The organism is Aquimarina megaterium XH134, assembly GCF_000520975.1.
GTDB classification, from domain to species: Bacteria; Bacteroidota; Bacteroidia; order Flavobacteriales; family Flavobacteriaceae; genus Aquimarina; species Aquimarina megaterium.
Window position 1 is genome coordinate 1 of sequence record NZ_JACB01000032.1, and the last position, 115,343, is coordinate 115,343.

Genomic DNA, 115,343 nt, shown 5'->3' on the forward strand with positions numbered 1-115,343 from the left:
GGAATCGGAACCCCATCCTTAGACCATTCATAAGTGAAATCAGGATCAGTAACACTAGTGGTTAATATTTTTACATCACTGGGACAAAAGGATTGTGGTGAAGGTTCATTAATACGTACTGTTGTATCATTAAAATCAATAACACCTATACTTGCACGATTAAAAGCGAAATTTCTCGTACAGTCACCAAAATCAATTTCAACAAAATATCTACCTGATCGATTTACATTTTCTAAGGTAGCTCCAGACTCTCCAACGATTACATCTGCATCTTCAATACTAGTATTATTAATATCTGTGTTAAAATACCAAATGTACCTGGAAAAATCTGCAGGCATAATAGTTAACGTTGCTGAATCACCATCGCACAAAGCTACAGAGTTTGCACCAACAACAGGGCCATTTAGAGTAAAGCTATTAGACGAAGAATCAAAATAATAAATAGGGATGTTTTCTTGTACTGTACTTAAAATAGAACTTGCAGGTACATTAACTCGTAAGCCATAATTTTCGCCTTGTAAATCTGTGGGAATAGCAAAAGAAGGAAATTCGATGTCTCCCCCAGGAGGAATACCTATTGGCGTAGTAAATCGTGTTAAAACTCTTGTAGCATCATTAGAAAAAACACCATTCTCATCGGATAATTCTAAAACAAATTCTGTACCTGTAGCAAATAAAATGTTTGCCTTAGCTATAGCTTCCCGATTAGGTTCTTTCTGATCGACACAAAGCTTTTGTATTAGAAGAGGTGTTCCTTCTAAAGTAAAAATTGGAGGATCAATTTGAGCTTCTGCTCTTAACGATGAGAGCAGGATAATAGTAGCAATTAATGATAATAAATTGTATTTTTTTATCATAATATCACATTTATGATTAATATGATTAAATAATATTAGAATAATTACAGGTTTGTATACAGAAAATAATGAAGTGCATTTCCTGATTTTTAAAGCACTAGCAGATAGTATTGTAAAACATACAATAACAAAGACTATTCATGGTTTTAGATTTTAAGATTATTCCTACAAATTTATAAGGAAATTTTTCTTCCAAAAACTATGAAGTGTTAATTTTGTGTTATTTAACAATCTATAATTAACTGAATATCAATCAATTAGTCTAATGTATTGTTTTTTATAACAAACACATTATGAGTATCTTAGTCCTCAAATAGTAGGTTAAAAAAACATGTATTTGATCAATCAAAGTGATAATAATAAAAGCATTTTTGCAACTATGATATCATAAGAAATCTAACTATAAAAAATGATAGATTTACACTCACATATAATACTAAAATGAATATTTAGGCATTAAAAAACCCTCATTGAGTAGTCAATGAGGGTTTTTAATATTTTATAAAGAAAAACTATTCTTTTGTTTCAGTAGTGGTAGTATCTCCTCCATTTAATTCCGTAAGAATCTTATCTGTAAGGTTTAATTCTTCTTTACCATACAGGATATTACTGGTTTCTGTATCTCCGTAGATATAAGTATATCCATTTTTCTTACCATAATCCTCTATAAAACTCTTCACTTTGCCTATAATAGAGTCTATCTCTGCTTGACTTCCTTGCTGAATCTCTTGCATTTTAGCCTGCTGCTCTCTTTGTAAACCTTGTTGTTTAACCATTAGCTCTTGCTCTTTCTTTTCTCTATTGGCAGCAGACATAGATTTCATAATATTTTTATATCCTTCTACCTCAATCTGAAATTGTTTTGCCTTTTCTTCAAGCTCTGCACGCACTTCATTATTACGTTTAGTCCATTTTTCTTGCGCTGCTTTCATCTCTTTAAAATCAGAAACAACTTTGGTGTTATTTACATAACCCGTTTTTTCTATTTGTTGATTACAAGAAGCTAAAATTAATAATGCACTTGCAACCCATACTATTTTTCTCATTTTTCAAAAATTTAATTCTGAGCAAAAATATCAAAGTTCATGCGATGTTATTCATTATATAGTCGTAAAAAATCATATATAAAAAAAAACAATTGTTTTAATATTTTTAATATAAAAAAACTATTAAAAACAAACAAAAATAAAGCGCTCTAAGCACTTTTTAAAAAAAAGAGGTATAAATAGATATGGTTTACCTTAAAAAGAGGAAAAAAGCGTCTAAAAATAAAAATTAGTCGTTTTTAAGAACATAAATATGTGAAGAATACTCACGAGATCGTTTTGCTTTAAGATTAGAACGTAATCCAATCCAAAAAGCATTTAAAAAGTTCATTTTACCTCTTTTATATTTTTCTGATAAAAGTGATACATAAAATGAATCAAATTTCATTGGGAGTACTTTTTCTAGCTTTAAATTTTCTTCCTCAAAAAGTTTTTGGATAGAAGTTTTAGAAAAATGCCAAAGATGTCTGGGTACATCATATGCCGCCCAAAAAGAATTATACTGTTTTGCATCATAGGATTTAAAATTTGGAACAGCTATAATTACAAATCCATTTGGTTTTAAAAGGCGTTTTAATTCTCTAATTTGAAATTGTAAATCTGGTATATGTTCTAGAACATGCCACATTGTAATAACATCAAAACTTTTTGAATTCAAATTCACCGTTTCTGATTTTAAATCAACTCCTTTTTGTTTTGCTAATTCTTTTGCTTGATTATTTGGTTCTACTCCTTCGATTCTCCAACCTTTATTTTTTGCAGCACTCAAAAAATCACCTGTTCCTGCCCCAATATCTAAAAGTACACCTACTTGTTGATTTAATGTAGAAATAAGTTTAACCTTTTTGTTTAAAGAATATGTTTTGACCAAATGGTATAGTTTTTCAAAAAGAGATCGTTTTGAATCTGTATGAGAAATATAATCTTCGCTCTCATAATATTTACCCAATTGGTTTTCATCTGGTTTTGGAGAAGTAACCAACATATCATATTCTTTATCATAAAGCAACTGAAACTTTTCTCCAGAAACCGTATGATCTTTACATTCGATAAAAAAATCTAAGGTTTTTTGTTTATTCATTTATATAGATAGAAAAATTTAAAATAATGGTTCTTTGTTTATATTGTTTTTAATATCAACCAAAAATGACCTGGTTTTATTATAAAACAATGATTTTGTAGAAAGGCAATTATTACCATTAGCATCTACAATAATAATTTTTACAAAAGTTTCAGTTTTTCCTATGTGGTCTTCTGGGTTATCTCTATTAATTAAAAGAGGTGTATAATCTGTATATTTTTCTCTGTCCACATCAAAACTTATTTTGACATTAAATCTCGTGTCAAAATCATCAAATAGTTTTGTGTCAAAATCTGATAAATTTTGATCCTTTGTTAAACCAAACTGTTTTCGCAATGAACGCTTCGCTTCTTCTGGATACATGTTGGGTTTAAAAAGAAATGATTCTTCATTGAACATGTTCTCGGTTTCAATTCTAAAATTATCAATCTGTCTTACTTTGTGTGTTGTGATACACGAATAAAACGAGAATAAAGTAAAAAATAATATAAAAGTATTTTTCATCAACAAATTTCTTGTGTTTTGAAATTAGAAAAACTCATAAACATCTTCTAACAAAAAATGTTCCACGTGGAACTATTCTTTAGATCTGTCATAAATTTCTACTCCCAAAAGCTCACTTAACTCATTAGCCTTTTCGGAAGCTTTATCATACTTTTCTGTTTTATAAAGTGTAAAATTCTTATTTCCGGTAAAAAAACGTACTACAATTTTAGGAGATCTTTCTTTTGTTCCAATTGCACTAACAGCACCCCACTCGTTATCTAAACTAAAAGAAGTTGAAAAAACCGAAATGTAATCTGGATATTCTAAATTGAGCTTTATTTTAAAAACAGGAAAACCGAAAACCGAAAAAAGTTTTTGATTATCAAAGTCTCCACTAATTTTATAAGAAACAGAATATCCAAATATAATTAAAGACGAAAGTAAAAAGAGCAATCTAGATAAAATTGACTCTTCTGTATAAAAAAGAAATGACACAGAAACCATCAAAAATACAACAGAAAGAATTCTTACTTTTAAAGGTTTTTCTTGTTTACAAAACACACTATCCATTACCTACCCATATAAACTAAAAGCACAGAAATATCACTTGGCGATACTCCACTAATTCGCGATGCTTGAGAAACGGTTGCCGGTTTAATTTTAGACATTTTCTCTCTTGCTTCAAAAGATAATGATTTCAGTTTTGTGTAATCAAAATTCTTAGGAATTTTTACATCCTCAAGCCGGTTTAATTTATCTGCATTGTTTTTTTCTTTTTCGATATAGCCAGAATATTTAACCTGGATCTCTGTTTGCTCTAAAACTTCTTTATCCAAATTATTCTCCTCTATATAAGTAGAAACTTTTTTAAAGTGTCTTATATCATCCAAAGTAATCTGAGGTCGAGAAAATAATTTAAACATTTTTCCGCTCTGGTTGATCGGTGATGTTTTCTTTTCTTCTAAAACAGGATTTGCTTCTTCTGGAGAAACACTTGTGTCTTTAAAAAACTGAACAAAAGCACTTGCTTTTTTTTCCTTCTCTTCCATTCTTCTCATTCGATCATCTGAAGCTAATCCAATCTCATGAGATTTTGGTGTAAGTCTAAAATCTGCATTATCTTGCCTTAATAAGGTTCTATACTCTGCACGTGAAGTAAACATTCTGTAAGGCTCTTCTGTTCCTTTGGTTATAAGATCATCTATTAAAACGCCTATATATGCTTCGCTTCTTTTAAGAATAAAAGATTGTTTTTCTTTTACTTTTAGAGCTGCATTTATTCCTGCCATTAATCCTTGAGATGCTGCTTCTTCATATCCTGTTGTTCCATTAATTTGTCCAGCAAAAAACAATCCTGAAATCAATTTTGTTTCTAAAGTATGCGTTAATTGAGTTGGAGGAAAGTAATCATATTCTATAGCATATCCTGGTCTAAAAAATTTCACATTTTCAAAACCTGCCACAGACTTCAAGGCTTTAAATTGAACATCTTCTGGCAACGATGTAGAGAATCCATTTACATAAACCTCTACGGTATTCCATCCTTCAGGTTCAACAAACAATTGATGTCTTTCTTTATCAGCAAATCTATTAATCTTATCTTCTATAGACGGGCAATACCTAGGTCCAATACTTTTAATTCTACCATTAAACATTGGAGATCGATCAAAACCTTCTCGTAATAGATCATGTACCTCTAAAGAAGTATAAGTCATATGACATGATCTTTGTTTAGTAAGTGGTGTCGTTAAATTTGTATAGCTAAATTTTTCAGGATTATCATCTCCCGGTTGCTCAATCATTTTAGAATAATCCAAAGATCTTCCATCTACTCTTGGAGGAGTTCCTGTTTTCATTCTACCGGCATCAAAACCAAAATTAATCAACTGTTCTGTTATACCAGTTGCCGCTTTTTCACCAGCTCTACCACCACCAAATTGTTTTTCTCCAATATGAATTAATCCATTCAAAAATGTTCCATTTGTTAGCACAACAGTCTTCGCCTTTATTTCTAATCCTAAAGAAGTTTGAACTCCTTTTATTTTTCCATCCTCGACTAAAAGCCCGCTCACCATCTCCTGATAAAAATCCAAATTAGGGGTTTGTTCTAACAACAATCTCCACTCTTCAGCAAAACGCATTCTGTCACTTTGAACTCTTGGACTCCACATTGCAGGTCCTTTTGACTTATTCAACATTTTAAACTGTATCGCAGTACGATCACTCACGATTCCACTGTATCCACCAAGTGCATCTATCTCTCTTACGATTTGCCCTTTTGCAATTCCTCCCATAGCAGGATTACAACTCATTTGCGCAATGTTTTGCAAATTCATTGTAATAAGCAAAGTGCTACATCCTAAATTGGCAGCTGACGCTGCCGCCTCACTTCCGGCATGACCTGCACCCACCACTATAACATCATACTCCTTATCAAACATAATTTCTATTCAATTGTTCCACGTGGAACACCATTTTATTATTCAAAAAAACAGTTGTTCCACGTGGAACAACTGTTGCTTTATTACCACTTATTCTACACTAATGTTCCACGTGGAACATTAGTAGTTTTTCATTTTCCTTTTGTCTCATAAGCTTTTTCTCTTTTTCCAGCTTATCCTTATAACCGCAAAAATGCAATATACCATGTATCAAAACCCTTCTCATTTCTTCCTCAACAGAAACCATAAATTCCTTTGCATTCTCTGCTACTCTTTCTTCAGAAATAAATATATCACCATTCAATTGATTACCCATTGTGTTATCAAAACTTATAATATCAGTGAATGTATCATGATTCAAAAAATCTTGATTAATTTTAAGTAGATACTCATCATCACATAAGATAAAATTTATCTCTCCTTCTATCTTGTTCTCTGACGAAATAACAGCACTAATCCAAGAAGATAATGCAGTCTCATTTGGTAGCTCTATATTTGTCTCGTAAAAAAAATTAATCATTATCTTTCTTGAAATACTCTTGTACCTTTTGCTTATAATTTTGTCGCAAAGGTAATACTTGTCTGTTTAATATTTCAGTAGTATTAAAATATTGTTTTGCCTTCTCTAATTGCTGTGAGTTTTGATTGCCAAACTGTACTTGATTTGTTTTGCTTTCTCTTTTTTCTTCTTCACCTTGTTCTAAAGTAGCATCTTCTAGTTTCAATAACTCATGTTTTAAATTAAGCATTTTTGACAATGTCCTTTCATTAAATCCTTTTTCCAACAGTTCCTGCTCAACCTCTTCCATTTTACGCAACAAACTACTTCCTATCTTATTGCCTTTTCCTTCTTTTCTTATCTTATCCTGTAAAGCATTTCTAAGCTGTTGCTGTTGTTTATATATTTCATATAATTCACCATTCATATCTTCTTTCTGCATCTGCGATTCTCCTTCTCCATTTTTATCATTACCATCCTTTTTATTGCCTTCTTTCCCTCCCTTTTCATTTCCTTGTTTACCACTACCTTTATTTTCTTTACCTTGTTTTTCTCCTTTTTTGCCTCCTTTTTGTTCTCCTTCCTTATCGCCTTTCTTCTTTCCTTTTTCTGCCCCCTCTTCCATCTTCTTATTTAATTCTTCTTGTTTCTTTATAATGTCTGGTAATTGAAATTCGTTAGAGCCACTTTTACCTTTGCTTCCTGATGCTGACATGCTGTTTTGCATCTGATCCAAAGTTCTGCTTAGCAAATATGCTAAATCATTCGAGCCAGTAACGGTATACTGTTGATTAGCCGAACCCTGAACAACTTGGTTTTCTGCCAACCTCTCTAATGATTTATCTATATTAAATTCTATATCAGTTAATTTTTGTGTTACCACTTCAGTTATCTGCGGAGTACGTAACGCTAAAGCATAAAGACTATCATCTATGTGTATAAAATTCTCTCTTAATATACTTTGCTTTCTTAGCTTAGAAGAATAGCTTGGGTTATTAATATCTATACCCCTAAACTTCTTCATTAAACCTTCTTGTCCAATAGAAAAATCAACCAGATTGTCTAAAATCTGTCTTAACATCTCCATATCTTCTTGCTGCTGTTCTCCTCCCGCCATTTGCATTTGCATCATCATACCATTGCTCATCTGTTTCATTTTCTGAGCAGCACTTTTCTGGTTCTTCTTAGCATCTGATTTATTTTCTTTTTCCAGATTTTCACTTGCCTTTTGTTGTTCTTTTTTTATTTCATTTTCATCATCCTTTTTCTGATCTAGGCTCATTGGCTTTTTTAAATCCTCATTTTCCTTCCTAAGTTTTTCCATTTCCTTTTGGAAATTTTCAAACTCTTTATTCAATTCTTCCTGTTTTTCTTTTGTGTTTTCCTCTTCTTTTTTCTCAGACAATTCTTCTTGTCTTTTGGATAAATCTTCTAACTCTTTAACCAATTTTTCGTGTTTTTCTATTACATAATACCGTTTGGTTAATTCTAATAATTGTTCCAGGTTTTTCTTCAAGCTTTTATTTTCTTTACCTAGCTCTTCTAGTTTTTTTGTTAGTTCTTCCTTTTTAATTTTATCTGCTAAACGTTCAATTTCTTCCAGCAGTTTTTCGTTCTTTTTTAGTTTTTCCTCGTTTCTTTCTAGCCTTTCTTTTAATGCATCTTTAAAAGGTTCTTCTTTTTCTTTATTCTCTAACTGATCAAGATTATCTTTTAATTTTTTAGAAAAATCCTGCATCATTTTCTCCTGCTCTTTTTGTCTTTTCAAAAAATCCTCAAGTTTTTTCTTGTCATTAAAATCTAAATTCTTTTTCTCTTTTTGCGTTTTACTCAAACTTTTTAATTCCTGTTCCTGCTCCTTAAACTTGTCTAATGACTTATTCAATCCAGAAATTGTTTCATTCTGTTTTTTTAATAAATCATCTTCTCTCTCTTCTTTTGTGAGCTGTCTAAAATTGAACACCTGGCTTTTTGTACTCTTATAATTATGAATTACATCGTTATCAAAAACCTCAAAATAAAACTCATAATTATGCCCTTCTATTAAATCAATTCCAGCCGGAAAAGCATAAATAAATTCATCAAAAACAGCTTTATTAATTGCTATATTTTTAATCTTAATATCGGATGCATTATCCTGGTCGTAATATACCAATCGCAGTTTATTTAATCCATAGTCATCACTTATTCTACCGAAGAAATAAATGGTTTGATTATCTACAGAATCTTTTTCAGATTTTAAATTCAACTCTGGATATTGATCTTTAATCACATTAAGATTAAACGCCAAATTATCATAATCTTTTACATTCTGGTTAGACGTAGTGATTTGGTAATCCAAATTAGAATACACCTGTTTTTGATAAGAAAAATCTGTTCCATTTTTTGCCAAAGGAATAACAGAATCCTTAGTTTTTAATTCTACCTTATCTGTGTTTCTTGTGTAAACAACCCAATTAACTTTTGTTCCTTCTGGAATAGTTGCATTACCCGAACTTTTTAGAATTTCATCTACTTTCTTAGTATAACTCGGATAGTCCAATTTCATTTCAAAATTAAGTAAAGCTGGAATCGGAACCACTGATAAACGATATGGTATCGAATTTACTTCGTTCGCACTTATAACAAATTCTAAAGATTCTTTTGGTTGAATAAATCTATATTCAAACTCACCCAAGCCTACATTTTTTAAAAAATAAATTTCATCATTATATGTAATTGTAGCATTATCAGGAACTATATCACCAGCTGTTTTTACCTTAAGAACAAAATCCTTATTTTCAAAAGCGTTTAAATTTTTATTAACTATAAAAAATTGAAAAGGTGCAGGTGGCTCGTAAGCAACTTCATAATTTACCACTCTTTTATAACTATCAGAAATCCAACCTGTTTTATTAAAAAGAAATAATAGTAGGAATATAGCTACAGGAATTGCCGCATATTTAAGATATTTAGCATTCTTTTGTAAGTTAATAGCTAGCTTAAAAGGGATCGGCTTTAGTTCATTTGACTTCTGTTCTATACTTGCTAGCAACAAAGCAGATGAATTTTCGTTTTCACTTAATTGTAACAGGTTTAAAAGTCTATCACTTACTTCGGGGAAATGATTTCCAATTATACCAGATGCTTTTTCATAATCAATTCCTCTTGTAAGCTTAAATAGTTTAGCAATTGGTACTAGTATAAACTTAACAAACAGACCAAACTCTACTGCAATAAACAGCCAAAACAATATAGTTCTTCCTAGTGTACTAAGCCACAAAAAATTCTCAACAAGCAGTGTTATTAAAAAATATAGAACACCAATAGCGAAAAAAAGAATAATACCTTTTATAAGTTCATTGACATAATATTTTCTTGTAAACTGCTCTAACTTGCTTTTTATGAACTGAAAATTATCCATATTTTATACCTTCCTTTTTCATTAACCACTAAATCTACAATTTTATTTTTAATAGAATTGTTATATTTATGATAATTCAATCGTCTAGAATATAAGTTGTTATGAAAGATCTTAAATATATTTGTGCATACACAATACCTTTTATGGCAATTATTGGTATTTGGTTACAAGGAATTTATACCTATCTAACACCTATATACGCCTTTGGATTGATTCCTATACTAGAATTATTTACAAATTCATCAACTAAAAACTTAGACGATAAACACAAAATATTACAATCCAAAAAAAAGATATTCGACTGGATGCTTTATATCAACTTGCCTATCGTTTATGGTATTTTACTCCTCGGAGTTTTTACCAGTACTACATCTAATCTAGATACTTATGAAATTATAGGTATCATTATTTCATTAGGTATTGTTTTGGGATCTAATGGAATAAATGTCGGACACGAATTAGGTCATCGGTATACAAAAGAAAGATATATTGGCAAAGCTCTTCTTCTCCCATCCCTGTATATGCATTTTTATATAGAGCATAATTTTGGTCATCACTTAAACGTGGCTACTAAAGAAGATCCCGCCACAGCTAGATATAATCAACCCGTCTACTTTTTCTGGATAACTTCGACTATACGGCAATACATAAATGCCTGGAAAATACAATTCAAATTGCTAAAACAAAATAATCAAGCTTTCCTCTCTGTAAAAAATGATATGCTTTGCTATTTTGTTATTACTCTTTTATATCTAACAATACTTACATATTTCTTTGGTTTTTTAGGATTGCTAGTTGCATTTTTAAGTGGAGTTACAGGCTTCTTATTGCTTGAAACTATTAACTATATCGAGCATTATGGTTTAGTGAGAAGAAAAACCAGCTCTGGTCGCTATGAACGTGTAAGAGAAATTCATTCATGGAATTCGAACCATACTTTGGGAAGAATTATGTTGTATGAACTAACACGACATAGTGATCATCATCACAGAGCATCAAAAAAATATCAAATTTTAGACCATCATGACAAAAGCCCTCAATTACCTTTTGGTTATCCTACATCTATGGTATTATCATTACTCCCTCCCCTATGGTTTTTGATTATGAATAAACGCGTTCCACGTGAAATGAAAAGTATTTAAAAAGGTAATAAGAATTTCATCGCTTATCCCGAAAAATCATTTCCATAGCATATTTAAGATTGTATCTTTGCTATTTATTTATAAGACTTTTTAAAGTTTAAAAAACACAATCATGACAAAAGACATTAGGGTACGATTTGCACCAAGTCCTACCGGACCCTTACATATAGGGGGTGTGAGAACTGCATTATTTAATTATCTCTTCGCCAAGCAACATAATGGAACCTTTGTTCTTAGAATAGAAGACACCGATCAAAACAGATACGTTCCTGGAGCTGAAGATTATATTAAAGAAGCGCTCGATTGGTGTAGTATTCCATTCGATGAAGGACCCGGAAAAGATGGAGGATTTGGCCCATATAGACAAAGTGAACGTAAACATTTATACAAGCAATATGCGGATCAATTAATAAAAGATGGCCACGCATATTTTGCTTTTGATACTACAGAAGCTCTTGATGGTCATAGAAAAGATCACGAAGCTAATGGTAAGACATTTATTTATAATTGGCATAATAGAGAAAAACTTACTAATTCTTTATCCTTATCTGAAGATGAAGTATCTGCAAAAATTAACTCTGGAGAACCCTACGTTATTAGGTTTAAATCTCCTAAAGATGAGATTTTAAAATTTACAGATGAAATTCGTGGAGACATAAGTATAGACACTAATATTCTAGATGATAAAATCTTATTTAAAAGTGATGGGATGCCTACATATCATCTTGCCAATATTGTAGATGATCACTTAATGAAAATTACACATGTGATTCGAGGAGAAGAATGGTTACCATCCTTAGCTCTTCATGTTCTTTTGTATCGTTCATTTAATTGGGAAGCTCCAAGTTTTGCACATTTACCTCTCATTCTTAAACCTGTAGGTAAAGGGAAACTAAGCAAAAGAGATGGTGATAAAATGGGATTTCCGGTATTCCCGTTGCAATGGGTAGATCCAAAAAGTCAAAGTATCTCTTCTGGATATCGTGAAGATGGTTACTTACCCGAAGCTGTTGTTAATATGCTTGCCTTTTTAGGGTGGAATCCAGGTACAGAACAAGAATTATTTTCTTTACAGGAGTTAATTAAAGAATTTGACTTAAAACGCGTTAATAAAGCAGGTGCCAAATTCGATCCAGAAAAAACCAAATGGTTTCAACAACAACAGTTACAAAAAATCGATAGTACTATATTGTCTCAACAATTTGAAGACATTTTATCTAAAAAAAACATTTCTACAACCTTAGATCTTAATGTTATTATAGATACAATAAAAGAACGGGCTACATTCACCAAAGATTTTTGGGACCTTAGTCATTTTTATTTTTTATCACCCAGTGAATATGACGAAAAAGCCATTAAAAAAGCCTGGAAACAAGATACGCCAGGTTTAATGCACGAGTTAACAAGAATATTAAATGACATTTCGGATTTCTCGGAAGATAATGTTTCAACCATTGTAAAAGGGTGGATTACAGGAAAAGAAATTGGTTTTGGTAAAATCATGATGCCACTTCGTATAGCTTTAGTAGGCTCACTTCAAGGGCCCGATTTATTTCAAATTGCATCTATGATTGGTAAAAAAGAAACCATAAAAAGAATAGAAAACGCCATTGAGAAAAACTAGAAAAAATACAGGTCACTATTGATATGAAGTAGTGACCTGTATATATTACCAGTTACTTTTAATAATCGAACTTTTCTAATGTTCCATCCAAATTATAAACGAAAGTAAAATCAGTTCCTCCATTTTCTGGTTTTAATTGAATAAAATAATTCATCTTTGACTTGTCTCCATCATCAGGTGCCATGATAGAAGCAATACTTAAAACAGCTGCACTAATATCTTTCTCTTCTTTAAGTTTTTTTATAGAACTTTCTATAAGTTCTCCCAGTTTACTTAAGTCTACTTCTTCATTTAAATTAAACATAAAATCTTGAGCCTTACCGCCAGATAATTCGAGAGTAACATCTGCTGTTTGCGACCATGAGCTGTTACTAAAATTCCAACTCCCCATTTTTAATGATGACGGATCTTTAGTTACTGTTGTAGTAATTATTGTTCCTACTTGCTTAACATATGTAATTGATAATTCGGTATAAAAAGCATCATCTCCAAATTTATTTTTTAAGTTCTCCTCTACTCCTTTAAATCCTTTTGCATCGAACGAAAGCTTACTGTTACAAGAAGAAATAAGAGTTGTTATTAATACTACAAGTAATAATTTTTTTATTTTTTTCATTATTTTACCTTTTTAAATTAAAGGGTGCTAACATACCAGAATCATAAAACAAATTAGTATTCTAAAAAAAGATTGTGATGATTATGCCCAAAAAAGTGACGGTTTACTTATCTATAATTCTTTTCTCCGAAAATGTAACATATATCAAAATTACTATACTGATATAGTAACTGCACTAAAACTATTCAACTATGGGGAAACAATATAAAGTTATACGTATATCAGAAAATTGGTCTTCAGAAAAACTTAGAGAAAAGGTAGAAAACGCTATGAATAAGTTCTCTAAAGAAGGCTGGGAAGTTGTAGATATTTCTTTTTTAGCAAATACATATATCGCTATGATAACAATTTCAAAATAACAATCAATCATTTACAATTTATTAGTACATTGATTTTCAGAAAAACTTTTAACTCTTAATATATAAAACAATGGGGCTATATTTAATTCCAATAGTAATTCTCGGATTTATCATTCTGTTTTCAGGGATATTTACTGTAAAACAACAAACCTCTGCAGTGGTTGAGCGATTTGGTAAGTTTTTAAGTATAAGAAACTCAGGATTACATTTTAAAATTCCGATTTTTGATAGAATCGCTGGGCGAATCAATCTAAAAATCCAACAGCTTGATGTTCTTGTTGAAACCAAAACAAAAGATGATGTATTTGTACGTCTTAAAATCTCTGTTCAATTTCAGGTAATTAAAGAAAAAGTATATGATGCTTTTTATAAATTAGAAAATCCACATGATCAAATTACATCTTATGTTTTTGATGTGGTTCGTGCCGAAGTACCAAAAATGAAACTAGACGATGTTTTTGAACGTAAAGATGATATTGCTATAGCAGTAAAACAAGAACTTAATGAGGCAATGGTAAATTATGGATACGATATCATTAAAACGCTGGTAACCGATATTGATCCGGATATGCAAGTTAAAGAAGCGATGAACAGGATTAATGCTGCCGAACGTGAAAAAGTTGCCGCAGAATATGAAGCTGAAGCTGAAAGAATTAAAATTGTGGCAAAAGCGCGTGCCGAAGCTGAAAGTAAAAGATTACAAGGGCAAGGTATTGCAGATCAACGTAGAGAAATTGCCAGAGGTCTAGAAGAGAGTGTTGATGTTTTAAATAATGTAGGTATTAATTCTCAGGAAGCTTCTGCATTAATTGTAGTAACACAACATTATGATACTTTACAATCTATTGGAGAGGAAACCAATAGTAATTTAATTTTACTACCTAATTCTCCACAAGCGGGAAGTGATATGTTAAATAATATGATTGCATCATTTACTGCTTCAAATCAAATAGGAGAAGAAATGAAAAAACAAAATGCTAAAAAAGGCCTTGGCAAAAAACCAGACAACAAGTAATAAGAATATAATTTTAATTCCCAAACCCGATCATAAAATTTGATCGGGTTTGTTTTTTTCTACAATGATTTAAAATTATTGCTATTTTTCTAAAAAACTTAAAATAACGCGTTTTTATACAACCAACACATAAAAGTGATAATATTATATTACCTCTTTTTTTTCTCCTCTTATATCATTTTATATTAAGCTATTTTTAATAAGAAAAATTAATGATTTCTTAAAAACTATAAAAATTACTTATACCACAAAAAATTATTATCTTTATAAAAAATTTTCCCCCATGAAAAATTACTTATTTATTTTCCTTCTTATTTCCGGAAGTGTTTTTTGTCAAAACATGACTACACTAAAAGAATTTGCATTACGAGATGCAAAAGCAACTTCTAAAGCATCAATGGATAGAAATTTAAGTACCATACTCAAATATACTCATCCAGAAGTTTACAAAGCGTATGGGGAAAAACAACTAATGGATACTATGGATGAAATTTACAGAACCATGGATGCTCAAAAAATAAAAATCCTTAGTTCTGAAGTAGATGAAGTAACAGAGATAAAAAAAGAAAACAGAGAATATCATTGTTTAGTTAAAAACACAGTGAAAATGGACTTTAATGGTAGATTAATTACCTTAAAAAGTTCATTATTTGGTTTTTATAACAAGAAAAAATCTCAATGGTATTTTGTAGAATCTAATAAACTTCTTGATGATCCACAAACCAAAAAGCTCTTCCCAAATTTTAAAACAGATATCGAAATTCCTTTAGATGAGCACATTGCAGATAATTAAAAATTAAAAAACTTATAGACACAAAACATTTTCTGTATCTACAAGTTTTTCCTTTATATATCATAGTCAGAAGCCACTTTTTGGGCTTCTAATTGCAATAATTCATTCTTATCCTCAAGAGCTTTGGTAACAAAATCTTTTGCTAACTGATCAGGTTGAATTCCTTTATTTCTAAGGATTTCGCTCAAGGCAATCATGGTAGCAATACGAGTTCCTGCTTTTTTTACAGCTGTTTCATAAAGAGGTACAAGCTCTTCTATTTCTACAGTTTTGGCAGCTTCTATAATTTTGATTTTAAGCCCTTCTCTTTTAATATCTGGTACATTTGTATACTTCTTCCCTGCTCTTTTTATTTCTTCGATTGGAAGTATCGCTTTTTGCTGATTCTGAGGTTGTTTTTTAATATTTTGATTTGTAGGAACTGGTTTTACCTTTGCCCACGTATCTCGTAAACCAACTGTTTTGTTAAATACCAAAGCACCAGGGGCACTATCAATATCCACATTAAAATACCCCAATCTTTGAAACTGAAACTGGTCTAATGGTTTAACATCCTTTAGACTAGGTTCTATATAACCTGTTATTATTTTTAAAGAATCTGGGTTTAAAAACTCAACAAAATCTTTGTCTTTATGACTATCTGGAGCTTCATCATTAAATAATCGATCATAAATCCTAACTTCTGAAGGAATAGCATGACTTATTGATACCCAATGTAACGTACCTTTTACATTACGTTTTGATTCTTCGGTACCACTTCCCGACTTGCTCTTTGGATCATATGTACATTGGATTTCTGTAATATTTCCTTCGGCATCTTTTATCACCCGTTCTCCTTTGATGATATATGCATTTTTAAGGCGTACCTCTTTTCCTAAAGTCAACCTAAAAAACTTTCTACCTGCCTCTTCTTTAAAATCTTCTCTTTCAATATATAATTCGCCAGAAAATGGTATTTTTCTAGAACCCGCAGCTTCATCTTCTGGATTGTTTTCTGCTTCTAACCACTCTTCTTCTCCTTTTGGGTAATTGGTAATAACAAGCTTAACAGGGTCCAAAACTGCCATTACTCTTGGTGCTGTTTTATTAAGATCTTCTCGTACACAGAACTCTAATAATGATACATCAATTACATTTTCACGTTTTGCAACACCAACAGTTTCGACAAACTTTCGTATTGATGCCGGAGTATATCCACGTCTTCTTAATGCCGAGATTGTAGGCATCCTGGGGTCATCCCATCCAGATACTACTCCTTCTTCTACAAGCTTGAGTAATTTACGCTTACTCATGATCGTATAACTTAAATTAAGTCTTGCAAACTCTCTTTGTTTTGGACGTATATTGGTACTATATACTTGATCAAGGAACCAGTCATACAATTTTCTATGTGGCTTAAATTCTAAGGAACATAAAGAATGTGAGATGTTTTCTATATAATCACTTTCGCCATGTGTCCAGTCATACATTGGATAAATACACCAATCATCACCGGTTCTATGATGTGATTTTTTTAATATTCTATACATCAAAGGATCTCGCATTAGCATATTTGGGTCTGCCATATCGATCTTTGCTCTCACTACATGATCGCCTTCATCAAACTTACCTTCTTTCATTTTCTGAAAAAGCTCTAAATTTTCTTCAACAGAACGATCTCTGTATGGACTATTGGTTCCTGGTTCTGTGGTAGTTCCTTTTTGAGAAGCAATAGTTTCTGCAGATTGAGAATCTACATAGGCTTTACCATCTTTAATAAGTTCAACAGTCCAATTGTATAACTGCTGAAAATAGTCAGACGAATAACATTCTTTATCCCATTGATATCCTAACCATGTTATATCTTCTTTAATTGCATCTACATATTCCTGTTCTTCTTTGGCAGGATTAGTATCATCAAAACGTAGGTTTACCGGTGCATTATACTTAAGACCAAGACCAAAACTAATACCTATTGCTTTGGTATGTCCTATATGCAAATACCCATTGGGCTCTGGAGGGAAACGAAAACGTAAATTTTCTTTACTCATTCCGGTTGTAAGGTCCTCCTCTACAATATGCTCTATAAAATTAAGCGGTTTTTTTTCTTCTGACATCTGTAATCTAATAAAACACAAAACTACAAATTCTAATCCTGCCTTGCTATTGTATAAAAATCTTTAATGCAATTATTTTATTAATATCAAAATTCATTAGAAAAGGGGTATTCTCCCTACTCAAATCATAAAGATTCTTTTTACATTTGCTTAAAAACCCCGTGGGACTAATAAAGTTAAAAAATATCAAGGTTTATGCTTATCATGGATGCCTTGTCGAAGAGAAAAAAATAGGATCGGATTACAGAGTAGATCTAAAGATTAAGGCCGATTTATCAAAATCTGCAATATCTGATCGTTTAGCAGAAACTGTAGATTATGTTCATCTTAATCATATTGTAAAAGAAGAGATGGCTATTCGTTCTAAATTATTAGAACATGCCGCAGAGCGAATTTTAGTTCGTATATTAGATGAATTACCATTGGTTGATAAAGTTGTTGTAGATGTTTCTAAAATTAACCCACCTATTGGTGGAAATGTAGAAATGGTTACTATCACAAGAAGCAAAAACCGATAACTATAGTGTTAAAATTGTATGAAAAGCGTTTTATTGTAAAATCATTTAAGAAGTAATCATAAATTTTTTTACATTTGCCTTCCAACCAAAAATTGGGTGTCGTGGCCGAGTGGCTAGGCAGTGGTCTGCAACACCATCTACAGCGGTTCGAATCCGCTCGACACCTCAAAAATCCTGTACTTACGTGCAGGATTTTTTATTTAAATCTGGATTCTGGTGTTATTTTTTCAATTTCGTCCTGAATTCGTTTCTCCATTGTATCTGGTAAAACACCTTTTAAAATAAGAAATACACCAAATACAATCATAATAATACTAATGACCCTTTTGATAATATAGGTTCTTTTTGGAGTTAATTTTCTCTTCAATCTCTTTGCTAGCAACATTTTAAAGAAATCAATAAAAAGATATGTACCTAAAACTATTGTAAAAAAACGTAGAATTCTATTGGTATTCATATCTAACTGTGGTCCTATAACAATAATAACACTTAACCAAAATCCCAATACTCCAATATTTATAAAATTGAGCAAAAAACCTTTTATAAATAACATAAAGTAGTTATGCTTATTGATAATTTCTACCGTAGTATCTCTAAGTTTATTATAGTTTTTTCTTTCCTGAATAAAAGAAATTACACCATAAGTAGATAATAACATCCCTCCAAATATAAATAAGGCAGGATCATCTTTTATTTTTTCTAAAATCTGATTGGTACTAAAATAAGCGATAAGAATAAATACTATATCTGCAAAGATAACTCCTAAATCTACAGCTAAAGCTGCTCTAAACCCTTTAATAGCTGCTGTTTCCAGAAGTACAAAAAAAACGGGTCCAATTAGAAAGGCTAATAAAAAACCTAATGGTATAGCTGCTTGAGCATCTTGAAGCATAGGGTCTAAGCGTATTTATTACAAAGTTAAAAACTACTTAGTTAACTTCAACAATTTTTCCGCCTAAAAATTTTTTAGTATCCTTTTGTTTCGGATCTCCATAAATCCTTATACTCCCTCCTGCATTAGTATTTGCTTTGATATAATCTTTAGCATTTACTTCTGCTACTCCGCCAGCACTAATTTTTACTTGTGTTCTTTTTGTTTCAAGTTCACTACCAAAATACTTTCCTCCAGAATTAATAACGACTTCCTGTTCTTTAGCTATACCTTCTAAATGTACTTCTCCGCCTGTGACTGCTTTAATAAATAATGTTTCTGTTTCAGCTTTTGCTTGTATAACTGCTCCTTCCTGAGCTCTAAGATCCAGTTTATTTCTGTTAAGAACATCTTTTACTTCTACTGTTGATCCTTCATTAGCATCAATTTTTCTAAGCTCTTCATAATGAACTAAAACTTCGGTATTACTTTTATCCCACAGATTATCCAAAGACATTCTAATTTTTAAAATAAGACCTTCTTGAATAATTTCTACATCGTATCTTTTATAACCAGTGATTATAACTTTATGTTTATCACTTTTAACAAGAGTTACTTTTATTTTATCAAAAACTTTTACTTCTGTAAAATAATCTAGATTTTTAGTTTTAACGTCTTCTTGAGCTTGCCCTAATGCAACCCATAAAAACATAAAAAGAAATATCAATTTTTTCATCGCCCTGTTTTTAAGATTTATATTTCAACTCTGATCTTACAAAAAATAAACGACACTAATTTTTTGATTATTCTATTTCTTCCTTGTTTCCTAACAAGGTAAAATCTAAGTGTCGTTTTATCAGATCAGCATTTTTTACTTTTACATATACCTCATCTCCTAATTGGTATACTTTTTTGGTTTGTTCTCCTATAATGGCATATTCATCTTGATCAAAAACATAGTGATCATCACTCATGTCTCGTAGACGAATCATACCTTCGCATTTATTATTAATTATTTCTACATAAATCCCCCACTCGGTAACTCCAGAGATGACTCCCAAAAACTGTTCATCTTCGTGATCTTTCATAAATTTTATCTGCATAAACTTTATAGAATCACGTTCTGCACTGGCAGCTAGATTTTCCATACTGCTACTATGATTACATTTTTCTTCATATTCATCTTCTGCAACAGATTTTCCTTTATCTAAATAATGCTGTAACAAACGGTGTGCCATAACATCTGGATATCTTCGTATTGGCGAAGTAAAATGTGAATAATAATCAAATGCTAATCCATAATGACCAATATTATGAGTAGTATATTCTGCCTTACTCATACTACGTATAGCTAAAGTATCAACTAAATTTTGTTCTTTTTTACCTTGAACATCTTTTAATAATCCATTTAATGATTTGGTAGTTGTCTTTCGATCTCTAAGATCTAATTTATATCCAAATCTTCCAATAATATTTTGTAGTGCAGCTAATTTTTCGTCATTAGGTTCATCATGAACCCGATAAATAAATGTTTTTTTAGGATTTTGCTTTCCTATGAATTCTGCGACCTTTTTATTAGCTAATAACATAAATTCCTCAATAAGTTTATTAGCGTCTTTAGAAGTCTTAAAAAACACTCCTACGGGTTCGTTATTTTCGTTTAGACTAAATTTCACTTCTACTTTATCAAAAGAAATAGCTCCTTCACCCATTCGTTTACCTCGCATAACTTTGGCAAGCTCATCTAATTTAAGTATTGCATCGGCTATTTTTTGATCAGCCTTATACTCTTTTCTGGTAAGTGAGATCTCTACAGGAATTACATTATCACGAGTTTCTATAATATGCTGTGCTTCTTCATATGCAAATCTTGCATCAGAATAGGTTACTGTTCTTCCAAACCATTGGTTTTTAATTTCTGCTTTATTATTTAATTCAAACACTGCAGAAAATGTATATTTCTCTTCGTTTGGTCTTAATGAACAGGCATTATTAGATAAAACCTCGGGTAACATAGGTACTACTCTATCTACCAGATATACAGATGTTGCTCTTTCATAAGCTTCATCATCAAGTATTGTTCCTGGTTTTACATAATGTGATACATCTGCAATATGAATTCCGATTTCGTAATTACCATTTTCTAAAACCTGAAATGATAATGCATCATCAAAGTCCTTGGCATCTTTAGGATCAATAGTAAACGTAAGAATTTTTCTCATATCCCTACGACTCTTGATTTCTGATTCCTGAATAGATGTATCTAAAGTATTAGCATAATTCTCTACCTCCTCAGGAAACTCATAGGGCAAACCATACTGAGCCAAAATAGCATGTATCTCGGTATTGTGTTCTCCTGGTTTTCCTAATACTTTAATTATTTTTCCAAAAGGTGAATCTGCTTTTTCTGGCCAGTCTTCTAGTTTTACTAAGACCTTATCTCCGTTCTCTGCATCGGCTATTTTATTCTTAGGAATAAAAATATCGGTATACATTTTGCCATCTTGCATATTTACAAAGGCATAATTTTTTTGAATATCTATTACACCAACAAACTCACTCCTTTTACGAGAAATAATTCTAGAAATCTCCCCTTCACTCTTTCCTCTTCGTTTTCTACGATACACATAAACTTCTACCTCATCTCCATTCAGTGCTTTATTAAGATTATTATTTGGGACAAAAATATCATCTTCAAGATCTTTTACAATTACATATCCTGTACCTTTTGAAGTGATTTCTAAAATACCTGTATAGGTATTAATATTAGGTATGATTTTAAATTTCCCTCTATCTACCTCTTCTATCTGTTTTTTAGCAGCGAGCTGAGATAATTTTTTTATAATCTGGTTTCTACTACTTGCATCATCTACTCCTAGTTTTGATGCAATTTGCTTATAATTAAAACTTTTATTTGATTCAGCTTTTAATATTTTGAGTATTTCCTGGGTAATATTTTCTATTTTTGGTGACTTCTTTTTTCTTCTTCTACTCTTTCTTTTCATTAATGTCTATTCTATATATTTATGATAAAAGTACAGCTTATCTTTTAACATCTATAATTTTAACTTTAAACTTTTATTAATACTTAAATCATATTATCATCAAATAGCTCTAAAATCCATTATCTGTAAATCAAGATATTACATCAAAAAAAAGTAAATAATTACAGCTATTTTTCTTAAAATTTACTTAATTTTAGTACACTAGGATTCGATTTTATTCGTTTAGTATTTAATTCGATATGCACAAAATCAAAAAAATACATAAGATCATATTACTCTTCATACTCATATTTCTATTGGGCATATATGCGTTTACCCTATACATTAATAATACAATAGATCATAAACAAGATACTTTAGAAGGCTCAGAAATAAATAGTTCTGTAAAAACAGATCGTGAAGCCAGTCAAATCAATTAACCTTTTACTATAAAAAATTATTTATCAATCTAGGAGAAATTGATATTCATTTTAATTAGTATCAATTTGATTGTTACGCTTATTTTGTATCTTGTAGAAATAAGATTATCAAGGAATAATTTTAAGAAATGAAAGATTTTATTACTATTAAAACATATACATATCCTTTTGAGTATGCTATACTTAAACTACTTCTAGATCAAGAAGGTATTTCTTATTTCTTCGAAAATGAAACAATGGTCGGTGTTTTTCCTTTCTACTCAAACGCACTGGGAGGTATTAATTTAAAAGTTCATCAAAAAGACAAAAACAAAGTACTTCAGATCATAAGTGATCTCAACACTAATTCTCATCTTAGAATTGTATAATCTAGTATTCATATTTTCTTTATAGTTTTCAACATATATTAAATATATCTTTTTCTTTTTTTTAAATTTAAAATTAATAATGATGATTATAATATAGTGTGGATAGCGGTATAACTTTTTTAAGTTTTATTTGTTTTTTAAGTTAAACTGAATTTTGAAAAATATATGAACAGGATATCATTATTCTAATTGCTTGAAAATGTTCTAAAAATGAAATTTAATTAACAACTGTTAATAGTTAATCAACAGCTTAATTTTTTAATATTATTACGGCAAAACCGTAGTTTATAACATTAACTTAATACTTGAAAACTTAGCCAAAAAAAGAGAGTTTAAAATTTTGATTTCTTACTACTATACTTGTATTCTAATAAAAATCAAAACCACCAAAAAAACTTTATGAATTTTAAGAACTGTTTATTCACACTCAGTGTTAACAGAAGGTTATGAGTTATTAACATTACCGTAATATTGGGTTAAATTATTGGTTTTTTGGAGTTTACTTTTTTTAGATTAAATTATCTTTGCTTAACTAATGAAACGAACAAAAAAATGAAAATAGCTATTGGAAATGATCACGCAGGAACTGAATACAAATTTGCAATTGCAGAATATTTAGAATCTGAAGGTATTGAAATTACTAACTACGGCACTAATGAAAACAATAGTGTTGATTATCCTGATTTTGTACATCCTGTAGCAAAAGATGTAAATACTGAAAAAGTTAGTTTTGGGATTTTGGTTTGCGGAAGCGGAAATGGTGTTGCTATGACAGCTAATAAATACAGTAATGTTAGGGCTGGACTTTGCTGGACAAAAGAAATTACAGAATTAACCAGACTTCATAATGATGCTAATATCATATGTATTCCTGCAAGATTTACATCTCTACCTCAAGCTGTTGAAATGGTAAAAACATTCTTAGCAACAAAATTTGAAGGAGGCAGACATTTAAACAGAGTACATAAGATACCAATGTGTATTTAGCCTATGGTAAAAATTCACGCTCATAATCATTCATATTCTCATGATAAACTTACTGGGCGTAATTTGTTATTTTCTATTCTCTTAAATATTGGAATTACAGCTGCCCAGGTAGTTGGTGGTTTGATTTCTGGTAGTCTTTCTCTATTATCAGATGCATTACATAATTTTAGTGATGTACTTTCTTTGATAGTTAGCTTTTTTGCTAATCGATTAGCAAAAAGAGAAGCTTCTATTAAAAGAACTTTTGGTTTCAAAAGAGCAGAAATCATGGCAGCGTTTATAAATGCTATTTCATTAGTTATAATAGCATTTATTCTTGTGTTTGAAGCCATAGAGCGATTACTAAATCCACAGGAAATAAGTGCACGTGTTGTAATTATTCTTTCTGTAGTAGCAATTTTTGGAAATGGACTAAGCGTTTTGCTTTTAAGAAGAGATAGTAAGGTAAATATGAATATGAGGTCGGCATATTTGCACTTGGTAACAGACTTAATGGCATCTTTTGCAGTTTTGATAGGGGGATTGTTAATGAAATTTTATAAACTATTTTGGGTAGATAGCCTGTTAACTTTTGTAATTGCAATCTATCTGATTATTGTAGGTTATGATCTCTTAAAAAAATCATTCAAAGTATTAATGTTGTATACTCCCGATACTATTGAGTTAAAAAAAATAGTAAGAGTAATTAATGCTTTACCAAAAGTTAAAAGTATACATCACATACATGTGTGGCAACTTAACGAAGAAGAAACACATTTAGAAGCGCATGTAGATTTTGATAGTGATATTTTGGTTTCAGAATTTGGAGAAATACTCAACACTATTGAAAACATACTTCATAAAGAATTTAAAATCAACCATGTTACGCTACAGCCAGAATATGGAAATAAGGATAATAAAGATATTATTGTACAGGATTAAAAAATATGGATATCAAATTTAAAGTTAAACGTTTTGACGAGCTCTCTGCATTAGAAGTATATAAAATTTTGCGCTTACGCGCAGAGGTCTTTATAGTAGAACAGGAGTGTATCTATCAAGATATTGATGATAAAGATCAAAAAGCACTTCATGTAATAGGATACAAAAATGAAGAAATTGTTGCTTATACACGATTATTCGATGCAGGTGATTATTTTAAGGATACTAGCTTTGGAAGAGTGGTCATACCTAAAAAAGAAAGGCAATATGGATATGGTCACAAACTAATTAAAGAATGTGTAAATGCTATAGAAACATTTTTTAAAACTAAAGCAATTAAAATATCTGCCCAGACATATTTAAAAAAATTCTATGAAACACACGGTTTTACGCAAATAGGAGAGGAGTACCTCGAAGATGGTATTCCTCATATTGGTATGATTAAAGAATAAAAAAAGACTCATTAAATCTTAATGAGTCTTTCGTTTTATTTTAAAAGCTCTTCGTACTTATTTTTATTACCTAGTATTTCCTGACTTTTAGCTACTTCTGGGTTATGTGTTACATAATAATTATATAATCCTTCGCGATAGAAATAACGTTTAATAATCTCATCTGTTAGTAAATTAACAATTTCGGTCTTATAGGTATCTAAAGCTGCTTGTTTAGAAGTGTTTATCGAAGCAACAAGAGTATTATAAGTAGAGATTATATCTTTATCGAACTTTTCCTTTTTTGCTATTTCTAATGATTTTTTAAATGATTTTTCGGTTTCGGTCTCAAAATTAAACTCACTTTGTTTTACAAAATTTTTAAAATCTTCATAATCTTTATCTGTAAATTTAAAATCAGAGGATTTTTTTAATTGATGAGAATAATAATATTTTGTTCCATACTCAAAAATAGCATCAGATCGTAATAAAGCGGTAGTAATTTTACTGAATTTAGAGGTCTCTAATTCAATATCAGGCTGTATACCACCACCATCGTATACTGTTCTTCCGTTTTTGGTTTTAAAGGCTTTAAAATCTTGTTCATTGATGCGTACAGCATTATTATTTTTATCACGATTCCAATAATCTAATGCCTGAATACATCTTCCGCTTGGAGTATAATATCTAGAAATAGTAATTTTTAATTGAGTACCATAAGTTAGTTTTTTTGGTCGCTGTACTAATCCCTTGCCAAAACTTCTGGCACCAATAACTACTCCTCTATCTAGATCTTGAATACTACCTGCAACAATTTCACTTGCAGATGCACTTCTTCCGTTTACTAATACGACCAAGGGAATCTGGATATCTATAGGTTCTCTCTTTGTAAAATATTCTTTATTATATTTTTTTACCACCGATTTTGTAGTAGTGATTAACTCTCCTTTTGGCACAAAAATATTAGTAACGTTTATAGCTTCACTTAATAAACCACCAGGGTTACCTCTTAGATCTAAAATTACTTTATTAGCTCCTTTGGCTTTTAAATCTTTTAAAGCATCAATAGTTTCACTAGAGGCTTTGTTATTAAATTTTGATAATACAATATATCCGGTATTATCGTCTAGCAATGTATAAAAAGGAACAGCATCTACTTCTATTTCTTCTCGCGTTAACACTGTAGTTTTAGTTGCTCCCTGTCTTTTATAGGTAATGTCAACTTTAGTTCCGCTGGCTCCTTTAAGAAGTTCTCCCGCATCATCTTTAAAATCGGCTACTTTTACATCACCTATTTGTATAATTTCATCACCAGCTTTAAGACCAGCTTTATCTGCAGGATAACCTTTATAAGGTTCTATGATAATAATTTTATCTTTTATTGTTTTTACAGAAGATCCAATACCTGTGTATTCTCCTGCGTTACGTATTTTTGAAGCTTCAACATCCTGCTCGTTCCAATATTTAGTATAGGGATCCAAATCATCTAACATGGCTTTGATTGCCGTATCCATTAATTCTGCTGGATTTGTTTCATCTACATAATTCATATTTAATTCTTTGAACATAGTAGTGAAAATTTCAATCTGCTTAGCGATTTCAAAAAAATCTGACTTAAAACTTACTGTAGATAGTAAGATAATCACGGCAGCTACGGGGTAGATAATTCTCTTCTTCATTGATGTTTTCTTTAAATATTGCAAATCAAGTAAACATGTGATGTTGTTATTTTGATTTTATTTCTTGTTCGACAAATTTTTGTAATATTCCTTTTATTTTAGATTCTATTAATGAATATTCAGGTATTTCTTTACCTGAAAATAAAAACATAAAAGTGAATTGATGAGTAGTGTTGGGTACAATATACTTATTTTTTCTATAACTTTCACGCATTAAACGCTTTATACAATTACGGTCTACTGCTTTTTTGAAGTTACGTTTGCTAACCGATACGCCAGCTCTAATTATAATACGCTCTCCAAAATTTGATTTTCTATATACTAATCTAACGGGATATTTGGATATAGATTTTCCTTCAGAAAAAAGTAATTCTATTTCCTTTTTGCTTTTTAATCTTTCTTTTTTATTAAAAGTAGCATTCATTGGCATTAAATGTAGTGAATAGATTTTTTATAGAAGCAATAAAAAAACCGGTACTAAAACCGGTTTTTAATAAGACTTTAGTCTATGTGATTTATTCTTGTTAATAACAATTATTCTGAAAAACTATTATTTTTAGGGTTTATATCAGCCATAGTATTTGTAATATCAATTCCAATCGATTTTATTTCAGATTTTGGTTTAGAAAGATCTAAAGAATAAGTTGGGTTTGTCCAAGGCCAATCAGGTAATATAGTTCTTTTCATTGATGGGATTGGGTTTTCCTTTTCATTACGCATCACTCTTAAAGGAATATAAAATGACTCTATAGTACTATCTTTATATTCTACATAAAGATCAATAGGCATTGGCATTAATCCAATACGTTCTAAAGTGACTTTGGTAGTGTTATTATCTTCAACAACATCTTTAATTCCGTAATCTATTGTATTTGTTGTTTGCGTCCAATCTGTTAGATACCAATCTAATTGTATTCCAGACACTTTTTCTGCTACCCTTTTAAAATCATTAGGAGTAGGGTGCTTAAATTTCCATTCATCAAAATATCTTTTAATCGTTTTTGCAAGATTATCTTCTCCAATAATATATCCTAATTGTGAGAGAAAAACAGCTCCCTTCGTATACGCAGAAGCTCCATAAGCAGCATTATGCGAATAGTGATCTGCTTGAGTTGTCTGTGGTTGTTCTATACCAGAAGTAGCTAATTGGTAATATCCCTGGTACATACCTCTTAGCGAATTAGGATTATTCTGTTTCATTACATCATTCATCGCCAGAGTAGAAATATAGCTGGTAAACCCTTCATCCATCCACTCGTGTTTAGCTTCGTTAGTAGCGAGAATATGTTGAAACCATGAATGTGCCATTTCGTGTGCTGTAACGCCAACAAGGCTACCAAAATTTCTTTCTCCTGTGATTAGAGTCGACATGGCATATTCCATACCACCATCACCCCCTTGTAATACAGAGTATTGATCATATGGGTACTTTCCTATTTTTTCACTAAAATACTTCATCAACTCTACAGTTTTGGGCTGTAGATCTTTCCAGTTTTCTATAATTTCTTTCTTGTTTTTATACAAAAAATGAAGCGTTGGGCCATTAGGAACCTTTACAGTATCGTGCAAATATTCTGGATCTGCAACCCATGCAAAATCATGTACATTAGGAGCTTTAAAGTGCCATGAAAGCTTCTTGCCTTTTCTACTTACTTTTGTACCGGGCTCTTCATATCCATGCCCTATTTCTTGCGGGTTTTGCAAATATCCAGTACCACCCAAAATATAATCTTTATCAATAGTTATGGTTACATCAAAATCACCCCATACTCCGTGAAACTCTCTTGCGATATAAGGGTCTGCATGCCACCCTTCAAAGTCATATTCTGCAATTTTTGGATACCACTGTGTCATTGATAATGCAACACCCTCTTTGTTATTTCTTCCTGAACGGCGTATTTGTACAGGTACCTGACCGTTAAATTTCATAGAAAAAGTAACCTTTTCTCCTGGAGCAATAGGCTTATCTAGTGATACTTCTAAAACAGTCCCTGCAGTTTTATATGTTAATGGTTTTCCGTTCTGTGTTAGGGAAGAAACCTTTAAATACCCAATTTCTTCGGGAGTAAGTTTACTTATTCTGTTTCCAACTCTGGGGTCAGGATCAGGAAGATTACGAGAACGTATGTCCATTTCACTTCCTGGTTGAAATGCATTAAAATATAAGTGATAAAATACTTGATATAACGTATCAGGAGAATTGTTAGAATAGATGAGTTCTTGTGTCCCTTCATATTGAAAATTTTCAACATTCATATCCACATTCATCGTATAATCTACCTGTTGTTGCCAATACGAAGTATTGTTTTGTGCTGTAACGCAAAAAACACCAACTAAAAAGCCAAAACCAATTTTTTTAAACATAATAAATGAATTATTTAGACAATTTATCTGCCATAATAAGGGCATTATACAAATTAACCATTTTACCCGATTTAGATAACCCAGAAAAGCTTCCTACATTAGTTTGCTCCCCACCAATAACTACAGAGGATTTAGTACTTAATCCACTATCCATAAGTATCTTTTTTACCTGAGGAGCTTTTAAATTAGGGTAATACGATCTAATTAACGCAGCAACTCCTGCTACAGCCGGAGCTGCCATAGAGGTTCCTTGCAGATATTCGTATGAATTATTGGGTGTTGTTGACCATATTTTAACTCCAGGAGCAAATGCATCAACATTGTTTTTACCATAATTAGAGAAATCTGCTACCAAATTAGAGCCATAAGCATAATTTAAAGCACCAATGGTAATAAAATTATCAGCAATTTCAGAACCATTATTAGTTTGATCATTAGGGTATACTGCTTTTTTATCTAAATCTGTTCCTTCATTTCCTGCTGCATTTACAATCAATACATCTTTTGAGGCCGCATAGGTAATAGCTTCCCTAACCCATTCTGGATGTGTACTGTAGTACTTACCAAAACTAGTGTTAATTACTTTGGCTCCGTTATCTACAACATATCGTATTGCAAGTGCAATATCTTTGTCGTATTCGTCTCCATTAGGAACCGCTCTAACTGCCATTATTTTTACATTTTGTGCTATACCATTCATTCCTTTTCCATTATTTCTCTCTGCAGCGATTATACCAGCAACGTGGGTCCCGTGTTTTATACCTTCTTTTTTTGGATCTGGTCCCATTACATTATTATTCCCATATTTGACATCTGTGATATCATCTACGTTATCACCCACTACAGTTCTACCATCAAATTCGGGATTTAAATTATAATTTAACTGATCAGTGAAATGATCAACACCTTCTTTAAGGTTTTTGATAAAGTCTGGTATCGTATCACCTGGATCCATAAATCCAAACATTTGAGCAAGAAAAGCGACATGTTGTTGCATCTCTTGAGTCTTTGCTTCTACTTTTAAAAGTTCGTCTCGAGAATAGTCTTCTTTTCCCAGTGCATCTGTAATTGCTTTGTGCGAAACCTTAGATTGCTGAAGTATTTGTTCGTATTGTACTTTTTGAGCAGAGTTTTCCTGATATTCTTTTTCGAATTCTGCTTTGGCTGCAATATAATTTTGGTATTCACCTCGATCATTTTCTGGTATAGAAGCAAGAGTTTTACCAGCATATTTTGGTTTAAACTTTTTTATGATTCTCACATATTCAAGATTTTCGTCTTCAGAATCCCCTAAAAAATTCCAGCCGTGAATATCATCAATATAACCATTGTTATCATCATCTTTTCCATTCCCCTTAATCTCTTTTGGATTTGTCCAGATCACCCCATCCAGATCCTCATGCTCAATATCTACACCACTATCGATAACACCAACAATAACAGTCTTACCTTTTTTGTTTTTAATAAGAGTATTATAAGCTTTATTTACGCTCATCCCGGGAACCGTATCAGAAACCAAATCAAGCGAATTCCAACCTTTAAGTTGAGCATCGGTAAGATCTATATTTTTTAAAGGAATTGTATCGATATTCTCTATAGGTGTAGAAACAATGGTTGGAGCACCACAACTCACCAAAATCATAGATGAGGCAATAGTAGCAATAATTTTATTAGATGAGGGAATCATTTGATCTTTTATTTTAATTAAATATTTCATGACAAGTAAAGACTTCTTTTAATCGCACCCCTTTTTGGGTGTGTTGTACTGTTATTATTTCATTATGGGCATCATGTTGCAGGAATAAATACCATCCATTAGTAGCGGCATTATCAAGAAACAGTTTTTTTTCATCCAAGGTTAATAAGGGCCTGGTGTCATAACCCATTACATATGGTAAAGGAACATGACCGGCTGTAGGCAGAAGATCTGCCATAAACACAATCGTTTTACCTTTATATTCTATATGCGGAATCATTTGTTTTTCAGTATGTCCATTAACAAATAGTACGCCAAAACCTAATTCAGTGTTTTTTTGGAACGATGTACCTGACCTGGAAATAAAATTTAATTGACCACTTTCTTGTATCGGTATGATGTTTTCACTTAAAAAAGAAGCTTTTTCTCGAGCATTAGGCTGTGTAGCCCATTGCCAATGTTCTTCATTGCTCCATATTCGAGCATTTTTAAAAGCTAATTCATATCCTGTTTGGGCTTTATTCCATTGCACTACACCACCACAATGATCAAAGTGAAGATGAGTAATAAAAACATCGGTAACATCATCTCTGTGAAATCCTTTTGCTTTTAGAGAGGTATCTAAGCTATCATTTCCCCAAAGTGAATAATGACTGAAAAATTTTTCGGACTGCTTATCTCCCATTCCAGAGTCAATAAGAATTAACCTATCACCCTCTTCAATTAGTAAGCATCTTGCTGCAATATCAATTAGGTTTTTTTCATCTGCAGGGTTGGTTTTGTTCCATAAAACTTTTGGAACCACTCCAAACATAGCGCCTCCATCAAGTTTAAAATTTCCTGCTTTTATGGGATGTAGATTCATTTGTTTATTTTTAATTCTGTCTTTAATTAATATGATTGTCGCCAAAAGTTATTTAGATCTACACGTCTAAAGCACAAATTATTTTCTGGGGTCAAAAATGTTTTTAAGACATTTTCTATATATCTGATCCAATGGCTTATTTCGGTACTAATTAAAAATCTTTGCAAAATAGAAAAAATGGCAGGGATCAAGATTTAATTTTTGGACTTTTTAACAATAATTCATCATATTGTATACTTGTTATCACTTTTTCTAAGCGAGTTCCGTAATCTAATAAAGCTTTGATCTCTTTAATACTAGCCAAACGTTCTTTTCTCATCACCAACAAAGAGTTACCATTACATTCAATATGATAATATGGATTACTCTCTAAAAACAGTACTAATTCATCAGTAAAGAACAACTTAATTTTTTTTGGTTTTTCTCCTAAAAGGAAGAACCGTTTAGAAAAATCGGGATGGCCAGAAATTAAAATATCTTTAAACCCCGAGAACTTATATATAAACTCAAGTAACCCCTCTTTGTCTAAAGTAAATTTAGGAACTTCAGTTTTTAATTTTATAGTCATGATCGTGGTTCTCACCAAAGTACGGGCAATAAACTCACCTTCAGAAAATTCGGTATCAGAAATTCTAAAAATAGACTTTGAGTCATAAATAGAATTATTTAGATAATTGATTTTTTTAGTTTTAAAGAACACAAAATCATGCAAACCAGAGACATCATGACCTTTTTTAGGGGCATATTGCCAGGAAAAGTCATTTGCAATATTTTGTAAATCTTTTTGTCTTTTGGTAAGATTCGATTTTGCTCCTATTTTAATTTTTTTAGAAAAAGGAATCAAACTTCTTATGGCTAAAGGGTGTTCTGAAGAAGTACCATGAATATCTAGTCCTGTAATCTCAAAAGATCCTCCTTTTCTCTTAAAAGTTTCCTGATATCCTAATAAACTCTCCTGTACAGTATAATCTACAAAATCACAAAGAGAAAAATCTATTATAGTATCCTGATTCTCAGGAATTGTATCTAATTTTCTTTTTAATCGAGAATAATTAAGAAAGCTCGAAAAACTCTTTACACTAACAAAATAAGTATCGTTGAAACCTTCTTTAAACATAAGCACATTAGGTTTAAAAAGATTTCTGATAAAAAAGAGTACACTTTTATTAAGGATAAAATGTATAATAATCGTTGTTAGGATTCCGATAAGGATTCCTGTGATTAAGTTTGTTGTTATCGTTGCTATAATTGTGGCAAAGAAAATAATAAGTTGTTCTTTACCAATTTTGGCAACAATTTTTAAGTTTCTTGGAGCTGCCAGCTTATATCCTGTATACACCAAAATAGCAGCCAGTGCTGTAAGTGGAATTCTTTTAAGTTGATCTTGAAATAAAACTACAAATAATATTAAGAAGACAGAGTGAAAGAAATTAGAAGATCGGTTGGTACCTCCATTATTAACATTTACAGAACTACGGGCGATTACAGTAACTACATTAAGTCCTCCTATAAAACCACTAACAATCGATGCAATACCTAATGCAGTAAGATCTTTGTTAATATTTGACCTTCTTTTTAACGGGTCTAGCTTATCTACGGCCTTAATACTTAATAGAGATTCAATACTCGAAATTAAAGTTATTGCAATAACTACTCCTATAAATTTAAAGTCAAGAATTAATGAAAAATCTGGAGTAGGGAAGTTTGAAAAAACATCATTGGGTATTTGTACCAATAAGGAGTCATCTATAGGGTAAGGAGCACTTGAAAAGAATTCGTAATAATAGCTTAAACCAACAGCAATAAGAACGATCCACATGGGAGCTGGTACCAATTGAAAATATTTATTTCTGATTTTACCATAAAAAAACATAATCAATAAGCTCAAAACTCCAACTAATGCAGCAATAGCAATGGCACTATATTCAGGTTTAAATAGTAACGAAATACTATGAGGAATATCTGTTAACAAGGAAATAGTATCTCCTTTAATACTTGTATTAGCAAGCATAACATGAAACTGTTTTGCAAAAATACTTATTCCTATAGCGGCAAGCATTCCCTGAATTGCCGAAGAAGGGAAAAAGTCACTCAGAATCCCCAATCGCAATTGGCCAATAATGATCATTAATGCTCCCGAGCATATGATGGCAGCTAATGTAAAGATATAACCTTGATAAAGATCTCCATTAGCAAGTGTTGTTATTGCTCCTAATAAAACAACAACCAATCCATTACCGGGACCTGTAATTGTAACTTTAGATCCTCCAAAAATGCTTACAATGATCCCTCCAACAACAGAAGCAATTACTCCAGAGATAGGTGGAGCTTCTGAAGCTAAAGCCAATCCTAAACCCAATGGTAATGCAATTAGTGAAACCACAAAACCCGAAAAAATATTCTTAGGCAGTTGAGATAAAAATTCAGATGTAGCGTTATTCGTTTTCTTCATTTATCTCATAATTAAAACATCTGTTGGTAATTCTGATAAAATATGCTCAAGATCATGAAGAAAAATACGATCTAAGAACGTAGTTCTTTTAGGAGCATTCATAATAAGAAGGTCTGCGGCGACCACTTTTGCGTAATGACCAATAGAATATCCTCTTTTTCCAAATATAGATTGTGTTTTTATTAAAATACCAGTTTTAAGATCTTCAGGAACATCGCTTAAGATATGCTGTACTCTAAGATCTTCTTTTTGAGCTAATTGTTCTTTTATTAATGTGTCTTTAAGCAAAGATTGATCGTCTTCTACAATAACCTTAACTTCTTGACGAGAAATCTCTTCTACAATAGTGAGTTTTTGTGCACCAAGATTCTGGGCTACTTCAAACGAATCAAGAATTGTTTGCCTGGTTTTTTCATCTTTAAGACCATTTACTACAATATGATTACAAGGGCGTAAATCTTCTGATGGTTTTATTAACAGCAAAACAGAACAATGTGCATTTCTGGTGATTTTTCGTGCAATTGACCCAATATAAAATTTAAGAAAATCTTCTCTGGGGATAGCACCAAGCATAATAAGATCAGCATTATTTTCTCTGGCTGTTTCAATAATTACTGTAACGGGATCCCCTTGTTTCCAAATAACATTTACTTTTTCATCATCGTCAGAAAATCCTGAAATTAGCTTTTTTATATTATCTTCTTTCTCATTCGTTTTTTCGCCTACATGAACAATGATCATTTTAGAATCGAAAAAATCGACCATTCGCATAGCCTCAAAAATATTATTTTTAAGGTTTGGAGAAAAAGCTACACCAATAAGGATAGTATTAAATTTATGATTAGGTAATTCGTTCAAAGATTTATTTTGTAATAATTTTAAATCGCGAAATATAAACTTAATTTTTTAAAATCAGAAAACAGCACTTATTTCTGTTATTTTTAAAAAAATCCCGATCTTTCTCACATTAATCTGATTTAAGAACAAAACATGTTAGAACTTGCAGGAATAATTATATTAGGGATTTTGGCCCAATGGGTGGCATGGAAATTTAAAATACCCGCAATTTTACCGTTAATTCTTATAGGACTTTTGGTTGGTCCTTTCGCTACATTATTTACTAGTGACGGCACTAAATTGATACAACCTATCTGGAATGGGACAGAAGGTCTTTTTCCTGGTGAGAGTTTATTTTATTTTGTTTCTTTAGCGATAAGTATTATTCTTTTTGAAGGTGGCCTTACCTTAAGAAGAAGTGAAATTCTTAATGTAGGCCCAGTGATTATAAAATTAATTACGATTGCTGTTATTGTTACTTTTTTTGGTGCAGGATTGGCAGCACACTATATTTTTGATCTAAGCTGGCCCATCTCGTTCTTATTTTCTTCATTGATTATTGTAACTGGCCCTACAGTAATAACTCCAATTCTTAGAAATATTCCTCTTAAAAAAGATGTATCTGCTGTATTAAAATGGGAGGGTATTTTGATTGATCCTATTGGTGCTTTGGTAGCCGTTTTGGTATTTGAGTTTATAAGAGTAGGTGGTGGCGAAGAATTTACACTAACAGCTTTAATCGAATTTGGAAAAATTATACTTGTTGGTTTTACATTTGGTTTTACATTTGCTCATGCGTTGGCATTTTCTCTAAAGAAAAAAATTATCCCGCATTACTTACTTAATGTAGTAACCCTTGCATTGGTATTAGGTGTTTTTGTATTATCAGATACTTTTGCTCATGAATCTGGATTACTTTCTGTAGTAATTATGGGTATGGTATTAGGAAACATAAATCTTCCTCATATTGATGAGATTCTATATTTTAAAGAATCTCTAAGTGTACTTTTGATCTCGATATTATTTATCCTTCTGGCAGCAAATATCAATATCGAGGATTTACAACTAATCTATAATTGGCAAGCTGTTTTACTTTTTGTTATTGTTGTTTTTATAGTAAGACCGGTAGGTGTGTTCTTGAGTTCTCTTAATTCTGGACTTAAAACCAACGAAAAATTATTTATTAGCTGGGTAGGACCAAGAGGGATCGTAGCAGCAGGTATTGCATCATTATTTGGATTAAAGCTATATAAAGAAGGAATTCCGGGGGCAGAGTATATTACACCTCTTGTGTTTATGATTGTATTGGGTACTGTTTTACTTAATGCTACAACAGCACGTCTTTTTGCCAAATTGGTAGGTGTATTTCTTAAAAAATCTGAAGGAATCTTGATTATTGGCGCTTCCAAAATTTCGAGATTGATTGCAGCGTATATAAAAAATAACAATCGTCATGTCGTTTTGGTAGATAGTAATAGAGATAACATCAATAAAGCCAAAGATCTTGGCCTAGAAGCGATCGAAGGCAATATTTATGGTGATCAGCTTAAAGACAATATCGAATTAAATGATATAGGGTATTTAATGGCGCTTACCGGTAACAATGATATAAATAAATACGTAATTGATAAGTTTAAAGATCAATTTGGGGAACATGGAGCTTTTAGACTAATTACTTCTGAAGAAATGTTAGACCCCAAAAAAACTCCTCATGAAGGATTATTTTCTCATACCGATGATTACTATAAACTTATTGAACTTGCCGAAAAATATCCGGGAATACAGGAAATAAAAATTAAGGATAAAAAGCAGTATAGAGCATTAATCGAGTTAACCAAAGAGGATAAAGATATTATTCCACTGTTTATAAAAGACACACATAAAAATATTAGAATCATATCCTCGTTTAGTGAGGAAATAGAACAAGTAGAAGAAGGAAGTTTTCTGGCCTATATTGGTAAGCCTATAGATATCGAAGAGGTAAAATAATTACTTGCTATTGCATATTTATAAGGTAGTAACACGACTTGATTATATAGTGATATTACAGAGTCCAGTTTAATTTTCTTATTTTTGAACTCACTTAACCTAAAAATCAAGAATCGAAATGAAAAAACTGGTGTATGTCGTTGCCTATATCCTTGCCCTGGGATTTGCAGCATGTGGAAGCGATGATGATGTAGATTGTGTTAAAGCTAATGTCGATTTATCAGAAGCTGCAGCTACATATAGTCAAAACATTGGTTCTACAGAAGCTTGTACTGCATATAAAACAGCAATAGAAGTAGTTTTAAATAATGGTTGCGCTGCCGATGATGAAACCATTAAAGTGTATGAAGAGCAATTAAAAATATTAGGAGATTGTAAGTTTGGAGGACAAACTTGCCTGAATTGTACTAATAATGATATTACTCTGCGGGTATGTAGAGGAGAAAACGGAAATGCATTTATACAAGAATTTCGTCAAGGAGTATTAACTCCTAGAGATACTGGTGTTCCTTTTGACAAATATGTAGAACTTTCAGATTGTAAATAATTTGATAGTATCTTTATAAAAGAACAGATAAAAAGGTGATCATTTTTGATCATCTTTTTTGTTTAATAAGATATATGTATACCGGAAAATGATCACTATACCCTCCTGTATATGTATTATTGGTATAACTACGAAAAGGATATCCCTTATACTTGCCAGTTGGTGTAATCAAATATTCTGGATTAAATACTCCTGCTTTATAATACCGATAAGAAGAATAATCGGTGTCTAAAAAACTTTTAGAAATAATAATTTGATCAAACAGACTCCATTGGTCTCTCCATGCAAGAGACCCCAACCCTTTTTTTGCCAATTTTGCCATAGGATTGTAAAGTCCTTTAATTTCAATATTTTTTCTATGTTGTTTTGCTTTCAGTATTTTTTTTACACTCGAGTCATTAGGGTTATCATTAAGATCACCCATTGTGATAATTTTTGCATACGGATCTGTAGCGAATATAGAATCCATTATCTTTTTATTTAATGCTGCTGCTTTTTCTCTCTTATATCTACTTCTAGCTTCTCCTCCTCTTCTTGATGGCCAATGGTTTACAATAATATGAATTAGATCCCCATCCAGATAACCACTTACCAATAACTGATCTCTTGTAAACACTCGTTTAGCAGTATCTTTGTCGTAAATTATCAATTCATGCTTATTGTAGTTTTTCACTTTAAACAATGCATTTTGATAGAGTAAAGCCACATCTATACCTCTTCTATCCGGTGAGTCAAAATGTACAATACTATAATCTTTAGATCTAAGATTTGGATCATTAACAAGATCTTCGAGCACTTTTCTATTTTCTATTTCTGCAACACCTAAAATGGCAGGAGAGTTGATAGCTAAACCTTTGCCTATTTCAGAGATTGTTCTGGCCATATTTTTCACTTTATGAGTATATAATTTATAGGTCCAATGATCTTTTCCCTTAGGAGTTCTGTCATCATCAAAAGTTATAGGGTCATCTTCGGGATCAAAGAGATTTTCGAGATTATAAAATGCTATAGTATGGATCACATACTCCTTTTTTTCTTGTGCACAAAGAAATGAGGTGAATAATAATATGAAAGCGAGTGTTACGAAGATGTCTTTTGAAAACATAAGATTGCTTTTTGTGAGACTTCATAGATTTTAGAACCTGTGAGGTCTAGGATTAATGCCCTCGGCATACACTCGATTTGAATCTCGAGATTATCCTGGAGCTAATATTATTTATAAATCAATTACAAATATTGGTTTTTCCAGTTTCGAAAAATGAAACTGGGATATTATATACTTGCCTTTATTAACCTATAAATCAGTATGGTTTCGAGTTGTTTAACCTCACACATCTAATAAAATGACATATTATTCTTTTGATCCAAAATATATACTATTGATTTTCTTTTGTAGTATCTCTAGTGTTAATGCACAACAAACTGAGTTAAAAGGAAAAATTATTGACGCCATTTCTGGTGCAAATCTTGAAAAAGTTACAGTATCCATTAAAAAAACAAAAGTTAGTGTGCTTACTACTACTTTTGGTGAATTTGATTTTAGAGACACCAAACTTCCTTTGGGGGAGCAAGTATTAATAATATCTAAGGACGGATATGTAACTAAGCGTTTTCCTATTACAATTAATGAAGGAAATGTCCTGGACCTTAAGAAAATAGACTTACAATTTGATTTTAATACCGAACAACAACAAATAGGTACGATTAGCCTTTCGGATCATGAATTGGATGAAGATAATGATATATCTTTTAGTGTTTCGGGATTACTTCAATCTACCCGAGATGTATTTCTTACTGCAGCAGCATTTGATTTTAGCTCAACTTTTTTTCGTCCCAGAGGTTTAGGAAATGAGAACGGAAAAATCCTGATCAATGGGATTGAAATGAACAAATTTTCTAATGGAAGACCACAATGGAGCAATTGGGGAGGATTAAATGATGTACAACGTAATCAGGAATTTTCATTAGGAATTTCAGAAAACGACTATACATTTGGAGATCTTTTAGGAACTTCTAACATCATTATGAGAGCTTCTAAGTACCGCAAAGGAGGCAAAATATCTTATGCCTTTTCTAACCGTAGTTATCAGGGGAGAGTAATAGGAACGTATAATTCTGGAGTTACCGAAAAAGGATGGGCTTTCTCTGTGTCTTTATCCAGAAGATATGGAAAAGAAGGTTTTGTTGAAGGAACCTTATACGACTCAAATTCATTTTTTGTTTCGATTGAAAAAAAATTAGGGAAGAAACACAGCTTAAATCTAACGGGTTTTTATACTCCAAATCGTAGAGGAAGATCTACAGCAATTACCGATGAAGTATTTAATCTTAAAGGAAACAATTATAATCCTAACTGGGGATACCTGAACGGAGAAATAAGGAACTCTAAAGAGCGAAAAATAGAAGAACCAGTCTTTATGTTAAACCACTATTGGAGCATATCAAAGAAAACTCATTTACAAACTAATATTGCTTTTCAAACTGGTAAAATTGCTAATAGTAGAATAGATAATGGAGGAAGTGATTTAATAATTGGTCCAAATGCGCAACAAACTTATATTGGAGGAGGAAGAAGCGCAAACACCAACCCTGTGCATCCGGATAATATGCCAAGTTCTTTTTTAGAAGGTCCTAATCCAACTCCTCTAGATTATCAAAATGCTTTTTTGGCACAACAAAATCTCATCAATAATGGGCAATTAAACTGGCGTGATATATTACAAACCAATCAACAAAATGCGCAAAAAGGTAATAACTCAACATATATCTTATATGAGGATAGAACAGATGACGCCTTGTTGAGTGGCAATATGATATTAAATAGTCAATTCAATACATACATTACATTAAATGCGGCGATTGGGTACAAGAATTTAAAGAGTCAAAATTTTGCTGAGGTAACAGATCTTTTGGGTGGTACAGGTTTTCTGGATGTTGATGTATTTGCGTTATCTTCAACAGAGTTAACTTCTTCCGAATTAACTAGTAGAGCGCAGAGTGATTTACGCAACCCGAATCGTATTGTGGGAGTAGGAGATCGCTATGATTATAATTATGAGATTGAGGCCTCTGCGATTAATGGATTTCTTCAAGGACAATTTAAGTTGAAAAGAGTTAATTTCTTTTTAGGTGGAACAATTTCGCAAACAATATATCAAAGAAATGGTTTGTTTGAAAATGGATATTTTCCTGGAAACGATTCCTTTGGAAAAAGTGAAGCTTTAAATTTTATGAATTATGGAGTAAAAGGAGGGGCTACCATTGCGATCAACGGGCATCATTTTATTAAACTACAAAGTGTCTATTTCAATAAACCACCTACAATTCGTAACGCTTTTGCAAATGCAAGATATAATAATAGCACCATAGCAAAATTAATAGGAGAAGATCAGGAAAGTGAAAAAATCCAATCTGTAGATGGTAGTTATATATTTCGTTCTCCCAAGATCAAAGCCAGATTAACAGGATATTATTCTAAGATTTTGGATGCTACGAATATTTCTTTCTTTTTTACCGAAGCTATTTCAGGATCAGATGTGGGGTTTGTTCAGGAAATACTTACCGACATAGATAAACGGTATATCGGAGGAGAATTTGGGGTCGAATACCAGATCACCCCCACTATTAAAATTAAAGGAGCAGCGGCAGTTGGTAGTTTTGTGTTTGATAATGATCTAGACCTGGTCTTAACCAGTACTAGTGAAGCATTTTCAGATATTGAAGGGATACAAAGTTTCGGAAAATCAGCATTAAAAGGATATCATATTGCAGGAGGACCTCAACGGGCAGGACAATTAGGTTTTGAGTACCGTGACCCAGATTTTTGGTGGTTTGGAGCTACCACCAATTATTTTTCTAACGCCTATATCAACATAAGTCCTTTTGCAAGAACCGCGAATTTTTATCGAGATACAGATGGACTACCTTTTAATGATTATGATGAGGATGTTGCAAAACAACTTTTACGACAAGAGCAGTTTAAAGACTACTTCCTTGTAAATGCTATTGGTGGTAAATCCTGGAGAATCAAGAAATATTACATTGGTTTTTTTGCCTCTATAAATAATATTCTTGATCAAGGATATAAAACAGGAGGATTCGAACAAGCCAGAAATGCAAATTACCGATTAGCTTTAGAAGAATCACAACGTGATACTCCTGTTTATGGATCAAAGTACTTTTATGGGTATGGCACTTCCTACTATCTAAATGTATATATAAGATTTTAGTACTAGACCTCACAGGTCTTAGAGACCTGTGAGGTCTACTTTCATAATAAGAACAATAAACACAACAAAAAATATAATATAAAATGAACACAAAGAATTTTTTTTGGATTTTAATTGTATCATGTACAATTATGGCTTGCTCACCAGAAGATGAATTTAAAATATCTCCGGTTACCATAGACGAACCACAAATTGAAGGTACACTAATTACAATTGACGCAATACTCGGTATTCTGGGACAAAAACTTGTAGAAGATGGAGAAAATGCTAAAGTAGTTTTTGAAGATACTAACAATTTTATCCAGGGTTACGTAGTATCCAGTGATAAAGCCAGTAATTTTTATAAAGAATTGGTGCTTCAGGATAAACATACTAATCCTTCTGCAGGTATTCGGGTATTAATAGATGATAATCCATTATTTACTACCTATGAATTTGGACGTAAAGTATATATCAAACTAGATGGTTTGTCTCTTGGGATAGAAAATGGGATTCCAACTCTTGGAATTTCAGAAGGAAATACTATTGGTGCAATCCCTTCTTTTTTTATAGAAGAAGTTGTGATAAGGTCTACAGAAACGGCTGCCATAACTCCGCTAGAAATCACAATTGAAGATTTTACTGATAAACTAGTAAACGTATACATCAAAGTAAACAATATTCAGTTTACTAAAAATCTGGTTTTAGAAGATAACACCTTTACTTTTGCAGCAGAAAATTATGATAAGTTTGATGGAGAACGTATTGTAGAGAGTTGTGCAACAGGAAGAAACACGATAATTAGCACGAGTACTTTTTCAGACTTTAAAGGCCTTAAACTACCAAGTCAACAAGGAAGTTTTGAAGGAATATTAACTAAAAACTTTTTAGGAAACACATATAACTTAGTACTTAATGATCCGCGAGGGTTAGTATTTGATAATGAAACGAGATGTGACCCTACAGTTTTAGAATGCCCGGCAATTTCTGAAGGAGTTATGATATTATTTGAAGAAGATTTTACAGATCTCAAAATTGGTGACCTAGAAGATTCTGGATGGATGAATAGTAATATCACAGGAGGAAAGTTAAAATATAAGATAGGTAATTTTGGTGAAAATCAATATGCACAAATAACAGGATATAGGTCAAAAGAAAGTTTCTATGAAGTATGGTTTATTACTCCTGATATTGATATAAGCACCTCACTAGATGAGGTTTTATATTTTGATCTTCAGGCGGGATATGATAACGGAAATATCCTTGAGGTTTTTGCGGCCGATAATTTTACAGGAGACCCTACAACTACATCGTGGACAAAGCTTGATGCTATGATCCCAAGAGGGCCATTAAACGCTTTTGGCAATTCTACACCTGCAGGGCCTATTGGGTTATCTTGTTTGGAGGGAACCATTCGTATAGGTTTTCGATATATTGGTGGTGACCCCAGAGCCACTACACGATACCATATTGATGATATAAAAATTACCGGAAAATAAGATGTAATGATCAAAACCTAATCAGACCTCACAGGTCTCTAAGACCAGTGAGGTCTAAATTAAAAAATAGAAAAATGAAATACGAACCATTAGTACCTGATACTTATTTTCATATATACAATAGAGGAAACAATAAAGAAGATATTTTTAAAGAAGAGCGCAACTATAAGTACTTTTTGAGCCTTCTTGAGAAGTATTGTAACGATATCTGCGAAGTTTATGCATATTGCTTACTGAAGAATCATTTTCATTTAGTAATTAAGACAAATACAGATGTTGAAGGAAGGCTGATTTCACAGAAATTTTCGAATATGTTTAATACCTATGCTAAAGCGATCAACAAAGCTTATGATAGAAATGGAAGTTTGTTCAAAGATAGATTTTCAAGAAAGAAAATAGATAATGAAATATATTTGAAACAACTTATCATCTATGTACATTTAAATCCAGAACACCACAGGATGGCTTCAGATTTCAGAGCATATCCATTCTCTTCATATCAAAGTTTTTTATCTTCTAAACATTCCAAGCTCAGTAGAGAGTTTATACTCTCTTTGTTTGGTGACATATCTAATTTTGAGTATGCACACTTAAATGGAAAAGTAAAAATTGAAGAACGTTATACTTTAGAATTGATTAGTTAGAATATAGTTATTACAGACCTCACAGGTCTCTAAGACCTGTGAGGTCTGATTAAAGATAATTTTTGTAAACGGTTGAATTCTATTCAGGTACCCTATTATTTTTTTTCATATTCTTTTGTCGTTGGCTTTTAGCAAAGCATTGTATTTTGCATAAAAAAGCAGAAATAATGGCTAGTATAGAAATCCGTCATTTAAAACTTATTGATACTGTTGCAGAAGTAGGAACCTTAAAAAATGCAGCAGAAAAACTTTTTCTTACACAATCGGCATTAAGTCATCAACTTAAAGAATTAGAGTCTCGTCTAGGTACCCAAATCTTTTATAGAGTTAATAATCAATTGGTGTTTACTACGTCTGGTAAAGAGCTACGAGATGCCAGTAAAGAAATACTCGAACGCTTGAAACAGGCAGAAAGTACTATCCAGGAAATAAGTCAAGATCATATGAAAAATTATATCCATGGATATTCTCAGGAAGAAACAACTCGATTAAATGATCAGGCTAATTCTATTGCAGAGCTTTTGCACTGGGACTCAAAATGGAAAGAAGGCTCTCTAATTCTTGAGGCTGGTTGTGGCGTTGGGGCACAAACCAAAATTATAGCAAAAAAGAACTTAGATTCGACTTTTGTTTCTGTAGACCTGTCTACTGCCTCATTAGAAAAAGCAGAGGAATCAATCAAAGAGCACGACATCAAGAATGTAGAATTTAAGGTTGCAGATTTGTTAAACTTACCTTTTAAAGATGATCATTTTGATCACATTTTTGTTTGCTTTGTTTTAGAACATATGTCCCACCCAAAAGAAGCTATGCAGGAACTAAAGAGAGTTCTTAAACCCGGGGGAACACTTATGATAATTGAAGGAGATCATGGTTCTGCATATTTTTACCCAGATAGTCTATGTGCGCAAAAAGTGGTCCAGGCACAAGTAACTTTACAACAACAAAAAGGAGGGAATGCTAATATTGGTAGAGCGCTATATCCGTTGTTACTTGATTCGGGATTTAAGAATATCACTATTTCTCCCAGGCAGGTATATGTTGATGATTCTAAACCTGAATTACTAGATGGGTTTATTAAAAATACCTTTACCGCAATGGTCAGAGGGATTACAGAAGAAGCATTAGCAAAAAAAATTATTAGCAAAGAAGAAATGAACAGAGGTATTAATGATTTGTATAAGACTGCCGAAGGAGGAGGCACATTTTGTTATACTTTTTTTAAAGGAATAGCGATTAAAGATTAGTGTTTTAGGTCATTAAACTTCTTATCTATTCAGATAGAATTAGTAGTTAAGCTATAATCTTGGTGTTAGATAGGAGCCGAATCTAAAATCCTTCATAATGGATTTGTTTATATGTTTTACCTCGACTCTTCTGTGCCAGATTATAGCTTATTATTTTTCGGTCATAAGAATATTCTCATTAGTATAATATATTTAATGCCAGAATATCAGTAGCTGTTAATTCACCATCTGCAGAAGCACTAAAACAGGCTAACATAACCGAATCTGTATATGGAGACCAAGGAGTTCCCGGTATCCAAATAGGTGCAGGTCCGGCAGGCACAGGACCAGTATACCCGCAACTCTGAAGGTTATACCAATCTTGATGAGCTAGTCCTATAGCATGTCCTATTTCATGAGTCATTACATGCTCTACCACATTAGTACTAAAACTATTTGTGCCGGCATTAATTTGGATATACTTACCGGGTCTACCCGCTGGGTTAGGGGTTGAAGCGGCTCCACCACCACCTGGTTGATTATTATTATAAACTACCATATCTGCCGAACTAAAATCAGTACCAAAGGTTAATCTGAAACGTAGTGAATTACCTAAGCTATTATAGTTATTTACAGCCCATCGCAAACCTGTTTGCATTTTACTAGTGAGAGCATATCCAGAACCCGTATACCCAAGAATATCAATAACCCTATAAGGTGGTGATACTATGTGCGGAAATCTGAATTGCTTTTGGTTAGTTGTTTTAGGTTTTAATTTGCTATAATTTTTTAAATCAAGTACAGGGATTAAAATATCTCCTGAAACCAAATACTTTTTTTTGATTCCGTCTAAGGTGGTAATATCTTTAATAACAACATTATCTGTGTTTATAAACATGGCAGATAACTTATCAAGTTGTGCTTTTGTAGGCTTCAAAGTTACATGTTCGGGTATTTCATTAGCAACCTCATCTTTATCACAAGACCAAAAAAATCCAGCAATAATAATGCAAAGTACTAATAGTTTAAACTTTTCCATTTTGTTTTAGTTTTAAGAATATTTAAGTCGTTTAATTTTTCAAAATTTCTGAATGGTATCTGTTATGAAAAATCTCCAGAGTTTTGCTCTGGAGATTTATTGTTATCTCTCAAAAGGATATCATTAGTATAGTATATTTAATGCTGTTTTATCTGTAGGAGTTAATTCTCCATCTTCTCCAGCACCAAAACATGCCAACATAATAGAATCTGCATTGGGAGACCAAGGAGTTCCCGGTATCCAAATAGCAGTAGACTCGGCAGGTAGAGTGCCAGTATATCCGCAACTTTGACGGTTATACCAATCTTGATGTCTAAATCCAATGCAGTGTCCAATCTCATGACCGATTACATGTTCATTTACATTAGTACTATATGCATCTGTTCCTGCTCTGATTCTAACCCATTTGTATGGTTTTCCTGCGGGAGTAGGAAATCCAGCTATTCCACCTGCAGCTCCTGCGATTTTATAAACTACAATATCTGCAGCCGCAACATTAGTACCATAACTAAGCGTAAAATTAAGGGTGTTGGGTAACACATTATAGTTGAAAACCGCCCATGATAAAGCTGTTTTCATCTTAGGAGTTAATGCAAAACCACCTCCGGTATACCCAAGAATTTTAATATTTCTATTAGGTGGAGATACTAGGTTTGGTGTTCGGTATTGTTTACTATCATCATCACGAGACTCTAGTTCCGGATATTTGTTTAAATCTGCTATAGGAACTGTAATATCTCCTGAAACCAAGTGTTTTGCAGAAGAGCCGTCTAAAAAGGTAAAATCTTCAATCGTAACATTATCAGTATTCACCCCCATATTGTGCAACTTCTCGAGTTGTGCTTTTGTGGGCTCTATTTTTACCTGTTCTGGTGCTTCATTTGTAACTTCATCTTTTTGGCAAGACGAAATAAATCCAGTAATAATAGCGCAAAGCGCTAATAATTTCCATTTTTTCATTTTGATTTAGTTTTAAGATTATTAAATAAGTTAGCTTTTGAAGCCTACAAGGATTCATGAGATCATTCTTTTAGAAACAGTTACTTTCGGCGCCAGATATATTTTTGTTTCTTACCTATTGGATGGTTTTGTCCTAATGATACTATAATCATTGTGGGATTCTAACCATTAGAGTGGAGTAGTATCAAATAAAGAAATATTTAATCTCTATTGATTTCAATTTTAAAAGTATTCAAATCTATCTACCTATAAAAACACATAATAGCATTCTTAATGTTGTTAAATTATAGTTTGTTGATTATCAATTGCTTAGATTCGGTTTTCGGGAAAATCACTATATAAAAATGGGTTAATTAACTATATATAGACTAGTCATAAACTCTGGATAAAAACAGGTATTTGGATGTTTTTTTTTGAGGAGAATCCGTAATGTTATATTGCTGAAAAACAATATGTTACATATGTTTTGAGAAAAAAAGGTAAATAATAAAAAGACCGAATCTAATAATTAAGCTTTTTTGATCTATTATAATTTCAGGAGGTTTTCTAGAAAACCTCCTTCTAATTAAATTATTTTCTTTACATTTAGATAAAATTGCCTCATAATCAAGATTTTACAGAATTTTGTTATGAGGTTTTTATAGTAGAAAACTACTTGATACTACTCTGTAACAATATCTGGTGAGCACCTCTCTTGATCAGATGTTTTAGTATTTGAATATCTCATATTATACCTCGTTAAACCCTGATTAGATTTTTAGTATCTCTTCTGGGTTATTAAACTTTTCATTAATACTATCTAAAACAAAACTAAAATGGAATCTTCACAAAAAACATTAGAACAGATCCAAAAAGAATTGCAAGAGGCCGTACAAAAAGGAGTTGTAGTAGAAACTCATTTCTGGGTTACTTTTCAGAAATCAGAAGACCTTCTTATTCAATTAATGAACACTGAAACACCACCTCCGCCGCTACCTCCTGGCGCCGACGAGAGTATTGAATTTGGATGGGTCTTGTATTATCTAAACAACAAGGCGCCTTCTTGGTTAAAGCCTATTTTGAAATTTTTAAAAATGCCTCCTTCAAAAATCACAACTAATGAATGGGATGATTGGTGGACAATTTGGGAAGGCGAAGGCAAATTAACAGGCGATGGTTCTCTGGTCTCTACAGCCAAGTATGCCGAATTGGATATGGGCGACCCAAAAGGAACAGGGTGGCCCTTGGCAATACTCAATTTTTTATACTATAAGCTTTTCCCTAAAAAAATACATCCATTTGTTCATAATGATCCTCCAACTACAATTAAAATAACTCCTTCTTCCCAACCGTCATTAAAAATTGCATTATTTGGAGATTGGGGAACAGGAAAATACAAGGATGGAAATTTACCAGATAGCCCATCGCAAATGGTGATGCAACAGATTACGAAACAGAATCCGGATATTATGATTCATCTGGGAGATGTATATTATGCCGGTCTTGAATCTGAAGAACAAAATAATTTACTAAACTGTTGGAAACCTGCTCCTCTTGGCAACTTTACTCTTAATTCTAATCACGAAATGTATGATGGTGCAAATGGCTTATATAAAACAGCACTTGCATCTCCAGTTTTTGAGAAGCAAAAAGGAGCAACCTATTTTTCTATTACCTATGGGGATTGGGTAATTATAGGTCTGGATTCTGCTTATAATGCAACAGATATGTATATGGATGGAGTAATCAATGATACATATCAATCGGGACCAGAAGGATTTATAGCTACACAGTCTAAGGGTAAAAAAATAATACTGCTTACTCACCATAACCCAATGGATGTACAAGGAAAGTATACAAATTCGTTATGGAATGATGTTGTTAAAGATTCTCTTATGGGAAGACATCCCGAAGTGTGGTATTGGGGTCATATTCATAATGGAGTCGTATATAACAATACTGCGGCAAGCCGCTCTACTTTAGCTAGGTGCCTAGGACATTCTGGCATTCCATTTGGTAATGCAGAATGGTTAGAGGGTAACCATAATGGAAATATTAGTACTATTGATTATTATGCCCATACTCTATTAGAGAACCCTTCTCCAAATAACAAATTAAGAGTGAAAAATGGATTTGCTATTTTAGAGATAAAAGATGGAAAATTAACAGAAACCTGGTATGATCAGGATGGAACTCTATCATGGACATCAAAGGCTCCAGAATTATCATATTAGACGATATATGTTTTGACTCTTATAAATGAAAAACCCTGCAAAGATGACTTCGCAGGGTTGATATTTTGTATTTAACAATTATTTTTTAATTATCTTTTTAGTTATATTAAGTTTTCCATTTGTACCAGAAGCATGTAGAACATAAAACCCTTTTGGGTAACGATTCATATCAATAGATAATTTGGATTGCCCGGCATTAAGCCGTATCGTTTGAGTATATACAGTTTTACCAGTTACATCAGTAATTATAACATCTACATTTCCTTCAACAAGAGTATTAAAATCTATAGATAACTGATTTTTAAATGGATTTGGAGAAACAAAAACACTTGTTTCTTCTAATCCAAAATCTTCGGGGAGTAACTCACTTTCTAAAGCAGTAGGGTTTTCTGCATAGACCATGGTATTTTTTGTAGCTATACGCTCACCATTTTCAAGGCATACAATAGCATCCAGATCATAACCATCTGCAAACCAAGGAAAACTAGCTTTATCACTTGTATCCACAACTTTGATATATTTTGCAGAACGCAAGTTACCCGTTGCAAGATCAAATTCACCATCCTGGCAAGTTGTTCCTAAAGAAACAAACTCGATACCATCTTGTGAAGCAAAGACTTCTGCCGATTCTGGATAGTAATTACAAGGGATGTTATCAAAGAATCCTGTAGATTCGAATACTGCAAATTCATTAGTATCAACGTTATCAAAAATTTCGTTGTTTAATTCTATAGTGATCGATCCACCAAACCCTAAACTCACAAAATTAAAATACCTTTTTTCTCTAGGAGTTCCTAAGGCACGTTTAGTCTTACTTCTAAGTCGGGATATTCTTCCACCATCTTTTCTCTTACCTTGATTAAAGGCTACAACAGATGCACCCGAACAATCATTGTTTACAAATTCTGGTTCTAGTAAGAATCGTGCAGAAACAGGTAAATGATCAGACGTGGTGAATGCATAATCATTATCATATACGTCGTAATGAACAGTTACAGAATTCTCGATATAGGCCTCATTAAGTTCATTGGTTACCATAATATGATCAATCATATTTTCTCTAAAAACGAATGATCGCAATCCCGCTTCGCTTAATGCAGAAGATACAATCGTGTAATTAGCAGTGTCATCTACATATTCCTGAAAACTAGAAATGGTTGATGGGATGTCTGCTACAGTTTCATCTACATCGTCATTATAATCTCCCAAAAGAATAACCTTATTGTTTACAAAATTAGCATCTAGCGAATCTTTTAATACTTCTACATCATATTTACGCATATCATATCGATTTTGAGGACCATTGCTACTATTTGCTCTGGCATGTAATGCGATCAAATCAATACGTTCTGTAACTCCATTAATAGTTACATCTGCGGTCATTAAAAAAGGCAATCTTCCACTAGCGTAGAAACGATCTGTTTCGCTAGGGTAATCTACAAGTGCAGATGCATCACCACCGTTGTATAGCGGATGAATAGATGTAAACATTGCTCTTGTTTCTACCACAGAAACGGTTTCAGTATTATAAATAAATCCTACTTTTTGTGATACTCCTCCAGAACCGGGGCGAGAAACAGCATCAGATAAAATATACTCATAACCTGGTAACAGATTTACTAATTCTTCAAACAATACATCATCGGCAATTTCTTCTACAGCATATACATCTGCTTTTAGTTTTTTAAGTACCGTAGCGGTACTATCTCTTTGAATTTCATCAGACATTGGGTTTTGACCTACAGGCGAGTTGTTTTCATCACCAAACCATTCGATATTCCAGGTTACTACATCAAAAGTATCTTCTTTAGGAAAGCCTACTGTGTCTCCTGGTGGAATAAATTCTTCTGCACAAGGAATATCTGAAGCTTGCCTTGGAAGTAACTGGAAGAATTCTCTAAAACGACCTATCACACCTGTGATTTCTGTGCAAGTAACAGGCTGTGCTTTACCTACTATAGAAGCTACATCATTATCAACACGCAGTTCTCCATTTCCACTAGCATCGGTAAGAGTGAAGTTAGAGTTACCAAATAAAAGATCTCCCGGATTAGGGAATGTGGTATTAAGTACTCGAACCAATTCTCCTGGATGATCTGCAAGTTCTGCAAGTGTAATATCTAGAGGTGTAATTGGATTTTGAGGCAGACCATTATTTACTACATCTGTTACAGAACTGATCTGTATTTGATCGTTAAAAGCAGCTCTGATCCCTGTTATGGTAATAGAATCACCAACTTTTAAAGCAGCATTAGCTTGCACCTGATCATCAAAAACAGCGATACCACCAGTGGCATCTTGTATAAATGCAGGACCATTAAAACTATCGGTAACGGTTAATACTCCGGCAATAGTAACTGGTGTACCCTCGGCGGTTGCCCTTGCTTCTGCAATACTGATTGGATCACCAGGTGTTACTATTACACCATCGTTATCTGCTCCTGGTGTTGGAGCTTTAGCAACATACGAAGTAGTATTTCGAGCCCCTCCTTGTCCATTAGGACTTCGTTGTAAGGATTCTCCGTCTTTGTTTCCGTTTGAGTTTTCGTTTACCTGTGGCTGATCTGTATTTAGAAGCACCAATAATTCTACATCATCTGCATCATCAGTATCATATACAATAGCATCAATGATGTTTTCGGTAGTAACTGCTGTTCCGTTAGGGAAACTTGTCGCATCACCAAAATATAAGACTACAGCATCAGCACCATTCTGGAATGTATTTCCGGGAACAACAAGATCTACATTGGCAACATCTGCATTACCAATAACAAAATATCCTTCTGCATTGGTAGTAAAACCATCTAAATCAAAGGCATTGTAACTGGTATTATTACTTCCGTTATAATTTACCAAAACGTAACCATTAAGTGAGGTGTTTCCGGCTCCACCATCATAGAGTTCGACAAATTCTAAAGCATCAGAACCTTGAGTATCTGCATCCAGTTCGTTAATAATAAGGTTAACTATTTCTGTTGCATTTGTATTTGCACTTCCTGGTGTAGGAATTGCCTGCGTATATGTTGAGGTATTTCTTAATCCTCCAGATCCATTAGGAAAACGTTGTAAGGAATGGAAGTTCTTATCATTTTTTTCGTCTTCATTTATTTGTGACTCACCACTATTTAGTAACACCAATAATTCTGCATCATCACTATCATTGGTATCGTATACAATTGCATCTACCAGATTTTCTGTTGTAACAGCACTTCCGTTAGGAAAATTAGAGGCAGCAGTTTTATAAAGTGCTACGGCATCGGCTCCATTTTGTAACCCATTACCAGGAAATGTAATCCCGACATTAGCAACATCTGCATTACCAATAACAAAATATCCATTAGTATTTGTGGTAGAACCTGTTAAATCATAGGCAGCATAACTTTGATTATTAGATCCGTTAAAGAATACTAATGTGTATCCATCCAGAGATGTGTTTCCTGTTCCACCATCAAACAGCTCTACAAACTCTAAAACATCAGATCCATCGGTATCTGCATCAATTTCATTAATTACTATTACCGCTGTTGGATTAGTATCATCGATAACTACATTTTCTCGATTAGGCGTATTAACAGCTTCTCCCGGTTCTGCTATAACTGTAGGGAAACTTGGTAATCCACTTCCATCAAAATCGTTTCTTTTCCAATCGGTGACAGCATCGGTATCTTGACCATTCGGAAATCTTGATGCTCCTCCTACAGTAAATGAGCTTCCATCAAAAGATTGTAGTAAGGTAACATTGGCATAGTTAAGATCAGATGCACCACCATCGTTAACCCCAACATCATCAATACGTTCTTCCCAGGGAGTGATATCAAAAACACCATCATCATTGGTGTCAAGGTCTTGCCCTAAGCTACCCGTAAAATTCTTTACCAAGAGGAGAGTGACTGTACCATTTTCGTATACATTACTACCAAAAGTAGTAGTGAAATACCCATTAACATCTGTAGTACCTAATTGTATTACCTCGTCAATAACTCCAGATGCATTGCTATCTCCTTCAATTTCTAGTAACCAATATTCGCTTAAATCTGTTTCTATACCAGCTAATATTTCTACAAATTCATCTGTATCAGATCCGGTATGATTAAATACAAATTCGTTAATCATGGGTATGATAACGGGTGTTCCCAAAATCTGATTAATATTTACGGCACCATATGAGTTGGTTGTAGATATTTCCCATGTAAATTCTGTTGCCGATGTTCCTGTTCCTGATAGCTGTAAAGAAGCTCCAACGGGAGTGCTACTGGATTCTGACACGCCTATATCGGTACTTGTTAATCCAGATGCAGGGCCATTTGTTGCTGTAATAACACCTTCATAGCTTAAAAACTGAACAACTGCATTGTTGTTATCAATTAATGCTATCCCATCGGGGGCACCATTTTGTAATCCATTGGTAGGAAGAATTTCTACTATTGTTCCGAAACCATTTTGTTGATCAGGAATCACTCCCGAAATAGAAATTGTATTATAAACGGTACCATTTGATCCGTTATATAAAACAATACTCCAACCAGAAAGATCGGTTCCTGCTGTTCCAGCAATTTCAACAGCTTCTTCTACATCTGTACTTGCATTATCATAGTGTATTTCATTAATAAATACGGATTGAGTAAATCCATTCTGAGCCCCTAAAAGGCAGGAAATGACGAATGGAATTAAGAGTAATTTTAATTTCATGACTATTAGTTTATTTGTGTGATTTTTTTGCGTAATGCAAGTTAGGGGATTAGAATGATTATTGTTGAGCAGAGATGTTAAAAAAAGTTTAACAAAAACACGTGTTTTTTTATAATAACCTATTAGCCAATGTTTTGTTTAAGAGTGTTATAGCATTATCAAGAGAAACGTATGATCCATCAATCCCCAATGGTGTTCTATATATTCATTATCACAAAACAATATTTCAGCACATACATTTGATAATTAATTCTAAAATTAAAATAACAATGAAAAATTTAAAAAAGAATGTAGTGCTAGCATTATGTATTCTGGGGATTGTATCATGTGAAAAAGCAGAAACAGATACCGAGATACAAAACATAGAAAAGCAAGAAAATTTTATGAGTACTACAGGAAATAGTGATACTACTGTAGCAGATGATCAATCAAAAGTAATACAACCAATGTTTCATATGCATTTTGGACCAGAAGTAAGTGAAGAAGAAGGACATGCAAAATTTGATAAAGCAATTGCCAAATACTTTAATAATAACTCAAAATTAGATGTAGATGGGACTGGTACAACATTTTTGAATTATATAGTTCAAACAAGAACCGGTACTTACGAAGATTCTGGCTCACACCATTGTGGTACAGATGGTTCGGTAAGAATTCATATAGATTTTCGAACTGATTTAGGGTATATTCATCAAAATAATATTGTATTAAATAATCCAGGTAATGATAGAGAAGGAGGTTGGGATGTTTATTACCTAAGATTAAAACCAACAAAAAATGGAAATCTAGTTAATTGGATAGAGATCCCATCAGCCGGGATTAGTTTAAAAGGTAAGGATGGTTGGTATTTAAGAACAGTTAATGTATTTCTTGGAAGTTATATTAATTCAAGCAGTAATTTTGCAGCTTTGCATTCAAGACCCGAAATGTGGTTAGATAATAACACAAATAATGGATGGGATTTTTTCTATACTAATTCATCTGATACTACCGTGGAAACGGGAAGATATAATCTTTAATTAATCTACAAAAACCCTTGATAGCTTTGCCCAGAGCTATCGAGGGTTTTTATTATATAGAATCTAACCAAGAGAAAACTATAGATGAGTTGAGTAATAATAAATTTTTTTATTAATCAATGGTTTGTTCGAAAACATTATAGCTCACTTAGTTATAGAGTATCGCTTAGACTCTATGATTTTGCCGTAAATGAGTAGGTAAAGATTACAAACTATCAATTGAAATTTATTTTTGATCAATTCAAAATTACGGATCATCAACTACAAGTTATTATATAAGGTACTTGAGTTTACATTTGCTGCATAATAGATAAATATTTTATAACTAAACTTTTAAAAGCAAAATGAAAACAGTAATAAAACTTAAAAAATACATGTTTGTAGCAGCATGTATTTTGATGACCGCTTCTTGCGAAAAATCTACAGTAGATGCCGAGGCCATAAATGCTAATGAGAAAGAAGGTTTTATGAGTACTACAGGTAATAGTAACACTATAATAGATGATACTCAACCAATAATAAAGCCTATTATGCATATGAAGTTTGGAGCTGATGTGAGTAAAGATGAAGCTTCTATCAAATTTGATGAAGCTATTGCAAAATATCATAGTAAAAGGGGACCAATTTTATCAGGTAGGATTACAAAATGGTATTACAAAGTGACTACTATAACAGGTACATATGAAGATTCTGGCTCAAATCATTGTGGTACTAATGGATCTGTAAGACTTGATGTTAGTTTTCTAACTGATTTAGGAATAATAACTAAACATAATATTGTATTAGACAACCCAGGAAATGATAGAGAAGAAGGTTCTTGGGATATCTATTATCTAGAATTGGATTTACCCAATCCTTTAACTATTGATTGGATAGAGGTTGATTCAGCTTTAATTAAATTAAAAGGAACAGATGGTTGGTTCTTAAAAGAGGTTGCTATAGCTTCTACTTCGGGCGAGGATTATACAGCTTTGAGTTCACAGCCCAAATTATGGTTAGACAGCAGTGCGAATAATCTTTGGGATAGTTTCGATACTAATGGTCATGAAACTACAAACAAATCAGGGAGATACGATTTTTAATCCGTTATCAAATAGATAAGTTGTCATTAAAAGGCAGAAAAATAATATTATTTTTCTGCCTTTTCGTTTAGCTTTAATCGTACCGATACAGGAAAATGATCACTGTATCCTCCTTTATATTTTCCTCTTGCGTAGGTTCTAAAAGGAGTTCCTTTATACCGACCTTTATATATTTTTAAAAAATCCGGATCAAAAATAGCTGCATCAGAAAAACTATGCTTTCCTTTTTCATATTGATGAAAGTTATGACTAAAGATTATTTGGTCAAACAGATTCCACTGGCTTCTGTAGCTGGTACTACCTCTATATCTGGTATGGAGACGTTCCATTGGATTAAAAAGATCTTGCCGTACCAAGTTTTTTATGCTTTCGCTAGAGGGGTCGTCATTAAAGTCTCCCATAATGATAATTTTCGCATTAGGGTTTTGATCAGTAATCTGGTTAATAATCTCACGGTTTTTTTCTGCTGCTGCAATACGTTTATAAGCTGTACTTTCTGCACCATCTCTTCTCGACGGCCAATGATTTATTAAGATATGCACTTCTTCTTGATTTAAAGCACCGGTCACCCATAGAATATCGCGAGTATAATCTCGCTCTCCCATTTCATTATTCACCAAAACAGTAATAGTTTTAGAGTTTTTTACTTCAAAATATTGTTTTTGATATAGTAACCCTACATCAATACCTCGTTCATCTGGAGAATCATAATGCACAAGACCGTACTCTTTTTGTTTTAAGTGTTTAGAGTTAATAAGGTCTTTGAGAACTGTTTTATTTTCTACTTCTGCAACACCAACCAAAACAGGAGCTTTTCTTGTTTTTGAAAATCCAATATTTGAAATGGCAGTACCAAGTTTGAATATTTTTTTTTCATATCGTTTTCGATTCCATTTTTTTTCAGAATCAGGTAAGAAATCATTGTCTAAGGTTTTTGGATCATCTTTGGTGTCGAATAAATTCTCTAGATTATAAAATGCTATGGTAAAGTGATTTGTGTTTTTTTTGCTGAAATAAAATTTATTGGCCATCGCATTTAATTTTATAAGAAACCAGCTATAATGTTGGTTCCCGAGTACATAAATGTTGTACTTTTGTACATTTGTTTAAAAGCACAATATAATAAATTAAGATATAGAAGATTAGGTAGCTAATGTTAGAAAGAGAAAAAATAGCATACGAGAAAACGGTTTTGATAGGAATCATAACCAAGAACCAGGATGAAGAGAAGCTCGAAGAGTTTTTGGATGAATTAGAATTTCTTACGTATACAGCTGGAGGTGAAGTGGTAAAACGATTTACCCAAAAGATGGATATGCCTAATTCTAAAACGTTTATAGGATCTGGAAAAATGGAGGATGTACGAATTTATGTAGAACAACATGATATAGGTACTGTCATTTTTGATGATGAATTATCACCAGGGCAACTACGTAATATAGAGCGTATTTTGAAGGCTAAAATTATAGATCGAACGAATCTGATCCTTGATATTTTTGCCCAACGCGCTCAAACCAGCTATGCCCGTACCCAGGTAGAATTAGCACAGTATCAGTATTTATTGCCTAGATTAACAGGATTGTGGACTCACTTAGAAAGACAACGTGGGGGTATCGGGATGAGAGGTCCGGGAGAAACAGAGATCGAGACAGACCGTCGTATTGTTAGAGATCGGATTTCTTTGCTTAAAAAGAAACTGCTTACCATCGATAAGCAAATGGCAACACAGCGCGGTAATCGTGGAAAACTGGTTAGAGTAGCTTTAGTAGGATATACCAATGTAGGTAAATCTACATTGATGAATGTTATTGCCAAAAGTGAGGTTTTTGCAGAAAATAAACTTTTTGCTACCTTGGATACTACAGTAAGAAAAGTAGTTATTGGTAACCTTCCATTTTTACTTAGTGACACTGTAGGTTTTATTAGAAAACTACCTACCCAACTTGTAGAGAGCTTTAAAAGTACATTAGACGAAGTAAGAGAAGCCGATTTATTATTACATGTCGTAGATATTTCTCATCCACAGTTCGAAGATCATATCGAATCGGTGAATAAAATTCTTGATGAAATTGATTGTAGAGATAAACCTACTATGATGGTTTTTAATAAAATTGATGCTTATCAACATGAAACAATAGATAGTGATGATTTAACTACAGAAAGAACCAAAGCTCATTATACTCTAGAAGAATGGAAACAAACCTGGATGAGTAGAATAGGAGATAATGCCTTATTTATTTCTGCTATCAAGAAAGAGAATATTGATGATTTTAGAAAACGAGTATATAAAGAAACACGAAATATACATGTAACTCGTTTCCCTTATAATAACTTTTTATATCCTGAGATTATCGAAGAATAAGCTTAAAACTTATATTTAAGCCCTAATCCAATTACCTCACGTATCTGAAATCCACTGGTAGCATTGTCATCATAAATTGCTTGAAACACAAAACTACCCGTAATGTATTTGTTTACAAGTAAGTTAATATTTAGTGTATAATCAATATCTACATTGGCCGGATCTTCAATATAGTTAGAGTACAGGTTTAAGAGTTGCTCTAGAGTTATATTTTTTGCCAAAGTGTATTTAGAATAAGCTGCAAGAGATCCACCAAACTCAAATCGAGAGCTTTCACCAGCATCTACACCAAAATAATCACCATCTACATAATCTGCAACATTGGTAAATTCTTTGTCTACAAATATCATACGAGATGTGACTGGAGCTATATTTATGTGCAGGTTATCACTTTTTTTCCATAACAATCCTGGTCCGATCTGTATAAAAGCCGGAGAAAAGAAATGAGTTTCTTCTGTACGAATGGTCTCTTCTGTATCAGGATCTTTGGTAAATCTATATCCTTTATCAAATTGAGATCTAAAATTGATAAACAAAGAATAATTCCAGAAACCTTGACCAATTTTTTGCCCTAATCGAGTATTAAATTCAATCCTGTCATTGGTTTTACGAGGAAAATCTTCTCCTCTTAAAAAAGTAAGTCCGTAATCTGCAATAATTTTATTATCCCAGGTTAAACTATTTTTTTTGTAGTTAAATTCATAGTTTAACGTAACATTTCCTGCAATGTTAGATGTTCCTCCACCTTGCCAGTCGTAATTAAATGCAGATTGATTAAAAAGCAAGGCAAAGTTTGCCTTATCTTTCCACCCGATATGTTCTTTTTTTTGTTTTTTGGGAGTAATTTCTTTTAGCTTCTGTTTTAAAACTATGATATTTAGGTCATTTGTGGTGTTTTTTAAAATACTATCAAGAGAACGTTTTAAATTAACTTGAATTGAATCCAGATATTTTGTTTTTTCTTTTTCCTGACCTGAAATTTTTGTTACTAACAAAAGCAGAAAAATAGCTAAAAAAAATCTACTCATTTGATCTTTTGTTGCAAGGGTAGAATACAAAGATACGGTATGCCTTTAGTTTTTTCAAATCAATGATATTTCTATCAAAAAACAACTTGTAGAAGATTACTTCCTCATTAGTCTTATACCGGTTTTAATTTGCATTTACTGATCTATTAACATAGATAAGTCAAGCCCTTATTATTTGATAATTACATACTATATTAACGTTAACAGTAGGTTAATGTGTCAAAATCATATAAAAAGAAAAGTCATTTAGAATACTTTTGATATCATGACACGTGAATAAATCAAGTAAATAATTAGATCATTTGATGTAACATATTAAATACTCATAGGTCATAGTAAAAACAACATATATCAATCAAAAAACTTTTATGTCATGAAAAATCTCACAAAGATTATTACACTGTTTTTATTGTATTGGCTGCCAAACATAAATTATGGCCAACTACCTGCAAAAATGATTCAATATCCCGATGTTTCCGATTCTAATATCTGTTTTACTTATGCAGATGATTTATGGATTGTAAATAAGCGGGGAGGCACTGCACATCGATTAACAACTAAGCCCGGTCGAGAAACAATGGGGAAATTTTCTCCAGATGGAAAAACTATCGCGTTTAATGCTAATTATGATGGAAACCATGATATATATACAATCCCGGTAACCGGAGGTATTCCTAAACGGATTACAACTCACGGAATGTCTGATAATATTAAAGCATGGACCAAAGACGGAAAATTTTTAATCTACACCTCTAGAATGGAAAGCGGTAAACAACGTTTTTCTAAAGCATTTAAGATATCTGTTAATGGAGGATTACCAATAAGAATACCGATAAGCAAAGTCGAAGAATTAGATCTGCATGTAAACGGTGATCTTGTTGCTATGACAGATAAATCAAGGCTAAGCAGAAACTGGAAACGGTATCGAGGGGGAATGGCGTCTGACATCTATCTTTTTAACCTTAAAACCTTAACTTCTGAAAACATTACCAATAACGATGGTAATGATGAACTACCCATGTGGAATAATGATGACCTTTATTATCTTTCGGATAAAGACGCTTCAAAAAAGTTCAATATCTGGAAATATAACTTACAATCGAAAGAACACGAGCAAATTACATTTTTTAAAGAATTTGATATTGAACGCCCATCTATAGGAAAATCTGAAATTGTTTTTGAAGCTGGAGGAACATTATATCTTTTAGATGTAGCAACAAAAACAACAAAAGAAATATCCATAAGTGCTATTGGTGATTTTACTGGATTAAAACCTCAGGTAAAGAAAGCAGAAAAATACATTCATAGTGTTGGTATTGCCCCAGATGGCAATAGGATTATTGTAGGTGCCAGAGGAGATATTTTTTCTGTACCTAAAAAAGATGGGATTACTAAAAACCTAACACGTACGAGTGGCATTGCAGAGCGTTATCCCAGTTGGTCACCAGATGGAAGATATATTGCATATTGGAGTGATAAAACAGGCGAATATGAATTAATGGTGAGAGATCTTAAAAATAATTCAGAGAAACAAATCTCAAAGCAAGGTCCGGGATTTAGATACCAGTTATTTTGGTCTCCTGATAGTAAAAAGTTAATTTTTGTAGATCAGAAAATGCATATAAAACTGGCAAATATTACTAACAATACGATTACCAAAATAGATCAGGAAATACAATTGTTTCAAGGAGGGTTATCTGGTTTTTCTGTGAGTTGGTCAAATGACAGTAAATATATTACCTATGCAAATTCTCATGAAAATGGAAATCAGCATATCATTATTTATGATATAGATAAAAAGAGAAAACACACTATCACTTCTGCTTTTTATGATGATGGCAGCCCTGTTTTTTCTGTCAACAATAAGTATATCTATTGTACGACGAATAGAACCTTTGATCCGGTATATAGTGATTATGATAATAGCTGGACATACCCTAATGCCACTAAAATAGGAATCATTCCACTTACAAAAGATGCAGTACATCCTATTGAATTAAAAAATGATAAAGTATCCATAAATGAAGGTGATAATAAGAAAGAGGATACCAAAGACAAGAAGAAAGAAGAAGAAAAGGAAGATCAGAAGATAAAACCAATACGCATAGATTTTGATGGTATAGAATCCAGAATGATTATTTTACCTGTAGAACTAGGGAATACAGGAGGAATAAGTGCAGCCAAGGGTAAAGTCATTTTCTTGAAACACCCCAGAACAGGATCAAAAGACGAAAAATCGGTTTTAAAATATTATGATTTTGAAGAAGATGAAGAAAATACAATCCTTGAAAATGTAGATGATTATAAACTTTCGTTTGATAACAATAATATTTTAGTATTTAGCGAAGAAAAAATGGGAATTATAGAAGTCGCAAAAGATCAATCACTAGAAGATCATATAGACACTTCTAAAATGGAAATGACCGTTAACCCAAAAGAAGAATGGAGACAAATCTTTACAGATATATGGCGTTTAGAAAGAGATTTCTTCTATGATAAAAATCTACACGGATTGGATTGGGAAGCTATGAAAAAGAAATATGAGCCATTGATCGAATATGCAGCAAGTAGAAATGACCTAAATAAAATTACCGGAGCATTAATTGCAGAACTAAATGCTTCTCATACATATAGAGGTGGTGGAGACGTAGTATCAAGCTCTAATAAAGCTACAGGCTATCTGGGTGTTGACTGGGAGATACACCAGGGAAAATACAGAATAAAAAAAATCATTACACCAGCTCCCTGGGATACAGAGGTTAAATCTCCTCTTAGAAAGCCAGGAGTTGTAGTTGAAGAAGGTGATTATATATTACGTATTAATGGAATCGAATTAACAGAATATGCAGATCCTTATGTAGCATTAGAAGGAAAAGCAAATGAAACAATAGAAATTACAGTTAGCAAAACTCCTGATGGCAAAAATAGCAAGCAATATCTTGTACAACCTATAAGAAGTGAAGCGAGGCTGAGAAATCTTGCCTGGATTGAAAAAATGCGAAAATATGTAGATGAAAAATCTGGAGGAAGAATAGGATATATTTATGTACCAAGTACAGGAATAGATGGGCAAGAAGAATTAGTTAGAATGTTTTATGCTCAACATCATAAAGATGGATTAATCATTGATGAAAGATTTAATAATGGAGGACAAATACCTGATAGATTTGTAGAATTATTAAACAGACCATTATTGAGCTATTACAAAGTAAGAGAAGGAAAAGACTGGGCTTGGCCTCCAAGAGGGCATTATGGTCCTAAAGCGATGCTTATCAATGGATGGAGTGGTAGTGGAGGTGATGCTTTTCCCGATTATTTTAAGAAAAGAAAAATAGGGCCGCTTATCGGTACAAGAACCTGGGGAGGACTAATAGGAATTTCGGGATCACCAGAATTAATAGACGGTGGATATGTAACAGTACCTACATTTAGGATGTATAACCCCGATGGAACCTGGTTTGCAGAAGGGCATGGTGTAGAACCGGATATCCATGTTCCAGAGAACCCAGGAAAAGATGCTCAAGGTATAGATGTGCAACTGGATCGAGCTATCAATGAAGTGCTGAAAACACTTAAAGAAAGTGATAAAAATCCAAAGAATAAAGTGCCTGCGGCAGAGGATCGTTCTAAGTAATTTGCTTGCAAAAGAGATACATAATCAAAGCGAGAGTATTTTCTTTACTCTCGCTTTTATTTTTTATATGATATGTATTGTATTATCAAAAATGTGTTTCATAAATTAAAGTATATTCGTGATATTGTATTATATGATTTGCTATGGAAAAATTAGAATTGATTAAAGCACAAGAATCGGATAAGGATTTCTTATTTAAATTAAGAAAAGCGACAATGGTCGAACACTTAGAGGAAATGGGAATTTTCTTGTCAGATGAAGAACATTTATCCAGAATAGATTTTCAATATGATAATGCTTATGTGATATTAAAATCTAATCAAAGAGCAGGTGTATTGAAATATATTGAAACAGAACATGCAATAGAAATACTACAAATACAAGTATTACCCGAATATCAAGGTCATGGAATAGGGAAATATGTGATTAAAGACCTAATAGAGACTGCCAAAGCTTCAAATAAAGATATGGTACTAAAAGTATTAAAAGAAAACCCAGCGAGATATTTATACGAACGTATGGGTTTTAAGACAGTTGATGAGGATAAATATGAGTTTCATATGCAATTAGCATCTAATAAAGGATAAAAATAGTAGACTTACTAAAGAAAAAAAGCATCTTTTATCAAATAAAAGATGCTTTTTTAAAGAACTATAGTTTCTTGTTTCTAGAACCCGTAATTTACTCCTAGACCAAACACTTCTCTAATCTGAAAAGCACCAACAGCATTATCATCATAGATGGCCTGAAAAGTTAGATTAGTAGATAAATATTTGTTAATCGTCATAACAATGTTTGCAGTATAATCTATATCTACATTTTGTGGATCTTCTAAGTAGTTAGAATACAAATTTAAAATGTTTTCCATAGATACATTCTTCATGATCTCAAATTTAGCATACCCATTAAGTGCAGCACCAAATTCAAAACGAAACGTATCGTTTGCTTCTACTCCAAAGTAACCTCCGGCATCGTTAAAAGCATCTATTGCTGCCTGATCATTACCCACATCTGTAAACATATCATGTACAAAAATAAATCGTGCTGTTGCAGGAGCGATATTAACTTTGAGATTATCACTTTTTTTCCATAATAAGCCTGGGCCTAATTGTAAATAAGCTGGAGAAAAAACACGAGTAGTTTCTGTTCTGATTTCTCTTGTACCAATAACATTTCCGGTAGTTGTATCTAAAATAGGTTCTTCTCCATATTCAAATCCTTTATCAAACTGTGTTCTAAAGTTTAAGAAAAAAGAATAGTACCATAATGATTCCTTGATTTGTCTACCCAATAATGAATTTAACTCTAAGCGATCATTGGTTTTGCGTATAAACTCTTGATCTTTAAGTTTGGTAAGTCCGTAATCTGCAAGAATTTTATTATCCCAAGTGAGTTTTCCTTTGCGGTAATTAAAATCATAGGATATAGAGAGATTTCCTGCAACATTAGATGTCCCTCCTCCAAGCCATTCTGCATTAAAAGCAGATTGATTTATTAATAGGCTAATGTTTCCTCCTTTGGTCCATCCTTCTTTAGGAGCGTCGTCTTTTTTTGTTTCTTCTTGTGCAAATAGAATTGTAGAGCTAATTAATAGAACTACAGTAAGCAATGTTTTTTTCATTTGATGATAGTTTTAAGGAATTTAATCAGGTTATTTTAAGGGTTAAATAATTTATTATCCTGTACAAATAACCAGTGTAAATTTTTATGTTGGCAAATATATTTTAAGAAACGTTTTTTGCTTTAAAAGTATGTTAGCAGGCCATTGTTTTTCGATAAAAAACAACATTAATAGATAAAAGGGTTTATTTCCTTTTGTATAGAGGAACAGAAGAACATGCTTCTCCATACATAATACTCTTGGCAACGGGTTGTAATTTTTGAATCAAATCGATATAAGCCCCATTAGGAACAGGCTTGTTTGTACATCCTTTTATAATAATAAGCTTGTTTTGATAAGCCGAAATATCAATAGTATTTATAATTTCGGCATAAAGTATAGTTTCCAAGGCTTCTAAAGATCCTACAGCTACCTTTTTTGCAAAAGGCTGTAATGCACTTGTTAATAAAAGATATGCCCATCCGGGAATAATAGCATCTGTAGAACAAGTTAAGGCAATATAGCTGTCTTGATATTGACTCCAGTCATGATCTAAAATGTGTTTTCTAAACTCTTTTTCGCGTAAAATTAACCCTTCAAAAAGCCAGTCTTTAATATCAAAAAGAATACGGTTACCTTTAGGGTAATACTCTTCTAAATCAAAAGTGATGAGGTTTTTATTATTAGCAACTCTATTTACAATTTCATCGGCCATTACATAGTCATTTTTATTACTTGTTTAAATTTTGAGCTTACGACTTTTATGAGTGTTATAACCCTGATATAAGTCTAAAAATGATTAAGATATTATTTTTAATACCAGATTAATAGTAACAAAAAAATAAACAAGAAATTATTACTTTGTAAAAGTAGACATTACCTTAAGAAAATCCTCTTTTTTTGAGCGGGAAATACTCACAGAGATATCATTATTCATTATAATGTAGCCGCCATCTGATTTCACAAATTTCCTGACCTCTTTTAAGTTTATTAAATAGCTATTGTGTACACGCATAAAGTCTTGCTCAAGTAATAGGCTTTCATATTCTTTTAGGTGTTTACTAACCAGCAACTTTGATTCATTTTTCATAACAAAAGAGGTGTAAGAACCATTGGCTTTACAAAATATGATATCGTCGATATTTACAAACTCAAAACCTTCGGCAGTGGCTAAACATATTTTATTAAGCTTTGGTTTTTGTTGTTTAAGATTTAGCATTAGAGTTTCCAGTTGTTTTTTGTAGATTTCCTGGTTTTTTTTCTTCCGTACTTTTTCAACTGCATTTTGTAATTCTTCAAGATCAATAGGTTTTAATAAATAATCAAGAGAGCTAAATTTTATTGCTTTAATTGCATATTGATCAAAAGCTGTGGTAAAAACAACTTCAAAATTAAAATTTGATACTTGGTTAAGTACATCAAAACCAGTTCCGGTTTGTAATTCTATGTCTAAAAAAACAACATCGGGTTTGGTAGATGAAAGGATCGTAATAGCTTCAGAAACCGAAGTAGCCATGCTTGTTACTGTTATATCTGTACAGAACTCTTCTAAGAACTGTTTTAAATTCTCTCTACTATGTTTTTCATCTTCTACAATTACTGCTTTTAAATCCATGCTATGAATATATTTTAAAGTACAGGTATCTTGATGATAACCTTTGTGCCTATAGGATTGCCATTGTCATCTTCCAGATCAACAAATTGTACACGTTCTGTAGTATTACCTGATTTATTTAGTTTTTTAAGATGCTCAGAAATCATTTCCTGCCCTCTGGATTTGGTTTTTTCTATCATGTCATTTCTTGAATTTAAAGCTTTTCTCCCTAACCATTATCTATCACTTCGCAAATTAGATAATTTTCTTTTTTGAAAAATGAAACAATCAAGCTTTTCTCATTCTACTTTTACATACCAATACTCTTCTTTTTTTATTTCATTCATATAGTTTATGAAATCTATTTTTATACAATATGTTTCGTTGGGATCTGTTTTTGAGGAGTACGAAGCGGTAATGAAATTTATATTTTTCTGATCTACACCCGATTAAAAGTATATTATTCTCATAAAGCTTATTCGATGTTTGGGAAAGTTAGAGTGATTTTATTACCAAAAATGCTCTTATCGGTATTTAGAATAGGGATTACTTTTTTCTTAATCTTATACTTTTTAATCCTATTTACAGATCTAATAAGGTCAAGGCATTTTACAATTTGTTTTCTATATTCTGGTGTATATCTGATTTTATCAATAATTTCAGTAGTATAGTTATAATGTATGTTTACAATAATATTGGATGGGCTTATCTCGAAGATTATATTTATAGTTTGATTTTTATGCTGATTATGGATAGCATGCTCTATTAGGTTTTCAAATAAAGTTTGTAAAATAAATGAAGGAATTTTTACATTTAGATGCTTAGAAGGCTTTTGATTAAAAGAAATACTATAATCAAATGTATTATTATAGCGTAGTTTTTGAAGTGTTAGATACCAATTAAGCATAGTAATTTCTTCAGTTAAATCAACGGTTTCTTTTTCTAAATGAGTTAAATAAAACCGTATAAGTTTACTAAAAACAGATAAATACTGTAAAGCTGTTTTTTTGTTTTCTGAAACAATAAAATATTGAATAGCATTGAGAGCATTAAATACAAAATGGGGGTTCATTTGAGATTTAAAAACCCTTAATTTTAAATCGAGCATTTCCTCTTTAAGCTGTAGCAAGTTTTGCTGCTCCTTTAGTAGCGCATTAGTATCTCTAACGCTTTTAATTTTTATTGCACAAATTGAAGCGATAGCAGACAACATTTTTAGGTGTTGATTTGTAAAAAAACCTTTATCAGGATGCTCACAATCAATAACTCCATAAATAACATTATCAGTTGCAATGGGCACTGTTATTTCTGATAAACGCGTTTCATCATCGACAATATATCTAGGATCCTTAGAAGTGTCATAAATAATTTCGGCTTTTCCAGAAACAGCAACACTTCCTGTAATACCTTCTCCTAATTTGATTTCTACAGGATTGTATACCAAATAATCTTTAGGGTTTTTAGGACCATAAGCCGCCTTTTGAACTAATGATTTATTTTTTTGATCTATCAGATAGATAACACAATCTATAAAACCCAATTTAGAAATACAGTTTTTAGCTAGATCCCAAAGAATTGCTTCTTCATTTTTTTTACCCAAAAGTGATTTTGAAAAATACACTAAAATATCTTCAAACTGATCTTGGTTTAAACTAAGGTGTTTTTTTAGATTGATCATAATCTAGTTTGCTTTAAAATTGATTCATATATCACAAGAGTTAAAAAGGTTGTGTGATAAAAAGCTGGCATAACTAACCAAGTTTTTAGGACAAACATAAAATGCTTTTGAAGATATTCGTTTCAGTAATTGACAGATAGTAAGAGGTAATTGATCAATGGTTGAATTATCGATAATTACATAGCACAGAATCCTTTTTAGCACCAAAAGATTTTAAAAACAGTAAAATATCTGTAAATGAATGAAGACGAGATTATATATCACAGAAAGATGAGTATATAAGTGAAGTAGTATTATAAAGCTTTATTTCTTTTTATAAAGAAGCTATTTATATCCTATTTTTTCTGAAAGCTCTATCTTGCTTTTTGCAAAATTTCCGGTTCCAAATGCAACTTCTTTTCCGTCTTTATTGTATAGTGTTGATTCTGCAACAAATAGATTTCTGGATTTAAATTTTATTTTTCCAACTGCTGTAATTATTCCCTTATCAACAGGTCGTATTAGATTAATATTAAACGAAGTAGTAAGGACAAAAACATCTTTTATAATAGAATTTACGGCAAAAAAAGCGGCATCATCGAGCAATTTAAAATAGACAGAACCATGTATTGCTCCTAATGCATGAAAATACTTCTCCGAAATTTTAAGTTCGATTTGTGCTAACCCTTCAGAAATTTTAACTGTGGTGGTATCATAGAGTGCAGTATTAATATTGGCCTGCAAATACATTCTTTCTAATTTGCTATAATGTTCAGGATTCATTTTCCTTGTTTATTTATTTTAGAAAGTTATTCCAAAATGATTGCAGTATCAGTTACAGCATACCCAGTTCTAATTTTGCTTCTTCACTCATTAAATCTTGTGACCATGGTGGATCAAAAGTAAGCTCCATTTCTACATCATTTACTGCATCTAGAGACTTTACTTTTTCTCGAATCTCTTCAGGAAGGGACTCTGCTACAGGGCAATTGGGAGAAGTAAGTGTCATTAAGATTTTTACATCATAGTCCTCATTAACAAAGACATCATAGATTAGCCCTAGCTCATATATATCAACCGGAATTTCGGGATCATAAATGGTTTTTAGTACTCTTACAATCTTTTCTCCTAAGTCGTTTGTATCTATAGTGGTTTCACTCATTTTTTTAGTTTTAATATTGCTTTAACAAGCATTGTACAACAGAAATTGATTTAATTCAATTGTGTTTGATAAGCGATAGCATACATTTTTAACTGTTTAATCATACTTACCAAACCATTAGCACGTGTTGGTGATAAATGTTCTTTTAAGCCAATTTCATCGATAAAATCGGTATCAGCCTCAATAATAGCCGAAGGGTGTTGCCCAGAAAAAACACGTATCAATATTGCAATAATACCTTTGGTAATAATGGCATCGCTATCTGCAGTAAATTCAACTTTATCATTTTTCATTTCGGCGTGTACCCATACTTTACTCTGGCATCCTTTTATGATATTGTCGTCTGTTTTATATTTTTCTTCAATAAGAGGTAGTGATTTTCCTAACTCAATCATGTATTCATATCGTTGCATCCAATCATCAAACATGCTAAATTCGTCAACAATTTCTTCCTGAATTTCTTGTATTGTCATTACGTACAAATTTTCAACAAAAATACAACAAGAATAATTGCTATTCAATACTTTCTGCCAATGATAGCATAGTATTAACTAATTCTTGTATTTCTTGAGGAGGATATCCATGATCAAAACCATTCGAAACAAACGTTTTGGTAGAAGAAATGATTTTTAGCTGTGCATGTGCAGCGCCATCAAAGAGTCTTTTTTCTGTAGGTGCTTTTAGCTCACTTATTTTATCAAGATCTATAGTTTCGAGGAGCGAAGTGATAGTATCCCAATCTTTTTTTGAGCATTTTTTTGAATCACTATTTTTTAAGTTTCTATCTGTAGTTTTTTCAATGCGATCTTTATTGATTTTGATTTGAAAAAAAGAACCTCTAGAAAGTGCCTGATATTCGATATTGACTATATTTTCCTTGGGTTTTTTATACTTCACAGGAATTTTTTGAGCTACAGATTGATTTTTTTCTTTTGATATTATTTTAACTAGAGTATAGTGTAATGAGGAACCATCAGCCGGAGGATTTTCTATTTTGGTAATGATAACTTCAATTTCGTAATTGTATCCATCTTCATACTTAAAACCCTCGATTGTATCATAAAAATAAGTCCATTTATCGTTTAGGTTTTCTTTATACAACATGCATTTTTGAGGACCAACACCAACACAATCTACCAGAGTATTTGCTATAAATACTCGTTTGGTTTCCTGGCATGAAGAAAACAAAATAACGATACTTAATAAGGAAAAAAACTTGCTCATAGATTGGTTGTTTTATTTAACACGTTGTATGGTAATTAAATAACGTTATACAAAACCAAATGTTATAAATAAATTATGAGAGCATCATCTTGGCTTTTTTAACAGCTTCGACCAAAGCATCAATTTCTTCTTTGGTATTATAGAACGAAAAAGAAGCTCGTACGGTTCCTGGTATTTTATAAAAATCCATAATAGGCTGTGCACAATGATGTCCTGTGCGTACTGCAATACCAAGTTTATCCACAATAGTTCCTACATCATAAGGATGTATATTATCTAGATTGAAAGAGATTACCGAAGTTTTGTTTTTGGAGGTGCCGTAAATTTTTAGCCCTTCAATTTCTAATAATTTTTGTGTACCGTATTCAAGAAGTTCGTTCTCATATGCGGCAATATTGTCAAAACCAATACTATTCATATAATCAAGTGCTACTCCAAAAGCAATACCACCACAGATATTAGGAGTTCCGGCTTCAAATTTATGTGGTAAACCGGCATAGGTGGTTTTTTCAAAAGTAACTTGCTCGATCATTTCACCACCACCTTGATAAGGAGGTAGTTTGTTTAACCAATCTTCTTTTCCGTAAAGCATACCTACTCCTGTGGGCCCACAAAGTTTGTGTGCAGAGGCCACATAAAAATCTACATCCAAAGCCTTAACATCTGGTTTGACATGAGGGCAAGCTTGCGCACCATCGATCAATACAGCTGCACCTACACGATGCGCCTTTTCAATAATTTCTTCGATAGGATTTATAGTTCCTAATGCGTTAGAAATATGATTGGTAAATACAAGTTTAGTGCTATTAGAAAGTAATTGATCATATACATTCATTACTAATTCACCATCTTCGTTCATTGGGATGACCTTAAGAATAGCACCAGTACGTTCACATAACATTTGCCATGGTACAATATTAGAATGATGTTCTAATGCCGAAACGATAATTTCATCACCTTTAGAAAGAAGAGAGGTAAAGCCGGTAGCGATAATATTAATACTATGAGTTGTTCCCGAAGTTAAAATGATCTCATGAGCGTATTTTGCACCAAAATGCTCTTGTATTTTCTTACGAGCAATTTCGTATGCATCTGTTGCTTCTTGTGATAAGGTGTGAACACCACGATGAATATTCGCATTGTAACTACTATAATAATCTACAATAGCATCTATAACTACCTGCGGTGTTTGAGATGTGGCCGCATTATCAAAATATACCAAAGGTTTTCCGTTTACTTCTCTGGTAAGTATTGGGAAATCGTCTCGTATTTTCTGTACATCTAGCATATTAATTTCTTTCTGCAAAAGTAGTAAGTATTTCTAATTAGGATTGTTTATTTTTAGAATGATTTAACCCTTTTTATAATGAAACGACTTAAAAAAATTATTGGGATTACATTTCTTATTCTGTTTGCAGGAATTTGTATTGCATTTGTGCTGAATTACCCAAAACTTACAATTCTAACTGGATATTCTGCAAAGCATATGAATTCATCGGTTTTTATTGCCAATAGAACTTTAGAGTTTACAGATTTAAATGACAATAATTTTGCACCGGTTGATCTGGCAGATGATGAAGTAAATTTGAAAAACAAAACATCTGTTGCCTCTGTTTTTGGCCTTAAAGAGAGAAAAGCGATTTATAGAGAAGGATTAGGGAGTGTTCTCATTGACGATGATTTTGATGAAAACACACCTGTTTTAATACCGCATAGAACTAAAACAGAAACAGGACAGTCATATCCATATGGCGAATTAGAACAAAAAGACACAGTTTTTAAAACGGTAGATTATGATAAAATAAATAGAACTGTTGCTTCAATTTTTGATTCGAATGGGGAGTATATAAAGAAAACAAGAGCTGTTCTTGTACTTTATAAAGATCAGATTATTGCCGAGAAGTATATAGATGGATTAGATAAAGATTCTAAGTTGCTGGGGTGGTCTATGACCAAAAGTATTCTCTCTACGGTTTACGGAGTGTTACAAAAACAAGGAGCTATTAACATACATGATAAAGCCCCGGTATCTGAATGGCAAAATGATAAAAGAAAAGAGATAACAATTAATAATCTGTTACAAATGAATTGTGGGTTAGAATGGGATGAGGATTATGGCTCTATTTCTGATGTTACAAAAATGCTATATGTAGATAGAGACATGACAATTGCCCAAATTCATAAAAAAGCGATTTACAAACCCAATGAATACTGGTATTATTCTTCTGGTGTGTCTAATTTGTTATCCGGGATTTTGAGAAAACAGTTCAAAAGCTATCAGGAGTATCTTGATTATCCATATCGAGAGTTTATTGATAAAATAGGAATGAATTCTATGCTTATAGAAACTGATATGACAGGTAATTACGTAGGCTCTTCTTATGCTTGGGCAACAGTAAGGGATTGGGGTAAATTTGGATTGTTATATCTGCATAAAGGGAATTGGAACGGAGAGCAGGTTTTTGAACCTTCATGGGTGGATTATGTGACTACACCAAGTCCTACATCTGAAGGAGATTACGGAGGACATTTTTGGTTAAATGCAGGAGGGTTTTATCCAGATGCTCCAAGGGATATGTTTTCTGCAAATGGATTTCAGGGACAACGGGTGTTTATTATTCCTTCTAAAGATTTGGTTATTGTACGATTTGGACTCATTGGAGATGCGGGAGTAGATTTTAATACGTTTTTAAAGAATATGGTTGACTCGATAGAGTAGAAATAAAAAACACTAAAGCCAAATCGTAGAAGATTTGGCTTTAGTGTTTTTGTTTGTTGCTGAAACAGTTGTTTTACAAATCAAAACCAATGTTTACACCAAGCTTAGTAGCGATTAGTTTATTAATTCTACTTTTTAGTTGAGGTATTTTTACACTAGACAATACATTGTTTGCAAATGCATACATTAATAAAGCCCTAGCTTCTTTTTCTCCGATACCTCTGGATTTCATATAGAATAATGCATTATCATCTAATTGCCCAATAGTACAACCATGTGAACATTTTACGTCATCTGCAAAAATTTCTAATTGTGGTTTAGAATTGATGGTTGCCTTATCACTTAACAAGATATTGTTATTAGACTGAAAAGCATTTGTTTTTTGTGCTTCTTTATTGACAATGATTTTTCCATTAAAAACCCCTGTGGCTTTTTCTCCAAAAATTCCTTTATAATCCTGATGACTTTCACAATTTGGTTCTGTATGATGTACCAAGGTATTGTGATCTACATGCTGTTTTCCTTCAATAATTGTTATACCATTAAGAATAGAGTCAATCCCTTCTCCTTTTTGATAAAAATTAAGGTTATTTCTGGTGATATTTCCACCAAAAGCAAAAGTATGTACCGATGCTACGCTTTGCGCATGCTGTTCGATATATGTATTGTCAATCAATGAAGCATTTTGATTATCATTCTGGATTTTATAGTAATCAACGATTGCTCTTTTATCTGCAAAAATTTCGGTTACAGCATTTGTAAGAACAGGGTTATCTGTTAAACTCTGATGGCGCTCAATGATTTGCACATGAGAATTTTCTCCAACAACAATCAAGTTACGAGGTTGTAACATCTGTGCAGCTTCATTTCCTGTAGAAAAGTGTATAATCTGTATAGGCTTATCAGCTAGCTTATTTTTTGGAATATAGATATAAGCTCCTTCTCTGGAAAAAGCTGTATTTAAAGAAGTAAGCCCATCTTTAGGAGCTACTTTGTTAAAATAGTTTTCAATGATTAATCGATATTTTTCATGAGTTAGTGCTGATGACATTAAACATACATCGATTTTATCATGAGTCGTTTCAGATAAATGAGACGAATACTTACCATCAATAAATACAATTTTATATGTATCCAAATCATGAAGGAAGTACTTTTTTATATCCTTAAAATCTAAAGCATTTTCTTCTTTTGGAAAAATACTGTAATCATGTTTTAGCACAGTATTTAGAGAGGTATATTTCCACGCTTCTTCTTTTTTGGTAGGAAATCCTTTTTCTTCAAAAGTTTTAATAGCCTGACTTCTGATATCATGAACAGCTGTGTCAACATCTACCGTATTTTCAAAGGCCAAAAAAGAAGATACCAACTTATCTTTCAATTCCATATTTAGTTTCAAGTTTTGTTTCTTTTACGAAACTGTTTCGAGTTTTAAGGTCGGGATTCTTATTCTTTACACCTCTAGACTCTTTTTATTTAAATAACTAATAAAACCAGCAATTCTTTTGCTCAAAGTTTCATAGTCATTAACTAATATCTTTAATGTTTTTTCTTCAATATATCCTGAATCGAAAATTCTATATAATTGAGATCTTATTTCTCCCGAAGAGGCTTTGGCTATAGAGAGGGATTGTCTAAATTCTATATTTCCGTCTCGTTCAAAACCTTCAGCGATGTTATCCATTACAGCGCCAGAAGAACCTTTAATTTGATCTTTTAGTTTATAATCATTTTCTAAACCAGTTGTTTTTGATAAAAGAATAATTTCTTTGCACAATCTTCTGGCTTCTTGCCAAATTTCTAAATCTTCAAATCTTTTTATAGTTGCCATATTTTAGCTAATTTGAAACTTTAAACAACAAACCAAACTAACAATTAAGCGTTTATTTCTTCTTTAATCCAATCGTATCCTTTTTCTTCTAGTTCTAAAGCTAATTCTTTGGTACCAGATTTCACGATTTTACCGTCATATAATACATGTACAAAATCTGGAACTATATAGTCTAGCAAACGTTGATAGTGAGTAATTACTACAATAGCATTGTCTTCACTTTTTAGTTTATTCACTCCATTGGCTACAATACGTAGAGCATCTATATCAAGTCCAGAATCTGTTTCGTCAAGGATTGCCAATTTAGGTTCCATCATTGCCATCTGAAAGATTTCATTACGTTTTTTCTCACCACCCGAGAATCCTTCGTTAAGAGAACGGGATAAGAATTTGCGATCGATTTCTAATAATTCAGATTTTTCACGAATTTTTTTAAGCATGTCTTTGGCAGGCATTTCTTCAAGACCTTGTGCTTTTCGTGTTTCATTTATGGCGGTTTTCATAAAATTAGTTACCGTTACACCAGGAATTTCTACTGGATATTGAAACGACAGAAAAACTCCTTTATGAGCCCTTTCTTCTGCTGCAAGTTCCTCAATATCTTCTCCTTCCAAAAGAATTCCTCCCTTGGTAACTTCATATTCTTCTTTACCCGCAACGATACTGGCTAATGTACTTTTTCCAGCACCGTTAGGACCCATAATTGCGTGTATTTCTCCTGCTTTTACATTTAGGTTAAGACCTTTTAAAATTTCTTTCCCTTCGACACTTGCGTGTAAATCCTTTATCTCTAACATGTTATATAAAACTTTTATCTCTTTTGAGATATAATTTATTTATTTTTCTTTTTCTGGATCAGAGTTTTTATCTTCTTCAGAAGATTTAATTTTAGTGGGCAACTCTGAAGTTGGCGCACTTACCCCGATAATTTCTTTTATTTCTACTATTTCTTCCCATCCTTGTTCTGGATTGGGTTTTATGATTCCCTTTACTACTACAGGAACCATGTCATATTCTTCTCTTTGCAGAGGTTCTACTTTTTTAGCGAGTTCTAGAGTGACATCATTAATTATCACACCATATATAAAATCATTACCTTTTAAGACTGCTGCATCATCTATAAGAATAAATTCGCCACGAATTAAATTAGGTTCTTCATTTTTGTTTTCGGATTTGCAGGAAAAAAGAATAAGACTTAGTGCAATTAAAATACATGTTTTTTTCATTAATGTAGATTTGATGGTTTTACAATTAGCCTACAGAACCTTCTAAAGAAATCTCCAGAAGTTTTTGAGCTTCTACTGCAAACTCCATAGGTAGCTTATTCAATACTTCTTTACTAAAACCATTAACGATTAAAGCGATTGCTTTTTCTGTATCGATTCCTCGTTGGTTACAATAAAAAATCTGATCTTCTCCTATTTTGCTTGTAGTTGCTTCATGTTCTATTTGAGCGGTTTTGTTTTTAGTTTCTATATAAGGAAACGTATGTGCGCCACATTCATTGCCCATCAATAATGAATCACATTGCGAAAAATTACGCGCATTGGTCGCTCTACTACTTATTTGCACTAATCCTCGATAACTATTTTGGGACTTCCCTGCAGAAATACCCTTAGAAATGATAGTACTTTTGGTGTTTTTGCCTAAGTGTATCATTTTTGTGCCAGTATCTGCTTGCTGAAAATTATTGGTTACTGCAATAGAATAAAATTCTCCTACAGAGTTATCACCTTTTAGGATACAAGAAGGATATTTCCAGGTAATTGCTGATCCTGTTTCTACTTGTGTCCAAGAAATTTTAGCGTTGTTTTCACAAATTCCTCTTTTGGTCACAAAATTATAAACTCCTCCTTTTCCTTCAGCATTTCCGGGATACCAGTTTTGTACTGTAGAATATTTTATTTCTGCATCATCCAATGCTATTAATTCAACAACAGCGGCATGCAACTGATTTTCATCACGAGAAGGAGCAGTACATCCTTCTAGATAACTTACATAACTCCCTTGATCTGCCACTACTAAAGTTCGCTCGAACTGTCCCGTACCTGCCTGATTGATTCTAAAATAGGTAGATAGTTCCATTGGACAACGAACACCTTTAGGGATATAGCAGAACGAACCATCGCTAAAAACAGCAGAGTTTAAAGCAGCATAAAAATTATCCTTTTGAGGAACCACAGCTCCGATATATTTTTTAACTAACTCTGGATGTTCTTGAATAGCTTCAGAAATAGAACAAAATATAATTCCTTTTTCAGCAAGGGTTTCTTTAAACGTCGTAGCTACTGATACAGAATCCATTACTATATCTACAGCTACTCCTGCTAATTTCTTTTGTTCGTCTAATGAAATCCCAAGTCTTTTAAAAGTATCGAGTAATTCTGGATCTACCTCATCAATACTATTGTATTTAGGCTTTTTGTTTGGTGCAGAATAGTAAGAAATATTCTGAAAATCAGGCTTTTCATAAGTAACATTTGCCCATTCGGGTTCTTCCATCTGTTCCCATGCTCGAAAAGCTTCAAGCCTCCATTCTGTCATCCATTCGGGTTCTTCTTTTTTCTTAGAGATTGCACGAACTATATCTTCATTAAGACCAACAGGAAAAGTATCAGATTCTATATCGGTATAAAATCCATACTCGTACTCTTTGGTCTCTAGTTCTTTTTTTAAGTCGTCTTCAGTATACGCCATTTTCTTTATCCTAGAATTAATTCAGGACTTTTTTTATAGATTAAAGGGAAAAACTTTCTCCACAGCCACATGTTCTACTGGCATTCGGATTATTAAACACAAAACCGGTACCATTTAAACCACCAGAATATTCTAGAGTTGTACCAATTAAATAGAGAAAACTTTTTTTATCTACAATGATTTTTACACCATTATCTTCAAATACTTTATCTCCTTCCTGTTGTGCTTTATCAAACTTTAAATCATATGATAAACCAGAGCACCCCCCACTTTTTACACCTACACGCACATAATCGGTAACTGCATTATATCCATCCTCACTCATCAACTCGATGACCTTATTTTTTGCTATGTCTGATACCTTAATCATACTTTTATAATATAGATTAATTCTAAATGAAATGCAAATATACTACATAAGTAGATTTTATACACAAAACCTAACATATATCTGTTATATATTAGAATAGGTAAAAGTTATAATGGTCTATAGAAAAATACTTTAGAATTCTGAAAAACGAGTGTCATTTACATAATCATCATCTGTAAGTGTTTTTAAAAAAGCGATAATTTGCTGTTTTTCTTCGGTTGTCATTGGGATTCCCAAGGTTCCATTTTGATTTTTAAACATTGGATCTAAAGTTTCAGAATCTACCACACCATCACTATAATGATTTAAAACATCATCTAAAGTTTTTAATCGACCATCATGCATGTACGGAAAAGTAAGTTCAATATTTCTTAAACTAGGAACTTTAAATTTTTGCATATCCTCGGTTAATCCTGTAACACGTTTTCTTCCTATGTCATTGTATTGAGGATCAATGGGTAGTCCATTATTACGATACGATTGATCCGTAAATAATGTACCTTTATGACAAGAAGCGCATTTAGCTTTAAAGAGTTCGAAACCAGTAGCTTCTGCTGCTGTAAAAACAGAGCCTTCATTCCTTTCAATTTTGTCGTATTTGGTGTTTGCAGAAATCATCATAATCATAAATTGAGAAATTGCTTTGAGCATATTATCAGAATTTATTTTTTGATCTTCGAATGCTTCTGCAAATAATTTTACATATTCTGGTTGCTCTTCTAGCTTTTTAAGAATACTATTAAAAGTTTCATTCATTTCTACTTCTGCAGTGATGGGTATAATAGGCTGAAGATCCAGGTGCATTGCAGCTCCGTCCCATGTGAACTCTTTCATAAAAGCCATATTGTGTAATGGCTGTGCATTACGAGTTCCTAAGGCACCGCCTACACCATGGCTTACAATATGTGTATGATGGGTAAATGCAAAATCCTGAATATGACAAAAACCACAAGAAATTACACCATCAGAGGCTAGACGACCATCATAAAACAACTTTTTTCCTAATTCGAAACCTTTTTCGGTAGGAGGATTAAGTGCTATATTATAGGTAGGGTCGGGAAAGTTTGAGGGTACAGTAAATTCTAGTTTTGCATTTTCTATAGGAACATAGTTATCCTTATCAGAGCTACATGCAGTTCCGATAAGGATAATTGCTATATATGATAATAATTTCAAAATATTACTTTAATTAGATACGCTAGTTGCAGTAAACATAGCGCTTATATTTTCTGCAATTTTTGGCGCAAACTCTGCATCTACCTGAATACTATTTTTTACTTCTAGTGAATGTGTATTTGTACCATCAAATATCTTTGCAATATCTACATTAATTGCTATTTCTGGTGATTTTGATTCTTCAATAGTTAATGTGCTGGGTAATTCGATTGTGATTTCCTTATAATTGTCTAAAGTAGTACCATGGCTTCCAACATGAATTAAAAAATCCATATTAGCGCCACCATTTACGGTATATGTTCCTTCAAATTTAAGGAATTTATATCCAGCAGACCAACTCCATAACATTCCGCTTTCTTCTGCTGTAGGAATAAAGTTCGCCATTCCGTTAAGTGGATATTTTGATTGGTCGACCCCAAAACCAAACTTGATTTTAGTATATTCTCCTGCACTAATATCGGCAAGGCTCACTTTTTTGCTTTCTAAAACTTCTTCGTTAATTAAGAAATAACTTCGATCTACAGGATATACAAATTCTTGGCCATTAGCTTTAATTAAAACAATATTGCTTATAATATATTTTAATTCTGAAATGGTATAGACTTCATTACTTGCGTTGGTATAGGAATCTGTAGTTAATTCGATGCCATTATTATTGATTGTGTTTTTAAAATCAAGGATAGCATTTCCGAAAGTATTTGTTGCTCCGTCATCATCATTTTTACAGGAGGATACAATTACTAATGTTGCTATGAGGATATATATGATGTTTTTCATTGTGTTTATTTATATTTAATTATTAGTACGTCTTTAGATCCCTTATTGGCGGGGATATCAAAGTCGTTACTTTCAGAGTTGCCTACAACAATTACTTTTTTGTCGCTTGTTTCTATGCAGCCTTCTCCAAATTCTGCTTGGCTACCACCACTAGTTAGTTTCCATTGAACTTCTCCATTAGTAGTTATGATCATGCTCCAGACATCACTTTGTCCTTTATTTTGTGCAACATCAATATCATTGCTTCTAGAGTTACCTGTAATAACAAAACCACCGTTTTGCATTTTGGCAATAGCTCTACCGGTATCAAAGGCTGTACCGCCCAATGATTTTTCCCAAAGTAGATTACCATTACCATCAATTTGTATCAACCAAAGATCGGCATTTCCGTTGGCACTAGAAATATCGCCATCTGCACTTCTGGAATCTCCTACAATAAGAAATTTTCCATCACCAGTAGCTGCAATGGCATATCCTACATCAATTTCTGATCCGCCAAATGATTTTTGCCATAACTTGGTACCTTCTTTATTAATTTTTACAGCCCAAAAATCATAACTTCCTTTACTATTAGTAATGTCAAAATCAACACTTTCTGATGAACCAATCATTATAAAGCCGTCGTCTTGAGTTTGTACCACATCGTAACTACGATCATTATTGGTGCCGCCAAAAAAACGCCGCCACTCTTTTTCTCCAGCAGAATTAAGTTTGATACCCCAGAATTCTCCAACTCCATGTTTTGAAAAACCACTTTTGTTGTCATTGCCTTCTCCACCACTAGCGGTTACATCTAGAAAACCTGTAATGAAATACCCGCCATCACGAGTTTGTACAACAGAAAAGGCTCTGTCTATTCCGGGAAACCCAAAACTTTTTTCCCATTGAATACCTCCAGAGGCATCTGTTTTTACAATCCAATAATCTTGTAATCCGGCATTTGTACTTACATCTTCATCTGCACTTCTGCTATATCCTACCAATGCATATCCACCATCTGTAGTTTGAATGATTTTTTCTCCTCTTTCATCTCCAGAACCTCCATAAGTTTTACTCCATGAAATTTCTCCTTCTTTGGTTATTTTAAGTAACCAATAGTCACTATCAGGAGCGGTTTTATCGGTAATATCTCCGTCAATGCTTTGGGTATATCCGGCTATTGCATAACCCCCATCAGTAGTTTCGACTACTGATAGGGCATTATCTTCATTACTTCCTCCAAACGTTTTTACCCAGTCTATTTCACCTAAAAATCCTTCTAAAGGAGGAACGGGTGTCACATTATCTTCATCATCGCTACCACAAGCAATCAAAGTTAATGTTGTAATACAGATGATAAGTATATTGAATAAGAATTTAGAGCGGTTCATTTGTTAGTATATTTTATAGACATTATTTTTTCACAAAACGCTTGGTAGTAGTACCTTGGTTTTTGGTGGTAACTTGTAAAAAATAAACTCCTGTTTTCAAATTAGAAACATCAATAGTATTTTTAACGGTTCCTTTGCCTACTAATTGCCCTATAAAATTTTTGATTTCAAAATTTGAAGTCTCATTAGCAGCATTTTTATCGCCCATAAATACATTCATGATTGACCCTTGAACTGGATTTGGAAAGATCGAAAAAGAGATGTCTTCTGTTGAAATCAAAGATGAATTAGTAGCAACACTTGTTGTAAGAGCAATATTATCAATGGCGATATCGGCTTGCCAGGTAGATCCTGTGACTCTGTTAAATCTTAGTCTTAGAGCCTCACCAATATATTGAGAAAGATCTAGATTAATGGTGTTCCAGGAATTTCCTTGATTGCCTGTTTTACTCCAAATACTTGTCCATGAAGCACCATCATTTGTTGATGCCTCAACCGCTATACTTCCCATATCAGATGCACCAAACATATGGTATGTAAATGTAAATGCAGGAGAAGCAGTACCACTTAGGTCAAAACAAGGAGATGTTAGTATTGCTCGCTTATTAGGAAATCCTGTTCCATTTCCCGAAGCCTCTACATAGACATAATATGTTCCTTGATTTGCGCTTGATGGTCCTGTATTTCTTGATGGAGTTCCATTAGCATCTACGGTCCAATTGATATCATCTGATGATGATTGTGTCCACAAGCCTAAAGTATTTTCAAAACTTTCATTATATGGAAATGATGATACTCCACCAGCACATACATCACCACTACCTTCGGTAATAGTAACTGTGTAATCTTCAACCTCACCATATTGGAACGATTCACAAGATGTAGGAACACCATTATATTTCATAGAGACACGCATTCTGGTTGATACTGCAGAAACACTAGATGGGATTGAAAACGTTCCGCTAACCGGGGTAGTTCTCGTTGCATTCTGTGACCATACTTGTTCTCCAGAATCTGCAAAATCACCATCTTGATTAAAGTCGATCCATACACTATACCCTTCACTGTATACTGTACCCGACCATGTTGGAGTGATCGTAATCGTATGTGATGTGCCTTTTGCAAGATTAGTGGATATAGAGGTGTGGTCTGCATAACCACCACTAGATGCACCAGACGTATTATTTATACTTCCGATAGATACATTACTAATGTATTCATCAGAAACACTATTTCCATTAGAATTACAATAATTCACTTGCACATCTGTAGTTGTGAAATTAACAGAACTGCTGTAGTTAGATGAAGTCCCGTCCTGACATTTACTTCTTACTTGTGCTTCGTAAGATGTGGTGGCAGACAAGCCAGTTATAGTATTAGACGTTCCATTTACAGCTGTAGTTGTCCAGGAAGAAGTCCCGGTCTGACGATATCTTAAATCATAAGTAGCATTGGCAACACTTGTCCAATTAATAGTAGCAGAAGTTGCATTTATATTAGAAGATCCAACACCGGTAGGAACAGTTGCCTGGCATACCGCAGGTGCACTTTTTCGTATTAAAAAAAAACCTCCTTCGATATCACTTAGAACAATGTTTCCGCTATTAAAATATGGATATACGTTCCATACTCCATTAAAGGCAGCTCCATTACTAGAGGTATAGGTATCAAAAGATCCTATTTCGGTCATATTCTTATTTCCTATATCAGAAATATCAATAACTCTAATACCTGCACGATAATTGGCTAGATAAAACTTATTTCCTTTTACATAGCCATTATGGTCAATTGCTGCTGTAGGACCTGTATAAGTCATATGTTCTTTTGGGTTGTCTAGATCCAGAAAATCAAAGATTATGGTTCTGGTATTAAATCCAACTCCTTGCTCATCGGTTTCGTCACCTAATATAAAATATCTCATGTCTTCTGTAAACCAACCTTGATGTGTGTATCCAACATCAGAGTATTTAATGGTTGAAATAGTAACAGGGTTTGCTTTATCTGTAATGTCTGCAATCACAACTTCTATCTCGTTACTACCGATTAGTATTTCTTTACCCGAATAATTACTATCAGGACCATTATAGGTTACTACCTGCGCATCATGTGTGTATGCGCGTTGTCCACCAGATAGAAACCCTCCGGCATTGGTCGGGTTTTTTGGATCTTGGATGTTAATAAAAAGAGGGCCTCCTTTATAAGGGCCAGAACTTCTTTGAGCACCTACAACATAAGCATACCCAGAATCTTCATTGATTACAATGTTGTGAGCATTACCGAATTCTGTATACCTTTTATCTGCGGTAAAATTTTGAGGAGGATTTGCTACGTTACGTAATCTTGTAAGATCAAAAACCTGCATTCCATGATTAGCAGCTTCACTTACTATAAAAGCATGATTTTTATACACTTTTACATCTCTCCAATCACTGTTAGAGGTAGCTGTTGGTAATTTACCAAGATAAACGGGATTAGTTGGATTCGAAATATCAATAAATGCGGTTCCGTTATTTAAACCAATAATTGCATATTCATTACCATTTTGTGGATCTGTCCATCCCCAGCTATCATTACCGGCTCCGGCACTCATTTGAGATAGTGTGATGTGAGACATTAAATCGTAATCGTTACAAGGGTAAGAACCTGCCAGCCCGTTTTGACAAGGGGTCTGACCATAAGAGAATACTACTGATAATATCAGTAGAAGAGTAGTTAGATTTTTCATTGAGTTTGTGGTTTAAGAGTTAATTAGAAACTGAAGTTTATGTCATATGCTAATAGTTTAGTTTTTAAATAATTAACTAATTTATCGATTTTATGTGTAGGTATTTGTGAATTTTATATACAGTTTGCATTCTTTTAACTGTTTTTAACATTTTTTCACATAATTATGAGTTAAAAAATGAGAAATTGTATTAAAGTGACATGCATTTTTCAATTTTAAGCAAAATCCAGAAAGATTATTTAAAGATCTCGACTGGGATCATATTTTAATATATTTATGGAGTACTTTTTCGAATCAACAAAAACCCTCCTTGGATATCACTAATTACAATATTTCCACTTTCAAAATAAGGGTATACATTCCATACACCATTAAAGCTTGCACTATCACTTGATGGGAAAGTATCAAAAAAGCCTATTTCTGTCATATTTTTATTTCCGATATCAGAAATATCAAGTATTCTAACTCCAGCTCTATAATTTGCCAGATAAAATAGATTTCCTTTTACATATCCATTATGATCTATAGCTGTAGTAGGACCAGTATAATTCATATGAAACTTAGGATTATCAAGATCTTCAAAATCAAAAATTATAGTTCTGGTATTAAACCCAACTCCTTGTTCGTCGGTTTCGTCTCCTAATATAAAATATCTCATATCTTCTGTAAACCATCCTTGATGAGTATACCCCACATCTGTATATTTAATAGTAGATATAGTAATAGGATTGTTTTTATCTGTAATATCTGCGATTACAACTTCTATCTCATTACTACCAATTAATATTTCTTTACCTGTATAATCGGTGTCGGGTCCTTGATAATTAATTGCTTGCGCATCATGACTATAGGCCCTGTCTCCTGTAGAAAGAAACCCTCCTGCGGCAATTGGATTTTTAGGATCTTGTATATTAATGAATACAGGACCTCCTCGATACGTTCCGGATCTACTTGTTCCTACTGCATATGCAAATCCAGAGTCTTCGTTAATAACAATATTATGTGCACTTCCAAAATCAGTAAAATGTACATCTGCATTAAAAGTTTGAGGAGGATTTGTTACATTTCGCAGCCTTGTAAGATCGAAAACCTGCATTCCATGATTAGTAGCTTCACTTACAATAAAAGCGTGATTTTGATACACTTTTACATCTCTCCAAGGACTATTTACAGTTGCGGTTGGTAGTTTGCCTAAATAGATTGGACTATTAGGTGTAGAAATATCTATGAAAGCTGTACCGTTGTCTAGTCCTATCAAAGCATATTCTTTACCGCTTTGTGAGTCTGTCCATCCCCAACTATCATTACCTGCACCTGCAGACATTTCTGTGAGTGATATTCTAGTGATCAGATCATATCCGCTACAAGGATAAAACCCGCCGGCAAGGCCATTTTCACAGGGGCCAGATTTAACATCATTTGTAGCAACAGAAGGATTATTAAAAACGTCATTACCATTATCGTCACCACTACAACCTATAAGAGTTGTAAATAATAACAAATTGCACATAAAATACCTTTTCATATTGTTTTCAATTTTAATAAATGTACTAAACTTTTTTGAGTATTGTTTTAATATCCCAAAGCCATAAGACTTCTACATTAGGTTTAGAAGGCTGAAAAATCAGAAGTTTTTTATGAATTGAAATCACTTTGTTACCTACCTTTGCAAAATGATTGAAGACAAGAATACACCAAGAACACAACTATCTGAATTAGGAGAATTTGGACTTATTAACCATTTGACCAAGAATTTTGATATCAACCAAAAAACAACTTCTCTTGGAATTGGGGACGATGCAGCAGTTTTGGATTTTGAAAATAAAAAGTGCGTATTAACAACAGATTTATTGGTAGAAGGAGTACATTTTGATTTGTCATATGTGCCATTAAAGCATTTAGGGTATAAAGCTGTAATAGTAAACCTTTCTGATGTCTATGCTATGAATGCAACAGCATCACAAATCACGGTTTCTATTGCGGTATCAAACAGATTTCCTTTGGAAGCATTAGAAGAATTATATGCAGGGATTGAAACTGCAGCAAAGATTTATAATGTGGATGTAGTAGGAGGAGATACGACTTCTTCAACAACAGGACTACTTATTAGTATTACAGCTGTTGGATACGCAAATGAAGAAGATTTGGTATATCGTAGTGGAGCTAAGGAAAATGACCTTTTGGTTGTGACCGGTGATTTGGGAGCAGCATATTTGGGACTTCAGGTATTAGAGCGAGAGAAACAAGTTTATGAGGTTAATCCTAATTCGCAACCAGACTTGGATCAATATACTTATATCATTGAGAGGCAACTTAAACCAGAAGCACGAAAAGACATATCAGAACTTCTTAAAGCATTAGATGTAAAACCAACAAGTATGATTGATATAAGTGATGGATTGTCTTCAGAAGTAATACATCTTTGTTCTCAATCTAAAGTTGGCGTAAATTTATATGAGGAAAAAATTCCATTAGATCCTACAGTTATATCTACATGCGAAGAATTTAAAATGAATAGTACAACAGTAGCACTAAATGGCGGTGAGGATTATGAATTATTATTTACCATAAAACAAGAAGATTATCCTAAAATAAAAGCAAATCCCAGTCTTACAGTTATAGGTCATATAACAGATGAGAAAAGTGGAATTGGATTAGTGACCAGAGCAAACGAAAAGATAGCAATACAAGCCCAGGGTTGGAATCCGATTGAGGAATAATTAATAATTACGAAGCTGCCTGAAATGGAGTATCACGATTAGTTCTTGCCTGTTTCTTAGCGTGTACAGAGGCCAAAGCATTATTAATTTCTTTTAACTTAGGCGTCATTGCTTCTAATCGTCCTCTACTATTAGTAGTGGCTTGTTCACCACAGTGTGAACAGGTATATTCTTTAATGTGATGAGTAACATTTTTAGAAAGAAGATAGTCATGGCCAAATAGAGAACAGTAAATTTTTGAAAAAGAAAATGCGGAGGTTGGGGTAGTTTTTTTCATTATTCTTAGGGGGTTAAAAATTCATGGAAAAGGGTTATTGGTTCATTATCAATACAATAATAATATTTTTTTTATTATTATCCGCATTTTTGTAAGAAAAAATCGCCATAAATCATTGATTTTTAGATAAAATACTTCTTTTATAGTGTTTTTTGACCCAAAAAGAAGTATTTCGTCTAAAAAAAATATGAAATCACCTACCTTTTGGAGAAATCAAAAATAAGTTTATTATCTTCTAAGTTTTGTGTTAAAAAGAGCTTAGAAACTGGTGAAGTTCTGCAATATATTCGTCTTTATTCTCCAAGTATGACATATGGCCACCATCAAAACTAACAAGATTGATATTACATTGTTTCGATTCTTTAATACTTTGGTCATATAGTAAAATAGGATCTTTGGTTCCGGCAAAGATGATTTTTGGCTTATTAAAACTGGATAGAAGAGATGTGTGATCTTTTCTTACTTTCATTCCTTCTAAACCAGAAATAATTCCTTGTAAAGAAATCTTTGAGGCTTGATCTTTGATCATACTTATTCTGTCTGCAAATCGCAATCGATTTCCTTCAGCAAAAAGATTTGCAATTGCCATGCTAGTATATGCGTCGGGATTATTCTTGACTATCTCAATAGCTCTACTGCGATTTTGTTTTCTCTCTATACTATCAGGAAACGAAGTAGAATTTAACAATGCTAATCCCGAAACTATATTTGGAAAAAGATCTATACAGGCTAGAGCTACATAGCCACCCATAGAATGACCTACAAAAGAAGCCTTAGAGATATTTAGGTTATCTAAAACAACTTTGACTGCTTGTGCCATATCCTCCATAGTATGTATATACCCCATACATTCGGTAAGACCGTGACCTAAAAGATCGATAGAAACGCAATGATATGTACTTGATATATGATCGATGGTTTCTTCCCACATGGTAGAATTTTCTAAAAATCCATGCAAAAAGACTACAGGAGTACCTTTTCCCGAAGTATTATAATTTACTTTGATCCCTTTATACGTTATTATCATTTTACTTTTTAATTTAAAGAGCAAAGAAACTAGAAACAATACTCTTTTAAAATGTAAATAAATATTTTTTTATGAATGCACTAAGTTTTTGGCTACAGTTATATATTAATTTTTAACTCGTTATTGCTTTTATATTTACAAATACTATTACGATTATTTTGTATGCTTATTATGGTTTCATTATTATTGCTTATTAAAGGGACATAAATACCTAACCAAATGAGATTTAATAAAGAAACTTTTGTTGCAGGATTTGCATTATTTTCAATGTTTTTTGGTGCAGGAAACCTAATGCTTCCTCCACTTTTGGGGTATAAAGCAGGTGATGCGTGGTTTCTGGTTATTATGGGTTTTGCTATTTCGGCAGTAGTTATTCCTTTATTAGGAATTTTTGCGCACGCCCGCTTACAAGGAACTATGCTTGATTTTGCAAAGAAAGTATCTCCCACATTTAGTCTTGTTTATTGTATATTGGTTTATTTGATCTCTATCACATTACCTTCCCCAAGAACCGCATCTGTAACCCATGAGATGGCAATTGAACCTTTTTTTGGCACAAATGCCTGGTTGACTAGTACTATTTATTTTGCATTAGTGTTGCTTTTTGTACTTAATCGATCTAAGATTCTTAGCTTATTAGGTAAATTTCTTTCTCCTATTATATTTATCGTTGTACTTAGTATCATATGTATTAGTATTTTTTCAATGCAAACTCCTGCGATTAATCCTTCAGAATTTGGAACTCCTTTTATTAAAGGGTTGCTAGAAGGCTATCAAACATTTGATGCAATAGGAGCTGTTGTTGTAGGTGGAGTTATTATTGTATCTCTAAAAATTAAGGGAGAAAATAATTTTGATAGAAATCGAAAACTGATTATTGGATCTGGTGTTTTGGCAGGAATAGGTCTTTTTGTTATTTATGCAGGTATGATTTATAGCGGTGCATTATTTGGTGCTGATTTTGACACAACTATTTCCCGAACAGATTTATTATCGGGAATGAGTTTAAAAACACTAGGCAGTATAGGTAAAGTTTTTTTAAGTATTCTGGTTGGGTTAGCTTGTTTTACTACAGCTGTGGGTATTGTAACCGGTACTGCAGATTTTATAAAAGGAATTTGTAATGGATCTCAAAAAGCATACCTTATTACTGCAATTGTAGCTTGTATTCTAGGGGTATTAATGGGACAGTTTGATGTACATTATATCATTGATGTAGCAATACCAGCACTTATGTTTATTTACCCTTTGACTATTGTTTTGATTCTGTTAAATGTTTTGCCTAATAGATTTACTTCTTCATTAGTATTTAGAACTGTAGTTATCGTAACTATTTTATTTAGTATTCCTGATTTTTTAGGGTCTATAGGAATGCAAGACTATGTTGCTCCGATTTTAAAAATCCTCCCTTTAGGAGTGTATAGTTTGGCTTGGTTATTGCCAGCATTGGTAACGCTGGTTGTTATGAATATCTTTTCAAAAACAGAGTGATTTTTCTAAACATAAAAATTAAAGATTTTTAGGGGTAATTTCCCCTTTTGTATTGTGTTAGTTTTTGTTACATTCGCGCCAGAAAACAACGAATTTTAATATTTATATAAAGGGAAATCTATGGGAAAAATAACTACTCTTATACTTATTACATTATTTTTATTTTCTTGTTCTAATGATGATAACTATGTACCTATAGCATCAAGTTTGGATAAAGATTTAAAAACTCTTTTAACCGATATTTCTGAAGATAAAGGTCTTGCTTATTTTATCTTACCGAAAAGTGATGATTACCTTAAAATACCTCAAGATCCACTAAATCCAATTACCAGGGAAAAAGTTGAATTAGGAAAGCTATTATTACATGAAACAGCTCTTGGCAAAAACCCCAAAATAGATGAGATGAAAGCTACATATTCTTGTGCCTCTTGTCATCAAGTTGCTGCGGGGTTTAGCTCTGGATTAAGGCAAGGTATTGGAGAATGTGGTATAGGTTTTGGAACCAATGGTAATGGTAGAGTAATAAACACTAATGTTCCTGTGGATTCTGTAGACATCCAGCCACTTCGCTCTCCTACTCTTTTAAACGTGGCATACCAAGATGTAATGTTATGGAATGGGCAATTTGGAGGTACAGGAACTAATGCAGGAACAGAAAGTAATTGGGCAAATATTCAAGAGAATTTTCTAGGATTTCAAGGTGTAGAAGTTCAAGCGATAAAAGGTCAAGGAGTTCATAGATTGCTAATTGATGAGGATTTTGTAAATACACTAGGATATAAAGAAATGTTTGATAATGCTTTTAGTGATGTTATAGAAAGCGAGCGGTATACTACCAAGAATGCAGGACTTGCCATGGCTGCTTATGAAAGAACATTACTTGCCAATAAATCGCCTTGGCAAGAATGGTTAAAAGGAGATTATGATGCGATGAGTGAGGTAGAAAAGAAAGGAGCAATTGCATTTTTTGGAAACGGAAAATGTTACCAATGTCATACTGGACCAGCACTAAATGATAAAAGCTTTCATGCTTTTGGGATGGGAGATTTTGATAATTCTGATAAAGCATTAGTGTTAGATAATGCAGGTTTTGAAAATGTAAAGAAAGGAAGAGGAGGGTTTACTAAAAATCCAAATGATAATTATAAATTTAAAACACCAACTCTTTATAATCTGACTGATAATGGTTTTTATGGTCATGGAGGCACATTTACATCGGTAAGAGATGTTATCGTTTATAAAAATAAGGGAGTTGCTCAATCTACCGAGGTAACTGCAGAAAATCTGGCAACTCAATTTGGGACAATTGATTTGACAGATCAGGAAATAGATAACCTCACAGCTTTTATTGAAATCAGTTTACGGGATACTGATCTTAATCGATATGTGCCTGAAACGTTGAAATCAGGATTATGCTTTCCGGTTAATGATGTGCAATCTCAACAAGATTTAGGATGTAACTAAATATAGCGTAATCGTTTTTGGTCAAACTTAATTTAATGTAGCAATCCACCAGGTGTTACCAAATGGATCTCGAAAACCAGCTCCTCTGGCGCCATAATCTTCGTCCATAGGTTCCATCAAGGATTTGGCTCCTGCATCTATTGCTTCATAATACGTTTGATCAGTATCTTTTACATAGACATACATACAACCGGGATGTGCAGGATTATGTTTTGAAGCTTCTGTAAGAAGAATAGTAGCATCGCCGATTCTAATTTCTGAATGTTGTATTCTATTATCAACATCGAGGCTTCGTATCATTTCCTGTGCCTGAAAGATTTTTCGAATGAAATCAATAAAATCTTCAGCCTTTTCGACTACTATATATGGCATAGCTTGCTGGTGACCAGCAGTGATTTTCATTCGTTGCATAATATAAAAAGAGAGTTTTTGTATTCAACGAAGGAAGTATAGAAAATATTCTATAAATGTGTAAAAATATCAACGAGAAGGCGGATTAATTTTACCATTTTTTTGCTTTTCTAGCTCTTTAATAAAATAAGAAGGATAAATTCCAGTCTTTTTATAGAATGCTTTAGAAAATGCTTCAGAATTATTAAAGCCGATTTCTTGTGCAATGGCTTGCACTGTATATTTTCTAAATATCGAATCCTCGCTTAATTTATCAATTACAAAATCGATTCGTAAATCGTTGATATAATTGCTAAAGCTTTTTTCTTTAAAAGTATTCACCACTTTAGAGAGATAACTAGAGTTTGATTCAAACTTTTTGGCAAGATCTTTTGAGGTTAGAGGCCTTAAAAACTCTTTTTTTTCTTCAAATTGCTTAAGCTTATCAAGCAGGTTGTCTATGGTTTCTTTGTTAATAGATGAAGAGGTAGACTCATCAGTAGATCGATCTTTTTTTTGGTTTTGATCAGAGATTTGATGTAAGAGTTTTAAAAATCTTTTTTTGTAAAGTTGTTGCCGATAATAATAGTAACCAATACCGATTAGACTTAATAACAGAAGTATTGATATGATAATATTTTGAGAGGATATCTTATTGTTTTCTTTTTCTAATGAAGCTATGATTTTCTGTTTTTGTTCAAGAAGCTCCCTGGTGTCAAATTCTCTTAAAAGTTTATCATTAATGATCCAATAATCCTTTATTAAAACACTATCTGCACTTAGTAATTTATTTATATACAGTAATTGATTGGTATGGTCACCAATAGATTTGTAATAATCAACCAGTTGTACATAGGCAGTTCTACTTTCGGGTAAAAAATAATTTAAAGTTTCAGAAATAGAGTCTATTTTCTTGAAATAAGAAATAGATTCTGAGGTTTTACCTAAGCTTTTATTAGAATTTCCTATATATAAATATGCATTAATTAAATCTGTAGTACTTTCATATCCTCTTTTTGGATTAATAATTTTAGGTAATATTGGTTTAATTTTCTTTATGGCCAAACTATATTCCTGGTTGTAATAATCTAGAATACCATCATTTAAATCGAACAGAAATTCAACAGGCTTACCTTTAGATAGTTTAACTCCTTCTTTGTTTAAAATTTTTGCAGAATCTATTTGATTATTTAATCTATATACAGAGACGAGTTCTGTTAGCGTTAGTAGATAAGAGATAGTATCTCGTTTTGTTTTGTTTTTGATGCTTTTTTCATAAATGATACATTCTTTGTATAGCTTTTTTGCCTCACCATATTTTCCTAGCTTCCTCTTTAGATTTGCGATATTATGCTTAAGAAGGTATATATACGGTACATTATTGTTTTTTCTAGAGTGATCTAATGCTGTTAAGTAGTCTTTAAGACTATGATTAAGATCCCCAAACTCCCCATAGGCAATTGCTCTTTTGTTATAGAAAACCTCTGGGTGGTTCTTTTTAACTATATTTTTCCCGAAAAAAACAGCACTGTCTAAAGCTTCTATTTTTCTTTTTTTCGAATCATTATACAATAGACTTTTATAGACATAAGACCAAGCTATACGACTACTGTCTTTGCTGTTTTTTCCTTTGTTGAAATATGCCCGAGCATATAATCTTGCTGCTGGTATACTACTATCTAAACTTGCATGAAAGTTTTCACTAAGCTGTTTATATGTTTTTTGCATCAAGGAATCGGAAACATGAAGAGATTGGCCATACCCCATAAACGAGACAGAAAGAATGAAGATGTTTCTAAGCAGTTTTAAATACATACCATACTATTTAGAGTTTCAAATTAAGCATTAAAAGTATTTAAATACTGATATTAAAGTCAACAAAAGAAATACGGTTTTTATCAATTACGAGAAATTCTTCATTCATTTCTATATAATAAGACGAGAGATTTTTACCGGTGATGATAAGGTTTTATGCAAACTATAAATTTAATTTGGTTGTTTAAAAAAAGAAGACTATTCATCAATTTTGGTATATTTTTCTTTGCAAGGTTCCATACACTGGGTCGGATAGTCGATGATCAACATGGACTCATTTATTTCAAAATTTATTTTAGAGTCTGAAGATGTACAAGGAACGATAAGTAGAGTATGATTCATGTCATATGTTCCAGACATTCCGATGGTTTTATCATCATCTAATGGGCAGTAAGATACATTTGTTTTTAAAGTGCCATCATCAAAGAATTCGATAATTTTTTCCTGATTCGCTTTTTGGAAGACTCCTTTTCCATTTCCTGGATCTACCAGCACATGTGTTAGCTTCCATTTACCAACTAATGGTGATTTCTTTTTTTTAGTGCAAGCATTGCAAAAAGTAATGATAAAAAAACAAAGAAGAAGTTTTTTCATGATAGAACAGGTTTTAGAGTTGTGTTCGACTAAACTAAAAAAAATAAGAGAGATTACCTTACGGCTTTACCACCGAGTTTTGAGTTGTGTTTAGGAGATAGTAAAAACCCCACACATAAGAATGGGTGGGGTATGTATTTGATTTTATCGAATTCTAATTATTCATTAATTCTTCAATTTCTTCAGCTTCAATAGGAATATTAGCCATGAGGTTAAAAGGTTCTCCTTTTTCCTGTATTACTACATCATCTTCAATACGAATTCCAAAACCTTCATCAGGAATATAAATCCCAGGCTCAACAGTAAACACCATATTTGCTTGCATAGGCTCGGTAAGGATACCATAATCATGGGTGTCTAATCCTATGTGATGAGAAGTACCATGCATAAAGTATTTTTTGTATGCAGGCCATTCTGGATCTTCCTTCTGTACATCGGCCTTATCTATAAGCCCTAATCCTAATAATTCGGAAGTCATAATTTTACCAACTTCGACATGATAATCGGCCCAGATAGTTCCTGGAATCAACATTTTGGTAGCTTCATTTTTAACTCGAAGTACAGCGTCATAAACATCTCGCTGACGTTTAGAGTATTTTCCTGATACCGGAATTGTACGAGACAAATCACTAGAGTAATTTGCATATTCTGCAGCAACATCCATAAGGATTAAATCACCTGCTTTACAGGGTTGATTATTTTCTATATAGTGAAGCACATTGGCATTGTTTCCACTTGCGATTATAGGAGTATATGCAAAACCTTTAGATCTGTTATTGATAAATTCATGTAACAATTCGGCTTCAATATTATATTCCCAAACATCAGGTTTTACAAAGCTTAAAAGTCTTCGAAATCCTTTTTCGGTAATATTACAAGCTGTTTGCATAAGCTCAATTTCGATAGGATCTTTTATTGCTCGTAATCGTTGTAAAATAGGATTGCTTTTTGCTACGGTATGTGCAGGATATTTTGCTTTCCACCATTTGGTAAAACGATCTTCACGAGTTTCTGTTTCTACACTTGATCTGTAGTGCTCATTAGTGTTTACATATACAGTTTCACACTGCGTCATGACTTCAAAGAAAACCTTCTCTAAATCCTGAAGCCAATATACGGTTCTGATTCCCGAAACATCAAAAGCTCGTTCTTTGGTTAGTTTTTCACCTTCCCAAATTGCAATATGCTCATTGGTTTCTTTTAGAAATAAAATCTCACGATGCTTTTCCTTAAGAGCATCGGGAAAAAGCAACAATACACTTTCTTCCTGATCAACGCCACTTAGGTAAAATATATCTCTATGCTGCTCAAAAGGCATAGTACTATCGGCACTAATCGGATATATATCATTACTATTAAATACAGCAATGCTACTAGGTTTCATTTGTGCAGCAAAGTTTTTACGGTTTTTGATGAAGAGATTGCTATCGATCTGGTGATATTTCATTGTATGATATGTTGTTTAATTACAAACCTCATAAGCCCTCTAGACCAAACGAGGATTAGGAATACTGATTTTCTTCAAAAATATGATTATTATTTGCGTAATAAAAAAAGGAACTCATAAGATTTTGAGTTCCTTTTTAAATATTGAATTTACCTTACTTTTTTTATCAATATGAGTGTATTTTTATTTGCTTATTGCATTTTTGATTAAACCTATTATAGCCATTAACACACCACCTCCGACACCACCACCTGCAATGCTTCCTAGTATCCCAGACAAATCCATTCCGCCAGAAGTGCCTATTCCCAGATAATTTAGCAAATATCCACCTAAACCTCCTCCGAGTATTCCCAGAATTGAATTTCCTACTTTACCTAAGGATACATTTTTTAGTAATGAGCCTGCAATATTTCCTCCAACGGCCCCACTGATTAATTGAATAATTAATGGTAAATACTCTTCCATGATTGTGTATTTAATTGATTAGTACTTAATAAATTAACTAAAAATTTACGAGAAACGCAAAAAATAGACAATATCCTTAGTGGTTTATGATTATTGTTTTAAAACAAATGATTGTTAAACAATATCTAAAAATTTTGAGTTTGTTATAACAATATCTACTTTCAGCGCACTAAACACCCATCAAAATGAAAACATTTACATCATCATTATTTTTCTTCTTTCTTTCTTCTTTTATTTTTTCTCAACAACCAGCTACTAATGCAGAATTGGTACAGAAAGGATTGCTGAATAAAAAGCAAATGGAAAAGTCTTCTTTAGTGAAACATGTCCCTTTTAATAATATTGGGCCGACTGTAATGAGTGGTCGTGTAGTAGATGTCGATGTGAATCCAGAAAATACTACAGAGTTTTATGTTGGATATGCTTCTGGAGGATTGTGGCATACTGTAAATAATGGAACTACTTTTGAACCTGTTCTTGATTCTGCAGAAACAATTAATGTTGGTGATATTGCCGTAGACTGGAAAAATAATATCATTTGGGTAGGAACTGGCGAAAATAATTCATCTAGGTCATCCTATGCAGGGGTAGGAATTCTAAAATCTACAGATAATGGTAAGACATGGAAAAATGTAGGACTACTCGATTCACATCATATAGGTAGAATCGTTATTAATCCTAATAATCCAGATGAGGTCGTAGTGGGAGTAACCGGGCACTTATATTCTTCTAATCAAGAACGGGGAGTTTATAAAACAACAGATGGAGGAGCTACCTGGAAAAAAACATTATTTATTAACGATCGAACAGGTATTATTGATTTAGCATATGCACCTGAAAACTTTAGTATTATGTATGCAGCTGCATGGGATAAAGATCGTAAAGCCTGGAATTTTGAAGGTAATGGATTAGGGTCAGGGATTTATAAAAGTACTGATGCAGGAACTACCTGGAGTAAAATATCTATAGAAGGAAGTGGTTTTCCTACGGGAGAAGGAGTAGGTAGAATAGGCCTTGCTGTTTTTGATGAAAACACGGTATATGCTGTTCATGATAGCCAGTATAGAAGAAAGGAAAATGATACCAAAAAAAGTAACAGCGGATTAACCAAAGAGGATTTTAAAACGATGTCATCAGAAACTTTTTTAAAATTGGAAAATAAAAAGCTAAATGCATTTTTAAAAACCAATGGGTTTCAAGAAAAGTATAGAGCAGATAATGTAAAACAACTTGTGCGTGGGGGTACGGTAAAACCAATAGATCTTGCTAAATACCTCGAAAATGCTAATGCAATGTTATTTGATACTCCTGTTATAGGAGCAGAAGTATACAGAAGTAATGATGGTGGTAAATCCTGGGCAAAAACCCATAAAGACTATATTGATGATCTATTTTATAGTTATGGATATTACTTTGCTCAGATACAGGTAAGCCCTGCTAATAAGGATCATATATATATTTCTGGAGTCCCCATTTTGAAATCTAAAGATGCCGGAAAAACATTTACCAATATTAATGGAAAAAATGTTCATGCCGATCATCATTCGTTATGGATTAACCCTAAAAACCCGATGCATTTGGTAAATGGTAATGATGGAGGACTAAATATCTCTTATGATGATGGAGAAAACTGGATAAAAGCTAATCAACCTAGTGTGGGACAGTTTTATGCAATTAATATTGATCATGAAAAACCATATAATGTATATGGCGGATTGCAAGATAACGGAGTTTGGGTAGGAGCACATAATGCTAAAGAAGACGATTCCTGGCATCAAAGTGGTCATTATCCTTGGGAAAGTATTATGGGTGGTGATGGTATGCAGGTACAGATTGATGATCGGGATGCAGATATTGTATATACCGGGTTTCAGTTTGGAAATTATTTTAGAATACATCGCGCTACAAATAAACAAATCTATATTCAACCTAAACACGAATTGGGCGAATCTCCTTATCGATTTAATTGGCAAACACCAATCTTATTATCGCCTCACAATCAAGATATTTTGTATTTAGGAGGAAATAAATTAATGAGATCGATGAATCAGGGGGATGACTGGACTGCGATATCTAATGATTTAACAAATGGTGGTAAAAAAGGAAATGTTGCTTATGGAACGTTGACTACAATTGCCGAGTCTATATTTCAATTTGGACTTATCTACACAGGTAGCGATGATGGGTTAGTGTATGTAACCAAAAATTCTGGTGGGAGTTGGAGCAAGATTTCGGATTCTTTTCCTAAAGATCTTTGGGTATCAAGAGTGATTGCTTCTTCTCATAAAAAAGAAAGAGTTTATGTTGCATTAAATGGATATCGATGGGATGACTTTAAACCTTATGTCTATGTAAGTGAAAACTATGGACAGAGTTGGAAAAATATAGGAAATGGCTTACCTGTATCTTCAATAAATGTGATTAAAGAAGATCCTAAAAATGAAAATGTATTATATATAGGAACAGATAATGGTGCCTATGTTTCACTAGATAAAGGAGCAAACTGGCAAGCTTTTTCTAATGGATTACCTAATGTAGCGGTTCACGATATTGTAATCCAACCAGAAGCTAATGATTTATTATTAGGAACACACGGTAGAAGTATATACAAAACAAATATAGAAGCGGTACAGCTTCTTGATGATAAAGTAATAAACAAGGGACTTCATGTTTTTGATATACCTGCAATGCAGTGGTCAGATCGATGGGGTGTTTCGTGGAGCAAATGGTCTACACCATATGAACCAACAATTACCATCAAGTTTTATGCTGGAAAATCAGGAGATTTCTCTATTAAAATTACTACCGAAGAAGGAAAAGTACTTCAGAAATTTTCTACACAAGCTGATAAGGGGCTTAATTATGTAGAATACGATCTTACGATTACTGAAAAAGGAAAAAATATACTCGAAAAAGAATTTCCTGATGAAGAAGTTTCTAAAAGAAAAAACGGGAAATATTACCTTCCTACAGGAAGATATTCAATAGAAATTTCTGATGGAAAGCAAACAGAAAAAGCCTTGTGGGAAATTAAATAAAAGGAACCTCTAACAACTTATATGTATAAACCCCATCAAAATATTTTGATGGGGTTTAAGCAATTCAAACATTTATGATATAAAACAATCATATTTTCTTTAGTATCCTTTATTGGGTATCATATTAGAGTTTGCGTTTAATTCGGCTAAAGGAATAGGAAAGGCATAATTATAACTACCATATACAGGCCCTGCAGAAACTACATTTAGTTTTGGGATATCTTGTTTTGTTCGTGCTAAATCATCAAACCTAAACCCCTCAAAACATAGTTCTTTTCTTCTTTCTAAAAGAATATTTTCTTTGGTTGCTTCTGTATATAGGTTAGCCCCTCTATTATCAGGAATCATATTTAGCCAGTTTAAAGCATCACCTATAGCCCCTGTTTCTAATAATGCTTCTGCATAAATTAAAATGATTTCTTCATATCTTATTAGGCTAACATTGTCATCAAAAGATTGAGAAGGATATTTACCAATGTTTCTTAATTTATCCCCATCGGTATCTATCATACTGGCAGTTCCTCTAATATCACCAGCATCAAAAATAGAAGTAAAATCATTATAAGCTACAATATCTGCATACCCAAACCGGTAGATATTTGCCAAGCCGTTTATTCCTTGATTATCTACATTATCAAATGCTAATTCAAAAATAGAATTAGGGGCGTTATCAACAGACCAACTATCTACATACGAATCTCTATCTAATATAGAGAATTGCCCAGAATCGATTATAGCCTTTGCTGCATCTCTGGCTGTTATATATTCTTCAAAATACAATGCTACTCTTGCCTTAACTGCTTTTGCAGTATAGCTAGTTACATAGCTAGATGTACCATTAAGAGTTTCTGACATTAAGGATGACGCTTTGTCGAGATCTGCAAGAATTAAATTTTTTACTTCCTCTACAGTTTTTCTACCAGGCAGAAGATCATTATCATCTTTAAACTTATCGATATAAGGAACTCCCAAAGCTCCTAATCCGCCATTATCAACATGTTGTTGGCCATATAAGCGTAGCAAATCAAAATGGCCTAGTGCTCTTATGACATAAGCTTGTCCTTTAATATGATTGATTTGATCTTGATCTCCTTCAACACCTTCTATATTAATAGCAATATTTGCTGTAGATATGGTTGTATAGATTACAGACCAGGTATCTAAAGCATATCCATTGGCATCAGTCATATTCATATCACTTACACTAATAAAACGACCAGACTCACCAGTAGAATATGTATTATCTGATCTTGCTTCTCCATATATGATAATGTCCCTACCATAATAGGTAGATTGAGTCATCCAACTATAGGTACCATTTAAAAGATTAGATAAATCTTCTACAGTACTTATATTGCCTTCTAAGTTCTGATTTTGGAGTAAAGTAGGCTCTAAATCATCATTACTACAAGAGGGTATTAATGCTATAAATAAAGCACTATATACGAGGTATATTATTTTTTTTGTCATGATTTAAAATTTTAGGTTAACGCCAAATACAAATGATTTTACAGGTGGTGTAGTTAATCTGGTAAATCCATCGGTTCTTACTTCTGGATCGTGTTTTAATCGATCATCTTTTACCCAGGTAAATAGGTTGGTTCCTCTTAAGGTAAAAGTGATTCCATCTACTCCTATTGTTTCTAAAGCACTATTAGTAAGGTTATATCCTAATACCAATTCTCTTAATCGTATATAATCGCCATCATATAAGAATCGAGTGGAAGTTGAGGAAGATTGATTTCCTGCTCCTGTATTTGATTGTAGAGCTGGATAATCTGTAATATCTCCGGGTTTTTTCCAGCTTTGTAAGAGTTCTTCTGTACCATTAAAATATAAGGTACTGTTTAACCCGTTACTTTTGGTATAATACGACCAGCTTTCGTATACTTTGTTACCACCTGTAAAATATAGATTAGCATCTATAAAGAATCCTTTATAATCTATATGAGTCCCAAAACCACCACTATAAGTTGGGATAGCGCTACTACCTTGAAAAGCTACTTCTGCTTCATTAAAATTATTTGTAGTTTCACCATCTACACCATTAATATACCACAAAGGATCACCATTCTCTGGATCTACACCTGCCCATTTTCTCATATACCACTCATATATTGGATGCCCTACTTCTACTCTTCGCGTTCCTGTGGTAATTACAATATCGTTTCCAGAAGCATCTTTTGCCAGTTTCTTGACTTCGTTATCTACAGTAGCTATGTTTCCAAAAATACTCCAGTTAAAATCTTGCCCGCTTATTATATTATAGTTTAGTTCTATTTCAATACCCTTATTTACAACTTCTCCAATATTTCTGTTAACATCTGCAAATCCAGTGGTTCGGGATAATCCTACTTCTTGTAAAATATCAAAGGTTTTTTTATTGTAATAGGCAACTGACCCCGATATTTTATCGTTGAAAAGCCCAAAATCGATACCCATATCTAGTGTATTATTTTTTTCCCAGGATAAGAATTCGTTTCCATATCCTATGGGATATATCCCCGGATTAGCATTGTAATCTGCGTCGTAAGCCAAAAGGGATTGATATTCATTAATGTCTACTCCTGCACTACCACTAGTTCCATAAGAGGCTCTTAATCTTAAATTACTAAATAAAGTGCTGTCATATAAAAATTCTTCTGAAGTGATGTTCCATGCTGCACCTATTGACCAGAAGTCGCCAAAACGTTGATTTCGTGAAAAACGTGAAGAAGCTTCTCTTCGATAAGTAGCATCTAGTATATATTTATCGTCAAAATTATAGTTTAACATTCCCAGGTAAGAAAGGTTCTTCCAATCACTAAAAGAAGTACTGGCTTCAAAATTAATACTGGCTTCGTCTACAAAGGTTAATCCATCTTTTGGAAATTTTTCGCCTTGAGCACTTATGAAGTTGTATTTATTTTTTTGGAACTCCTGTAGTATAGTAATATCAAAACTATGTCTGTCCAGGCTGGTTTTATAGTTTAAAGAATTTTGAGTGACCCAATTAAAGTTACGACTGGTAGAAGCATAAGAACTACCACCTTCTTCTACAGCGTTCCCATGAACCCTATTAGAAAAATTTTTGTAGTTAGCTAAATTATAATCTATACTAAAATTGGTTTTAAATTTTAAGCCTTTCAGAATTTTCCATTCTAAAGTAGTACTATTCATTGCGCGAGTAACATCATTATTAATGATATCGTTCTCTATTAAATAAAGATAATTAAAGTAGTTGGTAGCGCTTCCAAAGTCAGTAAGATTCAAGGTTCCGTCTGCATTATATGCAGGTAGTGTTGGTGGTACAAAGAATTGAGCAGAAAGTCCACTTGCAAAAAATGCTCCTTGTTCAAACAATCCATTTTGATCGATATTAGAAACACTAAGATTATTTATAAATTTTAGCGAATTAGTCATGTCTTTCGAAAAATTAAATTTTGCAGTGATTCTTTCGTAATCTGTTCCTTTAACGATACCTTCGGTTTTGTTATATCCTAAAGAAGTATAGAAAGTAGAGGTTTCACTACCTCCTGTCGCAGAGAAATCAAATGTTTGCAAAGCAGGATTATCAGTCTTTACAATTTCCTGCCAGTTTGCTTCTGGCCTTCCATTTGTATTCCAGTCGGTATATGAAGTACCCCAGAATCCAGGAAACCGCTCATAAAGATCCTTAGCTTCAGATCTGTCTATACTATATGTTTCTCCATAAGTATTAAATACAGCGTCATAAAAAAGTTCTTCTCGTTGTGCTGCAGTTAACATTTTCGGACCCTTTACTGCTTGCTCCTGATACCCATAAGTAGAAGTAAAATTAAATGTCGTTTTTCTATTTTTTCTACCATTCTTTGTAGTGATTACAATAACCCCGTTAGATCCTCTTGCCCCGTAAGCGGCGGTTGCAGAAGCATCCTTAAGAACGGTAATACTTTCTACGTCTCTGCTATTGATACTGGATAGAGAGCTTAATGAACTGGCAGAACTACTACCAGAAGTATTATAATTAACCATAGGCACCCCATCGATTACAAAAAGTGGAGCATTAGATGAAGTAATAGAGCCTACTCCCCGAATTCGGATTTGTTGTGTTGATCCAGGAGTTCCCGAAGAAGAAGCTATGTTTAAACCCGCGACCTTACCTTGTAATGCCTGATCTACTGTTACTACAGGTACATCATTAATTTCATCGGCAACAACTTGCACAGTACTACCCGTAATTTCATTTTTACCTCTCGTAGTATATCCAAGTACAACGATTTCTTCGAGTTCCTGGGTATCTGATACCATTTCGATATTAATAGTGTTTGATATGGCATCTATTATTCTCTCTTCTGTTTTCATTCCGATATAAGAAAACATCAATATCTCACCAGCTTTGGCATTAATGATATAGTTGCCATCAAAATCTGTTTGAGCACCCTGGTTTGATCCTTTGATAATTACTGCTACTCCAGGTAATGGAATACCACTATCATCTGTTACTTTTCCTTTTATTTCTCTTTCCTGCAGAACATCACCAATTTTATGTGCTTTGTAAGTATTTCCATATGCATTAAACAGCCCCACAGATAAACATAACATAAAAATTGTTGTGGTTGTAAACAGTTGATTTTTAATAATTTCTGCTGAATTCAAAAAATAAGTGTTGATTTTTTTATTCATAATTCGTTTTTCTAAAAATTGATTTTGTTGTTCTTTTCCCCTTGTGTAAGAAGTTTACTCTAATGCTTCGTAGAGTCTGATTTTATTCCATAAAGTGTTGTTTTAAGTTTGTATTAATATTGATTTCGTGCTCTGTTTTTTTCGTATAGGCCGAGCTTGACACATCTATCGATATAGATGTGTCTACCGTTATATTATATTTTCAGTAATGTTGTTAAGTACTTGTTTTCCCTATATTCAGTCTAACATCATCAAAGAGAACTAAATGTTGATATTTCAAATTTTGTAGATAAATTTTGATAATTATTCAGCAAGACTGCTTTATTTTTTATAAAATGAAAACAATTCGAATGGCATTGTGTTTTTTTGTCAAAAACAGAATATTATTCAGTATAGTAAGAGTGTAAAAAAGAGATAATTTTAAATTAAGTAAGTATTTTATGATATATTAACAAGAAACCTTGTCATATTAATATAATTTTATAATAAATGATAAAAATAACCTGAAATATAGGGTGGGGTCTGTGCGTTATTAAACGTTATAGATAGTGTAGATAGGAATACATTTGCGTAATCAATGAAAATAAACCCATACAATATTATTTTGCTTATAGGGTGTCTGGGTATTGTAATTTTTGCAATTCTTAAATTATGTTGTTGCAAAAAAAAAGAAAAGACATTTAAGTTTTTTTATTATTTTTTGATTACCGCAAATTTGGTAATCATTCAAATACTATTAATAGATTTTGGAATTACCAAGTTATATCCTTGGATTCTTATACTGTATACTCCATTCGAATTTTTGTCACCTGTTTTTTTTACTGCATTTACCTGTTATTATCTTGAGAAAGAGGAAATATATAAAAGGTATCAACGATATCTTTTAATCCCATTTATGGTGTTTTTTGTTGTATATACCTTAATAAAGATTAATATTCTGATTGATTATTCTATTTTTTCAAAAAACACAGCTTCTTTTCTTCTTAATGAAATAGATGAAAATTTCACCGTTATTTTTTGTTTTATGCTTTCTATATGGAATTATCGTATTATACAGAGATATGAGAATTCTTTAGGAAGATTATCTTTTGTTTATGTTAGAAAAAAAACAAAATGGATAAAGAATATTTTTGTTGCATTAGTGATTCTGTCGGTGTTATGGATGCTTACTATTACTTTGTTTTTTATTAAAGAAGAGATAACGGGTCATTCTGCATATTATCCAATTTGGATGCTATATATGATTTTTTGCTACGCTTTTCTCTTTTTGGGGATGAAACATTTAAACAAAGTATCGGGTAGCGTTACTAATTTAGAAGACCCAATACAGAAGAAGATTATTAATTTTCAGCTATCAGGACTAGATCATGTTTTCTCAGAAAGAGAACTTCAATTAGTACACTCTAATCCCATATCTATTACAGGAATATTAAGTTATTTTGCTACTTCTTTGTTTGATAAAAATAAAAGAGATGATGTTTTATCAGATATTGTAGAGAATTGTATTTCTCAATTACAACTACAAGAATGTAGTATCTATATGATATGTAAAGAAAATAAGACATTAATTCCCAAAGCAATATATAGTAACAAAAACAATTGTGAAATCATAAAAAGAAAAAAACAAATACCTATTCCAATCGGAGAAGGAACCTTGGGTAAAGTAGTACAATTAGAGAAATATCAATGTGTAGAAAACTTAAGTGTAATTATAGGTGATAATGAGAAGTACATTACAAGAAGATCAAAACTTTCTGTTCCTATATTTATAAGAAAGAAGGTAGTAGGAGTCTTGGATGCCGAGCACGACGAGAAAGCATATTTTAAGTCACATCATATTGCATTATTTCTATTGATAGCTAAATTAACAGAAATAAAACTTTCTCAAATCAACACCAATACCAATCCAGTAGTACTCACTAATATTACAAATGACAATGCTTACTTTAAAGAGTTGGATTTTTTAATGAAAGAAGAAAAAATTTATGTAGACCCTAATTTAGGTCTAGAAAATATTTCAAAAAGACTACAAATAAGCAGTAACTATCTATCCCAATTGATCAATAAACTAGGAGGCTGTAATTTTTCTGATTATATAAATAGTTATAGGGTCGAAGAAGTAAAATCCAAACTAAAAGATCCAGATTATGATAACTATACCGTACTTGGTATTGCCATGGAATGTGGATTTAATTCGAAATCACCTTTTTATTCTGCATTTAAAAAACACACTGGAGTCTCTCCCAAAGAATATAGACAACAGCAACAAATTATGTCCTGATTTCTTGAAATTCAAACTTTAAGGACACTTATAATTTTTAATGTTATTAGAATTGCATCTCATTTGTATTTTATACAGTTGAGTTTGTGTATAAGGTGAGTAGGTTTTGGGCCCTTAAAATGTACTCACCTTTTTTAAATATCTTAAAATCTAATAATATGAAAAATCTTATCCCTAAAAGAATTACACTAATCGAATACATTTCACTTCTGGCATTTGCTACATTCTCTTGCGAGCGAGTTAATAATGAAACATTACAAGAAAATAATAATGGAGAATTGGCGATTTTTACATTCTCTAATGGAAATACCTTACAATTAATTGAAAGTGACGAAGAAGGAGATCCAGTTATCCTGGCTATTGAATCTGGCTCAAATAAAAATATAGAATTGATAGACTTTGACTCTAATTCTATATTAGACATATACCTTAAATTAACTCCTGATGACTCTCCTCTCCCAAAAATAATTGCAAATATCTCTGAAGACAATGACCATTTGCATCATAGAAGCGTTGTTAAGGATTTTGATACTGCACTAAAATTTAGTGTTGAAAAAATCCCTGAAACACTTAAAATGAAGAATAATACTAAAGCAAATTTTTGCGATGATATTCCTGAGAGTTATAATCATTGTTTTAACCGAAAAAAAAGCAAAGTGTCTAATATTACATCAAGTAGTAGATGTAAAGTAATGAAAAATTATACCTCTGTGTTTAAAGAATCATACAATGAAGGGAAGTATATGGAAGTAAGACATAGATATAGAAAAGCATCTGGAGGATGGGCGACACATGTTAAAGGGAAATACAAGGTATATCCCGGAAAATGGAAACGATTGTCGATACCAGGGAAAATGAAAAGATACAGAAGAGCAGCGCGTAGTGGGGTTAATGCAATAACTGGCCTTGGAACAGAATATGTGTATTGGAAAGGATATACTGATTTTCGGAACTAAAAATAAAATTGATATTACCAGAATAATGATTTTATAATAAGAATTTTATTAGTGAGTAATTCAACAGTTTGAAATGATGGTTTGGTAGGCAGCAGGAAGAAAATTTTGATTCTCCTGCTGCTTTTTTATCAAAATGTATATGATTTAAAAAAAGCACATTCAATTTTCCAGAAAGATAATATAAGAGCAAATCCAGAGACATTATTTATGATTCTAAAGGTATTTTATGAGAAGTAAAACTCTTAACAGAACAAAACCATTTCTAGATAAGTTTATCTTAAAAGTATTTTTTATAATAGTCATACTCAATATTGATATCACCTTGTTATCTGCTCAAGGAACATTTGAAGTGGGAGATACCACTGTTTCATATTCGTTTCTTAGAACCGATGTTGAGAAGCCTTGGGAGATTTTGTGGGGTCCAGATGATATGATTTGGTTTACCGAGAGGGATGCAGGAAATGTTTGCAGAGTTGACCCCTACGATTCTTCATCCCCAAAAGAAATCTTGCTTACATTACCATCTAATCAAATACAACAAGGGCCTGGTACAGGAGGGTTGTTAGGCATGGTTATACATCCAGATTTTAATGATGGCAGTCCCCATGTATATCTTGCACACAGCAATATTCAAAACCTACAAACACTTTCAAGATATACCTATAATTTTACCAATCAAAGATTAGAAAATCAGGAAATTTTACTTCAGTCCACTTTGGGACCAGATAATCATGGCTCAAGGTTGTTGATATCAAATGACCAAAAGTTATTGATGACTACAGGAGCAAATGATGAGGAGTATGCTTCCAGACTTGATAATATAGTAGGTAAAGTTTTACGCATAAATCTGGATGGATCAGCACCTATCGATAATCCATTTTATGACTCGGGTAATCCTACATCACCAGCAAGCTATATATACAGCTACGGACATAGAAATCCACAGGGTATTGCACAGGTTCCCGCAGATCATCCTACATATCCCAATGCTATTTATGCATTAGAACATGGTGCACAACTTAATGATGAATTTAACCGTATAGAGCCGGGTAATAGTTATGGGTGGGGCTTTCTGGATATTAATGATAATATTGTATATGAGGGATATTGCGACCCTTCTTCTAATACAAATGAAAACACATGCCCCTTGGTTACCTTTGATCTTGCCCCAACGGGATTGTTGTATTATGACCATCCAGCTATACCTGAATGGGAAGGTACGTTCATAGGAGGATCATCAAAAGGCGCGAGAATTTTTAGGATATTGATGTCTTCAGATGGGCTAAGTGTTATTAATAAAGATACCAGTTTAAATCCTGCCAATAATATAGTATTGACCAATGATGATCAATATGTGGTCTGGGGTGATGATGGGACTCAGGTTTCTCCACGGGATTATTGTATATCCCCTAATGGCGAAGTCTTTATGGCATCTCATAATCAAGATAGAATAGTAGTGCTAAGAAATGAAAATTACTGTTTATCTGCCCCAACGATTGAAAACCCTGATCCCTTATGTAGTAGTGACCCTATACCTGTGTTAACAGCATTGGGTAGTGGCACTATTCGATGGCATTCTGATACTGGATTAACCAATCTGTTACATACAGGAGAACAATTTGAACCCACCGGCATTACAGAGACTACAACATATTATCTTACACAATCAAATACAGATTGTACTTCTGCCTACTCTTCGGTAACCATAACGATTCTTTCTGATCCACAACCCTTTTCAATTGATCAAAGTGCCAGTATGCAATTATGTTCTGGAGATACACTAAGTTTTTCACTTAACGGATCAGAGATTGGAGCTACCTATCAAACCTTGTTGGATAATGTTTCTATTGGTGATGTTGTTGAAGGAACAGGAAGTTTGATTACTTTAAATACAATCGGAGGATTAAGTTCTGGGAATATCCAGGTTCGGTCTTCGTTGAATAATTGCACATCTATAATGAATGGTTCTTTTGATATTGAGATATCCGATCCGTTTAATGTTGTATTACAAGCAGTAGATAATCAACTACAAGCCACTCCCTCGGTAAGCCCTGGAGGGTTGACATTTTCCTGGTATAGAGATCAGGAATTAATCGATGGTGATGATCCGGTATTGCAATTATCAAGATCAGGAACCTATTATGTAATTGTTGATAATGGTAGTTGTAATGTAATTTCTAACACAATAGTATTTACCTGTGCTTCTGTTCCCGAAATGCCAGAAGAATATAGTGTCTGTTTCGATTCATTTATACAGTTAGAAGCAGTAGGAGAAAACATCACCTGGTATTCTGATCCCGATCTCGAAAATATTATTGCTACAGGAAATATATTAAATACCGATATATCGACCACTACTACATTTTATGCTACCCAAACTTCAGAAGGTTGCGAGAGTAATCCTGGTACAGTAACCATAACAGTAACTGGGCAATTAAATGCATTTGATCTATCGGGTAACACCTCTATGTGTAGCGGAGAGGATGTAACCATTCAGTTATCAGATTCTGAAAACGGGATAGAATATGTGGTATTGATAAATACTACAGAAATTGGTATTTCGGCAATGGGATCGGGAGAATCTTTATCGATAGATATTCCTTACTACCATATTCGTAATGATGATGTAGTAACAGTTCGGGCAATGAGTGAAGGGTGTGATCGATTAATGAATGGTAGTATTGTTATAAATCACTCTAATGTTGTAAATGTCTATTTTGTAGATGAAGACCAAACATTAATTGCTACGTCGGGGATTGGATATTTGTATCAATGGACTTTAAATAATACTCCTATTGCAGGAGAGACAGGTAATTCTATAGATATTCAATCTAATATAGAGGATTATGGTCTCCTAGTTACGGTTGCAGGTTGTACACAATTAGCCGAACTAACCGATGATCAAAACTTACTTACTCAAAATATAAATATTGGAGATACCAGAGGATATGTAAGACTACTTACTAATGATATAGAAGTCCCGTGGTCTATAGAATTAGATAGTAATGGTTTTTTATGGGTGACAGATAGGGATCTTGGAGTGGTAAGTAAAATAAACAGAAATACAGGGGATAAACAAGAAGTACTTAGACTAGGTGAAACACAAGGTTTTGATGCCAATACTTCTCCTAGAGGAGGATTGCTTGGTTTGACTTTGAGTAACGAAGAACTGTTTGTTGCATATACATATAATGATGGTAATCTTAAACTGCGAATAGCAAAATATACTATTGTAGATGGTGATTTAACTAATGAAACTGTACTTTTAGAAAACATTCCTTCGCCTTCAATGCATGGGTGTGATCTTTTACTATCATCAGATGGATTTTTATATATCACAACTGCATCTCCCAATAATAATGCTCAGGATATAAATAGTTTGGAAGGGAAAGTCCTGCGAATCAATACAGATGGTTCTATACCGGTAGACAATCCTATACCTGGTAGTTCTGTATTTACCACGGGGCATAGAAACCCTCAAGGGATCACACAAGCCGGATCATATATTTATATAAGTGAACACGGTGAAGTAGGAGGAGATGAGATCAATCTGATTAATTCTGGAAATAACTATGGATGGCCAGATGTGACTACACCTTGCAATAATCCGGATATTGATTGCTCTTTTATCGATCTGGGGTCTGTTGCTCCCGCTGGATTAGATTATTATGATCATACCGCTTTTCCGCAGCTTAATAATAGTCTTCTTATGGCTACTTTAAGAGGTCAATCTGTTATCAAAATACCTCTGGATAATGCTCTTTTACCAATGCAAAACATAGAACACCTGTTTGGAGGTAATGAACAAGGCGTTTTTGGAAGAATCAGGGATATACACATTTCTGAAGAAGGGACCATTTTTATTGCTTACAGTGGTAATACTATTGTTGAGGCGGGTATTGCAGAAATCAGCCCCATACGATCAAGTGATAATGAAAACGTAGAAGGCCTTAGTGCTGTATTGTTTCCAAATCCCGCAAGAGACAATGTTGATGTTCTGGTACCAGGATATACCAGTTTTATGGTAAGGGTGTTTGATGTTAACGGAAAACTAATTACTACTTCAAGAATTCTGGATAGTAATACTACAACAATCAATATCTTGAATTATAGCAGAGGGTTGTATTTTGTTAAGATTAATGTTGAAGATGATGAACAAACCTATAAAATTATTAAGGATTAAATCCAGAGGGTTTTTAAAAATATTCTTGCAAGAGTAGACATAAACCCGAGTGTCTTAAAAAGGTTCGGGTAATTTTTATCACATAAATTTTAGTATATAAATCTTATGAAACGTATTAAATTCATACAAGTTTTATGCATTATCTGCGTCGTACTTTTTACTACCTCTTGTGAAGATGAAGTAGAAGGTATACAGCCAATTCTAGAGCAAACTAGTAGTGGAGAATTTGCTGTTTTTACTTTTGCCAATGGCAACAAACTACAACTCATCGAAAGTGACGAAGAGGGAGATCCTGTTATCATTGCGATAGAATCAGGATTTGAACACAACAAAATGTTTATTGATTTTGACAGGCATTCTATGTTGGATGTGTATCTGGCTCTTACTTCAGAAAAAACTCCTATACCTAAGGTATTGATAGATATGTCTAAATCTTTTCAAAATCAGAAATTATTAGAAAAAAGACAGATAGTACCTAATATGAATATTCCCGTTACAATAGGAATGACAAAAATTCCTGAATCATTGTTACAAAAATTCCCGGTTAACCGAGGTTTTTGTGATAAAGAATATGCTGATTATTGTGAGGGAGACGGATGGGATCTTGAAGATGTGTGGAAGTCAGGAAATAAAAAAAAGAAAATAGAAGGGTATACTCATCTTTTTTCCGATAGTGGAACCGGAGTACCTCATATGACAGTTAAGTTTAAGTATAAAAAAGCAAATGGAAGTTGGAAAGAAAATGATAAAGCAACTCATAAAATTTATAAAGGACACGGGAAAAGAATTACCTATATCGGAGGGAAAAAAAGATATAGAGGATCTTGGCGATCAGTGCCAGGAGGTTTTTTAGGTCACTGGAAGGGTTGGACTGATGTTAGAAACTAAAAAATAATAAATCAAATCATTTGATTAAATCCATAGAAAAACCCCTCAAACTATATTTTCCCTTTTTATAGTTTGAGGGGTTTTAATTCTTTATTGGTTTTGTAAATTTTTTAATCCCATTCAAAATTAGTTGGGCAAGTAATAATAGTAAATTTTGGCTTATAGAATAAAGGACATCTAGAAGGGTTTTTACTATCTACGTAACCACCTTTTATAGATGACGGATTCTCTAATTTTGCAATTTTTAGTTTTGCAAGACTTAATTTTTTCCCCTTTGCTTTTCTCATAATTTTTAGTTTTTAAAGATTATTATACATATATCTTCTCTACCAGTATCAGAATATTATTGATACAATTTTTTATTAAAAATCACATAAAGTGATAATAAAAATGCCTAACAGTATAAAAAGTATATGTAAGTTACTTTTTTTGAATTCCAAGAATAAATATAGAGTAAAAAACAGTAAACATGCTATGAATGAGGTGGTTATTAGTCGAAATTCACAGAATTTCGATAAATTACATAGTATCTAAGTCATGTAATTTCTTTATAAAATAAGAAGTTTTGATTCCTGTACTCTTTTTAAATGCAGACGAAAAAGATTCGGCAGTATTAAACCCCATTTCTTCTGCAATACCTTGTATGGTATAGTTCCTAAGCGTTTTGTTTTCTTTTAACTGGGTTACAGCATGTGCAATCCTAAGATCGTTGATATAATTGGCAAAATTCTTTTGTTTATGATGATTAATGACCTTTGACAAATACTTTGTATTGGTTTTAATGTCTTTGGCCAAAGAGGTAGTACTAATATTCTTTTTTAGATAATAATGATTTTGTTCAAATAAAACTAACTTATTCAGGATTTCTTCAACGATATCATTAGATACTCCTATATCATTTTGAGGTTTTTCGTTAGGTGTTTCGACCACCTTGTTTTGAGCAATTAATTGTTCAAATTTTTGCTGATAAGTTTTTCTCTTTTGATATTGGCGATATAAAAAAACAATAGCGACAAGAGTAAGTAATGAGAGAAAAATCACTAATGAATTTAGGTTTTTATTATTGCCTTTCAGTTCATTAATTAAGACCTCTTTTTCTTTTATCAGTAAAGGAGTATCAAACTCTTTAAATAAACGATTAGATAAAGAAGAAGTTTCCTGGTTAATAATGCTATCAAATCGTAGAAGTTTATTGATATATTCGAGCTGTTGTTCTTTTTTGTCATTCTCTTTATAAAAATTGATCATAAACTCATAACCTTCCCGAACTTCAATAGGAGTAATTTTTTCATAGTGAAGAATCGAATCTACAGTAAGAAAATGCTTTTTAGTAGATAAGATGTCTTGTTTTAATAATTGTAGCTTTCCCAAATAAAACTCACCCAAAATATATGCTTTTTTGTTTTCTGATCTGGTTTTATCGAGAACAGACAAACCTTTAGCAATACTATCATAAGCATCCTTAAATTTCTCTTTATAAAAGAGATTGATACCCTCATTAATGATAATCCGACTATAAAACCTATTATAATAATGTTCTGATTTTTGTGATCGTTTAATTGCTTTATAATGATATGTTGAAGCAGAATCCAGGAGATTATTATAGCGATAAGATTCTGCTAAAGGAACGGTTGCTTTTAAATATCGGATTGTATCGGTAGTATGTTTTGTTATTATGTGTGTATAATATTCTTTAAAAAGAGGTAAAGCTTCTTCATGCTTTCTTATTTCCGTCTTGATACAAGCAATATTATGCTTGGTGATATAGATGTATTCAACATTTTGAATTTTTTCTGCAAGCATCAAAGCTTGTAAGTAGTTGTCAAGTGCAAGAGTGTAATTACCTTTACGGAAGTAATATCCTCCTTTAAAAGAGTATGATCTAATTATGATATCTTGATCTAAACCTGTACTCAAAGTAATAGAACGATCTAATAAAGCTATTTTTTCTGATTCTTCTTCAATATAATAGGATAATCTACTATATGCATTAGCCATTTTTATCTTATCATTTTCTAGAATAGCTTTTTTTAGATACGTATTAAGATAAATCTTTGCAGACAAAGTATCTCTGTAGACCTTTAGATAAGAATTATATAAATTCTCATAGTCCAATGTTTTTAAAGAATCAGGAATTACAAAATCTTCTTCTTGTCCGGTAGTAATTTGTACACAGCATAGTAAAAAAACAATAGTTATCCTTTTACAAAAGGAAGTGAAAAAGAGATATGTCTTTTTTGCTTTCAAGGGGTTTTTATCTATTTATCTAGCTATAAAGATACTATTTTCTGGTTTTTGTAATGTCTTAATATTAATTTGATATAAACAACTGATTATAAATAAGTTAATGTTGGAAATGAATCTCGAAATTCTCAGAATATCGAGATATTTCGTTTGTTTTCAAGGGTATTGTCATTATATATTTGGATTGGACAAAAAAATCAATCATCATGAATATCAAAAAAAACATAGGTGATAAACTAGTAGCGAAGATTTCTACAATTTTAATATGTGGGGTTGTATTTTTCTTGATATATGTTGTGTGTTATAAGATGCTAAGTACAGGTTTTGATACAAGACATATGTTTGCAATGCTGATAGTATTAAACATAGTATTGCTCATTACAGTATTTGTTTTTTTCTTTTCGAGTATAGTCCTGAAGAATTTCTCTAATTTCTATTTTAAGATCCCTCTTCTTTTTAATAAAGTATTTGAAGTAGGGTATGATGGTATTTTTACTACTACAGAAGAACTAACACCAAAGTTTGATCAGACGAAGGCCAAGAAAGATGTGATTCGAAGTTTAGTATCAAATTTTAGTACTCATAATCTGTATCAGATTTTTTCTAAAAAAGACCAGATACAACATCAAAACGCATCAAATGAAACCATAGAAATACTAACCTATTTTGCATCATCGCTGTTCGAAAAAAACAAACTTGAAGAGGTATTGTGGGATATTGTAGAGAATTGTATTTCGAAACTTAAACTAGAGGACTGTGTAATCTACATGTTGGATACCCAAAATAAAGTTTTGATACAAAAAGCAGCATTTGGCCATAAAAATAATGGAGAAAGAAAAGTCATAAGCCCTATCCAAATTCCATTAGGTAAAGGAATTGTTGGTAGAGTAGCTCAATCAGGAACATTTGAGTATGTGCCCGATTTGACCAATGATCCTGGATATATCATAGATGATGATCGTAGAATGTCTGAATTGTCTGTTCCTATTTTAATAGATGATGAGGTAGTAGGTGTTCTGGATTCTGAGCATTCTCAAAAAGATTTTTTCAATAAAGATCATGTGTTCTTATTTCAGTTAATTGCTAAACTAACCGGAAAAAAACTAAAACAAATTCACACAAAAAGTGAATCTCATATTACCGATGATAATGTGTATTTTAAAGAGCTAGATTTTTTGATGAAAGAAGCCAAAATATATCGGGATCCAAATCTGGGGTTAGACAGTATGGCTAAAAAACTAAATATAAGTGGTAACTACCTGTCACAATTGGTTAATAAATTGAGCGGGTATAATTTTACCGATTATATAAATAGATATAGAATAGAGGATGCAAAATTTAAATTAAGAAACCCTAATTTTATAAACTACACTATTATATCGATCGCTTTAGAGTCTGGGTTTAATTCGAAATCTACTTTTTATAGCGCTTTTAAAAAACGAACAGGCATTTCTCCAAAAGAATATAGAAAAACTTCCTAAAAACGTCCGGATTCTTTGAAATTCAA

Annotated in this window: 89 protein-coding genes, 1 tRNA gene and 2 pseudogenes; 33 read left to right on the top strand and 59 right to left on the bottom strand. The window is 32.6% G+C overall.

The window, feature by feature from the left end:
• From Z053_RS0116615 to Z053_RS0116650, 8 genes and pseudogenes are all read right to left on the bottom strand, one after another.
• Positions 1 to 857: pseudogene (locus Z053_RS0116615) on the bottom strand (hypothetical protein); the annotation flags it as partial.
• 512 nt (positions 858 to 1,369) lie between these two features.
• A complete protein-coding gene (locus Z053_RS0116620) occupies positions 1,370 to 1,903 on the bottom strand; it encodes an OmpH family outer membrane protein (protein ID WP_025666118.1) in 534 nt (177 codons plus the stop codon).
• A gap of 229 nt (positions 1,904 to 2,132) precedes the next feature.
• Positions 2,133 to 2,984, bottom strand: a complete 852-nt coding sequence (locus Z053_RS0116625) for a class I SAM-dependent methyltransferase (RefSeq protein WP_025666119.1) — start codon at positions 2,982 to 2,984, stop codon at positions 2,133 to 2,135.
• Between the two features lie 18 nt (positions 2,985 to 3,002).
• Positions 3,003 to 3,488 (bottom strand): hypothetical protein, encoded by a 486-nt coding sequence (locus Z053_RS0116630; protein WP_025666120.1) that lies wholly within the window; start codon positions 3,486 to 3,488, stop codon positions 3,003 to 3,005.
• Positions 3,489 to 3,560: 72 nt separating this feature from the next.
• Complete coding sequence (locus Z053_RS0116635) at positions 3,561 to 4,040, bottom strand: hypothetical protein (RefSeq protein WP_025666121.1); 480 nt, start codon at positions 4,038 to 4,040, stop codon at positions 3,561 to 3,563.
• A complete protein-coding gene (gene mnmG, locus Z053_RS0116640) occupies positions 4,040 to 5,911 on the bottom strand; it encodes a tRNA uridine-5-carboxymethylaminomethyl(34) synthesis enzyme MnmG (protein ID WP_025666122.1) in 1,872 nt (623 codons plus the stop codon). Before mnmG ends, Z053_RS0116635 begins: the two co-directional genes overlap by 1 nt.
• A gap of 100 nt (positions 5,912 to 6,011) precedes the next feature.
• Positions 6,012 to 6,431, bottom strand: a complete 420-nt coding sequence (gene ybeY / locus Z053_RS0116645; RefSeq protein ID WP_025666123.1) for an rRNA maturation RNase YbeY — start codon at positions 6,429 to 6,431, stop codon at positions 6,012 to 6,014.
• The gene (locus Z053_RS0116650; protein WP_025666124.1) at positions 6,424 to 9,813 is read right to left on the bottom strand and encodes a DUF4175 family protein; all 3,390 of its coding nucleotides are present in this window, start codon (positions 9,811 to 9,813) and stop codon (positions 6,424 to 6,426) included. Before Z053_RS0116650 ends, ybeY begins: the two co-directional genes overlap by 8 nt.
• Before the next feature lie 101 nt (positions 9,814 to 9,914).
• Between Z053_RS0116650 and Z053_RS0116655 the strand changes: the two genes are divergently transcribed.
• Together Z053_RS0116655 and gltX are read left to right on the top strand one after the other, a co-directional pair.
• Entirely contained in the window at positions 9,915 to 10,955 is a 1,041-nt protein-coding gene (locus Z053_RS0116655; RefSeq protein WP_025666125.1) for an alkane 1-monooxygenase, read from the top strand.
• Positions 10,956 to 11,067: 112 nt separating this feature from the next.
• On the top strand, positions 11,068 to 12,579 hold the full coding sequence (gltX, locus tag Z053_RS0116660; RefSeq protein WP_025666126.1) for a glutamate--tRNA ligase: 1,512 nt from the start codon (positions 11,068 to 11,070) through the stop codon (positions 12,577 to 12,579).
• Positions 12,580 to 12,637: 58 nt separating this feature from the next.
• Here gltX and Z053_RS0116665 read toward each other — a convergent pair whose 3' ends face one another.
• Entirely contained in the window at positions 12,638 to 13,195 is a 558-nt protein-coding gene (locus Z053_RS0116665; protein ID WP_025666127.1) for a hypothetical protein, read from the bottom strand.
• A gap of 191 nt (positions 13,196 to 13,386) precedes the next feature.
• On the opposite strand from Z053_RS0116665, the gene Z053_RS30730 reads away from it, so the two are divergent.
• The 3 genes from Z053_RS30730 (at position 13,387) to Z053_RS0116680 (ending at position 15,362) form a co-directional block, all read left to right on the top strand.
• A complete protein-coding gene (locus Z053_RS30730) occupies positions 13,387 to 13,554 on the top strand; it encodes a DUF4177 domain-containing protein (RefSeq protein WP_081748282.1) in 168 nt (55 codons plus the stop codon).
• A 70-nt stretch (positions 13,555 to 13,624) separates the two neighbouring features.
• Positions 13,625 to 14,569 carry an SPFH domain-containing protein gene (locus Z053_RS0116675; protein WP_025666128.1) on the top strand — a complete coding sequence of 315 codons (945 nt, stop codon included), beginning with the start codon at positions 13,625 to 13,627 and terminating at the stop codon, positions 14,567 to 14,569.
• Between the two features lie 283 nt (positions 14,570 to 14,852).
• Entirely contained in the window at positions 14,853 to 15,362 is a 510-nt protein-coding gene (locus Z053_RS0116680) for a hypothetical protein (RefSeq protein WP_206539218.1), read from the top strand.
• A gap of 53 nt (positions 15,363 to 15,415) precedes the next feature.
• On the opposite strand, the gene Z053_RS0116685 is transcribed toward Z053_RS0116680, so the two are convergent.
• Positions 15,416 to 17,458: a glutamine--tRNA ligase/YqeY domain fusion protein gene (locus Z053_RS0116685; RefSeq protein ID WP_025666130.1), complete on the bottom strand. Its 2,043-nt coding sequence runs from the start codon at positions 17,456 to 17,458 to the stop codon at positions 15,416 to 15,418.
• A gap of 161 nt (positions 17,459 to 17,619) precedes the next feature.
• On the opposite strand from Z053_RS0116685, the gene folB reads away from it, so the two are divergent.
• Positions 17,620 to 17,976 carry a dihydroneopterin aldolase gene (folB, locus tag Z053_RS0116690; protein ID WP_025666131.1) on the top strand — a complete coding sequence of 119 codons (357 nt, stop codon included), beginning with the start codon at positions 17,620 to 17,622 and terminating at the stop codon, positions 17,974 to 17,976.
• 95 nt (positions 17,977 to 18,071) lie between these two features.
• Positions 18,072 to 18,142 (top strand) — tRNA-Cys (locus Z053_RS0116695).
• A 30-nt stretch (positions 18,143 to 18,172) separates the two neighbouring features.
• Here Z053_RS0116695 and Z053_RS0116700 read toward each other — a convergent pair.
• The 3 genes from Z053_RS0116700 to rnr all read right to left on the bottom strand — a co-directional run bounded on the left by Z053_RS0116700 (position 18,173) and on the right by rnr (position 21,852).
• Positions 18,173 to 18,868, bottom strand: coding sequence for a LysE family translocator (locus Z053_RS0116700; protein ID WP_025666132.1), 696 nt, complete (start codon positions 18,866 to 18,868; stop codon positions 18,173 to 18,175).
• A gap of 37 nt (positions 18,869 to 18,905) precedes the next feature.
• Positions 18,906 to 19,583, bottom strand: coding sequence for a head GIN domain-containing protein (locus tag Z053_RS0116705; protein WP_025666133.1), 678 nt, complete (start codon positions 19,581 to 19,583; stop codon positions 18,906 to 18,908).
• Between the two features lie 67 nt (positions 19,584 to 19,650).
• Positions 19,651 to 21,852, bottom strand: coding sequence for a ribonuclease R (gene rnr / locus Z053_RS28785; protein WP_035096341.1), 2,202 nt, complete (start codon positions 21,850 to 21,852; stop codon positions 19,651 to 19,653).
• Between the two features lie 547 nt (positions 21,853 to 22,399).
• Here rnr and Z053_RS0116715 point away from each other — a divergent pair.
• The 4 genes from Z053_RS0116715 (at position 22,400) to Z053_RS0116730 (ending at position 24,999) form a co-directional block, all read left to right on the top strand.
• Positions 22,400 to 22,639, top strand: coding sequence for a hypothetical protein (locus tag Z053_RS0116715; protein WP_025666134.1), 240 nt, complete (start codon positions 22,400 to 22,402; stop codon positions 22,637 to 22,639).
• Between the two features lie 552 nt (positions 22,640 to 23,191).
• On the top strand, positions 23,192 to 23,626 hold the full coding sequence (gene rpiB / locus Z053_RS0116720) for a ribose 5-phosphate isomerase B (protein WP_025666135.1): 435 nt from the start codon (positions 23,192 to 23,194) through the stop codon (positions 23,624 to 23,626).
• Positions 23,627 to 23,629: 3 nt separating this feature from the next.
• Positions 23,630 to 24,547, top strand: a complete 918-nt coding sequence (locus Z053_RS0116725) for a cation diffusion facilitator family transporter (RefSeq protein WP_025666136.1) — start codon at positions 23,630 to 23,632, stop codon at positions 24,545 to 24,547.
• A gap of 5 nt (positions 24,548 to 24,552) precedes the next feature.
• Complete coding sequence (locus tag Z053_RS0116730) at positions 24,553 to 24,999, top strand: GNAT family N-acetyltransferase (protein WP_241459840.1); 447 nt, start codon at positions 24,553 to 24,555, stop codon at positions 24,997 to 24,999.
• A gap of 35 nt (positions 25,000 to 25,034) precedes the next feature.
• On the opposite strand, the gene Z053_RS0116735 is transcribed toward Z053_RS0116730, so the two are convergent.
• From Z053_RS0116735 to Z053_RS0116765, 7 genes are all read right to left on the bottom strand, one after another.
• On the bottom strand, positions 25,035 to 26,657 hold the full coding sequence (locus Z053_RS0116735; protein WP_025666138.1) for a S41 family peptidase: 1,623 nt from the start codon (positions 26,655 to 26,657) through the stop codon (positions 25,035 to 25,037).
• A gap of 46 nt (positions 26,658 to 26,703) precedes the next feature.
• Entirely contained in the window at positions 26,704 to 27,081 is a 378-nt protein-coding gene (rnpA, locus tag Z053_RS0116740) for a ribonuclease P protein component (RefSeq protein WP_025666139.1), read from the bottom strand.
• Between the two features lie 110 nt (positions 27,082 to 27,191).
• Positions 27,192 to 29,021 (bottom strand): M1 family metallopeptidase, encoded by a 1,830-nt coding sequence (locus Z053_RS0116745; protein ID WP_025666140.1) that lies wholly within the window; start codon positions 29,019 to 29,021, stop codon positions 27,192 to 27,194.
• Between the two features lie 10 nt (positions 29,022 to 29,031).
• Positions 29,032 to 30,738: a S8 family peptidase gene (locus Z053_RS0116750; protein WP_025666141.1), complete on the bottom strand. Its 1,707-nt coding sequence runs from the start codon at positions 30,736 to 30,738 to the stop codon at positions 29,032 to 29,034.
• Positions 30,722 to 31,582: an MBL fold metallo-hydrolase gene (locus Z053_RS0116755; protein WP_025666142.1), complete on the bottom strand. Its 861-nt coding sequence runs from the start codon at positions 31,580 to 31,582 to the stop codon at positions 30,722 to 30,724. The genes Z053_RS0116750 and Z053_RS0116755 overlap by 17 nt, the downstream gene beginning before the upstream one ends.
• Positions 31,583 to 31,769: 187 nt before the next feature.
• Entirely contained in the window at positions 31,770 to 34,034 is a 2,265-nt protein-coding gene (locus tag Z053_RS0116760) for a SulP family inorganic anion transporter (protein ID WP_025666143.1), read from the bottom strand.
• Positions 34,035 to 34,892, bottom strand: a complete 858-nt coding sequence (locus Z053_RS0116765) for a universal stress protein (protein WP_025666144.1) — start codon at positions 34,890 to 34,892, stop codon at positions 34,035 to 34,037.
• Between the two features lie 132 nt (positions 34,893 to 35,024).
• On the opposite strand from Z053_RS0116765, the gene Z053_RS0116770 reads away from it, so the two are divergent.
• Positions 35,025 to 36,860, top strand: coding sequence for a cation:proton antiporter (locus Z053_RS0116770; RefSeq protein WP_025666145.1), 1,836 nt, complete (start codon positions 35,025 to 35,027; stop codon positions 36,858 to 36,860).
• 118 nt (positions 36,861 to 36,978) lie between these two features.
• Positions 36,979 to 37,407, top strand: a complete 429-nt coding sequence (locus tag Z053_RS0116775) for a hypothetical protein (protein ID WP_025666146.1) — start codon at positions 36,979 to 36,981, stop codon at positions 37,405 to 37,407.
• A gap of 49 nt (positions 37,408 to 37,456) precedes the next feature.
• Here Z053_RS0116775 and Z053_RS0116780 read toward each other — a convergent pair whose 3' ends face one another.
• Positions 37,457 to 38,512, bottom strand: coding sequence for an endonuclease/exonuclease/phosphatase family protein (locus tag Z053_RS0116780; RefSeq protein WP_025666147.1), 1,056 nt, complete (start codon positions 38,510 to 38,512; stop codon positions 37,457 to 37,459).
• Positions 38,513 to 38,750: 238 nt separating this feature from the next.
• On the opposite strand from Z053_RS0116780, the gene Z053_RS0116785 reads away from it, so the two are divergent.
• From Z053_RS0116785 to Z053_RS0116800, 4 genes are all read left to right on the top strand, one after another.
• Positions 38,751 to 41,636 (top strand): carboxypeptidase-like regulatory domain-containing protein, encoded by a 2,886-nt coding sequence (locus Z053_RS0116785; RefSeq protein ID WP_025666148.1) that lies wholly within the window; start codon positions 38,751 to 38,753, stop codon positions 41,634 to 41,636.
• Positions 41,637 to 41,719: 83 nt separating this feature from the next.
• Complete coding sequence (locus Z053_RS0116790) at positions 41,720 to 43,114, top strand: DUF5689 domain-containing protein (RefSeq protein ID WP_025666149.1); 1,395 nt, start codon at positions 41,720 to 41,722, stop codon at positions 43,112 to 43,114.
• Between the two features lie 74 nt (positions 43,115 to 43,188).
• Entirely contained in the window at positions 43,189 to 43,758 is a 570-nt protein-coding gene (locus tag Z053_RS0116795; protein WP_025666150.1) for a transposase, read from the top strand.
• A gap of 167 nt (positions 43,759 to 43,925) precedes the next feature.
• Positions 43,926 to 45,005, top strand: coding sequence for a methyltransferase domain-containing protein (locus Z053_RS0116800; protein WP_081748283.1), 1,080 nt, complete (start codon positions 43,926 to 43,928; stop codon positions 45,003 to 45,005).
• Positions 45,006 to 45,183: 178 nt separating this feature from the next.
• Here Z053_RS0116800 and Z053_RS0116805 read toward each other — a convergent pair whose 3' ends face one another.
• Together Z053_RS0116805 and Z053_RS0116810 are read right to left on the bottom strand one after the other, a co-directional pair.
• Positions 45,184 to 46,023, bottom strand: coding sequence for a M57 family metalloprotease (locus tag Z053_RS0116805; protein ID WP_025666152.1), 840 nt, complete (start codon positions 46,021 to 46,023; stop codon positions 45,184 to 45,186).
• 123 nt (positions 46,024 to 46,146) lie between these two features.
• Positions 46,147 to 46,983, bottom strand: a complete 837-nt coding sequence (locus Z053_RS0116810) for a M57 family metalloprotease (protein ID WP_025666153.1) — start codon at positions 46,981 to 46,983, stop codon at positions 46,147 to 46,149.
• Between the two features lie 815 nt (positions 46,984 to 47,798).
• Between Z053_RS0116810 and Z053_RS0116815 the strand changes: the two genes are divergently transcribed.
• Entirely contained in the window at positions 47,799 to 49,196 is a 1,398-nt protein-coding gene (locus tag Z053_RS0116815; RefSeq protein WP_025666154.1) for a metallophosphoesterase family protein, read from the top strand.
• 78 nt (positions 49,197 to 49,274) lie between these two features.
• On the opposite strand, the gene Z053_RS0116820 is transcribed toward Z053_RS0116815, so the two are convergent.
• Positions 49,275 to 53,885: a DUF5689 domain-containing protein gene (locus Z053_RS0116820; protein WP_025666155.1), complete on the bottom strand. Its 4,611-nt coding sequence runs from the start codon at positions 53,883 to 53,885 to the stop codon at positions 49,275 to 49,277.
• 269 nt (positions 53,886 to 54,154) lie between these two features.
• Here Z053_RS0116820 and Z053_RS0116825 point away from each other — a divergent pair, with 269 nt between their 5' ends.
• Together Z053_RS0116825 and Z053_RS0116830 are read left to right on the top strand one after the other, a co-directional pair.
• Positions 54,155 to 54,904, top strand: coding sequence for a hypothetical protein (locus Z053_RS0116825; protein ID WP_035096342.1), 750 nt, complete (start codon positions 54,155 to 54,157; stop codon positions 54,902 to 54,904).
• A gap of 344 nt (positions 54,905 to 55,248) precedes the next feature.
• Positions 55,249 to 55,986: a hypothetical protein gene (locus Z053_RS0116830; protein WP_025666157.1), complete on the top strand. Its 738-nt coding sequence runs from the start codon at positions 55,249 to 55,251 to the stop codon at positions 55,984 to 55,986.
• 47 nt (positions 55,987 to 56,033) lie between these two features.
• Here the strand turns inward: Z053_RS0116830 and Z053_RS0116835 are convergent, their stop codons facing one another.
• Positions 56,034 to 57,017 carry an endonuclease/exonuclease/phosphatase family protein gene (locus Z053_RS0116835; RefSeq protein WP_025666158.1) on the bottom strand — a complete coding sequence of 328 codons (984 nt, stop codon included), beginning with the start codon at positions 57,015 to 57,017 and terminating at the stop codon, positions 56,034 to 56,036.
• Between the two features lie 122 nt (positions 57,018 to 57,139).
• On the opposite strand from Z053_RS0116835, the gene hflX reads away from it, so the two are divergent.
• Positions 57,140 to 58,348 carry a GTPase HflX gene (gene hflX / locus Z053_RS0116840; protein ID WP_025666159.1) on the top strand — a complete coding sequence of 403 codons (1,209 nt, stop codon included), beginning with the start codon at positions 57,140 to 57,142 and terminating at the stop codon, positions 58,346 to 58,348.
• 2 nt (positions 58,349 to 58,350) lie between these two features.
• On the opposite strand, the gene Z053_RS0116845 is transcribed toward hflX, so the two are convergent.
• Positions 58,351 to 59,376, bottom strand: a complete 1,026-nt coding sequence (locus tag Z053_RS0116845) for a DUF3078 domain-containing protein (RefSeq protein ID WP_025666160.1) — start codon at positions 59,374 to 59,376, stop codon at positions 58,351 to 58,353.
• Positions 59,377 to 59,749: 373 nt separating this feature from the next.
• Between Z053_RS0116845 and Z053_RS0116850 the strand changes: the two genes are divergently transcribed.
• Both Z053_RS0116850 and Z053_RS0116855 read left to right on the top strand, forming a co-directional pair.
• Positions 59,750 to 63,010 (top strand): S41 family peptidase, encoded by a 3,261-nt coding sequence (locus tag Z053_RS0116850; RefSeq protein WP_025666161.1) that lies wholly within the window; start codon positions 59,750 to 59,752, stop codon positions 63,008 to 63,010.
• A 143-nt stretch (positions 63,011 to 63,153) separates the two neighbouring features.
• Positions 63,154 to 63,597, top strand: coding sequence for a GNAT family N-acetyltransferase (locus tag Z053_RS0116855; protein ID WP_025666162.1), 444 nt, complete (start codon positions 63,154 to 63,156; stop codon positions 63,595 to 63,597).
• Between the two features lie 80 nt (positions 63,598 to 63,677).
• Here Z053_RS0116855 and Z053_RS0116860 read toward each other — a convergent pair whose 3' ends face one another.
• The 10 genes from Z053_RS0116860 to Z053_RS0116905 all read right to left on the bottom strand — a co-directional run bounded on the left by Z053_RS0116860 (position 63,678) and on the right by Z053_RS0116905 (position 71,535).
• The gene (locus Z053_RS0116860) at positions 63,678 to 64,631 is read right to left on the bottom strand and encodes a DUF3078 domain-containing protein (RefSeq protein ID WP_025666163.1); all 954 of its coding nucleotides are present in this window, start codon (positions 64,629 to 64,631) and stop codon (positions 63,678 to 63,680) included.
• A 184-nt stretch (positions 64,632 to 64,815) separates the two neighbouring features.
• Positions 64,816 to 65,325, bottom strand: a complete 510-nt coding sequence (locus tag Z053_RS0116865) for a DUF2480 family protein (RefSeq protein ID WP_025666164.1) — start codon at positions 65,323 to 65,325, stop codon at positions 64,816 to 64,818.
• Positions 65,326 to 65,466: 141 nt separating this feature from the next.
• Positions 65,467 to 66,225, bottom strand: a complete 759-nt coding sequence (locus Z053_RS0116870) for a LytR/AlgR family response regulator transcription factor (RefSeq protein ID WP_025666165.1) — start codon at positions 66,223 to 66,225, stop codon at positions 65,467 to 65,469.
• A 14-nt stretch (positions 66,226 to 66,239) separates the two neighbouring features.
• Positions 66,240 to 66,404 (bottom strand): hypothetical protein, encoded by a 165-nt coding sequence (locus Z053_RS31585; protein ID WP_160170114.1) that lies wholly within the window; start codon positions 66,402 to 66,404, stop codon positions 66,240 to 66,242.
• Between the two features lie 275 nt (positions 66,405 to 66,679).
• Positions 66,680 to 67,882, bottom strand: a complete 1,203-nt coding sequence (locus Z053_RS0116880) for a histidine kinase (RefSeq protein WP_025666166.1) — start codon at positions 67,880 to 67,882, stop codon at positions 66,680 to 66,682.
• A 324-nt stretch (positions 67,883 to 68,206) separates the two neighbouring features.
• On the bottom strand, positions 68,207 to 68,644 hold the full coding sequence (locus Z053_RS0116885; protein WP_025666167.1) for a PaaI family thioesterase: 438 nt from the start codon (positions 68,642 to 68,644) through the stop codon (positions 68,207 to 68,209).
• A gap of 52 nt (positions 68,645 to 68,696) precedes the next feature.
• Positions 68,697 to 69,023 carry an SUF system Fe-S cluster assembly protein gene (locus tag Z053_RS0116890; protein WP_025666168.1) on the bottom strand — a complete coding sequence of 109 codons (327 nt, stop codon included), beginning with the start codon at positions 69,021 to 69,023 and terminating at the stop codon, positions 68,697 to 68,699.
• Positions 69,024 to 69,073: 50 nt separating this feature from the next.
• Positions 69,074 to 69,496, bottom strand: coding sequence for a SufE family protein (locus tag Z053_RS0116895; RefSeq protein WP_025666169.1), 423 nt, complete (start codon positions 69,494 to 69,496; stop codon positions 69,074 to 69,076).
• A gap of 40 nt (positions 69,497 to 69,536) precedes the next feature.
• Positions 69,537 to 70,247 (bottom strand): DUF4377 domain-containing protein, encoded by a 711-nt coding sequence (locus tag Z053_RS30285; RefSeq protein ID WP_025666170.1) that lies wholly within the window; start codon positions 70,245 to 70,247, stop codon positions 69,537 to 69,539.
• Between the two features lie 73 nt (positions 70,248 to 70,320).
• Positions 70,321 to 71,535, bottom strand: a complete 1,215-nt coding sequence (locus Z053_RS0116905) for an aminotransferase class V-fold PLP-dependent enzyme (RefSeq protein ID WP_025666171.1) — start codon at positions 71,533 to 71,535, stop codon at positions 70,321 to 70,323.
• Positions 71,536 to 71,613: 78 nt separating this feature from the next.
• Here Z053_RS0116905 and Z053_RS0116910 point away from each other — a divergent pair, with 78 nt between their 5' ends.
• Positions 71,614 to 72,966, top strand: a complete 1,353-nt coding sequence (locus tag Z053_RS0116910) for a serine hydrolase domain-containing protein (RefSeq protein ID WP_025666172.1) — start codon at positions 71,614 to 71,616, stop codon at positions 72,964 to 72,966.
• A 73-nt stretch (positions 72,967 to 73,039) separates the two neighbouring features.
• Here the strand turns inward: Z053_RS0116910 and sufD are convergent, their stop codons facing one another.
• From sufD to Z053_RS0116965, 12 genes and pseudogenes are all read right to left on the bottom strand, one after another.
• A complete protein-coding gene (sufD, locus tag Z053_RS0116915) occupies positions 73,040 to 74,353 on the bottom strand; it encodes a Fe-S cluster assembly protein SufD (protein ID WP_025666173.1) in 1,314 nt (437 codons plus the stop codon).
• Positions 74,354 to 74,419: 66 nt separating this feature from the next.
• Positions 74,420 to 74,797, bottom strand: coding sequence for a four helix bundle protein (locus Z053_RS28795; protein WP_035096343.1), 378 nt, complete (start codon positions 74,795 to 74,797; stop codon positions 74,420 to 74,422).
• Positions 74,798 to 74,841: 44 nt separating this feature from the next.
• Positions 74,842 to 75,594, bottom strand: coding sequence for a Fe-S cluster assembly ATPase SufC (gene sufC, locus Z053_RS0116925; RefSeq protein ID WP_025666174.1), 753 nt, complete (start codon positions 75,592 to 75,594; stop codon positions 74,842 to 74,844).
• Between the two features lie 39 nt (positions 75,595 to 75,633).
• The gene (locus tag Z053_RS28800; protein WP_025666175.1) at positions 75,634 to 76,023 is read right to left on the bottom strand and encodes a hypothetical protein; all 390 of its coding nucleotides are present in this window, start codon (positions 76,021 to 76,023) and stop codon (positions 75,634 to 75,636) included.
• 25 nt (positions 76,024 to 76,048) lie between these two features.
• Entirely contained in the window at positions 76,049 to 77,494 is a 1,446-nt protein-coding gene (sufB, locus tag Z053_RS0116935) for a Fe-S cluster assembly protein SufB (RefSeq protein WP_025666176.1), read from the bottom strand.
• 40 nt (positions 77,495 to 77,534) lie between these two features.
• Positions 77,535 to 77,864, bottom strand: a complete 330-nt coding sequence (locus tag Z053_RS0116940) for a HesB/IscA family protein (protein WP_025666177.1) — start codon at positions 77,862 to 77,864, stop codon at positions 77,535 to 77,537.
• A gap of 132 nt (positions 77,865 to 77,996) precedes the next feature.
• Positions 77,997 to 79,040 carry a cytochrome-c peroxidase gene (locus Z053_RS0116945; protein WP_081748284.1) on the bottom strand — a complete coding sequence of 348 codons (1,044 nt, stop codon included), beginning with the start codon at positions 79,038 to 79,040 and terminating at the stop codon, positions 77,997 to 77,999.
• A 9-nt stretch (positions 79,041 to 79,049) separates the two neighbouring features.
• Positions 79,050 to 79,817 carry an MbnP family protein gene (locus Z053_RS0116950; RefSeq protein ID WP_025666179.1) on the bottom strand — a complete coding sequence of 256 codons (768 nt, stop codon included), beginning with the start codon at positions 79,815 to 79,817 and terminating at the stop codon, positions 79,050 to 79,052.
• Between the two features lie 5 nt (positions 79,818 to 79,822).
• Complete coding sequence (locus Z053_RS0116955) at positions 79,823 to 81,187, bottom strand: hypothetical protein (RefSeq protein ID WP_025666180.1); 1,365 nt, start codon at positions 81,185 to 81,187, stop codon at positions 79,823 to 79,825.
• Between the two features lie 22 nt (positions 81,188 to 81,209).
• Positions 81,210 to 82,745, bottom strand: a complete 1,536-nt coding sequence (locus tag Z053_RS32200; RefSeq protein ID WP_241459841.1) for a GEVED domain-containing protein — start codon at positions 82,743 to 82,745, stop codon at positions 81,210 to 81,212.
• Positions 82,734 to 83,912, bottom strand: a pseudogene (locus Z053_RS32205) (choice-of-anchor B family protein); the annotation flags it as partial. The pseudogene Z053_RS32205 and the gene Z053_RS32200, both read right to left, overlap by 12 nt.
• A 274-nt stretch (positions 83,913 to 84,186) precedes the next feature.
• Positions 84,187 to 85,437, bottom strand: a complete 1,251-nt coding sequence (locus Z053_RS0116965; protein WP_025666182.1) for a choice-of-anchor B family protein — start codon at positions 85,435 to 85,437, stop codon at positions 84,187 to 84,189.
• 148 nt (positions 85,438 to 85,585) lie between these two features.
• On the opposite strand from Z053_RS0116965, the gene thiL reads away from it, so the two are divergent.
• Complete coding sequence (gene thiL / locus Z053_RS0116970) at positions 85,586 to 86,632, top strand: thiamine-phosphate kinase (protein ID WP_025666183.1); 1,047 nt, start codon at positions 85,586 to 85,588, stop codon at positions 86,630 to 86,632.
• A 7-nt stretch (positions 86,633 to 86,639) separates the two neighbouring features.
• On the opposite strand, the gene Z053_RS0116975 is transcribed toward thiL, so the two are convergent.
• Both Z053_RS0116975 and Z053_RS0116980 read right to left on the bottom strand, forming a co-directional pair.
• Positions 86,640 to 86,909: a hypothetical protein gene (locus tag Z053_RS0116975; RefSeq protein ID WP_025666184.1), complete on the bottom strand. Its 270-nt coding sequence runs from the start codon at positions 86,907 to 86,909 to the stop codon at positions 86,640 to 86,642.
• 247 nt (positions 86,910 to 87,156) lie between these two features.
• Entirely contained in the window at positions 87,157 to 87,936 is a 780-nt protein-coding gene (locus Z053_RS0116980; RefSeq protein WP_025666185.1) for an alpha/beta fold hydrolase, read from the bottom strand.
• 219 nt (positions 87,937 to 88,155) lie between these two features.
• On the opposite strand from Z053_RS0116980, the gene brnQ reads away from it, so the two are divergent.
• Positions 88,156 to 89,427, top strand: coding sequence for a branched-chain amino acid transport system II carrier protein (gene brnQ / locus Z053_RS0116985; protein WP_025666186.1), 1,272 nt, complete (start codon positions 88,156 to 88,158; stop codon positions 89,425 to 89,427).
• A gap of 120 nt (positions 89,428 to 89,547) precedes the next feature.
• Positions 89,548 to 90,891: a cytochrome-c peroxidase gene (locus Z053_RS0116990; RefSeq protein WP_025666187.1), complete on the top strand. Its 1,344-nt coding sequence runs from the start codon at positions 89,548 to 89,550 to the stop codon at positions 90,889 to 90,891.
• A 27-nt stretch (positions 90,892 to 90,918) separates the two neighbouring features.
• Here the strand turns inward: Z053_RS0116990 and Z053_RS0116995 are convergent, their stop codons facing one another.
• The 5 genes from Z053_RS0116995 to Z053_RS0117015 all read right to left on the bottom strand — a co-directional run bounded on the left by Z053_RS0116995 (position 90,919) and on the right by Z053_RS0117015 (position 95,602).
• On the bottom strand, positions 90,919 to 91,302 hold the full coding sequence (locus Z053_RS0116995) for a VOC family protein (RefSeq protein ID WP_025666188.1): 384 nt from the start codon (positions 91,300 to 91,302) through the stop codon (positions 90,919 to 90,921).
• A 69-nt stretch (positions 91,303 to 91,371) separates the two neighbouring features.
• Complete coding sequence (locus Z053_RS0117000; protein ID WP_081748285.1) at positions 91,372 to 93,096, bottom strand: AraC family transcriptional regulator; 1,725 nt, start codon at positions 93,094 to 93,096, stop codon at positions 91,372 to 91,374.
• Between the two features lie 198 nt (positions 93,097 to 93,294).
• Positions 93,295 to 93,690, bottom strand: coding sequence for a hypothetical protein (locus Z053_RS0117005; protein ID WP_025666190.1), 396 nt, complete (start codon positions 93,688 to 93,690; stop codon positions 93,295 to 93,297).
• A 154-nt stretch (positions 93,691 to 93,844) separates the two neighbouring features.
• Positions 93,845 to 95,137 carry an aminopeptidase P family protein gene (locus Z053_RS0117010; RefSeq protein ID WP_025666191.1) on the bottom strand — a complete coding sequence of 431 codons (1,293 nt, stop codon included), beginning with the start codon at positions 95,135 to 95,137 and terminating at the stop codon, positions 93,845 to 93,847.
• A gap of 183 nt (positions 95,138 to 95,320) precedes the next feature.
• Positions 95,321 to 95,602, bottom strand: coding sequence for a hypothetical protein (locus Z053_RS0117015; protein WP_025666192.1), 282 nt, complete (start codon positions 95,600 to 95,602; stop codon positions 95,321 to 95,323).
• A gap of 185 nt (positions 95,603 to 95,787) precedes the next feature.
• Between Z053_RS0117015 and Z053_RS0117020 the strand changes: the two genes are divergently transcribed.
• Entirely contained in the window at positions 95,788 to 98,640 is a 2,853-nt protein-coding gene (locus tag Z053_RS0117020; protein ID WP_035096345.1) for a VPS10 domain-containing protein, read from the top strand.
• 99 nt (positions 98,641 to 98,739) lie between these two features.
• Here Z053_RS0117020 and Z053_RS0117025 read toward each other — a convergent pair whose 3' ends face one another.
• Both Z053_RS0117025 and Z053_RS0117030 read right to left on the bottom strand, forming a co-directional pair.
• Positions 98,740 to 100,110, bottom strand: coding sequence for a RagB/SusD family nutrient uptake outer membrane protein (locus tag Z053_RS0117025; protein WP_025666194.1), 1,371 nt, complete (start codon positions 100,108 to 100,110; stop codon positions 98,740 to 98,742).
• Between the two features lie 3 nt (positions 100,111 to 100,113).
• The gene (locus Z053_RS0117030; RefSeq protein WP_025666195.1) at positions 100,114 to 103,284 is read right to left on the bottom strand and encodes a SusC/RagA family TonB-linked outer membrane protein; all 3,171 of its coding nucleotides are present in this window, start codon (positions 103,282 to 103,284) and stop codon (positions 100,114 to 100,116) included.
• Between the two features lie 577 nt (positions 103,285 to 103,861).
• Between Z053_RS0117030 and Z053_RS30295 the strand changes: the two genes are divergently transcribed.
• The 4 genes from Z053_RS30295 to Z053_RS0117050 all read left to right on the top strand — a co-directional run bounded on the left by Z053_RS30295 (position 103,862) and on the right by Z053_RS0117050 (position 111,592).
• On the top strand, positions 103,862 to 105,565 hold the full coding sequence (locus tag Z053_RS30295; protein WP_025666196.1) for a helix-turn-helix domain-containing protein: 1,704 nt from the start codon (positions 103,862 to 103,864) through the stop codon (positions 105,563 to 105,565).
• A gap of 158 nt (positions 105,566 to 105,723) precedes the next feature.
• Positions 105,724 to 106,521, top strand: a complete 798-nt coding sequence (locus Z053_RS0117040; RefSeq protein WP_035096346.1) for a hypothetical protein — start codon at positions 105,724 to 105,726, stop codon at positions 106,519 to 106,521.
• A 226-nt stretch (positions 106,522 to 106,747) separates the two neighbouring features.
• Positions 106,748 to 110,704, top strand: coding sequence for a PQQ-dependent sugar dehydrogenase (locus Z053_RS0117045; protein WP_025666198.1), 3,957 nt, complete (start codon positions 106,748 to 106,750; stop codon positions 110,702 to 110,704).
• A 105-nt stretch (positions 110,705 to 110,809) separates the two neighbouring features.
• Positions 110,810 to 111,592, top strand: coding sequence for a hypothetical protein (locus Z053_RS0117050; protein WP_025666199.1), 783 nt, complete (start codon positions 110,810 to 110,812; stop codon positions 111,590 to 111,592).
• A gap of 110 nt (positions 111,593 to 111,702) precedes the next feature.
• On the opposite strand, the gene Z053_RS31590 is transcribed toward Z053_RS0117050, so the two are convergent.
• Entirely contained in the window at positions 111,703 to 111,879 is a 177-nt protein-coding gene (locus Z053_RS31590) for a hypothetical protein (RefSeq protein WP_160170115.1), read from the bottom strand.
• A 232-nt stretch (positions 111,880 to 112,111) separates the two neighbouring features.
• Positions 112,112 to 113,839, bottom strand: a complete 1,728-nt coding sequence (locus Z053_RS0117060) for an AraC family transcriptional regulator (protein WP_025666200.1) — start codon at positions 113,837 to 113,839, stop codon at positions 112,112 to 112,114.
• A 203-nt stretch (positions 113,840 to 114,042) separates the two neighbouring features.
• Here Z053_RS0117060 and Z053_RS30300 point away from each other — a divergent pair, with 203 nt between their 5' ends.
• Complete coding sequence (locus Z053_RS30300; protein WP_051476083.1) at positions 114,043 to 115,317, top strand: helix-turn-helix domain-containing protein; 1,275 nt, start codon at positions 114,043 to 114,045, stop codon at positions 115,315 to 115,317.
• Positions 115,318 to 115,343: the final 26 nt, after the last annotated feature.

Excerpts from the sequence above, each read along its gene's own strand:
- Z053_RS0116620 (WP_025666118.1), bottom strand. The coding sequence starts at position 1,903 with ATGAGAAAAATAGTATGGGTTGCAAGTGCATTATTAATTTTAGCTTCT.
- Z053_RS0116625 (WP_025666119.1), bottom strand. The coding sequence starts at position 2,984 with ATGAATAAACAAAAAACCTTAGATTTTTTTATCGAATGTAAAGATCAT.
- Z053_RS0116630 (WP_025666120.1), bottom strand. The coding sequence starts at position 3,488 with ATGAAAAATACTTTTATATTATTTTTTACTTTATTCTCGTTTTATTCG.
- Z053_RS0116635 (WP_025666121.1), bottom strand. The coding sequence starts at position 4,040 with ATGGATAGTGTGTTTTGTAAACAAGAAAAACCTTTAAAAGTAAGAATT.
- mnmG (WP_025666122.1), bottom strand. The coding sequence starts at position 5,911 with ATGTTTGATAAGGAGTATGATGTTATAGTGGTGGGTGCAGGTCATGCC.
- ybeY (WP_025666123.1), bottom strand. The coding sequence starts at position 6,431 with ATGATTAATTTTTTTTACGAGACAAATATAGAGCTACCAAATGAGACT.
- Z053_RS0116650 (WP_025666124.1), bottom strand. The coding sequence starts at position 9,813 with ATGGATAATTTTCAGTTCATAAAAAGCAAGTTAGAGCAGTTTACAAGA.
- Z053_RS0116655 (WP_025666125.1), top strand. The coding sequence starts at position 9,915 with ATGAAAGATCTTAAATATATTTGTGCATACACAATACCTTTTATGGCA.
- gltX (WP_025666126.1), top strand. The coding sequence starts at position 11,068 with ATGACAAAAGACATTAGGGTACGATTTGCACCAAGTCCTACCGGACCC.
- Z053_RS0116665 (WP_025666127.1), bottom strand. The coding sequence starts at position 13,195 with ATGAAAAAAATAAAAAAATTATTACTTGTAGTATTAATAACAACTCTT.
- Z053_RS30730 (WP_081748282.1), top strand. The coding sequence starts at position 13,387 with ATGGGGAAACAATATAAAGTTATACGTATATCAGAAAATTGGTCTTCA.
- Z053_RS0116675 (WP_025666128.1), top strand. The coding sequence starts at position 13,625 with ATGGGGCTATATTTAATTCCAATAGTAATTCTCGGATTTATCATTCTG.
- Z053_RS0116680 (WP_206539218.1), top strand. The coding sequence starts at position 14,853 with ATGAAAAATTACTTATTTATTTTCCTTCTTATTTCCGGAAGTGTTTTT.
- Z053_RS0116685 (WP_025666130.1), bottom strand. The coding sequence starts at position 17,458 with ATGTCAGAAGAAAAAAAACCGCTTAATTTTATAGAGCATATTGTAGAG.
- Z053_RS0116700 (WP_025666132.1), bottom strand. The coding sequence starts at position 18,868 with ATGCTTCAAGATGCTCAAGCAGCTATACCATTAGGTTTTTTATTAGCC.
- Z053_RS0116705 (WP_025666133.1), bottom strand. The coding sequence starts at position 19,583 with ATGAAAAAATTGATATTTCTTTTTATGTTTTTATGGGTTGCATTAGGG.
- rnr (WP_035096341.1), bottom strand. The coding sequence starts at position 21,852 with ATGAAAAGAAAGAGTAGAAGAAGAAAAAAGAAGTCACCAAAAATAGAA.
- Z053_RS0116715 (WP_025666134.1), top strand. The coding sequence starts at position 22,400 with ATGAAAGATTTTATTACTATTAAAACATATACATATCCTTTTGAGTAT.
- rpiB (WP_025666135.1), top strand. The coding sequence starts at position 23,192 with ATGAAAATAGCTATTGGAAATGATCACGCAGGAACTGAATACAAATTT.
- Z053_RS0116725 (WP_025666136.1), top strand. The coding sequence starts at position 23,630 with ATGGTAAAAATTCACGCTCATAATCATTCATATTCTCATGATAAACTT.
- Z053_RS0116730 (WP_241459840.1), top strand. The coding sequence starts at position 24,553 with ATGGATATCAAATTTAAAGTTAAACGTTTTGACGAGCTCTCTGCATTA.
- Z053_RS0116735 (WP_025666138.1), bottom strand. The coding sequence starts at position 26,657 with ATGAAGAAGAGAATTATCTACCCCGTAGCTGCCGTGATTATCTTACTA.
- rnpA (WP_025666139.1), bottom strand. The coding sequence starts at position 27,081 with ATGAATGCTACTTTTAATAAAAAAGAAAGATTAAAAAGCAAAAAGGAA.
- Z053_RS0116745 (WP_025666140.1), bottom strand. The coding sequence starts at position 29,021 with ATGTTTAAAAAAATTGGTTTTGGCTTTTTAGTTGGTGTTTTTTGCGTT.
- Z053_RS0116750 (WP_025666141.1), bottom strand. The coding sequence starts at position 30,738 with ATGAAATATTTAATTAAAATAAAAGATCAAATGATTCCCTCATCTAAT.
- Z053_RS0116755 (WP_025666142.1), bottom strand. The coding sequence starts at position 31,582 with ATGAATCTACATCCCATAAAAGCAGGAAATTTTAAACTTGATGGAGGC.
- Z053_RS0116760 (WP_025666143.1), bottom strand. The coding sequence starts at position 34,034 with ATGAAGAAAACGAATAACGCTACATCTGAATTTTTATCTCAACTGCCT.
- Z053_RS0116770 (WP_025666145.1), top strand. The coding sequence starts at position 35,025 with ATGTTAGAACTTGCAGGAATAATTATATTAGGGATTTTGGCCCAATGG.
- Z053_RS0116775 (WP_025666146.1), top strand. The coding sequence starts at position 36,979 with ATGAAAAAACTGGTGTATGTCGTTGCCTATATCCTTGCCCTGGGATTT.
- Z053_RS0116780 (WP_025666147.1), bottom strand. The coding sequence starts at position 38,512 with ATGTTTTCAAAAGACATCTTCGTAACACTCGCTTTCATATTATTATTC.
- Z053_RS0116785 (WP_025666148.1), top strand. The coding sequence starts at position 38,751 with ATGACATATTATTCTTTTGATCCAAAATATATACTATTGATTTTCTTT.
- Z053_RS0116790 (WP_025666149.1), top strand. The coding sequence starts at position 41,720 with ATGAACACAAAGAATTTTTTTTGGATTTTAATTGTATCATGTACAATT.
- Z053_RS0116795 (WP_025666150.1), top strand. The coding sequence starts at position 43,189 with ATGAAATACGAACCATTAGTACCTGATACTTATTTTCATATATACAAT.
- Z053_RS0116800 (WP_081748283.1), top strand. The coding sequence starts at position 43,926 with ATGGCTAGTATAGAAATCCGTCATTTAAAACTTATTGATACTGTTGCA.
- Z053_RS0116805 (WP_025666152.1), bottom strand. The coding sequence starts at position 46,023 with ATGGAAAAGTTTAAACTATTAGTACTTTGCATTATTATTGCTGGATTT.
- Z053_RS0116810 (WP_025666153.1), bottom strand. The coding sequence starts at position 46,983 with ATGAAAAAATGGAAATTATTAGCGCTTTGCGCTATTATTACTGGATTT.
- Z053_RS0116815 (WP_025666154.1), top strand. The coding sequence starts at position 47,799 with ATGGAATCTTCACAAAAAACATTAGAACAGATCCAAAAAGAATTGCAA.
- Z053_RS0116820 (WP_025666155.1), bottom strand. The coding sequence starts at position 53,885 with ATGAAATTAAAATTACTCTTAATTCCATTCGTCATTTCCTGCCTTTTA.
- Z053_RS0116825 (WP_035096342.1), top strand. The coding sequence starts at position 54,155 with ATGAAAAATTTAAAAAAGAATGTAGTGCTAGCATTATGTATTCTGGGG.
- Z053_RS0116830 (WP_025666157.1), top strand. The coding sequence starts at position 55,249 with ATGAAAACAGTAATAAAACTTAAAAAATACATGTTTGTAGCAGCATGT.
- Z053_RS0116835 (WP_025666158.1), bottom strand. The coding sequence starts at position 57,017 with ATGGCCAATAAATTTTATTTCAGCAAAAAAAACACAAATCACTTTACC.
- hflX (WP_025666159.1), top strand. The coding sequence starts at position 57,140 with ATGTTAGAAAGAGAAAAAATAGCATACGAGAAAACGGTTTTGATAGGA.
- Z053_RS0116845 (WP_025666160.1), bottom strand. The coding sequence starts at position 59,376 with ATGAGTAGATTTTTTTTAGCTATTTTTCTGCTTTTGTTAGTAACAAAA.
- Z053_RS0116850 (WP_025666161.1), top strand. The coding sequence starts at position 59,750 with ATGAAAAATCTCACAAAGATTATTACACTGTTTTTATTGTATTGGCTG.
- Z053_RS0116855 (WP_025666162.1), top strand. The coding sequence starts at position 63,154 with ATGGAAAAATTAGAATTGATTAAAGCACAAGAATCGGATAAGGATTTC.
- Z053_RS0116860 (WP_025666163.1), bottom strand. The coding sequence starts at position 64,631 with ATGAAAAAAACATTGCTTACTGTAGTTCTATTAATTAGCTCTACAATT.
- Z053_RS0116865 (WP_025666164.1), bottom strand. The coding sequence starts at position 65,325 with ATGGCCGATGAAATTGTAAATAGAGTTGCTAATAATAAAAACCTCATC.
- Z053_RS0116870 (WP_025666165.1), bottom strand. The coding sequence starts at position 66,225 with ATGGATTTAAAAGCAGTAATTGTAGAAGATGAAAAACATAGTAGAGAG.
- Z053_RS31585 (WP_160170114.1), bottom strand. The coding sequence starts at position 66,404 with ATGATAGAAAAAACCAAATCCAGAGGGCAGGAAATGATTTCTGAGCAT.
- Z053_RS0116880 (WP_025666166.1), bottom strand. The coding sequence starts at position 67,882 with ATGATCAATCTAAAAAAACACCTTAGTTTAAACCAAGATCAGTTTGAA.
- Z053_RS0116885 (WP_025666167.1), bottom strand. The coding sequence starts at position 68,644 with ATGAATCCTGAACATTATAGCAAATTAGAAAGAATGTATTTGCAGGCC.
- Z053_RS0116890 (WP_025666168.1), bottom strand. The coding sequence starts at position 69,023 with ATGAGTGAAACCACTATAGATACAAACGACTTAGGAGAAAAGATTGTA.
- Z053_RS0116895 (WP_025666169.1), bottom strand. The coding sequence starts at position 69,496 with ATGACAATACAAGAAATTCAGGAAGAAATTGTTGACGAATTTAGCATG.
- Z053_RS30285 (WP_025666170.1), bottom strand. The coding sequence starts at position 70,247 with ATGAGCAAGTTTTTTTCCTTATTAAGTATCGTTATTTTGTTTTCTTCA.
- Z053_RS0116905 (WP_025666171.1), bottom strand. The coding sequence starts at position 71,535 with ATGCTAGATGTACAGAAAATACGAGACGATTTCCCAATACTTACCAGA.
- Z053_RS0116910 (WP_025666172.1), top strand. The coding sequence starts at position 71,614 with ATGAAACGACTTAAAAAAATTATTGGGATTACATTTCTTATTCTGTTT.
- sufD (WP_025666173.1), bottom strand. The coding sequence starts at position 74,353 with ATGGAATTGAAAGATAAGTTGGTATCTTCTTTTTTGGCCTTTGAAAAT.
- Z053_RS28795 (WP_035096343.1), bottom strand. The coding sequence starts at position 74,797 with ATGGCAACTATAAAAAGATTTGAAGATTTAGAAATTTGGCAAGAAGCC.
- sufC (WP_025666174.1), bottom strand. The coding sequence starts at position 75,594 with ATGTTAGAGATAAAGGATTTACACGCAAGTGTCGAAGGGAAAGAAATT.
- Z053_RS28800 (WP_025666175.1), bottom strand. The coding sequence starts at position 76,023 with ATGAAAAAAACATGTATTTTAATTGCACTAAGTCTTATTCTTTTTTCC.
- sufB (WP_025666176.1), bottom strand. The coding sequence starts at position 77,494 with ATGGCGTATACTGAAGACGACTTAAAAAAAGAACTAGAGACCAAAGAG.
- Z053_RS0116940 (WP_025666177.1), bottom strand. The coding sequence starts at position 77,864 with ATGATTAAGGTATCAGACATAGCAAAAAATAAGGTCATCGAGTTGATG.
- Z053_RS0116950 (WP_025666179.1), bottom strand. The coding sequence starts at position 79,817 with ATGAAAAACATCATATATATCCTCATAGCAACATTAGTAATTGTATCC.
- Z053_RS0116955 (WP_025666180.1), bottom strand. The coding sequence starts at position 81,187 with ATGAACCGCTCTAAATTCTTATTCAATATACTTATCATCTGTATTACA.
- Z053_RS0116965 (WP_025666182.1), bottom strand. The coding sequence starts at position 85,437 with ATGAAAAGGTATTTTATGTGCAATTTGTTATTATTTACAACTCTTATA.
- thiL (WP_025666183.1), top strand. The coding sequence starts at position 85,586 with ATGATTGAAGACAAGAATACACCAAGAACACAACTATCTGAATTAGGA.
- Z053_RS0116975 (WP_025666184.1), bottom strand. The coding sequence starts at position 86,909 with ATGAAAAAAACTACCCCAACCTCCGCATTTTCTTTTTCAAAAATTTAC.
- Z053_RS0116980 (WP_025666185.1), bottom strand. The coding sequence starts at position 87,936 with ATGATAATAACGTATAAAGGGATCAAAGTAAATTATAATACTTCGGGA.
- brnQ (WP_025666186.1), top strand. The coding sequence starts at position 88,156 with ATGAGATTTAATAAAGAAACTTTTGTTGCAGGATTTGCATTATTTTCA.
- Z053_RS0116990 (WP_025666187.1), top strand. The coding sequence starts at position 89,548 with ATGGGAAAAATAACTACTCTTATACTTATTACATTATTTTTATTTTCT.
- Z053_RS0116995 (WP_025666188.1), bottom strand. The coding sequence starts at position 91,302 with ATGCAACGAATGAAAATCACTGCTGGTCACCAGCAAGCTATGCCATAT.
- Z053_RS0117000 (WP_081748285.1), bottom strand. The coding sequence starts at position 93,096 with ATGTATTTAAAACTGCTTAGAAACATCTTCATTCTTTCTGTCTCGTTT.
- Z053_RS0117005 (WP_025666190.1), bottom strand. The coding sequence starts at position 93,690 with ATGAAAAAACTTCTTCTTTGTTTTTTTATCATTACTTTTTGCAATGCT.
- Z053_RS0117010 (WP_025666191.1), bottom strand. The coding sequence starts at position 95,137 with ATGAAATATCACCAGATCGATAGCAATCTCTTCATCAAAAACCGTAAA.
- Z053_RS0117015 (WP_025666192.1), bottom strand. The coding sequence starts at position 95,602 with ATGGAAGAGTATTTACCATTAATTATTCAATTAATCAGTGGGGCCGTT.
- Z053_RS0117020 (WP_035096345.1), top strand. The coding sequence starts at position 95,788 with ATGAAAACATTTACATCATCATTATTTTTCTTCTTTCTTTCTTCTTTT.
- Z053_RS0117025 (WP_025666194.1), bottom strand. The coding sequence starts at position 100,110 with ATGACAAAAAAAATAATATACCTCGTATATAGTGCTTTATTTATAGCA.
- Z053_RS0117030 (WP_025666195.1), bottom strand. The coding sequence starts at position 103,284 with ATGAATAAAAAAATCAACACTTATTTTTTGAATTCAGCAGAAATTATT.
- Z053_RS30295 (WP_025666196.1), top strand. The coding sequence starts at position 103,862 with ATGAAAATAAACCCATACAATATTATTTTGCTTATAGGGTGTCTGGGT.
- Z053_RS0117040 (WP_035096346.1), top strand. The coding sequence starts at position 105,724 with ATGAAAAATCTTATCCCTAAAAGAATTACACTAATCGAATACATTTCA.
- Z053_RS0117045 (WP_025666198.1), top strand. The coding sequence starts at position 106,748 with ATGAGAAGTAAAACTCTTAACAGAACAAAACCATTTCTAGATAAGTTT.
- Z053_RS0117050 (WP_025666199.1), top strand. The coding sequence starts at position 110,810 with ATGAAACGTATTAAATTCATACAAGTTTTATGCATTATCTGCGTCGTA.
- Z053_RS31590 (WP_160170115.1), bottom strand. The coding sequence starts at position 111,879 with ATGAGAAAAGCAAAGGGGAAAAAATTAAGTCTTGCAAAACTAAAAATT.
- Z053_RS30300 (WP_051476083.1), top strand. The coding sequence starts at position 114,043 with ATGAATATCAAAAAAAACATAGGTGATAAACTAGTAGCGAAGATTTCT.